The 113,357-nt window shown below is 67.8% G+C and carries 109 protein-coding genes, 3 rRNA genes and 1 pseudogene (2 of these 113 only partly in view); 32 read left to right on the plus strand and 81 right to left on the minus strand.

Going from position 1 to position 113,357, the window contains the following annotated elements:
• Nucleotides 1–31 carry the end of a DUF8020 domain-containing protein gene (locus tag ACYQ5L_RS24715; protein WP_459960646.1) on the plus strand. Its footprint begins 653 nt before the window's first position, so the window shows 31 of its 684 coding nt (coding positions 654–684); the start codon falls outside the window, past its left edge; its stop codon occupies nt 29–31.
• 217 nt (nt 32–248) lie between these two features.
• The gene (locus ACYQ5L_RS24720; RefSeq protein WP_459960648.1) at nt 249–794 is read left to right on the plus strand and encodes a carboxymuconolactone decarboxylase family protein; all 546 of its coding nucleotides are present in this window, start codon (nt 249–251) and stop codon (nt 792–794) included.
• Nucleotides 795–817: 23 nt separating this feature from the next.
• Here the strand turns inward: ACYQ5L_RS24720 and ACYQ5L_RS24725 are convergent, their stop codons facing one another.
• The 3 genes from ACYQ5L_RS24725 to ACYQ5L_RS24735 all read right to left on the minus strand — a co-directional run bounded on the left by ACYQ5L_RS24725 (nt 818) and on the right by ACYQ5L_RS24735 (nt 3,518).
• Complete coding sequence (locus ACYQ5L_RS24725) at nt 818–1,837, minus strand: helix-turn-helix domain-containing protein (RefSeq protein ID WP_459960650.1); 1,020 nt, start codon at nt 1,835–1,837, stop codon at nt 818–820.
• 96 nt (nt 1,838–1,933) lie between these two features.
• Entirely contained in the window at nt 1,934–2,554 is a 621-nt protein-coding gene (locus tag ACYQ5L_RS24730; protein ID WP_459960652.1) for a GNAT family N-acetyltransferase, read from the minus strand.
• Between the two features lie 10 nt (nt 2,555–2,564).
• Entirely contained in the window at nt 2,565–3,518 is a 954-nt protein-coding gene (locus tag ACYQ5L_RS24735; RefSeq protein ID WP_459960654.1) for an acyl-ACP desaturase, read from the minus strand.
• Nucleotides 3,519–3,985: 467 nt separating this feature from the next.
• Between ACYQ5L_RS24735 and ACYQ5L_RS24740 the strand changes: the two genes are divergently transcribed.
• Complete coding sequence (locus tag ACYQ5L_RS24740) at nt 3,986–5,362, plus strand: hypothetical protein (RefSeq protein ID WP_459960656.1); 1,377 nt, start codon at nt 3,986–3,988, stop codon at nt 5,360–5,362.
• Here the strand turns inward: ACYQ5L_RS24740 and ACYQ5L_RS24745 are convergent.
• A complete protein-coding gene (locus ACYQ5L_RS24745) occupies nt 5,347–6,093 on the minus strand; it encodes an alpha/beta fold hydrolase (RefSeq protein WP_459960659.1) in 747 nt (248 codons plus the stop codon). The two genes, ACYQ5L_RS24740 and ACYQ5L_RS24745, sit on opposite strands and share 16 nt — an antisense overlap.
• A gap of 182 nt (nt 6,094–6,275) precedes the next feature.
• Between ACYQ5L_RS24745 and ACYQ5L_RS24750 the strand changes: the two genes are divergently transcribed.
• Nucleotides 6,276–7,058, plus strand: coding sequence for a VOC family protein (locus tag ACYQ5L_RS24750; RefSeq protein WP_459960661.1), 783 nt, complete (start codon nt 6,276–6,278; stop codon nt 7,056–7,058).
• Between the two features lie 15 nt (nt 7,059–7,073).
• Here the strand turns inward: ACYQ5L_RS24750 and ACYQ5L_RS24755 are convergent, their stop codons facing one another.
• Nucleotides 7,074–7,970 carry a hypothetical protein gene (locus ACYQ5L_RS24755; RefSeq protein WP_459960663.1) on the minus strand — a complete coding sequence of 299 codons (897 nt, stop codon included), beginning with the start codon at nt 7,968–7,970 and terminating at the stop codon, nt 7,074–7,076.
• 94 nt (nt 7,971–8,064) lie between these two features.
• Between ACYQ5L_RS24755 and ACYQ5L_RS24760 the strand changes: the two genes are divergently transcribed.
• Nucleotides 8,065–9,066: a YeiH family protein gene (locus ACYQ5L_RS24760; RefSeq protein WP_459960665.1), complete on the plus strand. Its 1,002-nt coding sequence runs from the start codon at nt 8,065–8,067 to the stop codon at nt 9,064–9,066.
• 4 nt (nt 9,067–9,070) lie between these two features.
• On the opposite strand, the gene ACYQ5L_RS24765 is transcribed toward ACYQ5L_RS24760, so the two are convergent.
• The 6 genes from ACYQ5L_RS24765 to ACYQ5L_RS24790 all read right to left on the minus strand — a co-directional run bounded on the left by ACYQ5L_RS24765 (nt 9,071) and on the right by ACYQ5L_RS24790 (nt 14,740).
• Nucleotides 9,071–9,937 (minus strand): hypothetical protein, encoded by an 867-nt coding sequence (locus ACYQ5L_RS24765; RefSeq protein ID WP_459960667.1) that lies wholly within the window; start codon nt 9,935–9,937, stop codon nt 9,071–9,073.
• Nucleotides 9,938–9,997: 60 nt separating this feature from the next.
• Complete coding sequence (locus tag ACYQ5L_RS24770) at nt 9,998–11,119, minus strand: PrsW family glutamic-type intramembrane protease (RefSeq protein WP_459960669.1); 1,122 nt, start codon at nt 11,117–11,119, stop codon at nt 9,998–10,000.
• Nucleotides 11,116–11,685, minus strand: coding sequence for a hypothetical protein (locus ACYQ5L_RS24775; protein WP_459960671.1), 570 nt, complete (start codon nt 11,683–11,685; stop codon nt 11,116–11,118). Before ACYQ5L_RS24775 ends, ACYQ5L_RS24770 begins: the two co-directional genes overlap by 4 nt.
• Before the next feature lie 115 nt (nt 11,686–11,800).
• The gene (locus ACYQ5L_RS24780) at nt 11,801–12,649 is read right to left on the minus strand and encodes a lysophospholipid acyltransferase family protein (RefSeq protein WP_459960673.1); all 849 of its coding nucleotides are present in this window, start codon (nt 12,647–12,649) and stop codon (nt 11,801–11,803) included.
• A 373-nt stretch (nt 12,650–13,022) separates the two neighbouring features.
• Nucleotides 13,023–13,790, minus strand: a complete 768-nt coding sequence (locus ACYQ5L_RS24785) for an ABC transporter permease (RefSeq protein WP_459960675.1) — start codon at nt 13,788–13,790, stop codon at nt 13,023–13,025.
• Nucleotides 13,787–14,740 carry an ATP-binding cassette domain-containing protein gene (locus ACYQ5L_RS24790; protein ID WP_459960676.1) on the minus strand — a complete coding sequence of 318 codons (954 nt, stop codon included), beginning with the start codon at nt 14,738–14,740 and terminating at the stop codon, nt 13,787–13,789. Before ACYQ5L_RS24790 ends, ACYQ5L_RS24785 begins: the two co-directional genes overlap by 4 nt.
• A 108-nt stretch (nt 14,741–14,848) precedes the next feature.
• On the opposite strand from ACYQ5L_RS24790, the gene ACYQ5L_RS24795 reads away from it, so the two are divergent.
• Nucleotides 14,849–15,562, plus strand: coding sequence for a TetR/AcrR family transcriptional regulator (locus ACYQ5L_RS24795; RefSeq protein WP_459960678.1), 714 nt, complete (start codon nt 14,849–14,851; stop codon nt 15,560–15,562).
• Here the strand turns inward: ACYQ5L_RS24795 and ACYQ5L_RS24800 are convergent, their stop codons facing one another.
• The 8 genes from ACYQ5L_RS24800 to xerD all read right to left on the minus strand — a co-directional run bounded on the left by ACYQ5L_RS24800 (nt 15,563) and on the right by xerD (nt 24,671).
• Nucleotides 15,563–16,720: a serine/threonine-protein kinase gene (locus ACYQ5L_RS24800; RefSeq protein ID WP_459960680.1), complete on the minus strand. Its 1,158-nt coding sequence runs from the start codon at nt 16,718–16,720 to the stop codon at nt 15,563–15,565. It abuts the gene before it with no gap.
• A gap of 251 nt (nt 16,721–16,971) precedes the next feature.
• Nucleotides 16,972–18,387, minus strand: coding sequence for a ribosome biogenesis GTPase Der (gene der / locus ACYQ5L_RS24805; protein ID WP_459960682.1), 1,416 nt, complete (start codon nt 18,385–18,387; stop codon nt 16,972–16,974).
• Nucleotides 18,384–19,052, minus strand: coding sequence for a (d)CMP kinase (cmk, locus tag ACYQ5L_RS24810; RefSeq protein WP_459963527.1), 669 nt, complete (start codon nt 19,050–19,052; stop codon nt 18,384–18,386). The genes der and cmk overlap by 4 nt, the downstream gene beginning before the upstream one ends.
• 65 nt (nt 19,053–19,117) lie before the next feature.
• The gene (locus tag ACYQ5L_RS24815) at nt 19,118–19,981 is read right to left on the minus strand and encodes a pseudouridine synthase (protein ID WP_459960685.1); all 864 of its coding nucleotides are present in this window, start codon (nt 19,979–19,981) and stop codon (nt 19,118–19,120) included.
• 675 nt (nt 19,982–20,656) lie between these two features.
• Nucleotides 20,657–21,310 (minus strand): SMC-Scp complex subunit ScpB, encoded by a 654-nt coding sequence (gene scpB / locus ACYQ5L_RS24820; RefSeq protein WP_459963528.1) that lies wholly within the window; start codon nt 21,308–21,310, stop codon nt 20,657–20,659.
• A gap of 383 nt (nt 21,311–21,693) precedes the next feature.
• Nucleotides 21,694–22,593: a segregation and condensation protein A gene (locus ACYQ5L_RS24825; RefSeq protein WP_459963529.1), complete on the minus strand. Its 900-nt coding sequence runs from the start codon at nt 22,591–22,593 to the stop codon at nt 21,694–21,696.
• A gap of 53 nt (nt 22,594–22,646) precedes the next feature.
• Nucleotides 22,647–23,462 carry a ParA family protein gene (locus ACYQ5L_RS24830; protein WP_459963530.1) on the minus strand — a complete coding sequence of 272 codons (816 nt, stop codon included), beginning with the start codon at nt 23,460–23,462 and terminating at the stop codon, nt 22,647–22,649.
• Nucleotides 23,463–23,738: 276 nt separating this feature from the next.
• Entirely contained in the window at nt 23,739–24,671 is a 933-nt protein-coding gene (gene xerD / locus ACYQ5L_RS24835; protein WP_459960688.1) for a site-specific tyrosine recombinase XerD, read from the minus strand.
• Here xerD and ACYQ5L_RS24840 point away from each other — a divergent pair.
• A complete protein-coding gene (locus ACYQ5L_RS24840) occupies nt 24,670–24,834 on the plus strand; it encodes a hypothetical protein (RefSeq protein WP_459960690.1) in 165 nt (54 codons plus the stop codon). The genes xerD and ACYQ5L_RS24840 overlap by 2 nt on opposite strands.
• Nucleotides 24,835–24,839: 5 nt before the next feature.
• Here ACYQ5L_RS24840 and ACYQ5L_RS24845 read toward each other — a convergent pair whose 3' ends face one another.
• The 4 genes from ACYQ5L_RS24845 to steA form a co-directional block, all read right to left on the minus strand.
• Nucleotides 24,840–25,484 carry an NUDIX domain-containing protein gene (locus ACYQ5L_RS24845; RefSeq protein ID WP_459960692.1) on the minus strand — a complete coding sequence of 215 codons (645 nt, stop codon included), beginning with the start codon at nt 25,482–25,484 and terminating at the stop codon, nt 24,840–24,842.
• The gene (locus ACYQ5L_RS24850) at nt 25,481–27,208 is read right to left on the minus strand and encodes a CTP synthase (RefSeq protein WP_459960694.1); all 1,728 of its coding nucleotides are present in this window, start codon (nt 27,206–27,208) and stop codon (nt 25,481–25,483) included. Before ACYQ5L_RS24850 ends, ACYQ5L_RS24845 begins: the two co-directional genes overlap by 4 nt.
• 157 nt (nt 27,209–27,365) lie before the next feature.
• Nucleotides 27,366–28,289, minus strand: a complete 924-nt coding sequence (locus ACYQ5L_RS24855; RefSeq protein ID WP_459960696.1) for a copper transporter — start codon at nt 28,287–28,289, stop codon at nt 27,366–27,368.
• Nucleotides 28,290–28,296: 7 nt separating this feature from the next.
• Entirely contained in the window at nt 28,297–29,508 is a 1,212-nt protein-coding gene (steA, locus tag ACYQ5L_RS24860) for a putative cytokinetic ring protein SteA (RefSeq protein ID WP_459960698.1), read from the minus strand.
• Between the two features lie 169 nt (nt 29,509–29,677).
• Between steA and ACYQ5L_RS24865 the strand changes: the two genes are divergently transcribed.
• Nucleotides 29,678–30,100, plus strand: coding sequence for an SRPBCC family protein (locus tag ACYQ5L_RS24865; RefSeq protein WP_459960700.1), 423 nt, complete (start codon nt 29,678–29,680; stop codon nt 30,098–30,100).
• A gap of 15 nt (nt 30,101–30,115) precedes the next feature.
• On the opposite strand, the gene ACYQ5L_RS24870 is transcribed toward ACYQ5L_RS24865, so the two are convergent.
• A complete protein-coding gene (locus ACYQ5L_RS24870; RefSeq protein WP_459960702.1) occupies nt 30,116–30,532 on the minus strand; it encodes an ester cyclase in 417 nt (138 codons plus the stop codon).
• 43 nt (nt 30,533–30,575) lie between these two features.
• Here ACYQ5L_RS24870 and ACYQ5L_RS24875 point away from each other — a divergent pair, with 43 nt between their 5' ends.
• Nucleotides 30,576–31,232 (plus strand): TetR/AcrR family transcriptional regulator, encoded by a 657-nt coding sequence (locus tag ACYQ5L_RS24875; RefSeq protein WP_459960704.1) that lies wholly within the window; start codon nt 30,576–30,578, stop codon nt 31,230–31,232.
• On the opposite strand, the gene ACYQ5L_RS24880 is transcribed toward ACYQ5L_RS24875, so the two are convergent.
• The 5 genes from ACYQ5L_RS24880 to ACYQ5L_RS24900 all read right to left on the minus strand — a co-directional run bounded on the left by ACYQ5L_RS24880 (nt 31,217) and on the right by ACYQ5L_RS24900 (nt 35,993).
• Nucleotides 31,217–31,711 (minus strand): hypothetical protein, encoded by a 495-nt coding sequence (locus tag ACYQ5L_RS24880; RefSeq protein ID WP_459960706.1) that lies wholly within the window; start codon nt 31,709–31,711, stop codon nt 31,217–31,219. The two genes, ACYQ5L_RS24875 and ACYQ5L_RS24880, sit on opposite strands and share 16 nt — an antisense overlap.
• A 405-nt stretch (nt 31,712–32,116) precedes the next feature.
• Entirely contained in the window at nt 32,117–33,889 is a 1,773-nt protein-coding gene (gene recN / locus ACYQ5L_RS24885) for a DNA repair protein RecN (protein ID WP_459960708.1), read from the minus strand.
• Nucleotides 33,867–34,832 (minus strand): NAD kinase, encoded by a 966-nt coding sequence (locus ACYQ5L_RS24890; protein ID WP_459960710.1) that lies wholly within the window; start codon nt 34,830–34,832, stop codon nt 33,867–33,869. The genes recN and ACYQ5L_RS24890 overlap by 23 nt, the downstream gene beginning before the upstream one ends.
• Nucleotides 34,829–35,725 (minus strand): TlyA family RNA methyltransferase, encoded by an 897-nt coding sequence (locus ACYQ5L_RS24895; protein ID WP_459960712.1) that lies wholly within the window; start codon nt 35,723–35,725, stop codon nt 34,829–34,831. Before ACYQ5L_RS24895 ends, ACYQ5L_RS24890 begins: the two co-directional genes overlap by 4 nt.
• Before the next feature lies 1 nt (nt 35,726).
• Complete coding sequence (locus ACYQ5L_RS24900) at nt 35,727–35,993, minus strand: hypothetical protein (RefSeq protein ID WP_379205373.1); 267 nt, start codon at nt 35,991–35,993, stop codon at nt 35,727–35,729.
• Nucleotides 35,994–36,121: 128 nt separating this feature from the next.
• Between ACYQ5L_RS24900 and ACYQ5L_RS24905 the strand changes: the two genes are divergently transcribed.
• Nucleotides 36,122–36,880 carry a class I SAM-dependent methyltransferase gene (locus ACYQ5L_RS24905; RefSeq protein ID WP_459960714.1) on the plus strand — a complete coding sequence of 253 codons (759 nt, stop codon included), beginning with the start codon at nt 36,122–36,124 and terminating at the stop codon, nt 36,878–36,880.
• Nucleotides 36,881–36,954: 74 nt separating this feature from the next.
• Here the strand turns inward: ACYQ5L_RS24905 and ACYQ5L_RS24910 are convergent, their stop codons facing one another.
• On the minus strand, nt 36,955–37,866 hold the full coding sequence (locus ACYQ5L_RS24910) for an HAD-IIA family hydrolase (RefSeq protein WP_459960715.1): 912 nt from the start codon (nt 37,864–37,866) through the stop codon (nt 36,955–36,957).
• A 19-nt stretch (nt 37,867–37,885) separates the two neighbouring features.
• A complete protein-coding gene (locus ACYQ5L_RS24915; RefSeq protein ID WP_459960716.1) occupies nt 37,886–38,659 on the minus strand; it encodes a hypothetical protein in 774 nt (257 codons plus the stop codon).
• Here ACYQ5L_RS24915 and ACYQ5L_RS24920 point away from each other — a divergent pair.
• Complete coding sequence (locus tag ACYQ5L_RS24920; protein ID WP_459960717.1) at nt 38,603–39,799, plus strand: hypothetical protein; 1,197 nt, start codon at nt 38,603–38,605, stop codon at nt 39,797–39,799. The genes ACYQ5L_RS24915 and ACYQ5L_RS24920 overlap by 57 nt on opposite strands.
• Before the next feature lie 161 nt (nt 39,800–39,960).
• On the opposite strand, the gene rrf is transcribed toward ACYQ5L_RS24920, so the two are convergent.
• From rrf to ACYQ5L_RS24945, 5 genes are all read right to left on the minus strand, one after another.
• A 5S ribosomal RNA gene (gene rrf / locus ACYQ5L_RS24925) occupies nt 39,961–40,077 on the minus strand.
• A 160-nt stretch (nt 40,078–40,237) separates the two neighbouring features.
• Nucleotides 40,238–43,351, minus strand: a 23S ribosomal RNA gene (locus tag ACYQ5L_RS24930).
• A gap of 322 nt (nt 43,352–43,673) precedes the next feature.
• Nucleotides 43,674–45,190 (minus strand): 16S ribosomal RNA (locus ACYQ5L_RS24935).
• The 16S, 23S and 5S rRNA genes sit together here, the layout of an rRNA operon.
• A gap of 552 nt (nt 45,191–45,742) precedes the next feature.
• Entirely contained in the window at nt 45,743–47,023 is a 1,281-nt protein-coding gene (gene tyrS, locus ACYQ5L_RS24940) for a tyrosine--tRNA ligase (RefSeq protein WP_459960718.1), read from the minus strand.
• Between the two features lie 536 nt (nt 47,024–47,559).
• Nucleotides 47,560–48,231, minus strand: a complete 672-nt coding sequence (locus ACYQ5L_RS24945; protein WP_459960719.1) for a FadR/GntR family transcriptional regulator — start codon at nt 48,229–48,231, stop codon at nt 47,560–47,562.
• Nucleotides 48,232–48,444: 213 nt separating this feature from the next.
• On the opposite strand from ACYQ5L_RS24945, the gene ACYQ5L_RS24950 reads away from it, so the two are divergent.
• The gene (locus tag ACYQ5L_RS24950; protein WP_459963531.1) at nt 48,445–49,887 is read left to right on the plus strand and encodes a 2-isopropylmalate synthase; all 1,443 of its coding nucleotides are present in this window, start codon (nt 48,445–48,447) and stop codon (nt 49,885–49,887) included.
• Between the two features lie 189 nt (nt 49,888–50,076).
• On the opposite strand, the pseudogene ACYQ5L_RS24955 reads toward ACYQ5L_RS24950, so the two are convergent.
• The 4 genes and pseudogenes from ACYQ5L_RS24955 to ACYQ5L_RS24970 form a co-directional block, all read right to left on the minus strand.
• Nucleotides 50,077–50,562 (minus strand): annotated as a pseudogene (locus tag ACYQ5L_RS24955) (Clp protease N-terminal domain-containing protein); the annotation flags it as partial.
• Between the two features lie 54 nt (nt 50,563–50,616).
• Nucleotides 50,617–51,240, minus strand: a complete 624-nt coding sequence (locus ACYQ5L_RS24960; protein WP_459960720.1) for a DNA-3-methyladenine glycosylase — start codon at nt 51,238–51,240, stop codon at nt 50,617–50,619.
• Nucleotides 51,241–51,307: 67 nt separating this feature from the next.
• Nucleotides 51,308–52,210, minus strand: a complete 903-nt coding sequence (locus tag ACYQ5L_RS24965; protein ID WP_459960721.1) for an RNA polymerase sigma-70 factor — start codon at nt 52,208–52,210, stop codon at nt 51,308–51,310.
• An 85-nt stretch (nt 52,211–52,295) separates the two neighbouring features.
• Nucleotides 52,296–53,477, minus strand: coding sequence for an NAD(P)/FAD-dependent oxidoreductase (locus ACYQ5L_RS24970; RefSeq protein WP_459960722.1), 1,182 nt, complete (start codon nt 53,475–53,477; stop codon nt 52,296–52,298).
• A 178-nt stretch (nt 53,478–53,655) separates the two neighbouring features.
• Here ACYQ5L_RS24970 and ACYQ5L_RS24975 point away from each other — a divergent pair, with 178 nt between their 5' ends.
• A complete protein-coding gene (locus ACYQ5L_RS24975; RefSeq protein WP_459960723.1) occupies nt 53,656–54,375 on the plus strand; it encodes a DsbA family oxidoreductase in 720 nt (239 codons plus the stop codon).
• 4 nt (nt 54,376–54,379) lie between these two features.
• Here the strand turns inward: ACYQ5L_RS24975 and ACYQ5L_RS24980 are convergent, their stop codons facing one another.
• Nucleotides 54,380–55,084: a flavodoxin family protein gene (locus ACYQ5L_RS24980; protein ID WP_459960724.1), complete on the minus strand. Its 705-nt coding sequence runs from the start codon at nt 55,082–55,084 to the stop codon at nt 54,380–54,382.
• A 125-nt stretch (nt 55,085–55,209) separates the two neighbouring features.
• Here ACYQ5L_RS24980 and ACYQ5L_RS24985 point away from each other — a divergent pair, with 125 nt between their 5' ends.
• Entirely contained in the window at nt 55,210–55,890 is a 681-nt protein-coding gene (locus ACYQ5L_RS24985) for a response regulator transcription factor (RefSeq protein ID WP_459960725.1), read from the plus strand.
• Nucleotides 55,883–56,911: a sensor histidine kinase gene (locus tag ACYQ5L_RS24990; RefSeq protein ID WP_459960726.1), complete on the plus strand. Its 1,029-nt coding sequence runs from the start codon at nt 55,883–55,885 to the stop codon at nt 56,909–56,911. Before ACYQ5L_RS24985 ends, ACYQ5L_RS24990 begins: the two co-directional genes overlap by 8 nt.
• Nucleotides 56,912–56,924: 13 nt before the next feature.
• Here the strand turns inward: ACYQ5L_RS24990 and ACYQ5L_RS24995 are convergent, their stop codons facing one another.
• Nucleotides 56,925–58,127 (minus strand): low temperature requirement protein A, encoded by a 1,203-nt coding sequence (locus ACYQ5L_RS24995; RefSeq protein ID WP_459960727.1) that lies wholly within the window; start codon nt 58,125–58,127, stop codon nt 56,925–56,927.
• Between the two features lie 231 nt (nt 58,128–58,358).
• Here ACYQ5L_RS24995 and ACYQ5L_RS25000 point away from each other — a divergent pair, with 231 nt between their 5' ends.
• The 4 genes from ACYQ5L_RS25000 to ACYQ5L_RS25015 all read left to right on the plus strand — a co-directional run bounded on the left by ACYQ5L_RS25000 (nt 58,359) and on the right by ACYQ5L_RS25015 (nt 62,115).
• Entirely contained in the window at nt 58,359–59,867 is a 1,509-nt protein-coding gene (locus ACYQ5L_RS25000; RefSeq protein WP_459960728.1) for a multicopper oxidase family protein, read from the plus strand.
• Nucleotides 59,868–59,978: 111 nt separating this feature from the next.
• Nucleotides 59,979–60,722: an ABC transporter ATP-binding protein gene (locus ACYQ5L_RS25005; protein WP_459960729.1), complete on the plus strand. Its 744-nt coding sequence runs from the start codon at nt 59,979–59,981 to the stop codon at nt 60,720–60,722.
• Nucleotides 60,719–61,510 (plus strand): ABC transporter permease, encoded by a 792-nt coding sequence (locus ACYQ5L_RS25010; protein ID WP_459960730.1) that lies wholly within the window; start codon nt 60,719–60,721, stop codon nt 61,508–61,510. The genes ACYQ5L_RS25005 and ACYQ5L_RS25010 overlap by 4 nt, the downstream gene beginning before the upstream one ends.
• The gene (locus ACYQ5L_RS25015) at nt 61,507–62,115 is read left to right on the plus strand and encodes a TetR/AcrR family transcriptional regulator (protein WP_459960731.1); all 609 of its coding nucleotides are present in this window, start codon (nt 61,507–61,509) and stop codon (nt 62,113–62,115) included. Before ACYQ5L_RS25010 ends, ACYQ5L_RS25015 begins: the two co-directional genes overlap by 4 nt.
• A 119-nt stretch (nt 62,116–62,234) precedes the next feature.
• On the opposite strand, the gene ACYQ5L_RS25020 is transcribed toward ACYQ5L_RS25015, so the two are convergent.
• The 3 genes from ACYQ5L_RS25020 to ACYQ5L_RS25030 form a co-directional block, all read right to left on the minus strand.
• Nucleotides 62,235–62,456 (minus strand): Trm112 family protein, encoded by a 222-nt coding sequence (locus tag ACYQ5L_RS25020; protein ID WP_459960732.1) that lies wholly within the window; start codon nt 62,454–62,456, stop codon nt 62,235–62,237.
• A 10-nt stretch (nt 62,457–62,466) separates the two neighbouring features.
• On the minus strand, nt 62,467–63,039 hold the full coding sequence (locus tag ACYQ5L_RS25025) for a GtrA family protein (RefSeq protein ID WP_459960733.1): 573 nt from the start codon (nt 63,037–63,039) through the stop codon (nt 62,467–62,469).
• A 137-nt stretch (nt 63,040–63,176) separates the two neighbouring features.
• Nucleotides 63,177–65,552 carry a hypothetical protein gene (locus ACYQ5L_RS25030; RefSeq protein ID WP_459960734.1) on the minus strand — a complete coding sequence of 792 codons (2,376 nt, stop codon included), beginning with the start codon at nt 65,550–65,552 and terminating at the stop codon, nt 63,177–63,179.
• Nucleotides 65,553–65,860: 308 nt separating this feature from the next.
• Here ACYQ5L_RS25030 and ACYQ5L_RS25035 point away from each other — a divergent pair, with 308 nt between their 5' ends.
• The 3 genes from ACYQ5L_RS25035 to ACYQ5L_RS25045 all read left to right on the plus strand — a co-directional run bounded on the left by ACYQ5L_RS25035 (nt 65,861) and on the right by ACYQ5L_RS25045 (nt 68,811).
• A complete protein-coding gene (locus tag ACYQ5L_RS25035; protein WP_459963532.1) occupies nt 65,861–66,883 on the plus strand; it encodes a glycosyltransferase in 1,023 nt (340 codons plus the stop codon).
• Complete coding sequence (gene rffA / locus ACYQ5L_RS25040; RefSeq protein WP_459960735.1) at nt 66,873–68,012, plus strand: dTDP-4-amino-4,6-dideoxygalactose transaminase; 1,140 nt, start codon at nt 66,873–66,875, stop codon at nt 68,010–68,012. The genes ACYQ5L_RS25035 and rffA overlap by 11 nt, the downstream gene beginning before the upstream one ends.
• A gap of 160 nt (nt 68,013–68,172) precedes the next feature.
• Nucleotides 68,173–68,811: a DUF4097 family beta strand repeat-containing protein gene (locus tag ACYQ5L_RS25045; protein ID WP_459960736.1), complete on the plus strand. Its 639-nt coding sequence runs from the start codon at nt 68,173–68,175 to the stop codon at nt 68,809–68,811.
• A 14-nt stretch (nt 68,812–68,825) separates the two neighbouring features.
• On the opposite strand, the gene ACYQ5L_RS25050 is transcribed toward ACYQ5L_RS25045, so the two are convergent.
• Nucleotides 68,826–69,761 carry a MerR family transcriptional regulator gene (locus ACYQ5L_RS25050; protein WP_459960737.1) on the minus strand — a complete coding sequence of 312 codons (936 nt, stop codon included), beginning with the start codon at nt 69,759–69,761 and terminating at the stop codon, nt 68,826–68,828.
• Nucleotides 69,762–69,839: 78 nt separating this feature from the next.
• Between ACYQ5L_RS25050 and acpM the strand changes: the two genes are divergently transcribed.
• On the plus strand, nt 69,840–70,145 hold the full coding sequence (gene acpM, locus ACYQ5L_RS25055) for a meromycolate extension acyl carrier protein AcpM (protein ID WP_459960738.1): 306 nt from the start codon (nt 69,840–69,842) through the stop codon (nt 70,143–70,145).
• Between the two features lie 172 nt (nt 70,146–70,317).
• Here acpM and idi read toward each other — a convergent pair whose 3' ends face one another.
• From idi to ACYQ5L_RS25075, 4 genes are read right to left on the minus strand one after another with little or no spacing between them, the layout of a single operon-like run.
• Nucleotides 70,318–70,926, minus strand: a complete 609-nt coding sequence (gene idi, locus ACYQ5L_RS25060) for an isopentenyl-diphosphate Delta-isomerase (protein WP_459960739.1) — start codon at nt 70,924–70,926, stop codon at nt 70,318–70,320.
• Nucleotides 70,923–71,801 carry a geranyl diphosphate 2-C-methyltransferase gene (locus ACYQ5L_RS25065; protein ID WP_459960740.1) on the minus strand — a complete coding sequence of 293 codons (879 nt, stop codon included), beginning with the start codon at nt 71,799–71,801 and terminating at the stop codon, nt 70,923–70,925. Before ACYQ5L_RS25065 ends, idi begins: the two co-directional genes overlap by 4 nt.
• An 18-nt stretch (nt 71,802–71,819) precedes the next feature.
• The gene (locus tag ACYQ5L_RS25070; RefSeq protein WP_459960741.1) at nt 71,820–73,355 is read right to left on the minus strand and encodes a family 2 encapsulin nanocompartment cargo protein terpene cyclase; all 1,536 of its coding nucleotides are present in this window, start codon (nt 73,353–73,355) and stop codon (nt 71,820–71,822) included.
• 12 nt (nt 73,356–73,367) lie between these two features.
• Complete coding sequence (locus ACYQ5L_RS25075; RefSeq protein ID WP_459960742.1) at nt 73,368–74,777, minus strand: family 2B encapsulin nanocompartment shell protein; 1,410 nt, start codon at nt 74,775–74,777, stop codon at nt 73,368–73,370.
• Between the two features lie 497 nt (nt 74,778–75,274).
• Here ACYQ5L_RS25075 and ACYQ5L_RS25080 point away from each other — a divergent pair, with 497 nt between their 5' ends.
• Nucleotides 75,275–78,220 (plus strand): AMP-binding protein, encoded by a 2,946-nt coding sequence (locus tag ACYQ5L_RS25080; RefSeq protein WP_459960743.1) that lies wholly within the window; start codon nt 75,275–75,277, stop codon nt 78,218–78,220.
• Nucleotides 78,221–78,334: 114 nt separating this feature from the next.
• Nucleotides 78,335–78,583, plus strand: coding sequence for a hypothetical protein (locus ACYQ5L_RS25085; RefSeq protein WP_459960744.1), 249 nt, complete (start codon nt 78,335–78,337; stop codon nt 78,581–78,583).
• 84 nt (nt 78,584–78,667) lie between these two features.
• On the opposite strand, the gene ACYQ5L_RS25090 is transcribed toward ACYQ5L_RS25085, so the two are convergent.
• The 13 genes from ACYQ5L_RS25090 to ACYQ5L_RS25150 form a co-directional block, all read right to left on the minus strand.
• Entirely contained in the window at nt 78,668–78,970 is a 303-nt protein-coding gene (locus ACYQ5L_RS25090; RefSeq protein ID WP_459960745.1) for a hypothetical protein, read from the minus strand.
• Between the two features lie 534 nt (nt 78,971–79,504).
• The gene (locus ACYQ5L_RS25095) at nt 79,505–79,891 is read right to left on the minus strand and encodes a hypothetical protein (RefSeq protein WP_459960746.1); all 387 of its coding nucleotides are present in this window, start codon (nt 79,889–79,891) and stop codon (nt 79,505–79,507) included.
• Nucleotides 79,892–79,922: 31 nt separating this feature from the next.
• A complete protein-coding gene (locus ACYQ5L_RS25100; protein ID WP_459960747.1) occupies nt 79,923–80,462 on the minus strand; it encodes an ester cyclase in 540 nt (179 codons plus the stop codon).
• Between the two features lie 75 nt (nt 80,463–80,537).
• Nucleotides 80,538–80,999 (minus strand): nitroreductase family deazaflavin-dependent oxidoreductase, encoded by a 462-nt coding sequence (locus tag ACYQ5L_RS25105; protein ID WP_459963533.1) that lies wholly within the window; start codon nt 80,997–80,999, stop codon nt 80,538–80,540.
• Nucleotides 81,000–81,060: 61 nt separating this feature from the next.
• A complete protein-coding gene (locus ACYQ5L_RS25110; RefSeq protein WP_459960748.1) occupies nt 81,061–82,866 on the minus strand; it encodes an AMP-dependent synthetase/ligase in 1,806 nt (601 codons plus the stop codon).
• Nucleotides 82,859–83,314 (minus strand): MarR family winged helix-turn-helix transcriptional regulator, encoded by a 456-nt coding sequence (locus ACYQ5L_RS25115; protein WP_459960749.1) that lies wholly within the window; start codon nt 83,312–83,314, stop codon nt 82,859–82,861. The genes ACYQ5L_RS25110 and ACYQ5L_RS25115 overlap by 8 nt, the downstream gene beginning before the upstream one ends.
• 111 nt (nt 83,315–83,425) lie before the next feature.
• Nucleotides 83,426–84,661, minus strand: coding sequence for a globin domain-containing protein (locus ACYQ5L_RS25120; protein ID WP_459960750.1), 1,236 nt, complete (start codon nt 84,659–84,661; stop codon nt 83,426–83,428).
• 9 nt (nt 84,662–84,670) lie between these two features.
• Nucleotides 84,671–85,129 carry an RrF2 family transcriptional regulator gene (locus tag ACYQ5L_RS25125; protein WP_459960751.1) on the minus strand — a complete coding sequence of 153 codons (459 nt, stop codon included), beginning with the start codon at nt 85,127–85,129 and terminating at the stop codon, nt 84,671–84,673.
• A 76-nt stretch (nt 85,130–85,205) separates the two neighbouring features.
• On the minus strand, nt 85,206–86,783 hold the full coding sequence (locus ACYQ5L_RS25130; RefSeq protein ID WP_459960752.1) for an NCS1 family nucleobase:cation symporter-1: 1,578 nt from the start codon (nt 86,781–86,783) through the stop codon (nt 85,206–85,208).
• Between the two features lie 84 nt (nt 86,784–86,867).
• The gene (locus tag ACYQ5L_RS25135; RefSeq protein ID WP_459960753.1) at nt 86,868–87,590 is read right to left on the minus strand and encodes a GntR family transcriptional regulator; all 723 of its coding nucleotides are present in this window, start codon (nt 87,588–87,590) and stop codon (nt 86,868–86,870) included.
• A gap of 65 nt (nt 87,591–87,655) precedes the next feature.
• Complete coding sequence (locus tag ACYQ5L_RS25140; protein WP_459960754.1) at nt 87,656–88,231, minus strand: hypothetical protein; 576 nt, start codon at nt 88,229–88,231, stop codon at nt 87,656–87,658.
• 106 nt (nt 88,232–88,337) lie between these two features.
• A complete protein-coding gene (locus tag ACYQ5L_RS25145; protein WP_459960755.1) occupies nt 88,338–88,781 on the minus strand; it encodes a hypothetical protein in 444 nt (147 codons plus the stop codon).
• Nucleotides 88,778–89,269: a pyridoxamine 5'-phosphate oxidase family protein gene (locus tag ACYQ5L_RS25150; protein ID WP_459960756.1), complete on the minus strand. Its 492-nt coding sequence runs from the start codon at nt 89,267–89,269 to the stop codon at nt 88,778–88,780. Before ACYQ5L_RS25150 ends, ACYQ5L_RS25145 begins: the two co-directional genes overlap by 4 nt.
• Before the next feature lie 96 nt (nt 89,270–89,365).
• On the opposite strand from ACYQ5L_RS25150, the gene ilvA reads away from it, so the two are divergent.
• Both ilvA and ACYQ5L_RS25160 read left to right on the plus strand, forming a co-directional pair.
• Nucleotides 89,366–90,580, plus strand: coding sequence for a threonine ammonia-lyase (gene ilvA, locus ACYQ5L_RS25155; protein ID WP_459960757.1), 1,215 nt, complete (start codon nt 89,366–89,368; stop codon nt 90,578–90,580).
• Nucleotides 90,581–90,667: 87 nt separating this feature from the next.
• Complete coding sequence (locus ACYQ5L_RS25160; protein WP_459960758.1) at nt 90,668–92,698, plus strand: heavy metal translocating P-type ATPase; 2,031 nt, start codon at nt 90,668–90,670, stop codon at nt 92,696–92,698.
• 46 nt (nt 92,699–92,744) lie between these two features.
• Here the strand turns inward: ACYQ5L_RS25160 and ACYQ5L_RS25165 are convergent, their stop codons facing one another.
• Complete coding sequence (locus tag ACYQ5L_RS25165; RefSeq protein WP_459960759.1) at nt 92,745–93,068, minus strand: DMT family transporter; 324 nt, start codon at nt 93,066–93,068, stop codon at nt 92,745–92,747.
• 251 nt (nt 93,069–93,319) lie between these two features.
• On the opposite strand from ACYQ5L_RS25165, the gene ACYQ5L_RS25170 reads away from it, so the two are divergent.
• Nucleotides 93,320–93,496, plus strand: coding sequence for a hypothetical protein (locus ACYQ5L_RS25170; protein ID WP_459960760.1), 177 nt, complete (start codon nt 93,320–93,322; stop codon nt 93,494–93,496).
• A gap of 62 nt (nt 93,497–93,558) precedes the next feature.
• On the opposite strand, the gene argH is transcribed toward ACYQ5L_RS25170, so the two are convergent.
• The 6 genes from argH to ACYQ5L_RS25200 all read right to left on the minus strand — a co-directional run bounded on the left by argH (nt 93,559) and on the right by ACYQ5L_RS25200 (nt 100,392).
• Nucleotides 93,559–94,980 carry an argininosuccinate lyase gene (gene argH, locus ACYQ5L_RS25175; protein WP_379201874.1) on the minus strand — a complete coding sequence of 474 codons (1,422 nt, stop codon included), beginning with the start codon at nt 94,978–94,980 and terminating at the stop codon, nt 93,559–93,561.
• 214 nt (nt 94,981–95,194) lie between these two features.
• On the minus strand, nt 95,195–96,400 hold the full coding sequence (locus ACYQ5L_RS25180) for an argininosuccinate synthase (RefSeq protein ID WP_379201876.1): 1,206 nt from the start codon (nt 96,398–96,400) through the stop codon (nt 95,195–95,197).
• A 200-nt stretch (nt 96,401–96,600) separates the two neighbouring features.
• Nucleotides 96,601–97,992 (minus strand): phenylacetate--CoA ligase family protein, encoded by a 1,392-nt coding sequence (locus ACYQ5L_RS25185; RefSeq protein ID WP_459960761.1) that lies wholly within the window; start codon nt 97,990–97,992, stop codon nt 96,601–96,603.
• 56 nt (nt 97,993–98,048) lie between these two features.
• Nucleotides 98,049–98,321 (minus strand): hypothetical protein, encoded by a 273-nt coding sequence (locus ACYQ5L_RS25190; RefSeq protein WP_459960762.1) that lies wholly within the window; start codon nt 98,319–98,321, stop codon nt 98,049–98,051.
• A 57-nt stretch (nt 98,322–98,378) separates the two neighbouring features.
• On the minus strand, nt 98,379–99,590 hold the full coding sequence (locus ACYQ5L_RS25195) for an RNA-guided endonuclease InsQ/TnpB family protein (RefSeq protein ID WP_459960763.1): 1,212 nt from the start codon (nt 99,588–99,590) through the stop codon (nt 98,379–98,381).
• A 193-nt stretch (nt 99,591–99,783) separates the two neighbouring features.
• Nucleotides 99,784–100,392, minus strand: a complete 609-nt coding sequence (locus ACYQ5L_RS25200) for a hypothetical protein (RefSeq protein ID WP_459960764.1) — start codon at nt 100,390–100,392, stop codon at nt 99,784–99,786.
• Between the two features lie 164 nt (nt 100,393–100,556).
• On the opposite strand from ACYQ5L_RS25200, the gene ACYQ5L_RS25205 reads away from it, so the two are divergent.
• Nucleotides 100,557–100,766, plus strand: a complete 210-nt coding sequence (locus ACYQ5L_RS25205; protein ID WP_459960765.1) for a hypothetical protein — start codon at nt 100,557–100,559, stop codon at nt 100,764–100,766.
• Between the two features lie 38 nt (nt 100,767–100,804).
• Here ACYQ5L_RS25205 and ACYQ5L_RS25210 read toward each other — a convergent pair whose 3' ends face one another.
• The 7 genes from ACYQ5L_RS25210 to argC are packed head-to-tail and all read right to left on the minus strand — an operon-like array spanning nt 100,805 to nt 107,414.
• Nucleotides 100,805–101,569 (minus strand): carbon-nitrogen hydrolase family protein, encoded by a 765-nt coding sequence (locus ACYQ5L_RS25210; protein WP_459960766.1) that lies wholly within the window; start codon nt 101,567–101,569, stop codon nt 100,805–100,807.
• A gap of 18 nt (nt 101,570–101,587) precedes the next feature.
• A complete protein-coding gene (locus ACYQ5L_RS25215) occupies nt 101,588–102,106 on the minus strand; it encodes an arginine repressor (protein WP_459960767.1) in 519 nt (172 codons plus the stop codon).
• Nucleotides 102,103–103,059: an ornithine carbamoyltransferase gene (argF, locus tag ACYQ5L_RS25220; protein WP_459960768.1), complete on the minus strand. Its 957-nt coding sequence runs from the start codon at nt 103,057–103,059 to the stop codon at nt 102,103–102,105. Before argF ends, ACYQ5L_RS25215 begins: the two co-directional genes overlap by 4 nt.
• Nucleotides 103,056–104,255 carry an acetylornithine transaminase gene (locus ACYQ5L_RS25225; RefSeq protein WP_459960769.1) on the minus strand — a complete coding sequence of 400 codons (1,200 nt, stop codon included), beginning with the start codon at nt 104,253–104,255 and terminating at the stop codon, nt 103,056–103,058. The genes argF and ACYQ5L_RS25225 overlap by 4 nt, the downstream gene beginning before the upstream one ends.
• Nucleotides 104,252–105,151 carry an acetylglutamate kinase gene (argB, locus tag ACYQ5L_RS25230; RefSeq protein WP_459960770.1) on the minus strand — a complete coding sequence of 300 codons (900 nt, stop codon included), beginning with the start codon at nt 105,149–105,151 and terminating at the stop codon, nt 104,252–104,254. The genes ACYQ5L_RS25225 and argB overlap by 4 nt, the downstream gene beginning before the upstream one ends.
• Nucleotides 105,148–106,359 carry a bifunctional glutamate N-acetyltransferase/amino-acid acetyltransferase ArgJ gene (argJ, locus tag ACYQ5L_RS25235; protein WP_459960771.1) on the minus strand — a complete coding sequence of 404 codons (1,212 nt, stop codon included), beginning with the start codon at nt 106,357–106,359 and terminating at the stop codon, nt 105,148–105,150. Before argJ ends, argB begins: the two co-directional genes overlap by 4 nt.
• Nucleotides 106,356–107,414, minus strand: a complete 1,059-nt coding sequence (gene argC, locus ACYQ5L_RS25240) for an N-acetyl-gamma-glutamyl-phosphate reductase (RefSeq protein ID WP_459960772.1) — start codon at nt 107,412–107,414, stop codon at nt 106,356–106,358. The genes argJ and argC overlap by 4 nt, the downstream gene beginning before the upstream one ends.
• An 89-nt stretch (nt 107,415–107,503) precedes the next feature.
• Between argC and ACYQ5L_RS25245 the strand changes: the two genes are divergently transcribed.
• Nucleotides 107,504–109,192, plus strand: a complete 1,689-nt coding sequence (locus ACYQ5L_RS25245) for an LCP family protein (protein ID WP_459960773.1) — start codon at nt 107,504–107,506, stop codon at nt 109,190–109,192.
• 51 nt (nt 109,193–109,243) lie between these two features.
• Here the strand turns inward: ACYQ5L_RS25245 and ACYQ5L_RS25250 are convergent, their stop codons facing one another.
• Complete coding sequence (locus tag ACYQ5L_RS25250; protein ID WP_459960774.1) at nt 109,244–110,392, minus strand: alkaline phosphatase family protein; 1,149 nt, start codon at nt 110,390–110,392, stop codon at nt 109,244–109,246.
• Between the two features lie 48 nt (nt 110,393–110,440).
• On the minus strand, nt 110,441–111,280 hold the full coding sequence (locus ACYQ5L_RS25255) for a helix-turn-helix transcriptional regulator (RefSeq protein ID WP_459960775.1): 840 nt from the start codon (nt 111,278–111,280) through the stop codon (nt 110,441–110,443).
• Nucleotides 111,281–111,445: 165 nt separating this feature from the next.
• Here ACYQ5L_RS25255 and ACYQ5L_RS25260 point away from each other — a divergent pair, with 165 nt between their 5' ends.
• A complete protein-coding gene (locus ACYQ5L_RS25260) occupies nt 111,446–111,847 on the plus strand; it encodes a hypothetical protein (protein WP_459960776.1) in 402 nt (133 codons plus the stop codon).
• A gap of 50 nt (nt 111,848–111,897) precedes the next feature.
• Nucleotides 111,898–112,386 carry a nitroreductase/quinone reductase family protein gene (locus ACYQ5L_RS25265; protein ID WP_459960777.1) on the plus strand — a complete coding sequence of 163 codons (489 nt, stop codon included), beginning with the start codon at nt 111,898–111,900 and terminating at the stop codon, nt 112,384–112,386.
• Between the two features lie 18 nt (nt 112,387–112,404).
• On the opposite strand, the gene ACYQ5L_RS25270 is transcribed toward ACYQ5L_RS25265, so the two are convergent.
• Both ACYQ5L_RS25270 and ACYQ5L_RS25275 read right to left on the minus strand, forming a co-directional pair.
• Nucleotides 112,405–113,163, minus strand: coding sequence for a hypothetical protein (locus ACYQ5L_RS25270; RefSeq protein WP_459960778.1), 759 nt, complete (start codon nt 113,161–113,163; stop codon nt 112,405–112,407).
• A 90-nt stretch (nt 113,164–113,253) separates the two neighbouring features.
• On the minus strand, nt 113,254–113,357 hold the 3' portion of the coding sequence (locus tag ACYQ5L_RS25275; protein WP_459960779.1) for a GntP family permease. Its footprint extends 1,357 nt past the window's final position; the window shows 104 of its 1,461 coding nt (coding positions 1,358–1,461); its start codon lies beyond the right edge, outside the window; its stop codon occupies nt 113,254–113,256.

Consider the following 113,357-nt stretch of genomic DNA (forward strand, 5'->3'; position numbering starts at 1 on the left):
CAACCAGCCCTTCACCGCACCGGCGAAATAGGCTGGCAGCCCGGCGAGCTCGCCGGGGGACACCGACCCCGTCTGCACCGCAGGCGGGGTCTTTCTCGCATCGGCCTGTCGCGTTCGGTCCCCATTGTGGCGCATTCGGTCCCGCTGGAGCCGCCTGCGCCGACCGTAGGTTCGACGTCGTGGGCCGGGAGCATCCGATCGGTGGAACCGGCGCACCGAGAAACGTTTCACGAGAAGAGGATCCACTCATGTCCCGCCTGCCCCTGATTCAGCCCGACGCCGCCACCGGCAAGGCCGCCGACCTGCTCGCCGGCGTGCAGAAGGCCCTCGGCGTCACCCCCAACATGACCAAGGCCATGGTCAACAGCCCCGCCGTACTGGAGGCCTACCTGGGCTTCTCCGGCGCCCTGGGCGGTGGTGCGCTGCCGGCTCCGGTGCGGGAGCGGATCGCGCTGCTGGTCGCCGAGGAGAACGGTTGCGACTACTGCCTTTCCGCGCACTCCTACATCGGCACGAACATCGCCAAGCTCAGCGCCGAGGAGATCGCGGCCAGCCGCCACGGTGAGTCTTCCGACGCGAAGGCCGCCGCGGTGCTGGCGTTCGCGACGGCGGTGGTGCGCACCCGCGGCGGGGTCGAGGAGGCCGACATCAAGGCCGCCCGCGCCGCGGGCCTGACCGATGGTGAGATCACCGAGGTCATCGCCAATGTGGCGCTCAATGTGTTCACCAATTACCTGAACAAGGCCGTCGACACCGATATCGACTGGCCGGTCGTGCGCCACCACGAGCACTGATCAGCCGATCGGCGTCGCGCGGACTATCCGGCACACTCGTCCGCGATCCCTCCGCGGAAGCCGTCCGGGGTCTGCCCGGTCCACCGGCGGAAGGCGCGACGCAGGGAGCGCGCGTCGGTATAGCCGACGCGGGCGGCGACCGATTGGACCGGAAGTTCGGTGTCGCGCAACAGGTTCCGGGCTTGCCGCAAGCGGACCTGCTCGATCTCGGCGCGCCAGGTCGTGTCCAGCTCGCGCAGGCGACGCTGCAGGGTTCGCGGGCTGAGCGCCAGCCGGCGGGCGACGGCGTCGAGCCCGGGCTCGCCACACGCCAGCGCGTCGGATATCACGAGGTGCAGTTCCTCCCGCCAGTCCGGCGCCCGCCGGGAATCGGCGAGCAGCAGTTCGGCGTAGTGGCAGAGCACCTCACCCAGACCCGGATCGCCGCCGGTGGCCAGCGCGCCCGCGCCCAGGAAGGTGACCTCGGAATACGGCGCTCCGAAATCGATTCGGCCGGTGCCGAATTCCTCGATCATGACGCGATACCGGTGCGTGCAGCGGTGGGTGAACGCGACCCGCACGGGCACGACCTCCTGCCCCGTGGCCTCGCGGACCCGACGCAGGATGAGCGCGAGCACGAACTCCTCGACCGGTACGAACACCGGATCGGCTTCCTGGGCGACCCCGACCCGGACGGTGAGCAGCGCACCATCCTCGCGGACCTCCCACACCACCGCCGGATCGGTGACCGCCGAACGCAACTCCATGACGGTGCGCAGACTCTCGGCCAATGTCGCCCGGCTCGTGAACAGGTAGTCCCACACCCCCAGCCCGCCCCGCTCGGCGGTGGCGGCCGCGCACAGGCCCGCGCCCGGACCGCCGACGGAGCCGATCAGTTCCCACAACCGCCACGCCGATTCGATGGGTATGCGCAACCGCGGATCGCCGGTTCCGTCCACCTCGGCACCCACGGCGCAGGCGATCTGCCCTCGTGCCGCACCGACTCTCAGGGCTGTCTCCCGCAGCACGGCGGCGGTTCGGATGGGGATGGTGCCTTCGATCACGGGCGGAGCATAGCGGAGGTTTCAAACCGATCGGTTTGTATTGTCGGCCCTCACGGACACCCCGCCTGTCCCGCAGGCGGGGCTTTCCATCCCGGCTTACGGCTGGTGACGCAGCAGCCAGACGGTCGGGCCGCCGCCGGGCAGGGCGACGGTGGTGGTCACCTCGAAGCCGAGCCGCCCGTAGAACGGGAGGTTCTCCGGCTTGGAGGTTTCCAGGTGAGCCGGGAGCCCTTCGGCGCGGCAGCGGTCCAGGCCGGATTCCATGAGATGGCGGGCGTAGCCGCGGCCGCGGAACTCGCGGGCCGTGGCGATGGACAGCAGATGCCGGTGCGGTTCCTGGACGTGTGAGGACCAGATCAGGCGGGTGGCCGCGGCGGCGCGGCCGTAGTGGCGGCCGTAGGCGCGCCACAGGGTGGCGCGCTCGGACAGCGTCATGGCCGGTGACCTGCGGTGCGGCGCCAGCCACAGGGCGGCGCCGACCAGCCCGGCCGATTGGTCGACGGCCAGCTCGATGCCATTGCCGGACGCCAGGGCGTAGCGGGCCTGGAGTTCGAAGACGGTGTGCTGCTTGGCCAGTCGCGCGGAGGCGTTCGGATGCAGCCACATGGTCATCGGATCGTCCACGAAGGCGCGGGCCAGCAATCCGGAGACGGTGCGGAGTTCGGCCGTGGTGCCCTGGCGCACCGGTCTGCCGGTCGTGCGTCCTGCTTCTCTCACTCCGCCGATGCTACGTTCCCGCTCGGGCCCGCTCGCGAGCCAGGGCGCGGTCGCGCTGTTCCTCGAAGCGCGGGATGCGGATCCGCTCGAGGTCGTCGAGGAAGCCCGCCAGGCGCTCCCGGGCCTTTTCGCCGCGGGCGGTGAAGTCGGTGCGGCCGAAGATGTTCCATTGGCGGATGACCGGCATGAGCACCTCCTCCAGATGCTGGCGCAGGTCGTAGACGCCGTGCTTGGCCATGAGCACGCCATTGCGGCGAAAGTTCGGCATGCCGGTGCCGGGCATGCGGAAGTTCTCCACGATCGTGTCGATGGCCTCCATCGCCTGATCGGGCACCAGGTCCAGCGCCGCTCCGCACATGTTCCGGTAGAAGATCATGTGCAGGTTCTCGTCGGCGGCGATGCGCTGCAGCATGCGGTCGGCGATGGGGTCGTTGCAGACCTTGCCGGTATTGCGGTGGCTCACCCGGGTGGCCAGCTCCTGGAAGCTGACATAGGCGACCGAATGCAGGAAGCCGGCGTCCCGGGTTTCGCCGGGTGCGCCGAAACCCGCGGTCATATGCGCCATTCGGGCGTTCTCCAGCGCCACCGGGTCGACGCCGCGGGTGACGACGAGGTAGTCGCGCAGCACGATGCTGTGCCGGTTCTCCTCCGCGGTCCAGCGGCCCACCCAGGCGCCCCAGGCACCGTCGTGGGAGAAGTTCTCCGAGATCTCGCGGTGGTAGGAGGGCAGATTGTCCTCGGTCAGCAAATTGGTGATCAGCGCCGCCTTGGCGACCTCGCTCAGCTGGGATTGCGCTGGATCCCAGTCGGTTCCGCCCAGGGCGGCGAAGTTCCGCCCGTCGTCCCAGGGCACGTAATCGTGGGGGTGCCAGTCCTTGGCGATGGACAGGTGGCGGTCCACGCAACCGGCGGCCACCGGTTCCAGTTCGGTCAGGATCTCTCGCTGGGTCAGCTCGCGCGGCAAACCATGCTCCTCGCCCGATCTCGCGGTGCTGCACGATGAGCAGCAACCTGTTCGCTATCTAGATCATCAGGCGGGCCGCTGCACGGGTAGGGCCGAAAGTCCCCTCGGGCGAGTGCCCGCGAACAGCTCGTGCGAAACCGAATTCCCGCGAGAGCACAACGTCCTCGATTCGCATTCCGTGACATCATCTGCGCGATATGCGGCCTTATCCGGAATCGAAATGGGCCAACATGATTCGAATGCGGGCCAGGACACCCGCAACACAGCGAAATGTGCTCGAATAATAGGGCTCCTTCAGTCACCCCCGACACGCTCCCGGAGCGGGCCCCCGGAAGAGCTCGCACTCTTCGGGGGCTACCCGGGATCGCGCCCCGAATTACTGTTCGGTTTGTCCCCGATTGCCGGGTATGGCACAGTTCGAACCGCAGAACGGCGGTGCCGGGGCACCGGATGGGAGGGTGGCTCGGATGTCGTGGGAGCCGACGCAGTTCACTGGTCAAGGGCAGCTTCCTCAGGAGTTCCTGAACTACGACGGGGCGCCGCTGACCTTCGACCATCTGTGCTCGATGTCCGCGAGTCCGCCCGAGGCGGCTTTCCGTGTCGCGGTATTGATCCGGCTCTGCGAGATCGTGGCCTCGTTCGAGGAGTGTTCTCTCGTGCACGGCGATATCGCGCCGAAGAACGTGCTGTGGAGTCGAATTCAGCCCGACGCGTACATCGTTCCGAGCACGGCGCTGCTGCATCCCGCCGAGACCATCGCGCCGCGCGCGCCCGATGGCGCCGAGTGGTGCGACCCGCGCCGGCTCACCGGACAGGTCAATGCCCCCGACCGCTACAGCGACCGGTTCGCGCTCGCGGTGCTGCTGTATCGCGGCCTGTTCCTGGATTTCGGCGCACCCTCCATCCCGCACGGCAATTGGCGGGCCACGCTGACCACCGAAGTGCATCCGGACCTGCGGGCATTGTTCGAGCGCGCGTTCGCCGACCCCCTCGCCACCGATGCGCGCCCGTCGGCCGGGGAATGGCTGACGGCGCTGCGGACCGCGCATCCCCCGGTGCCGCAGCCCGCGTGGCCGCCGAACACCGGCGCGACTCCGGCTCCCGCGCCCCCGCGCGGCACCTCGGGCGCGCTCGTCGGCGGCATCGTGGCGGGCGTCGTCGCACTGGTCGCGCTGATCGCCGTCATCGTCGCGGTCGCAGCGCGCGACACCGGCGAGCAGAACACCGCCGCGGCCACCACGACCGTCGGCTACTCCCCGTACCCGACCAGCTCCACCTACGACACCGCGCCCACCACAACGGCTTTCGACTGGAACACCCTCGACTCCGCCGCCACCGACAAGACCCCGTTCACCGTGGACGCCCTGCTGCCGCGCAGCTTCCGCGATGCCAAGAATGTCGACTACACCCTGCGCACCAGCGGCGTGCACGAGTGCTATTCCTCCGACATGTCCTGGAACGTGCAGCAGACGCTGCGCGAATACGGTTGCACGCAAGCGGTTTCCGGGTCGTATATCGATCACACCGATCAGATTCTGCTGACCATCAAGGTTTTCGCATTCCAGAACGCCGCCGATGCCGTGCGGCTCTACGAGGGCATGCGCGGGCAGAATCAGGACTGGGGAATTCGCTGCCCGCTCGAAGGCGTCGGTTCCGAACCCTGCGATACCAATCCGGATTTCGCGGTGCAGGCCAGCTGGGGCGCTCAGCATTACCGCTATGTCTTCGAGGCCACCGCCCTCTACATCAATCTGACCCAGGACCGGAGCATCATGGAATGGCTCGATGCCGCGGCCAGCGAAGGGGTGAAACAGGCCGGGCCGGAGAACTATTGGCCCCGCTGAGGGCCGCCGATCCACTCGCCGATGCGGCGGCACACCCACTGGCCGTCGTCCACCGGCAGATCGTGACCGGCGGAGGGATGCAGCCGCATGGGCGCGCCGTAGCGCCCGGCGATGCGCTGCGACATCTGGAACGGCGCGAGCCGGTCGTGGGTGGCGGCCAGCACCAGCAGCGGAATCGGAATGCGCTGCGGCAGACGGAATCTCGCGGCGGCCACGACCTGGGCCAAGGCGTTCGCCGGGGCCACGGGGGTGTCGCTGTGATAGGCGGCCCACGCCTCGGCCAGCGCCACCCGGTCCACATCGGGATGATTGATGGTGAGCCGGCTGACGGCCGACTCGTGCGCCCGCGGCGTTCGGAACGACCGCCCGGCGAAGACCGACACCGGCTCCCAGCGCATGCGCCGCACGCTCGACACCTCGCGCGCACTGGTGTTCACGACCACGCAGCGCTCGAAATCACCGGGATAGCGCGCGCACCAGTCCATGGCGAGCATGCCGCCCAGCGAAATGCCCAGCACCGACCAGGTCCCGTCGCCCGGTTCGAATCGCGCGCGGAGGTCATCCGCGATCCCGGCGATCGTCCTCGGTGAGCGCCGCCGGAATTCGGTGCCGAAGCCGGGCGGATCGAGCAGCGCCACCGGCGCGCCGAGCTCGGTGGACAGCAGCTGCGGGAATGCGCCCCAATGCCTTTGATCGCGGGTCAGCCCCCGCAACAGCAGCCATCCGGTCATCGCGCCTCCCCACCGATCGCACCCGCCGCCCGGCGGTATCCCTACCTCCGGGCAGCCTAGCCGCGCGATCCCGCGCCACCCCGACATCCGGCCGAACTCTGCCCAAATTGCCCGATCCGTGATTAGCTGACAATAAGCCAGCACTCCGTCCGGCACCATCGAACCGCCCCAGGAGGATCGCCATGCCCACCCGTGATACCGCGTGGCCTCAGGGAACTCCGTGCTGGGTCGACTGCTCGGTCGACGACCCGGCCGCGGCCCGCGCCTACTATCACCGTTTGCTCGGCTGGGACGTGCAGGACAGTCCGCCCGAGGCGGGCGGCTACCTCATGGCGATGGTGAACGGCAGGCCCGCGGCGGGCATCGGCCCCAAGATGAGCGCCGCGCCCATGCCCTCGGTCTGGACCACCTATTTCGCCGCCGACGATGCCGATGCCGTCGCCGCGGCCGTCGGCGGCGCCGGCGGCATGGTGCTCATGCCGCCGTTCGATGTGCTGGACGTGGGCCGCATGTTCATCGCCGCCGACCCCACCGGCGCCATGTTCGGCGTCTGGCAGGCCAGGGCGCACCACGGCGCGGAGATCTACAACGAGAACGGGGCCTGGTGCTGGAACGATCTGCACACCTCGCAGTACGAGGTGGCGAAGGAGTTCTACGGCAAGGTCTTCGGCTGGACGTTCACCGAGGTCGGGCAGGGGCCGGACGCGCCGTACGCCACCTTCGCGAATCCGGGCGGCGACCCGGTCGGCGGCATCTCCGACACCACCAACCATCCGGGGCAGACCCCGCCGTTCTGGCTGACCTGGTTCCAGGTCGCCGATATCGACGATCTCATGGCCGAGGCGGTCAATGCCGGGTCGACGGAGCTCATGGGCCCCGAGGACGGGCCGTTCGGGCGCATGGGGATCCTGCGAGCGCCGCAGGGTGAGATCTTCGGCGTCATCACCTTGACCGGGCGCGGCTGAGGCGCGCACCGGACATCACCGGAAGGTCCGCGTTTCGGAGCGCAGCGGCAGCCGATGCAGATCGACTTCGGCTGCCGCGCCTTCGAACGGACCGGCCAGGCGCAGGGTATCGGGTGTCGACTGTGTGTAGCTCAGGGTCGAATCACCTACGCGCAGTCGCGATTCGGGCTCCTCGACGACGAGGTCGAACTCGAGCGGTTCACCATCGTCGCGGAGCAGGACCACCCGCTGGGAGCCCGGGCGGTCGTCGATCGCCAACCGCACCCAGCGCGGGCCACCGCCCTGGAACCGCTCCACCGCCCACACCCCGTCCAACTCCGAGAGCCTGTCGGTGTAGTCGCGATATTGATTGATTCCATTGGCCCCCATGCCAACCAGGACGACCAGCGCCGCCACCGCATGCGCGGCCACGCCCGCCCGGCGCAGGCGGAGGTCGGCCACCAGAGGGGTCCGCGGCAGCGCCGGTGAATCCAGATTGCGGATCATCACGTCGATCAACCGCGACCACCACGGCATGGACACCACCAGCGCCATGCCCAGCATCAGCAATGGCGTGAGCACCACCGGCACGTCATAGCAGATATTGAGGATGCTCACCTGGATCAGCGCGACCATGCTCACCAGCGCGCCCAGCAGCACGGTGCGGCGGGCAATGAGCAGCAACCCGCCCAGCACCTCCACCACACCGCTGATCACCGTGTAGGGCGTCGAGGTCGCCATGAATTTCCACAACATGCCCGACGGCGAGGACTCCCCCAGCGGAACCAGCATCTCCGATGGCAGCGTGAAGGTGATGAACTGCGTCGGAATCACTTTCACCATTCCGAACGCGATCATCAGCAGGGACAGCACGACCCGGATCGCGGTATACGCCCAGCCACGGATGCTCACCCACTGCCAACGAAGCGCCATCGATATTGGTTTCGCGGCTGCCATAAGCCGTGCTTATGAGGTGCTCGCATCTCGGTGGCTACCGGACGAGTCCGCTTCTCGCGATGGTGAATCGATGATCAGTGTGCGCGCGTGTGCGCCCGGGCTGCTCGTCGTGGCGGTCGTCGCCGCCGCCGCGACCGTGCTGGGCCGGGCGCTGCCCTTCATCGGGACACCGGTGATCGCCCTGCTCGCGGGTGCGGCGATCGCGGCGATATGGGCACGCGCGGTGTCGGATTCCGGTCCGCTGGGTCCCGGGCTCGGCGTCGCGCGGCAGCGGCTGCTCCAGGTGGCGGTGGTGCTGCTCGGCTTGGGGCTGCCGTTCGACGCGGTGCTGAATGTCGGCCGGCGGACCGCACTGGTATTGATCGGGACACTGGTCATCGGGGTGGGCGCGGCCTTCGCGGTGGGCCGAATGCTGGCCCTGGATCGCGAGTCCGCCACGCTGGTGGGCGTCGGGACGACCATCTGCGGCGCGTCGGCCATTGCCGCCGCCACCGCGGTGATCCACCCGCGGCGTGAGACCGCCGCCTACGCGCTCGGCACCATCTTCGTGTTCAATGTGCTTGCGGTCCTGGTATTTCCGCCGGCGGGACGGCTGCTCGGCCTGTCCGACGAGGCGTTCGGGCTGTGGGCGGGCACCGCCATCAACGACACCTCCTCGGTGCTGGCGGCCGGTGTCGTCTTCGGCCCCGCGGCAGCGCAATTCGCGCTGGTCGTGAAGCTGGCGCGCAGCCTGATGATCGTCCCCATGTGCCTCGGCCTGCATTGGGAACGCCGCAGGCACGCGCCTACCGGGGAAAAGCTGCAAGCCCGGCGGATCCTGCCGGTGTTCGTGCTGCTGTTCCTCGCGGCCTCGGTGATCGCCGGCACCGGGGTGATCCCGCCGGCCGCGAACGCACCGCTCGCGCACGTCAGCACCTGGCTCATCGCCGCGGCGCTCACCGCCATCGGCACCGCGCTCAGCTGGCAGCGGGTTCGCCAATCGGGCTCGCGGCCACTGCTTTTCGGCGGTATCCTGGGCGCCGCCCTGGCGATCGGCAGTCTCGCCCTGCAAACCGCCACCGGATGGCGGTGACCGGTCAGGCCGGAACGCTGGCCGGGGTGCGCGAGATGCGGCCGCCGAGCCGCTCGTTCACGGCGAAACCGTGACTGCGGCACCAATTGGCGAGAATCGGGACGGCGGAGTCGTCGTCGCGGAAGGTGGGGACCAGCTGGCCGACGATATACAGGTGGTGGGCGTCGGCGGCGCGGCAGAGGTGTTGCAGGGTGGCGGTGCCCAGACCGGCGCCGCGCAGTTCGGGATTGACGGTGATGTTGTCGAGTTTGATGGTGTCGGCATACACATCGAAGACGACCTCCACGAGCTGGTCGCTGCGGCGCAGGGTTTCGATATCCGAGGGGATGGGTCTGAGTACACCCGGCAAATGGTCGGCGAGTTTCTGGCGCGCGATATCGTCGGGCGCGGCGCGGGTGACGGCGATGACCTGATCGATGAGGTCGGCCACGGCGGCGCGATCGCCGACCGCCGCCAGCGGGCGCACCTGCGCGCTGGAGTCGGCGACCACGCGCAGTTGGCGCGTCCAGTGCGGGGAGGTCGCCGCATTGCGGGAGATCAGGTCGGTGAGGGTGTTCTCCAGGCAGATCGCCGCGCCCAGGCTGCGAATATAGCCGCCGGACAGCACACCCCAGCGATGGTCGTCCGCGCCGACGCCATGGCGTGCCAGATCGCGCAGCAGCGCGTCCCGGCGATGCATGGCATGGGCGATGGGACCGCCCGGCATACGGTGAAACCAGCGCTTCCACCCCGTGAGGTTGGCGCGGATACGGGTGTTCGCGATCTCGGCACTGGCGTCGAGATAGTTGCACAGTGCTTGCTGTCGCCGCTCCAGAAGCTCACGCGCGCGGTCGGTCCCCGTTCCCTCGGGAAGCGGTTTTCCCTCACTCATATTGGCAAACGCTATCGTTCCGGACCTGTGAGGCAAGCGACCGGCGCGCGTGTCATTGCGCTATCTGAGAATTTGCTCGCGCGGAGCATCGGGCAGCGCCGCCACCCGATCGATCAGATCGTTCTCGTAGCGCTGCGCCTGACGGCGGCCGAGGCGGGTGTGGCGCCGCAGCAGTGCGCGCGCCTTGCGGCGGCGGTGCTGGGTGAGCAGGCAGGACAGCTGCGCCTCGGTGCCGAGCGCGCGGGCGGCGGGCTCGGCGATGGTGGCGCGCAGCCAATTCCGTTCGGCGTGCAAGACCCAGCGGTAGGCCAGGGTGAAGATCGCCAGATCCACGAGGATCGGCAGGAACATCACCAGCCAGCCCGGCCCGGCGGGGCGCGGGGCATCGAAAATGAAATGCATGATGACCGCGCACAGGTAGAACAGGGCGAAAACCCCCAGCCGCCAAGGCCACGAGCGCTCCGTGCGGGTCAGCAGCACCACAATGCCCACACCCACCAGCGCCGACATGGCCCAGTGCGAGGTGAACGCCGTCACCAGGCGCAGCACCGCGACCATGAGCACATCGGCCACCGGATGCTGCGGTGCGTTCAGCGCGGTCTGCACGCTGTAGAGCCCGTCCTCGGCGATCTGCGCGCCCAGGCCCACCGAGCCGCCGATCAGGAAACCGTGTATGGGCCGGCTCAGCAGCGGGCGGAACAGCACGCACACCACCGCGATACCGATCGCCTTGATCAATTCCTCGTCGATGGGCGCGGCGATGGCGGCCGACCAGTTCGACGCAAAACGATCGCCGCCCAGATTCGTGACCACCCGGGTCACATGGTCGTTGGCCCATAGCGCCAGGCCGGTCCAGACCGTCGCACCCCAGATGAAACCCATGGCCATGGGAGCGCCCAAGCGGCGGCGGGCGCGGAAGGGATCGAGCCAGAACAGGATCGAACCGAAGACCAGCAGCGTCAGCAGCGTGATGGGCAGGGCCGCGAAGGCCGGTGCGCCCGCGAACCAGATCTGCCCGAACGATTGTGCCAGGAACAGGATCGGACCCGCGACCACCGCGGCGCAATACACCCAGAACAGCGCCGACCGAGGTTGGAACCAGCTCATGCCGTGTCCGCCGGGCATGAGCGGTGACCCCGCGTGGTAACGCTCCGCTGCCGCCTCCGGGCCTGACCAGCTCATTCGGTCACCGCCCGGCTGGATTCCAGCACCATGGCGATGAGCGCGCGCCCCGCCTCGCGGGTCGTGCCCGCCACCGTGACCGTCACCGCCACATCCCCGCTCGTGGCGACCGCGCACACGCCGCCGGCGGTATTGGGCAGCACGCAGGTCAGGCCCTCGAACTCCCCCGCCCGGAACACGCCGCCGTCGAAGTCCACCTGTTCCCCGGCGGCCCGCAAGGGCAGCAGCAATCGCGGTGCGGCGACCGCGAAGTCGGTGATGCCGTCCACCACCGACACCGACAGCCGCTGATCGTCCACCTCCGACCGCAGCACCGCGACCGTCTCGCTGCCGGTCGCGATCCGATCCATGGGCTCGGGGACCACGAAGGCGACCGCATTCGCGGGATCCTCACCACCGGAGAGCGATCCGACGCCCGAGGCGGTCAGCGTGATGACGGTCCCCGGCGCCACCGCGGTCTCGCGGGTCGGCACCGCGGCATCCAGGAGCGGCGGGACCGCGAAGACGGTGGCCAGCGCACCCACCGCCGCCACCGCGGGTCCCACCGAATGCAGCAGGCGCACCATGCTTTCCAGCCTCTCGGTCCGTGCCGCCACCGCGGCACAGCTGACGCGTGCCGAGAGTTAACCACAATCCGGAACCGGACCCGTGCATGCGCGCCGGACGAGGGCCGGAAATCGGTTACAGCAGATTAGCCAGCGCGGACAGCGGGCCGGGAAGGCCCTCCGCGTGCTTCTTCAGCCCGGTCACCACCGGGTGCGGCGTCTCCGCGCGCAGCCGATCCAGCTCGGTCTGCATGGTCGTCACGGTCTGCTCGTAGTACGAGTCGACCAGATCGGCGTCCTCGGGATCGCCCGGTTCGGTCGACCAGGTCAGCGCCGGCAGGAAGCTCACGCTCACGTGCGCGGGCAGCGGAATCTGCGGCAGGATCGGGGCCACGCCGAACGGCAGGCCGACGGTATAGGGAAACACCTTGGCGCGCACCAGCTTGTCCAGCTGCAACAGCTTGGCGGTGCGCTCGCCGCGGCTCAGAATGAAGATCGAATCGTGGCCGCCGTTGGCGACCGCCGGAATCACCGGCACCCCCAGCTTCAGCGCCAGCCGGATGAAGCCCTTGCGGCCGGCGAAATCGATCTTCCCCCGATCGGTCCACGGCCGGCACGCCTCCCAGTCGCCGCCCGGGTACACCATGACCGCGCCGCCGTCCTTGAGCCCCTGCGTGGCCGCGTCCTGCGAGGCCGGGATCACGCCGAACTGCTTGAGGCTGTCACCCAGTAGCGGTGCGCGCAAGAGGATCTCGTGCGCGACGCCGTGCGTGGGCTCGTCGGGGCGGCGCTCCATCATGGCCATGAAGGTGATCCACACCTCCGGCGCCCAATAGATCGACGAGTGATTGCCGATGATCAGCGCCGGCCCGGCGGCCGGCACATTCTCCACACCGGTCACGGTGGGTGTGAAGTAGTTGGTGTAAGCCCGGGCCAGGGGGAGCAGCGGGTGGTTCGGGTCCGGGATCACCTTGGTGTCGTTCATGAGTCGTTCCTGTCTATTGCCTTGCCGGTAGACGGGCACGCGCGCGACGCCACACGCCGGCGTCCTCCGAACAGACGCCTAGCCGAATTGAATTGCCCCCGGTCACATCCCCATTGATAGTTCCGCCGCGAAAAGCGCGGTCCGGTAAGGCTGAGCGCGTATCGCCACTTTGCGATCGATGCCCGTCACCGTCCTCCTGCCCTTCCGACGGTAGCAACCCAAGCACTTGCTTGGTAGGAAGTGTGCGGAACCCAACATCTTCCGCCGACCTCCCTGTGCTCCGGTTTTCGCCGATCTATGATGTGCCGCTTCATATTTCCCGGCATGCTGGACATACATGCCACAATGCGCATATCGGCGTAGAGGAATGCGATCAGGCGTTGCGCCGGCGGTACAGGGCGCCGGCGGCCAGGTAACCGGCGAAACCGATTGCGGCGCACCAAGCCAGGGCCAGCCAGGCACTGTCGCCGATGGGGGCGCCCATGAGGAGACCGCGGGCGGTTTCGGTGACCGGCGTGACCGGCTGGTGTTCGGCGAAGCCGTGCAGCCAGGCGGGCATCGTCTGCGGCGGCACGAAGGCGCTGCTGATGTAGGGGATGAACATGAACGCGATGCTGAACCCATTGGCGGCCTCCGGGTTCGAGGCGAGCATTCCCAGCGCGGCGGCCAGCCAGGACAGGGCGAGCACATAGGCGGTGACGATGCCGGCCACGCCGAGCCACTCGAGCGGATCGGCCGTCGGGCGGAAACCCATGGCGACGGCCACCAGGGTGACCAGACCGGTGGTGATCAGATTGCGCAGCACGCTCTCGGCCACATGACCGGCCAGCATGGACGTCCGGGAGACCGCCATGGCGCGGAAGCGATCGACAATGCCACTGTGCAGATCGGTGGCGACGCTCACGGCGGTGGCGCCGGAGCCGAAACCCGCGCAGAGCAGGATGATTCCGGGGACCACATAGTTGATGTACCTGTCGTTTCCGACCGACATCGCGCCGCCGAAGACGTAGACGAACATGAGCAGGATCATGATCGGGACGGCGATCGTCATGATCATGGTGTCCGGGCTGCGGAGCGTGTGCCGGAGATTGCGGCCCACCATGGTGACCGAATCCTGGCTCGCGGTGATCAGAGTCGTCATTGCACTACGCCTTTCGCGGGAGCGCCGGTCAGGGCGAAGAAGACATCGTCGAGATCCGGGGTGTGGATGGCCAATTGGTCGATGGTGATGGCGTGATCGTCGAAACGGTCCAGGATGCGGCGGATATCGTCGACGCTGCCGTCGGACGGGACCTGCAGCGTCAGTTGCTCGGCGTCGACCTCGGCGACCGGTACCGCGCGGGCCGCGGCGGCCAGGCCCTGCGCATCGGCGAAGCTCAAACGGATGTGGCCGCCCGGGGCCAGGCGCTTGAGCTCCTCGGCGGTGCCCTCGGCGACGATCTTGCCGTCATCGAGCACCGCGATGCGATCGGCCAGCTGGTCGGCCTCCTCGAGATATTGCGTGGTGAGGAAGATGGTCATGCCGCCGGCGACCAGGCCGCGGATCACCTCCCAGAGTTCGCGGCGGCTGCGCGGATCCAGGCCGGTGGTCGGCTCGTCCAGGAACAGGATCTGCGGTTCGCCCATCAGGCTCATGGCCAGATCCAGACGGCGCTGCATACCGCCGGAATAGGAGCCCACGCGCTTGCGGGCGGCCTCGGTCAAACCGAACTGCTCCAGCAATCGTGTTGCGCGGTACTCTGTTTCAGTAGCTCCGAGGTGGAGCAGCTTGCCCACCAGCCTCAGGTTCTCGATGCCGGTGAGCACCTCGTCCACCGCCGCGTACTGCCCGGTGACGCCGATGAGCTCGCGCACGCCCTCGGCATCGCGCACCGGGTCGCGGCCGCCCACGCGCACCTCTCCCCCATCCGGTGCGCTCAACGTGGCGAGAATGCGAACCATCGTCGTCTTGCCCGCGCCGTTCGGCCCGAGTAGCGAAAAGACCGTTCCGGCAGGAACATTCACGTCGATGCCGCGCAGGACGGCGTGCTTGCCGAAGGACTTCTCGAGCTCGGCGACCTCGATGGCGGGCTGCGGTCCGGATGTCGTCATGGGAACCCCCGTTCGGAAACTGTGTATGGAATACACTTTGTTTATAGGCTACACAGTTTCCGCGATGGCGCAAGATGGCAGGAGACAGAACGACGACAGGAGGTCGCAGTGGACGAGGTTGTCCTACCCAACTCGGTCCGGCTGCTGTGGGATCTGGGCGGCACGGGGACTCGCGGCCCGAAGCGCACGCTCAGCCTCGAGCAGATCCTGGACGCGGCGGTCACGGTCGCCGACGCCGAGGGGTACGCCGCCCTGTCCATGAGCCGCATCGCCAAGGAACTCGGCTTCACCACCATGTCGCTGTACCGCTATGTGGACAGCAAGGACACTTTGGCCGAATTGCTGCTGGACCATGTCTGCGGTCTGCCGCCCGAACTGCCCGCGGCCGATTGGCGCGCCGGTCTGGAAGCCTGGGCCTGGGCCGAGTTCCGCATGATCCGCGCCCGTGACTGGTGGCTCGACATCCCGCGATCGGGACCGCCCATGGGCCCGAACAATATGGCGTGGCTGGAAGCCGGCATGTCCGCCATGGCCGACGCGGGCATTCCGGAAACGCTCAGCCTTCAACTGATCATGAACCTGTCGATGTACGTCATCGGCCGGGCCGATTTCCTCCGCACCCTGAGCAACGCCGAGGATGTCGACTTCACCGCCATCCTCGCCCAGGTCATCGACCCCGAGCGCTTCCCCGCCCTCAACCGCGCCATCACCAACCGCGCCTTCGAGGACGACGACATCGATTGGGAGGACGCCGATTTCCGCTTCGGCCTGGACCGGCTACTGGACGGCTACGAACACTTCATCCACACCATGACGCAATGATCACCCGGTCGCCCAGATGAGCAGGGCCGCGAGCACGAGCAGCACGATGACGCCGAGCGACACCACCGCGATCCAGCGGTTTCCCCCGGCCGGCGGAATCGGCTCTCCAGAGCGCTGAGCGGGCGGTCGCATGGACGGGTGCTCCGCTGCTGGTCGCACGGAAGAGTGCTCCGCCGGCGGCCGCGCGGAGAACTGCTCCGCCGGCGGCCGTATGGAAGGTTGGACCGCGCCCGGCGGCGCCGGTGGCGGAGTGAAGACCGTGGTCGGATCATCGAGCACCGTGGTCGGATCATCCACCCGGGGCGAGGCCACCACCGTCGGTTCGGTGGGTGTCAGCGCACGCTGTGCCGCCGTGGCGAATTCGGTGCAGGTGGCGAAACGATCGGCTGGATTCTTCGCCATCGCCCGCCGCAGCACGCCATCCAGCGCCGGCGGCAGACCCGGCCGCCGAGTGGCCAGCGGCGGCGGCGGATCGTTCAACTGCCCGGCAATGATCGCCCCCGGATTGTCCGAGGCGAACGGCGTCGATCCGCACAACAGCCAGAACAGTGTGCACGCCAGCGAATACTGGTCGGCATGATGATCGAGCGGCTTCCCGCTGAGCTGCTCCGGCGAGGCATACGCCAGCGTCGCGGTGAACGTCCCCGCTTGCGTCACCTGCTTGGTGTCATCCCGCAACCGCCCGATCCCGAAGTCGGTCAACAGGATTCGCTCATCGTGCCCGAGCGCCGGCCGCGCCAGCAGAATATTGGCCGGCTTCACGTCCCGGTGCAGCACCCCCACCGTATGCGCGTAATCCAGCGCCTTCGCCGTCTCCGCGAGAATGAACATCGCCCGCTCCGCCGGCATGGTCCGCGACTCCAACGTGGACCCGTCCACCCCGTCCACGAACTGCATGGCGATCCACATCCGCCCGCCGTCCATCCCCCGGTCGTACACCGACACGATATTCGGATGATCCAGCCGCGCCACGAGATCGGCTTCCCGCTCGAACCGCGCCCGCGACTCCGCATCCGTCGCGAACTCCTCCCCCAGCAACTTCAACGCCACCAGCCGCGGCAACCGCGGATGCCGAGCCAGATAGACCTGCCCCATCCCACCCGCCCCCAGCCGCCGCTCGATGACGAACCCGGCGAAGACCTCACCCGCCTCCAGCATGCGGCCCCCTCTCGAACTGCGAGAACGATTTCAAAGGTACGCCGCCGCCTCCGCATTCAGCCCCGAAAACGACCGCGCCCCCTCCGGGATTCCGGAGGGGGCGCGATGGCGTACTACCCTACCTTTTGTATCGCTACGCCTTGCGATCCCGTTTCGCGCCCGGGGCCGATCACGACATCGCGCAAGCACGGGAAATTCAGCCGCGCCCCTTCCGGACTCGGAAGGGGCGCGGCGGTGGAGGTGCGGCCGGACTACTTCTTGCGATCCCGTTTCTCGCGGACGCGCACGTTGATGCGGACCGGGGAGCCGTCGAAGTTGAACTCCTCGCGCAGCTTGCGTTCCAGGAAGCGGCGGTAGCCGGCCTCGAGGAAGCCGGTGGTGAAGAGGACGAACGTCGGGGGGCGGGTGGAGGCCTGGGTGGCGAAGAGGACGCGGGGGAGGCGGCCGCCGCGCATGGGGGGCGGGGTGGCCGCCACGACCTCTTTGAGCCAGTTGTTCAGGCGGCCGGTGGAGATGCGCTTGTCCCAGGATTCCAGGGCGGTTTCCATGGCGGGGACGAGCTTCTGGACGGCGCGGCCGGTGTGGGCGGAGATATTGACGCGCTGGGCCCAGCGGACCTGGACCATTTCCAGGTCGATTTCGCGTTCGAGGCGCTCGCGGCGGTCCTCGTCGACGAGATCCCATTTGTTATAGGCGATCACCAGGGCGCGGCCGGTTTCGGCGACCATGGAGATGACCCGCAGGTCCTGCTCGGTGATGGGCTGGGAGGCGTCGATGAGCATGACGGCGACCTCGGCGGCCTCGATGGCCGACTTGGTGCGCAACGAGGCGTAGAACTCGGTGCCGCTGGCATTGGCGACCTTGCGCCGCAGACCGGCGGTATCGACGAAACGCCATGGCTTGCCGCCCAATTCGACCAGCGAGTCGACCGGGTCGACGGTGGTGCCGGCGACATCGTGGACGACCGAGCGCTCCTGGCCCGAAAGCTTGTTGAGCAGACTGGATTTGCCGACGTTCGGCTTGCCGACCAGGGCCACGCGGCGCGGGCCGCCCACCAGACCGCCACCCTCACGCGGGGTTTCGGGCAGCACTGCCAGGGCGGCGTCGAGCAGATCGCCGGTGCCGCGGCCGTGCGCGGCCGAGATCATGTACGGCTCGCCCAGGCCCATCGACCACAGCGCCGCGGCATCGGATTCGATCTTCTCGTTGTCGACCTTGTTGGCGACCAGGATGACCGGAGTCTTGGAGCGGCGCAGCACCTTCGCCACCGCCTCATCGGTGGCGGTGGCGCCGACGGTGGCGTCCACGATCACCAGGATGGCGTCGGCGGTCTGCATGGCGACCTCGGCCTGGCGGGCCACCGACTGCTGCAGGCCCTTGGCGTCGGGCTCCCAGCCGCCGGTGTCCTGCACCAGGAACTTGCGCCCGGCCCAGGTGGCCTCGTAGGAGATGCGGTCGCGGGTGACGCCCGGAATATCCTCGACCACCGCTTCGCGGCGGCCCAGGATGCGGTTCACCAGAGTCGATTTGCCGACATTGGGCCGGCCGACAATGGCGAGGGTGGGCATGGGGACGTGCTCGGCGTCCTGCTCGCCCTCGAATTCGGCGAGCTCCCAATCGGTTTCGTCGGTCCAGATACCGTCACCGGCGAAGGTGTCCTGCGTCACTGCGCTCCTCCTGCCGAAATCTGCTGCCGCACCACGCGATACAGCTCGTCGATGACCTCGTCCTTGTTCAGGTCGCTGGTGTCGACCAGCACCGCGTCTTCGGCGGGACGCAGCGGGGACACCGCACGGGTCGAATCGAGATTGTCGCGGCGCTGCACATCGGCCAGCACCGCCTCGTAATCGTCGCCGCGCCCCTCGGCGATGTTCTGGGCATTGCGACGGAATGCCCGGGCCTCGGCGGAGGCGGTGAGATAGATCTTCACATCGGCCTCGGGCAGCACCACGGTGCCGATATCGCGGCCCTCCACCACGATCCGGCCCGCGGCCACGGTGATCTCGCGCTGCAGGGCGACCAGCTGCTCGCGCACCTCGGGCACCGCGGACACCGCCGACACGGCCTTGGTGACGGCATTGCCGCGGATCTCGCTCGACACGTCCTCACCGTCGAGCAGGATGAGCTCGCGATGCGGATCGGTGCCGATGGTCAGCGGCAGCTCCTTGACCGCCACCGCGATGGCGGCGGCATCGTCGAGGTCCACGCCGCTGCGCAGCACGCGCAGCGTCGCCACCCGGTACATGGCGCCGGTATCGAGATAGCTGGCCTCGAGCCGCGTCGCCAGCAAGCGCGACACGCTCGACTTGCCGGTGCCGGACGGGCCGTCCATGGCGACGACCAGCGGCGCCGTCCCGGACAGCGCACCGGTCGCGTCGATCAGACTTCCCACACCGTTCACAACGACACCGCCTCGTAGAGCTTCCCGATTTCGTCCCGGCCCAGGGCGCGCAGCGTGCCCGGGCGCTGATCGCCCAGGGCCACCGGGCCCAGATGTGTGCGCACCAGCGCGGTGACGGGGAACCCGACCGCGGCCAGCAGGCGGCGCACGATGTGCTTGCGGCCCTCGTGCAGGACCACCTTCACCAGCGTTTTGCCCTCGCCGACCTCGAGCACCTGGAAGCGGTCGACGCCGGCCGGGCCGTCTTCCAGCTGCACGCCGTCCTTGAGGCGCTTGCCCACAGTGCGGTCCTTGATCTCGCCGTTCACGGTGGCGAGATAGGTCTTGGGCACCTCGAAGGAGGGGTGCATGAGCCGGTGCGCCAGATCGCCGTCATTGGTGAGCAGCAGCAGGCCCTCGGTGTCGGCATCCAGGCGGCCGACGTGGAACAGGCGCTGACCGGCGGCAACCCGCTCGGCCACGATATCGCCCACGCACGGGCGGCCCATCTCGTCGGACATGGTGGACTGCCAGCCCTTGGGCTTGTTCAGCGCCAGGTAGACCTGCTCGTCGCGGACCACGATGCGCACGCCGTCGACGCGCACCACCGCGTTCTGCGGATCGATGCGCAGGCCCTGCTCGCGCACGATCTCACCGTCGACCTCGATGCGGCCCTGGGCGATCATGTCCTCGGCCACACGGCGCGAACCGACGCCGGCCTTGGCCAGCACCTTCTGCAAGCGCTCGCCCTCGCCCCACGGGAGCTTCTTCGGCCCCTCGCTCGGCGTCTCCACATTCTGGCGACGCGCCGGCTTGGCATTGGAGATCAGCACCGACGCGGGCGCGATGCTCGCGGGCTTCGGCGTGGTCTTCTTCTTCACCGGCGCGGTGCGCGGAGCCAGCGGCCGATCGCCGCCGATCCGGCCGCGCGCGGCATTGCGATCCGCCCCGAAACCGGTGCGGCCGGAACCGAAACCGGTGCGGCCCTGGCCATCTCGGCCATCGCCGCCGCGACCCTGACCGCGCGGCGGGACATTGCCCGCGCGCGCCGACGGGGCGGTGCCGCGACCGCGCGAGCCTTCGCCCCAGGACCGCGAGTCGCCGTGCGAACCACCGCCCCGGGAATCACCGCGGGAGGAAGATCCGCCGCGGGAGTCGTACGAACCGCCACGCGAGGACGCGCCGCGCGAGTCATAGGAGTTGCCCCGCGAGGAGCCGCCGCGCGAGTCGTACGAGCCGCCGCGCGACGACGATCCGCCACGGGCGTCAAACGAACCGCCACGCGACGACGATCCGCCACGAGTATCGTACGAGCCGCGCGAGGAGCCACCGCGGGCGTCATACGAACCGCCGCGCGAGGATGCGCCGCCGCGAGAGTCGTACGAACCGCCACGCGCGGAGGAGCCGCCGCGTGCGCTGTCGTATGAGGCGCCGCGTGACTGCGGGGACCCGGAGGCCCTGCCGCGTACGGCGCGGGAACCGCTCTGCGGTTCGAATCCACGTTTCCTACGTTCCGGTGTGCCATCTCGGCGAGCGGGTGTATTCACGTTGTCCAATCAATCTTCGGTGCCGAGGTCGATATCCGCCTCGGCAGGCTTTTTGAGCCTGGTGTAGCGAGGGTCCGTTTCCAGGCTCTCGTTGATCTCGTCGATCAGGTCGACGCCCGGGAGCAAGGGCGCCAACGGCGGCAGATCCGCCAGGGACGCGAGTCCGATCCGTTCCAGGAACAGTTCGGTGGTGACGTACAGAGTGCCGTTGGTCTCCGGGTCCGCTCCAGCCTCCGCGATCAGCCCCCGCGCGAGCAGGGTCCGGATCACGCCGTCCACATTCACACCGCGCACCGCACTCACTCGGGCTCGGGTAACCGGTTGACGGTACGCGATGACCGCCAGAGTTTCCAAAGCGGCCCGGGTCAGCTTCGACCGTGCGCCATCCAAAAGCATACGTTCCACATAGGGTGCGAACTCGGTCCGCGTGTAGTAACGCCACCCGTCCCCGACAAATCTGAGATCCATGCCACTACGCCGCGCGGTCAGTTCTTCCGACATCTCCCGCAGCGCCACCTCGACCCGCATCGGATGATCGTTGAGCGCCGACGCCAGCAACTCGACCGGCGCGGGCGCGTCCACCACGAGCAGCATCGCCTCGAGCGCACCCCGGAACTCGACCTCGTCGAGCGCCTCCTCCCGATCCGCCTCGTCCTCCGGCAGATCGGAGGTGTCGTCGGCATCCCGCGCTGCCGAGTCCTCCCGCGAGTCGCCCGCGGCTCCCGAGTCGCCCGCGGCGACGGTGGGTGCCGTCTCGGTCGCGGGCGGCTCCGCGTCCCGTGCACGGAGGCGGGCTCCCTCGGCCCTGCCCGCCGCCAGGAACGCCGCGGCAGATGGCCCCAGACCAGCCCCCTCCGTCCGCGGCTGCCCCGAATCCGAGTCCTGTCCGTCCGCTGAATCCGGGGGCACCGCGGCACCGGAGTGCTGGATGTCGGAGCTCACGCCGCCGCCATGATCGGGAGCTTCCGCGGACGAGTCGGGCAGGGCCGGGTCCTGGGCGCTCTCGACCGATTCCGGCAGGTCTTCGCTCAGGTTCTGCACCTCGGTCACCCGTAGTCCTCCTCGATGGTCACCGGCTGGGCCGGTCGGTCCTGCGGCTCGCCGATCCAGCTGATCGACAGCGGGCCCAGCGGGTCCGGCTGTTCGAATTCGATCGTCTTGCCCCGGTAGAGCTCGAGCAGTGCCAGGAAGCGCGCGACGATCTGGATCGGCGTCTCGCAGTCGGCGCAGAGTTCGTGAAAGCTCGTCCAACCGCCCACGCCGGCCCGCTTGAGCATCTCGAGCACCAGGGCGGCCTGCTCCGCCACCGAAATGGCGTGCTGGTGGATGTGATCCAGGCCCACCTTGGGCGCGGGGCGCGGCCGGAAGGCGGCAGCGGCGACCTCCGCGAATCCCGCGGCGTCAACACCCAGCGTAACCTCCGGCAACAGCTCCAAGAAGCGCTCTTCCAGGGACACCGCGCGCGGATACCGTTGCAGCGCCGCGGCCTCGAGCTCGCCGAGCAATTCCGCCACCTGCTTGAAAGCGCGGTACTGCAATAGTCGGGCGAAGAGCAGGTCGCGGGCCTCCAGGAGTTCGAGGTCCTCCTCGTCGGCGACCTCGCCGGAGGGCAGCAATCGCGCGGCCTTCAGATCCAGCAGCGTGGCGGCGATGACCAGGAATTCGGTGGTCTGGTCGAGGATCTTGTCGGCGCGCAGCCCCTGTTCCTCGGACATGCTGGCGGTCAAAGCCTTGGTGTAGGCGATGAATTCGTCGGTGACCTTGTGCAGGGCGACCTCGGTGACATCGAGGCGGCGCTGGGAGATCAGCTGCAGCAGCAGGTCGAACGGGCCCTGGAAGTTGCTCAGGCTCAGATGGAATCCGGACTTCTTGTCCGAATTGTCCGACTCGGCAACGATATCGGCCACAACGGGCGAACCCGGGGACTCGTTCAGGTCCCCGGGCATGTCGGAATCCGCGTCCGCCGTCTCGGGCTCGGGCGCGGTGTCGAGAGCATCGTTCAACGGCCCGACCGGTGGATGACTTCCCGCGCCATGGCCCGATAGGCTTCCGCGCCACCGGATTTCGGCGCCCAGGTGGTAATGGGCTCACCCGCGACGCTGGCGTCCGGGAAACGCACGGTGCGCGAGATGACGGTGTCGTAGACGAGGTCGCCGAACACCTCGACCACGCGCGTCATGACCTGACGCGAATGCAGCAGACGGGCATCGAACATGGTGACCACGATGCCGTACAGGGTCAGCGCCGGATTCAACCGGTCCCGCACCTTCTCCACGGTGTCATTGAGCAGGGCTAGCCCGCGTAGTGAGAAGTACTCGCATTCCATGGGGATGATGACCCCGTCCGCGCACGCCAGCGCGTTCACGGTGAGCAGGCCCAGCGAGGGCTGGCAGTCGATGAGGATGTAGTCGTAGCGATTGCGCAGCGGCGCCAGCGCCCGGCCCAGCGTCTGCTCACGCCCGACCTCATTGACCAGCTGGATCTCCGCCGCCGACAGATCGATATTGCTGGGCAGCAGATCCATGCCCTCGACCTTGGTGTTCAGCAGCACATCGTCCACGGTCACCCGGCTCGGCCCGACCAAGAGGTTGTGCACGGTCTGATCCAGGTCGTGGTGCGCCACCCCGAGCCCCGCCGACAGCGCCCCCTGCGGATCCAGATCCACCAGCAGCACCTTGCGCCCGTACTCGGCCAGCGCCGCACCGAGATTGATGGTCGAGGTGGTCTTGCCCACCCCGCCCTTCTGATTGCACATGGCGACGATCAGCGCGTCGCCCGTGTGATCGGGCTGGGGAGGCTCCGGAATCTCCCGCATCGGGCGCCCGGTGGGACCGAGTTCCGCGCCGTCGGACACCACATCGGGTGCCTCCCACAATGTTTGCGCGGCGGTTTCGATCCGCTGGCCCGCACCACCGGCTGTCGTCACGTCCGCTGCTCCTTCGACGTTCCTGCCCTTGTCCGCTCCGGGCACCGGGTGGTGCCTGGAACGGCGCGCCCGGCCGCGTGTGCGGTCGGTACCTAATAGACGCTACCGTCTGTTCGCGCAAGACCCTCGCTCGGACACGCGCCCTAAAGGTGCACTTCAGACTGGTCAGCGGGCACGCGGATGCGCGGTTGCCCACACCTCGTGCAGCGTCCCGACGGTCACCAGAGTGTAGATCTGGGTGGTCGTCACCGAGGCGTGACCGAGCAACTCCTGGACAACTCGCACATCTGCGCCACCATCCAGCAGATGTGTGGCGAACGAATGCCGCAGCGTGTGCGGGGACACCTGAGCGGCGATTCCGGCGCGCTCAGCAGCGGATTGCAGGACCTGCCAAGCCGTTTGGCGGGATAGCCGGCCGCCGCGATGGTTGAGGAACAGGGCGCTGTTGCCTTTGCCGCGCAACGAAAGCGCGGGGCGGCCGCGGACCAGGTAGGCGTCCAGAGCGGACAGGGCGGGGCGGCCGACGGGGACCATGCGTTGTTTGCCGCCCTTGCCGTGCAGGATGACCGCGCGTCCTTCGGTGTCGATATCGTCCACGTCCAGGCCGACGAGTTCGGAGATGCGGGCGCCGGTGGAGTACAGGAGTTCCAGTAGGGCGCGGTCGCGTATGCCGCGGGGGCCGTCGGCCGCGTCTCCCCCGGCGGCTTCCAGCAAGCGTGAAATCTGGTCGTAGGGCAGGGCTTTGGGGAGGCGGCGGGCGGGGGTGGGTGGTTTCACCGGGTGCGCGACATCGGCGAGGGTGATGCCCTCGGCGGTGGAGAAGCGGTGCAGGCCGCGGACGGCGACGAGGGCGCGGGCGGCCGAACTGGCCGCCAGGGCGGGATGATCCGCGTCGCCGGCGCGCAGGGACACCATGAAATCGGCGATATCGGTTTCGGAAACCTTTGCCAGGGTTTCTATCCCCCGCGTATCCAGGAAATCCCGGTACCGGTTCAGATCGCGCCGATAGGCCGACAGGGTGTTCCGCGCCGCGCCGCGCTCGACCGTCAGATGGTCGAGATAGGCATCGACCTGACGATCCAGCGCGGCGATAGGCATGCGCGACATCATGGCAGCAGGCACCGACAAAGTCGGCGCCGAAACCGTGTTCGATACCGCTTGGTACCGAATCGTTCCCACACCCGCGGGCATCGACTCGTCATCCCGACATGGTTTTGGCCGGGATCCACAGTGGATTCCGGCCAAAGAGCACGCGGAATGACGGAGCTAGCGCTCGGCCTGCTCTGCCGCTTTGCGATCGAGGAACGCCGTGGGCATCCCGGGCCACGGCGCAGCGGCCGGGCGCAGCGTCGCCCCGGTGGCGCGGGCGGTCATCAGCGCGGTCACGCCCGCCACGGCCGTGGCATTGGTGATCTCGCCGCCGAGGGCCTTGCGCACCGCCTCCGCGAGGGGCATGCGGACCAGCTGGATGTCGGCCTCTTCCAGTTCCGGGTCGGGCCGGTCGGTTTCGTAGAGGTCCGATGCCAGATAGATCCGCAGCGCCTCATCGGTGAAGCCGGGCGACAGCGCGATATCCACCAGCACCGCCCACTCGCGCGCGGCGAGACCGGTCTCCTCGGCCAGCTCGCGCTTGGCCGCCTCCAGGGGATCCTCGCCCTGCTTGTCCAGCAATCCGGCGGGCAGCTCCAGCAGCCGCCGCCCGACCGGATGCCGGTACTGGTTGATCAGCACCAGATTGTCGTGCTCGTCCACCGCCGCGACCGCGACCGCGGCGTGGTGTTCGATCACCTCGCGTTCGGCGATCCGCCCACCGGGCATGACCACCTGATCCAGCCGCAACGCCAGGATGGCGCCCGAATACGCGATGCGGCTGGAAACGGTGTCGAACTCATGGGTGCCCGGAGATGTCACTTGGACACTTTCTCACCCTCGTCGGCTTTCGCCTCGGCCGGGATCTCCACCGGAAGCCGTTCGGCGGCCTTGTATTTCAGGGCGGCCGAGATCAGCGCGGCGAACAGCGGATGCGGGCGGGTCGGACGCGACTTGAGCTCCGGATGCGCCTGGGTGGCGACGAAGAACGGATGCTTGTCCTGCGGCAGCTCCACGAACTCGACCAGGTGGCCGTCCGGGGAGGTGCCGGAGAACTTCAGCCCGCTCTTGGCGATCTTGTCGCGGTAGGCGTTGTTCACCTCGTAGCGGTGCCGGTGCCGTTCGGACACCTCGGTCGCGCCGTAGGCCTGCGCCACCACGGAATCCTTCTCGAGGACCGCCGGATACGCGCCCAGGCGCATGGTGCCGCCCAGGTCGGCCTCACCGGCCACGGCCTGCTCCTGATCGGCCATGGTGGAGATGACCGGGTACTTCACATCCGGCTCGAACTCCGCGGAGTTGGCGTCCTTCATGCCCACCGAGCGCGCGGCCTCGATCACCATGCACTGCAGGCCCAGGCACAGGCCCAGGGTCGGAATGCCATGGGTGCGGGTGTACTTGATCGCCCCGACCTTGCCCTCGATGCCGCGAATGCCGAAGCCGCCCGGGATGAGCACGGCGTCCACATCGTGCAGGTGCTGACGCGCCCCGGCCTCGGTCTCGCACTCGTCGGACTGCACCCAGCGAATGTTGACCTTGGCCTTGGAGGCGAAACCGCCGGCGCGCAGCGCCTCGGTGACCGACAGGTAGGCATCGGGCAGATCCACGTACTTGCCGACCAGTGCGACGGTCACCTGCTCGCGCGGGTTGTGCACCCGATCCAGCAGGTCGCCCCACACCGTCCAGTCCACATCGCGGAACGGCAGGCCGAGCCGGCGCACCACGTACGCGTCCAGGCCCTCGCGGTGCAGCACCTTCGGAATGTCGTAGATCGACGGCGCGTCGGGGGTGGAGATGCAGGCATCCACATCCACGTCGCACATGAGCGCGATCTTGTTCTTGAGCGGCTGCGGCACGTCCCGGTCGCAGCGCAGGATGAGCGCATCGGGCTGGATGCCGATATTGCGCAGCGCGGCGACGGAGTGCTGGGTCGGCTTGGTCTTCAGCTCGCCCGAGGGGCCGAGGAACGGCACCAGCGTGACGTGCAGGAAGAAGCAGTTGTCCCGGCCCACCTCGTGGCGGATCTGCCGCGCCGCCTCGAGGAACGGCTGCGATTCGATATCGCCGACGGTGCCGCCGATCTCGGTGATGACCACATCCGGCACCTGGCCGTGCAGGTCCGGGCCCGCCATGGCGAGGATCCGTTCCTTGATGGCATCGGTGATGTGCGGGATCACCTGCACGGTGTCGCCGAGGTATTCGCCCCGGCGCTCCTTGGCGATCACCGACGAATAGATCTGGCCGGTGGTGACATTCGCGATCCCCGATAGATCGCGATCCAAAAAACGCTCGTAGTGACCGACGTCAAGGTCCGTTTCCGCGCCGTCCTCGGTCACGAACACCTCACCGTGCTGGAAGGGGTTCATGGTGCCGGGATCGACGTTCAGGTACGGATCCAACTTCTGCATCGTGACGCGCAAACCGCGCGAAGTGAGCAGCTGACCGAGGCTGGAGGCGGTCAGACCCTTGCCGAGTGAAGAGGCGACACCACCGCTGACGAAGATGTGTTTCGTGGCCGCGCGCGCCGGAATCCGTGATTGACCCACGGGACTTCACGGTAACACGGATCGGGGATGCCGATCGAATGCCACGCTCGCGAGGACCATGCGGGCTCGAGCTCCAGCCGTATTGGATGCGGGCTCCCAACAGTGCGAACACGGCCGATACCCAGCTAGCGGCGTCCTGCCGGCTGCGATCCAGCTATCAGCGTGGCATGGCCGCGACTGTGAGCGAGGTCGCCCGCGCGCCGGTCCCGTATCGCCCGGTCCCGCCGTTCAGCTGCTCGGTGAGGCCGAGCACGGTGGTGATGCGGCCGATCTCGTGATCCACATTGTCGACGGTGGTCACCGGGGCCAGCCCGGCCTCGGAGCGGGCCACCGCGATGGGCGCCGGGCCCTCGGCGGCCCCGTAACGACCGGCCAGCACCACACCGGCGCTGTGCGAGCGCAGACCGCCGGCGAAGCGGGCGATGATGGTGCCGCGATTGTTCTCGTCGGCGCGCGCCCCGTCGCCGGTGACCACCACGGCGAGATTGGCGGGCTGCACCTCGCCGGAGGTGAGGAAGCCGCCGCCGCGCAGGGTCTCCAGGGCCAGTTTGCGCTCCTGCTCGGTGCCGCGCGCCTGGCCGTTGGCCGGATCGGTGAGCAGCAGCTGGCCGAGCAGATCACCAGCCAGGCTGCCCTGGTCGGGTGCGTCGATCTTCAGCTGGGCGCCGGCCGGCACGACATTGGTGAGGGCGGTGCGCAGGCGGTCGCCCTCGGAGGAGTCGGTGAACGCGCCGGTGAGCGCCACCCGGCCGGTGACCGCGGCCCCGGCGGTGCTCAGCGCGGCCGCGACCGCATCGGCATCGGCGGTGTCCGCGTCGGGCGTGGTGACGAGCAGGACGCTGCGATTGGCGAGGCTGCCCGCGAGCAGCTTGCCCGCCGCTCCGGCCAGGAACGCGTCGGCCGCCTTCACCTGTTCGGCGAGACGGGCATTGTCGTCCTCGAGAACCTCGATGCGCTGCTGTTTGTCCCCGGCGCCGGGAATCAGCCCATCGGCATGGGTCCGTGAGCCCAGCACCACGCCGACCGCGAGGGCCAGGAAGATGGCGGCGATCGAAACGGCATGGTGGCGAAAGGAAATCATGCGTCCCCTATTTTTTCTGGTTCAGCTGGTCCTGGACCCATAGGTATCCGCGATCCCAGGTGTGCACGGTCCAGTCGACCACCTCGCTGCCCAGGTGCGTGGCCAGCATGGCGACGATCAGCGCCACCAGCGCGGCCAGCACCACCAGCGCCACCGCCCAGCCGGAGCCGCGGTGCCGGTACAGCGCCGCGACGGCCTTCGCGTCCATGAGCTTGGTGCCGATCTTCAATCGGGTCAGGAAGGTGGCCGGATTGGAGTCGCGGCGGCCGCGGTCGAAGAAGTCGTCGAGCGAGGCGGCCGCGCCGGCGGTGACGATGAGCGCCGCGCCGTGGTGATCGGCCAGCAGCAGCGCCAGATCCGCGGGGGCGCCCGAGGACGGGAAGGTGGTCGCCCCGATGCCCAGATCCTGGATGCGCTCCAGGCCCTTGGCGTGGCCGTCGGTGTCGGCGGGCAGGATGACCTCCGCACCGCACTTGAGCGTGGTGGCGGTGATCTCCTCCGGATCGCCGACAATGAGATCGGGCCGATATCCGTTGCGGGTCAAGGTATCCGCGCCGCGGCCGACGCCGATGAGAATGGGCGCGTACTCCTTGATGAACGGCTTGATCCGCTTGAGCTCCTCGGCGTGCTCGGGACCGTCGCCGACGACCACGACATGCCGCTTGCGCATGTCCAATTCGACATCCGGCACGCCGATTCCGTCGATGAGCAAGGAGGATTCGGTGCGGATGAACTCGATGGTGTTGCCCGCGAACGCTTCCAGGTGATCGGCCAGGCCGTTGCGGGCCTCGATCATGCGCTCGGCAATGCCGGCCTCGGTGAGCTCGATACCCTCGACGAGCGCCTCGGGCTCCTTCTTGGTCACCTTGTCGGCGTAGACCACGCCATTGTCGACGCGCACCTTGGCGCCGTCCTTGATCTTGGTGAAGACATCCGAGCTGACCGCGTCGAGCAGCTGAATGCCATTGGCCACCAGAACCTCCGGACCCAGGTTCGGATAGCGGCCGGAGATCGACGGCGAGGCGTTGACGACCACCGCCACACCGGCCTGCACCAGGCGGTCCGCGGTGAGCCGGTCCAGGTCCATCTCGTCCAGCACCACGATGTCGCCGGGACCGACCCGCTGCAGCAGACGCCTGGTATTGCGGTCGATCCGGGCCATCCCGGTGATCCCGGGCAGCGTTTCGGTATTCCGCGACAGCAGGGCCAGCATCCTCATAACGATCGATGATGATCCGAAAGTCTCAACCAATGGTGGAGGCGCGCCGGTCCCGCCGACCATTCGTCACAGTGATGGCAGTCTCTATCCGTTCCCGCCGCACGCTCTATGTGTTCCCGGCAGGCACGGATAAGCTCCGGGCAACGGTACGAGAGGAGACACCACCGTTATGGCCGCCACCAGCACCGTCGAGACCGTCATCGCCGCTCCCCGGGAGCAGGTCTACAAGCTCTTCAGCGAACGCGACAGCATCAATGCCACACTGCCGATCCAGGTTTCGCTCAAGAAGCCCGGCGCGGACATCCCCTCCGGCGTGGGCGCGCAATACGTGCTCGGCCTGGCCGGGGTGGGCATTACCGAGGAGACCATCGAACTGGTCCCCGGCGAGCGCATGGTCTACCAGGTCATCGCCGGCGCCCCGGTGAAGCGCCATGTCGGCACCATCGCCTTCTCCGACGCCCCCGGCGGCACCCGCGTCGTCTACACCATGGAGTCCGAGCCCAGCCTCCCCGTCCCGGGCAAGGTCCTCGAGGTCGGCCTGAAGGGCCTGATCAACGTGCTCATCGGCGGCGTCCGCCGAGCCGCCAAGTAATCAGGCCCCGCGCGATCATGCGGCAGGCGCCAACTGCTGCATGATCGCGGCCATATCCAGCCAGACCTGTTCCTTGCTCATCCGCCCGTCGCGCAGCTCGCAGACGTGCAGGACGCGGAAGTTCACCGGCCGATTCCCGCCCGGGATACCCAGGAACATGCCGGTTGCCCGCCCGTACCAATGGGATTCGTCGATGAAGAAATTCTCGCCGTAGTACCGGCTCAGCACCTCGAACTTGTCCTCGGTCAGGCCGTCGAAGAGCTCGACATAGCGTTCCCTGATGGCAGCGCGGTCGGTGAGCACCCCCCGGGGGTCACCGACCACTTCGTGCACCACCCCATCGGCAAGGGTGTCCATGATGCCGTCCACATCCTTGCGGCCCTCCGCGGCAGCGTGCCGCTCGAAAAGGGCATCGATCTCGTCGCGGGTCATAGCGACCACCTCCTGGTTTACGAGATAGTGCTATCTTCATGAGATGGGCGTCTCACGTCAAGAGAAATTTCTTACGAGCGGCAGACAGAACCAGAAACAGCGCACCCGCGACGCGCTGCTCGACGCCGCCGTGCGCCTCGCCCGCGAGGGCAACTCCACCCCCTCCATTGCCGAGGTCGCCGAAGCGGCCCGCGTCTCCCCCGCCACCGCCTACCGCTACTTCCCCAATCCGGCCTCTCTCTGGGCCGACGTGGCCAGCCGGATACAAACCGTCGCCACCGGTTTCCCGAACCTGCTCGACCGACTACCGGAGGACGCCGAGGGGCGCATCGACATGATCGTGCGCACGACCGCGGAAATGCAGCTCGCCGACGAAGCCGTCTGGCGCACCATGCTGCGCGCCGCCCTGGACCGCTGGTTCGAACAGGCGAATACCCCCGAGGCCGAACGGGTCCCGATCCGCGGCAGCACGCGGCTTGACATGGCCCAGGAAGCCGTGGCGCCCCTCGCCGACCGCCTGACCCCCGCCCAGCTGGACCACCTGGCCAATGCCCTCACCCTGGTCTACGGCATGGAAGCGGTCGTCACCACCCGCGACACCTGCGGCCTGGAACCCGAAGCGGCCATCGACACCATGGTCTGGGCCGCCAAAGCCCTGCTCCGCGCCGCCCTCGCCGAGGCGGATCAGCCGGAGGCGTGAGCATTTCGCCACCGGAATGCCCGCACCACCATGACCGTGGCCAGAACCGCATAGGCGGTAATCACGGCGATCCGAATCCCATTGGTGTCCATATAGCGCGTGTACGCCGCATGCAAGCCGCCATCGGCCAGCCACACCGACCCGGCGTCGCGCACCTCCTCGGCCCACGCACCCCACCACCAGATCCGGGTCACGAACACCGAAAGCTGTAGCGCCAGCGTGGTGATGATCAACCACAGCGGCACCCCACGCGGCCGCAGCAACAACAGCAGAACCGAACCGGCTACCCCCACAACCCCGGCCGGAATCACGGTCAGATCCGACAGCCGCTCATACCCCGCATCGAACTCCGCCATCCGCCCCGGCTCGACGTATCGCAGCGCGCGATGGTGCATGTGCGTCATCCAAGCCAGCCCGGCCCCGAACACGCCGGCCACCGCCGTCAGCACCAGCACGGGAAAACCCCAGCGCTCCTTCATGATTCCCTCCACGGTGATCCGGCCCCCACACCTCCACCGTGTCATCACCGCCCGCCCCCGACATCCGGCCCAAGCACGAATCCCCAAATACCTCTGCAGAAGTACGGCAACCCGCCCACGACCAGCACCTGAGACAGGCAAACCCCAGAAGCCCACGTGCACCAGCACATTCCCACCGCGCGAATCACATTGCGGTCAGAGTTGCCCCAGTCATCCCCGCGCGGTCTGCCCCCTAATCCCGGTGCGGCAGGCCCCGGTCATCACGGCGCAGTTGCCCTCGTCATCCCGGCGTGCTGTTGGCCGGGATCCCCCACCGTGCGGCAGATTCCGGCCAGAAGCACGCCGGGATGACAGGGCGGGCTTCCGTCCTGGGACCCCGGGTGCGGCGTGTTCGCCCGGGCGGGGTCAGCTGGCGGCGGAGACCTTTTCGGCGTGGGCGGTGGTGAGGAGTTCCCAGGCGTGGGCGCGGCCGGTTTCGGTGTCGCCGAGGCCGGCGAGCATGCGGGCGAGTTCGACTACGCGTTCGTCCTGAGTGAGGGCGCGAACGCCGGATTTGACGGCCTTGCCGTCGTCGAGTTTGTCGACGACCAGGTGGGTGTCGGCGAAGGCCGCTACCTGGGGGAGGTGGGTGACGACAATGACCTGGTGAGTGCGGGCGAGGCGGGCCAGGCGGCGGCCGATCTCGACCGCGGCGCGGCCGCCGACGCCGGCGTCGACCTCGTCGAAGACCATGGTGGTGCCGTGTTCGGAGCTGGCCAGGACGACCTCGAGGGCGAGCATGATGCGGGAGAGTTCGCCGCCGGAGGCGCTCTTGCTCAAGGGCAGGGGTTGCGCGCCGGAGTGGGCGGCGAGGCGGAATTCGACCTCGTCGACGCCGGTGGAGCCGGCGTGCAGGTCCTGGCCGTCGATCGTCAGGGGTGCGGAGTCCTGGACACCGGCGGGGACGGGACGGACGACGACCTCGAGGCGGGCGCGGCCCATGGCCAGGCCGCCCAGTTCGGTGCTGACGGCGGAGGCGAGCTTGCCGGCGGCCTTGGTGCGGGCGGCGGTCAGCTTGCGGGCGGTTTCGCGGACCTTCTCGGCGGCCGTCTCGACCTCGGCGGCGAGGGCGGCGAGGGCCTCCTCGGAGACGTCGAGACCGGCCAGGCGGGTCCGGGCGTCCTCGGCCCAGGCGATCACGCCATCGACGTCGGGGGCGTATTTCCTTGTGAGGGTTTTCAGTTCGGCCTGGCGGGTGAGCATGTTGTCGAGCGCACCCGGATCCGAGGGCAGATCCGACAGGTAGGAGCTGAGTTCGGTGGTCAGGTCGACGACCACCGAGATGGCCTCGTCCAAGCGCGGGGCCAGGCCGGTGAGCTTCGGGTCGTCGGAGGCCTCGATGCGGGCGCGGGCGGTGCCGAGCAGATCGAGCGCGCCCGCGCCGTCGCCCGGATTGTCGGCGGGTCCGGCCAGCGCGTCGTGAGCGGTGGAGGCCGCCTCGCGCAGCGAATCCAGGTCCGACAGGCGCCGCACCTCGTCGATGAGGTGCTTGTCCTCACCGGGTTCCGGTGCGATGGCGTCGATTTCGGCCAGCGACTGGGTCAGATGATCGGCTTCCAGGGCCAGTTCGCGGCTGCGGGCGGTGCGCTCCAGCAACTGGTTGCGGGCATCGAGCCAGGTGCGGCGGGCCTTCTGGTACTTGGTCAGCAGCGGGGTCACGGCGTCGGCGGCGAACTGGTCCAGCGCGTGCAGCTGCTGATCCGGCCGCTGCAACCGCAACTGGTCGTTCTGGCCGTGCACCGTCAGCAGCGGCGTGGTGAAATCGCCGAGCACCGAAGCGGGAACGCTGCGCCCGCCCAGATGGGCGCGGGAGCGGCCGTCGCTGCCGACGGTGCGGACGGCGATGATGCTGCCGTCGTCATCGGCCTCGGCCCCGGAGGATTCCATGACCTCCGCCACCTCGCCGCGGGCCCCATCGTGGACATCCTCCACGGTGAAACGGCCCTCGACGACCGCGCGCGAGGCCCCGAGGCGCACCCGCCCGGCATCGGCTCTGGCGCCGCTGAGCAGGTGCAGGCTCGTCACCACCATTGTCTTGCCCGCACCGGTCTCACCGGTCAATACGGTCAAACCCTCGTGGAATTGCGCGGTGGCGGTGGAAATTACGCCCAGCCCGTCAATCCTGATCTCTGTCAGCACTCGTGCTCTCCGTTCGCCGTCGGCCTCGCCAGCCTGTCACGGGCAACTGGAATTTGCGCACCATCCGGTCGGCGAAGGGTGCGGAATCGAGTCGCACCCAGCGCACCGGCTCGGTCCCGCGGACCGTCTCGACCCGGCCGCCCCGCGGCAGTGCGAGGGTGCGTCGGCCGTCGAGGAAAACTATCGCATCATGGCCGGTGGCAACGGTTTCCACGGCGATCAGCGAATCCGGGCTGGTCACCAGGGGCCGCGCGAACAGCGCGTGGGCGTTGCTCGGAATCACCAGCAGCGCTTCGAGTTCCGGCCACACCACCGGGCCGCCGGCCGAGAAGGCATATGCCGTCGAACCGGTCGGCGTGGCGATCAACACACCGTCGCAGCCGAACGAGGACACCGGGCGGCCGTCGACTTCCAGCACCACTTCGAGAACGCCCATGCGCGCGGCATTCTCGATACTGGCCTCGTTCAGCGCCCAGCCGCGTTCCACCACCTCGTCGTCCACGCGCACGCTGACATCGATGGTCATGCGCTGCTCGATGGTGTAATCGCGCCGCACCACCTGGGATAGCGCCTCATCCAGATGCTCGGCCTCGGCCTCGGTCAGAAATCCGATGCTGCCCAAGTTGATTCCCAGCACCGGCACCGACGCATTGCGCGCCAGTTCCGCCGCCCGCAGGAAGGTGCCGTCACCGCCCAGCGAGAGCACCATCTCGCACCCGGCGGCGGCATCCGGATTGTGTTCCATGATCCGCACCGGATACCCGTCGGGCGCGCCCGCATCGTCGATATCCAAACGCGTGCTGTACGCCTCGTCCTCGAGCACCCGCAGGCTGATGCCCGCCTGATCGAAGATCTTCGCCACGCGATGCGCCGTTTCGGTGATCTCGGACCGACCCGGATGCGCGACCAGCAGGATTTCCCTCGCGGTCCCCTGCGCGTTCACTGCGGACCCTCCTCCACCGCCCTGGCAATCAGCGCGGAGACCCGCGCCTGTTCCTCCGCATCGTAGGCGAATCCGGGGACATCTCCCCGCTCGCTATCGCCTTCGATACGGCTCGCGGCGGTTTCGTCCTGCGCTGTATCCATTTCCTTACGCAACCACAGGAAATACTCCACATTCCCGGACGGACCGGGCAGCGGGCTGGCCACCACGCCGCGCGTGCGCAGGCCCAGCTTGGCGGCCGCCGCGGCGACATCGCCGACGACCTCGGCGCGCAAGGCCGGATCCCGCACCACGCCACCGCTTCCGACGCGTTCCTTGCCGACCTCGAACTGCGGTTTCACCATGGGCAGCAGATCCGCGCCCGGCGCGCAGCACTGCGCCAGCGCGGGCAGCACCAGGCCGAGGGAGATGAAGGACAGGTCGGCGACCACCAATTCGACGGTGCCGCCGATGAGTTCGGATGTCAGCGCCCGCACATTGGTGCGATCGTGCACCCGGACGCGATCGTCGTTCTGCAGGCGCCAGATGAGCTGCCCGTAACCGACATCCGCGGCCACGACCTCCTTGGCGCCCTTGGACAGCAGCACATCGGTGAAGCCGCCGGTGGACGCGCCCGCATCCAGGCAGCGTTTCCCATCGACCGACACCCCCTGCGGCGCGAAGGCTTCCAGGGCTCCCAGCAGCTTGTGCGCCCCGCGCGATGCCCACTGCACCTCGTCGGGCTCGTCCCGCACCAGCAGCGGCGTGCCAGCTTCCACACCGGTCGCCGGCTTGGTGGCGACCGTTCCATTGATCAGGACGCGACCCGCCGAGATCAGTTCGACCGCGTGCTCCCGCGATCGCGCCAATCCGCGGCGAACCAGTTCCGCGTCCACCCGTGCGCGCCTGGCCACCTCAGATCTTGTCCACCGTGGCCAGGGCCTGCACCAGCACGTCATGGGCCTGCTCCAGAATCCGGGCGCGGCGCACGATATCCGCGCCCGCCTCCGCCGAATCCCGGCCGCCCGCCGATAGTTCGGCCAGCAGCGCATCCACCTCCGCACGCACCCGCTCCGGGTCGGCGAACTCCTGATTCGCGCCCGCCAGATGCTGCCCGGGCAGGGGCACCCCGGGACGGGGTCCCTCAGCGGGAATCTGCGGGCGTGGCATAGGCGTACTCATGGTGGCGACAACGCTACCCGAACTCCCATTCGAACACACGTATGCCGGCTCGTCCTCCACCCGTATTGTTCGCGGGCTCCCAATAGTCTCTTTTGAGGAAGCCTCCACAAAGGATGAGAATTGTTCCGATGAACCGGAGCTTCGATGACCTCGTGGACGAGGCTGCCACGGTATCCGTGGACGGCTGGGACTTCTCCTGGCTGGACGGCCGCGCGAGCGAAGAACGGCCGTCCTGGGGCTATCAGCGGCAGCAGGCGCAGCGCCTCGCGACCGCGCGCGCAGCCCTCGACATCCAGACCGGAGGTGGCGAAGTTCTCGCCGAAGCGGGCCGGTTCCCGCCCACCATGGTCGCCACGGAATCCTGGCCGCCGAATCTGGCCAAGGCCACCCGGCTGCTGCACCCGCGCGGCGCGGTCGTGGTCGCCGATCCGGACGAACCGCCCCTGCCATTCGCCGATGCGGCCTTCGATCTGGTCACCAGCCGCCATCCCGCCACCATCTGGTGGACCGAGATCGCGCGCGTACTCCAGCCCGGCGGAACCTATTTCGCCCAGCACGTGGGGCCTGCCAGCGTCTTCGAACTCGTCGAGTACTTCCTCGGCCCGCAACCCGAGGCACGGACCAAACGCGATCCGGAACAGGAGGCGGCCGAGGCGCGCGCCGCCGGGCTCGAGATCGTGCAGACCCGTGGCGAACGCCTGCGCATGGAATTCCGTGACATCGGCGCGGTGGTCTACTTCCTGCGCAAGGTCATCTGGATGGTGCCGGGGTTCACCGTCGAGCAGTACCGCGACCGGCTGCGCGATCTGCACGAGCAGATCACCACGAATGGGCCGTTCGTCGCCTACTCGGCCCGGACGCTGTTCGAGGCGCGTAAGCGCCCCTGAAACCAGAACACCCCTGAAACACGACGACCCCCGGCCGAGTGGCCGGGGGTCGTCGTCATTGTCATTGTGTCGGATTACTCCTGCGCCGACGGCGGCGCGGCTACCGCGATCGCACGGCCCGGATGCCGCGCCAGCAGCTCGGTGATCGCGGCGACGATATCGCCGTCGGCCACCGACAAGGGGGCGGTATCAGGAATCGGGTGATTCAGCGCATCCAGTGATTCCGCGATGTAGGTGGGCAACCGGTCCGCGGGCCGGGTGCGCAGATCCGCGAGGGTGCTCACGCCGGTGAGGACCATCAGCGATTCCAGCCCGACCGTGTGCGCGCCGTCGATATCGGTATCGAGTCGATCGCCGACCACGAGGGCGTCGCGGGTGCCCGCCCGCTCCATGGCGTCTTCCAGCAGTGGCGCATAGGGTTTGCCCGCCACGATGGGATCGCGGTCCGAGGCGGTGCGCAGGGCCGCGACCATGGAGCCGTTGCCGGGCGCCAGACCGCGCTCGTTGGGGAGAGTGGCGTCGGTATTGGCCGCCACCCAGAGCGCCCCCGCCCGCAGGGCATAGGAGGCCTCGGCCAGGTCGGCCCAGGCGGTCTGCGGGTTGTGACCCTGGACCACGGCCGCCGGGGCGCTGCCGTTGAACCGGCGGATCGGTTGCAGGCCAACGGCATCCACCTCGGCCATCAGGTCGTCGGTGCCCACCACGAGCACCGTCGCCCCGGGATCGAGGCGGGAGGCCAGCAGGTGGGCCGCCGCCTGCGCGCTGGTGACGACCTCGTCCTCGGTCGCGGCGTAGCCGAGCTCACGCAGATGCCCGGCCACCGCGGCGGCCGAGCGGCTGGCGTTGTTGGTGACGTACATCAGCCGCTGCTTATGGCCGAGCGATTCCGAAAGCGCCTGTGGCGCACCCGGAATCACCTCGTGACCACGGAACAGGGTGCCATCCAGGTCCAGCAGGAGTGCACCGAATCGATCCCTCAGGCGCATGACGCCGCCCCTCTCACAACTACTCGGCCGCGCCCTTCGCAGCGGTTCCCTCGGCTTCATCCTCGTCTGCGGCGACAGCTTCGAGTTCCTCGGCCGACTCCTCGGCCTCATCGGCCTCGTCGGAGTCGTCGTCCGAATCCTCGTCGTCCGAGTCCACATCCCACTCGGCCCGGTCGGCGCCGCCCTCGGCCAGTTCGGCGGCGCGATCCTCGGCGTCGGTCTCGCCGTCGAGGTCCGCGGACGCGGAGTTCATGAACCAGGTGAGCGCTTCCTCGCCGCGATCGGCGGCCAGCAGCGCCTCGGCGTAGGCGTAGAACAGCCGGGCCGCGGCCGAACCCGTGCGCGACGGATCCAGTTCCGAGGTCTGCAGGGTCACCACGGCCTGGTCGTACTGCCCCAGATCCATGCGCGCGCCCGCGACCACGATGCGCAGCTCGGTGGCCTCATCGCCCTGCAGGGCGCGCGCCTCATCGCTGCGGCCGAGTTCGATGGCACGCTCCGGGCGGCCCAGACCGCGCTCGCAGTCGGCCATGACGGCCAGCAGGCCCGAACCGCCGGACATGCGGCGCGCGGTGCGCAGCTCCGAGAGCGCCTCGGCCCACTCACCGGCGTGATACGCGGCCACACCGGCGGTTTCGCGAACCACCGCGATACGGCCGGCCCGCTGCCGGGCGGCCCGCGCGTGCGCCAGCGCCAGCTCCGGATCCTCGTCCAGCAGCTGCGCCACCATCACCAGATGCCGGGCGACCGCCTCGGCATTGCCCTTGTCCAGGCTCAGCAGGTCGCGGCGCACGGCCGGCTCGAGATCGGAGGCCTGCACGTCGTCCGGCAGCGCGGGCTCATCGGGGCGCGCCGCACGACGCTCGCCGCCGCGGCCGCCGCCGACCCGCGCGCCCTCGCCGCCACGCCGCCGATCACCGTCGAACGAACGCTCGGAGCGATCCGGACGGTCGCCACGGTCCGGACGCTCGGACCGGTCACGGTCGTACCCGCGGTCGGAACCCGACCGCTCACGGTCGAACCGCGCCGGACGATCCCGATCGGGCCGCTCGGAACGATCCCGCTCCGGACGATCGGACCGATCGAAGCGCTGCGGGCGATCCCGATCGAAGCCTTCGCGGCGATCGCGGTTGTACCCGCCGCCCGCATTGTCCCGGCGGTCGCCGCCGAATCCGCTGCGGCCGTAGCTCTTCCGGTCGTCCCGGTCGCCACGCTCGGCACGGTCCCGGCCGAAGTCGCGGCCGCCGTTGTCGCGGGAGTATCCGCGGCCACCGTCACGGCTGTCGCCACCGCGATCGAATCCGCCACGGCCCTCACCGCCCCGATTGAACCCGCCCCGGCTGTCACCGCGGCCTTCACCGCCACGGTTGAACCCACCGCGGCCGCCTTCCCGATTCTCACCACCGCGATAACCGCCACGGCCGCCCTCGCGGTCGCCGCCACGGTAGCCACCGCGATCGTTGTCGCGGCCCTCGCCGGACCGGCGGAAGCCACCTCGATCGTTGTCGCGACCCTCGCCGGACCTGCGGAAGCCACCTCGATCGTTGTCGCGGCCTTCACCGGAGCGGTTGAACCCGCCGCGACCACCGTCGCGGCTGTCATTGCCGCGGTTGAATCCACCGCGGCGGTCGGAGCTGTCGTTGTCGCGGCGGAAACCGGCACGGCCGCCCTCGCGACCTTCATTGTCACGGTTGAAGGAGCCGCGCCCGCCGTAACCGGGGCGTCCGCCCTCACGGTTACCGCCCTCGCGGTGGAAGCCACCGCGGCCGGCATTGTCACGGCCGCCTTCGCGGTAGCCGCCGCGGTCCCCACCGCGGCGTTCCCCCGAATTGTCTCGTGCCGGTCCCCCGAAACCTCCCTGCCCCGCTCCGCCGCTGCGGCGGAAAGGCTTCCGGCCTTCGTTCTGGTCCGACACGATGATCCCTCTCTGTAAGTATTCTGCGGTACCCAGCTCGCGGCGCTGGTGCGCGTGAGGGCCGGCGGGGCCATCCCCGCCACCCTGAATTCAATCACGCACCTTCGAGCGTCCTCGCGGCGCGGGGTGCTTAAACGCCGAATGGGGACCCAGTGATGGGTCCCCATTCGCGAATGATGTTCCGGCGGTGTCCTACTCTCCCACACCCTGTCGAGTGCAGTACCATCGGCGCAGGTGGCCTTAGCTTCCGGGTTCGGAATGGGACCGGGCGTTTCCCCACCGCTATAGCCGCCGTAACTCTATGAAACTATCCACCGCATGTGGAGAGGAGATCGAAGGGGCTGCACCCCTTCAACCCCATTTCGGGGGTTCGGGGGCGAAGCCCCCGAGAATCTCTTCTCAACACACAGCATGTGTGTTGTTTCAGATACCGCACAGTGGACGCGTAGCTTCTTTGTTGGTAAGTCCTCGGCCTATTAGTACCGGTCACCTGCACCCGTTACCGGGCTTCCAGTTCCGGCCTATCAACCCAATGGTCTGTTGGGGGCCTTACCCCCTCGAGGGGGTGAGAAACCTCATCTTGGAACAGGCTTCCCGCTTAGATGCTTTCAGCGGTTATCCCTTCCGAACGTGGCCAACCAGCCGTGCCCCTGGCGGGACAACTGGCACACCAGAGGTTCGTCCGTCCCGGTCCTCTCGTACTAGGGACAGCCTTCCTCAAGTTTCTGACGCGCGCGGCGGATAGAGACCGAACTGTCTCACGACGTTCTAAACCCAGCTCGCGTGCCGCTTTAATGGGCGAACAGCCCAACCCTTGGGACCTACTCCAGCCCCAGGATGCGACGAGCCGACATCGAGGTGCCAAACCATCCCGTCGATATGGACTCTTGGGGAAGATCAGCCTGTTATCCCCGGGGTACCTTTTATCCGTTGAGCGACACCGCTTCCACTTGCCGGTGCCGGATCACTAGTCCCGACTTTCGTCCCTGCTCGACCTGTCGGTCTCACAGTCAAGCTCCCTTGTGCACTTGCACTCGACACCTGATTGCCAACCAGGCTGAGGGAACCTTTGGGCGCCTCCGTTACATTTTGGGAGGCAACCGCCCCAGTTAAACTACCCACCAGGCACTGTCCCTGAACCCGATCAGGGTCCGAGGTTAGAGGTCCAATACGATCAGAGTGGTATTTCAACGACGACTCCCACCACACTGGCGTGTGGCTTTCACAGTCTCCCACCTATCCTACACAAACCGTACCGAACACCAATACCAAGCTATAGTGAAGGTCCCGGGGTCTTTTCGTCCTGCCGCGCGTAACGAGCATCTTTACTCGTAATGCAATTTCGCCGAGTCTGTGGTTGAGACAGCAGAGAAGTCGTTACGCCATTCGTGCAGGTCGGAACTTACCCGACAAGGAATTTCGCTACCTTAGGATGGTTATAGTTACCACCGCCGTTTACCGGGGCTTAAATTCTCAGCTTCGCGCCGAAGCGCTAACCGGTCCTCTTAACCTTCCGGCACCGGGCAGGCGTCAGTCCGTATACATCGTCTTACGACTTCGCACGGACCTGTGTTTTTAGTAAACAGTCGCTTCTCTCTGGTCTCTGCGACCCAACCCAGCTCCAGGAGCAAGTCCTATCACCAGATCGGGTCCCCCTTCTCCCGAAGTTACGGGGGCATTTTGCCGAGTTCCTTAACCACAGTTATCTCGATCGCCTTAGTATTCTCTACCTGACCACCTGTGTCGGTTTGGGGTACGGGCCGTGTACCAACTCACTAGAGGCTTTTCTCGGCAGCATAGGATCACTGAATTCGCCTCAATCGGCTACGCATCACGTCTCAGCCTGTATGAGTGACGGATTTGCCTATCACTCGGCCTACACGCTTACACCAGGTATTCCATCACCTGGCCCAGCTACCTTCCTGCGTCACCCCATCGCTTGACTACTACGGTCTGGGTCCTGTGCAGCCCCCTCCAGCTTCCCGAAGGAAGTCTTTTGGGTTTTGGACAGTTAGCAAAACCGGCTCGCCATTGGGCGCGGGTACACGGGTACGGGAATATCAACCCGTTGTCCATCGGCTACGCCTGTCGGCCTCGTCTTAGGTCCCGACTCACCCTGGGCGGATTAACCTGGCCCAGGAACCCTTGGTCATTCGGCGGACGAGTTTCTCACTCGTCTTTCGCTACTCATGCCTGCATTCTCACTCGCGCAGCCTCCACAGCTGGTTCACACCGCTGCTTCCCTGGCTACACGACGCTCCCCTACCCACCCAGTCGACTGGCCCGAAGGCGATCTGTATGACTGAGTGCCGCGGCTTCGGCGGTGTACTTGAGCCCCGCTACATTGTCGGCGCAGGATCACTTGACCAGTGAGCTATTACGCACTCTTTCAAGGGTGGCTGCTTCTAAGCCAACCTCCTGGTTGTCTTCGCGACCCCACATCCTTTTCCACTTAGTACACGCTTAGGGGCCTTAGCCGGCGATCTGGGCTGTTTCCCTCTCGACTACGAAGCTTATCCCCCGCAGTCTCACTGCCACGCTCTCACACACCGGCATTCGGAGTTTGGCTGACTTCGGTAAGCTTGTGGGCCCCCTAGGCCATCCAGTAGCTCTACCTCCGGCGTGAAACACGTGACGCTGCACCTAAATGCATTTCGGGGAGAACCAGCTATCACGGAGTTTGATTGGCCTTTCACCCCTACCCACAGCTCATCCCCTCAGTTTTCAACCTAAGTGGGTTCGGGCCTCCACGACGTCTTACCGTCGCTTCACCCTGGCCATGGGTAGATCACTCCGCTTCGGGTCCATAGTGTGCGACTACAGGGCGCCCTATTCGGACTCGCTTTCGCTACGGCTCCCCCACACGGGTTAACCTCGCCACACACCGATGACTCGCAGGCTCATTCTTCAAAAGGCACGCCATCACCCCACGTCGAAACGAAGGCTCTGACGGATTGTAAGCGCACGGTTTCAGGTACTATTTCACTCCCCTCCCGGGGTACTTTTCACCTTTCCCTCACGGTACTAGTCCGCTATCGGTCACCAGGTAGTATTCAGGCTTATCGGGTGGTCCCGACAGATTCACAGCAGATTTCACGGGCCCGCTGCTACTCGGGAGTCATCCACACAAGCCGTTGCGTTTTCGTCTACGGGATTCTCACCCTCTACGACAGGCCGTCCCAGGCCACTTCGACTAACACAACGGTTTCTGACTTGTGCCTAGTTCGGCAGAACTAGGAAGAATGATCCCACAACCCCGCATGGACAACACCTGCCGGCTATCACATCCACACGGTTTAGCCTCTTCCGCTTTCGCTCGCCACTACTCACGGAATCACTGTTGTTTTCTCTTCCTGTGGGTACTGAGATGTTTCACTTCCCCACGTTCCCTCCACACGCCCTATATATTCAGGCGCGGGTAACACGACATCACTCGTGCTGGGTTTCCCCATTCGGACATCCTCGGATCTCAGCTCGGTTGACAGCTCCCCGAGGCTTATCGCAGCCTCCTACGTCCTTCATCGGCTCCTGGTGCCAAGGCATCCACCGTACGCTCTTACACACTTACTAACAAAGATGCTCGCGTCCACTGTGCAGTTCTCAAACAACACACAAGACCAACCCTTGACTCAGCACCAGCCGGAACCAATGTCCCGCGGTATGACTGAAAGCCAGTCTCGTCGTTTTTTGCCTGGAAAGAACGTCTGTTCTTTCAGGACCCAACAGTGTGTCGATATATCAACCGCGAAGAAAGACTTGGCTTCCTCCATGTGCGGGAGAGGTTGTCAGCGTTCCACCCATGAGCGTCCGCAGTCCTACGTGTGAGGACTAAACGGTCTCTGGCACACCAGCTCTCACCTGTGTGAGGCGGTAGTGCAGAAGTGCTCCTTAGAAAGGAGGTGATCCAGCCGCACCTTCCGGTACGGCTACCTTGTTACGACTTCGTCCCAATCGCCGATCCCACCTTCGACGGCTCCCTCCCAGAGGGTTAGGCCACCGGCTTCGGGTGTTACCGACTTTCATGACGTGACGGGCGGTGTGTACAAGGCCCGGGAACGTATTCACCGCAGCGTTGCTGATCTGCGATTACTAGCGACTCCAACTTCACGGGGTCGAGTTGCAGACCCCGATCCGAACTGAGACCGGCTTTAAGGGATTCGCTCCACCTCACGGTATCGCAGCCCTCTGTACCGGCCATTGTAGCATGTGTGAAGCCCTGGACATAAGGGGCATGATGACTTGACGTCGTCCCCACCTTCCTCCGAGTTGACCCCGGCAGTCTCTCACGAGTCCCCGCCATGACGCGCTGGCAACATAAGATAAGGGTTGCGCTCGTTGCGGGACTTAACCCAACATCTCACGACACGAGCTGACGACAGCCATGCACCACCTGTACACCGACCACAAGGGGGGCCGTATCTCTACGGCTTTCCGGTGTATGTCAAACCCAGGTAAGGTTCTTCGCGTTGCATCGAATTAATCCACATGCTCCGCCGCTTGTGCGGGCCCCCGTCAATTCCTTTGAGTTTTAGCCTTGCGGCCGTACTCCCCAGGCGGGGCGCTTAATGCGTTAGCTACGGCACGGATCCCGTGGAAGGAAACCCACACCTAGCGCCCACCGTTTACGGCGTGGACTACCAGGGTATCTAATCCTGTTCGCTACCCACGCTTTCGCTTCTCAGCGTCAGTTACTGCCCAGAGACCCGCCTTCGCCACCGGTGTTCCTCCTGATATCTGCGCATTTCACCGCTACACCAGGAATTCCAGTCTCCCCTGCAGTACTCTAGTCCGCCCGTATCGACCGCAAGCTCGCAGTTGAGCTGCAAGTTTTCACGATCGACGCGACGAACCGCCTACAAGCTCTTTACGCCCAGTAATTCCGGACAACGCTCGCACCCTACGTATTACCGCGGCTGCTGGCACGTAGTTGGCCGGTGCTTCTTCTACAGGTACCGTCACTTGCGCTTCGTCCCTGTCGAAAGAGGTTTACAACCCGAAGGCCGTCATCCCTCACGCGGCGTCGCTGCATCAGGCTTTCGCCCATTGTGCAATATTCCCCACTGCTGCCTCCCGTAGGAGTCTGGGCCGTGTCTCAGTCCCAGTGTGGCCGGTCGCCCTCTCAGGCCGGCTACCCGTCGTCGCCTTGGTAGGCCGTTACCCCACCAACAAGCTGATAGGCCGCGGGCCCATCTCGCACCGATAAATCTTTCCACCACACACCATGCAGTGCGTGGTCATATCCGGTATTAGACCCAGTTTCCCAGGCTTATCCCAGAGTACGAGGCAGATCACCCACGTGTTACTCACCCGTTCGCCGCTCGTGTACCCCGAAGGGCCTTACCGCTCGACTTGCATGTGTTAAGCACGCCGCCAGCGTTCGTCCTGAGCCAGGATCAAACTCTCCGTTGAAGACTCTCAATCGATCCCGAAGGACCAATCAGAAAAATCACGTGAGTCCGAAAACCCAGCAAGATAACGCCAGCCGGAAATTAGCTGACTAAATGTCCGACCCTCACACGGGGGGCAAGAGCCGGAACCAAATTAAATATTTGGCACTGACATTCATCGACACACTATTGAGTTCTCAAAGAACAGGCGCACACACCAACCCATCGATCTAAGCGATTTCGTAGTGAGGCAACTTTTCCAGCCTAACCGCTGTTCTCCGCAGAGTCAACTCCGGGGTCCCAGGCGGTCTGCCTGTCTGCCAGGCGCTCCTCGTCCAACCTCGTTGTCCTGGACCGCGTTTCCAGCTTCTGAGCTGGGCTTTCGCGTTCCCGTCGGTGTCCGTGTCGCTCTGACCTGGAATAAGTTACGTGCTGGAAAACTGAACGTCAAATCCCCTGGTCGGCAAGCTGTTTGCGCAGGTCACGGGAGCGGGGATCGGGTCGATCGCCGGGCTGGGCCACCGGATTGTGACCCAGCTCATGACAATTCGATCCAGCCCTCTCGACGGAGCCCTTACCCCGCTCGCCGGACGCCCGCGAAGTTCTTCTTGCCCCGGCGCAGGACCAGCCAGCGTCCGTGCAGGTAGTCGGAGTCCGACGGCGTCCACTCGAGATCGGAGACGCGCTCGTTGTTCACGGACGCGCCACCCTCATTGACCGCACGGCGGGCCGCGCCCCGGCTCTCGCACAGTCCCGTGGCGACGAGCAGGTCCACGATGGTCGCGCCATTGACGGCCTCGGCGACCTTGCCGTCGACCGCCGCCTCGGTGAGCGCGGCGGCCAGGGTCGGCTCGTTCAGCTCGCCGAGTTCACCGCGGCCGAACAGGGCCTGGCTGGCCAGCTGCACCGAGCGGGTGTTCTCCTCGCCGTGCACCAGCGTCGTCATCTCGGCCGCCAGGCGGCGCTGCGCCTCACGGGCGTGCGGGCGCTCGATCGTCGCCTGCTCGAGTTCGTCCAGTTCCTCCTTGGAGAGGAAGGTGAACCAGCGCAGGTAGCGCACGACGTCGGCGTCGGCCGTATTCACGAAGTACTGGTACCAGGCGTAGGGGCTGGTCATCTCCGGATCCAGCCACAGGCTGCCGCCGCCGGTGGACTTGCCGAACTTCTTGCCGTCGGCGGAGGTCACCAGCGGGACCGTCAGGGCGTGCACGTGCTCGCCGTCGACGCGGCGGTTCAGTTCCACGCCGGCGATGATGTTGCCCCACTGATCGGAGCCGCCGACCTGCAGGCGGCAACCGTAGTTGCGGCGCAGCTGCACGTAGTCGTTGGCCTGCAGCAGCATGTAGGAGAACTCGGTGTAGGAGATGCCGTCGCCCTCCAGGCGCCGCTTCACCGTGTCCCGCGCCAGCATGACGTTCACCGAGAAGTGCTTGCCGATATCGCGCAGGAAGTCGACCGTGCTCAGCGAGCCGGTCCAGTCCATATTGTTGGCGATGACGGCGCCGGTGGGGGAATCGTCGAGATCGACGAAGCGCTCCAGCTGGGAGCGGATGCGCCCGGCCCACTCGGCCACGGTGTCGGTGGAGTTCATGGTGCGCTCGCCGACGTCGCGCGGGTCGCCGATGAGGCCGGTGGCGCCGCCCGCGAGCACGATGGGGCGGTGGCCGGCGCGCTGGAAGCGCTTGAGCGCCAGCAGGGGGACGAGGTGTCCGGCGTGCAGGGAGGCCGCGGTCGGATCGAAACCGGCATAGAGGGTGATCGGGCCCTTGGCCAGGTCCGCCCGCAGGGCGTCCAGGTCGGTGGACTGCGCGATCAACCCGCGCCAGGTCAGTTCATCGATGATGTCGCCGCTCACTGTCCCTATCTTTCCGCACGTATATGGAGGACCTTCGAACAGGTCTGGGTCGGACAACTCTCGTAACTCTCAGGGGCAAGCCCCTGAAACCCCGATGACGCTGTCAGGGGCAAGCCCCCGAACCCGATGACACTGTCAGGGGCAAGCCCCCGAACCCGATGACACTGCCACGGGCAAGCCCCCGAACCCGATGACACTGTCAGGGGCAAGCCCCCGAACCCGATGACACTGCCACGGGCAAGCCCCCGAACCCGATGACACTGCCACGGGCAAGCCCCCGAACCCGATGACCCGAAGCACAGGCCCGTGAGACCGATGACCCGAAGCGCTCAGGAGTGCGCCCACTCGGTTTGGCTGGACCGCCGCCGGCCCTGGTGGGTGAGCGCACGCCGAAGGTCCGCCGCCGAGTGTGGCTCGGCGGCGGACCGGTCGTCCAGCGGATTTCACCGGTTGAATGGAGTGGTGAGGATGCCGAAGGAGACTCGAGCGTTCCCGGACGACCCCGCGGAAGACGGCCCATCCGGGCCGGCGGGAGCTTATTTCTCGAAGGCGGCCTTGAGGGCGGTCAGGTGGATGCGGCTGGCGGTGGCGGCGGCTTCGGGGGTGCGGGCGCGGATGGCGTCGACGAGGACTTCGTGGGCGTGGTGGTCGGCGGCCGGATCGGGCATGGGGCGGATGCGGAGCATGTCGACCATGGCGGTGCGCAGGCGCGGGACGAAGGCGTCGAACATCTGGGTGAGGATGTCGTTGTGGGCGGCGGCGATGACCGTGCGATGGAAGGCGGTGTCGGCGTCGACGAGGGATTCGAGGGTGTCCCCCGCTTCCGCGCGGGCGGTGAGGGCGCGCCACAGGGCACGCAGGTCGGCGGGGGTGCGGCGGGTGGCGGCCAAGGCGGCGGCTTCGGCCTCGATGGCGATGCGGGCCTCGATGACGGTGACGATGTCGGCGCGGCGCAGCACCGTGTCCCAGTCCTCGGTGATGTCCAGGGCGGTGACGAAAACGCCTGCGCCCTGGCGGCTTTCGAGCACGCCCTTGCCGGAGAGCTCGCGAATGGCCTCGCGCAGGGTGGAGCGGCCGACGCCGAGCTGGGCGGCGAGGGTGGTCTCGCCGGGGAGCTTGTGGCCCAGCGCCCATTCGCCCGCGCGTATGCGGGTCAGCAATACGTCGGCGGCCTGGGCGGCGAGGGGGTGCCTCTGCACCTGCGACACGGGTCTTCGACCTCTCTACTTGTCTGAGGAGTGAATGACATCTAGTCTATGCCACATGCTTTCGGGTGCCCTTCTTCTTAGCCGCCGCGGCGGGGTCTGATCGACCGGCACCCTGCCCGCGGGCTGCTGTCTTGCGCCGGTCATCTCTCTCCGACGCGAAAGACAGCACTCGTGACCACTTCCTCCCACTGGAATCGCCAGCAGCCCTCCCTCATGCCGTCGCATCGGTATCGCAATGTGTATCAGCGGGTTTCGGTACCGCTGACCGTACGGAACTGGCCGTCGAACCGGATCACCGCGGCCCCGCTCTGGGTGCCGGTTGATCTGCGGGACGGCAATCAAGCGCTGGCCGAGCCGATGGACCCGCAGCGCAAGCGGCGGTTCTTCGAAATGCTGGTGGCCATGGGCTACAAGGAGATCGAGGTGGGGTATCCGAGCGCCTCGCAGACCGACTTCGATTTCGTGCGGCTCATCGCGACCGAAGGGCTGGCGCCGACGGATGTCACCATCGTGGTGTTCACCCCCGCGCGACGGGATCTCATCGAGCGGACGGTCGAATCCATCCGGGGCATCCCCAATGATGTTGTGATCCATATGTATACGGCGACCGCACCGGTGTGGCGCGATGTCGTGCTCGGCGCCTCGCGCGAGGCACTGACCGGGATGATCACCGCTGGCGGGCGCGACATTCTGGAGCTGGCCGGGGATCTGGCCAATGCGCGCTTCCAGTTCTCCCCCGAGGTGTTCATGCTGACCGAGCCGGATTTCGTGCTCGATATCTGCGATCGCATGACCACGCTGTGGGACGCGACGCCGCAGCGGCCGGTCACGCTGAACCTGCCCGCCACGGTCGAGGTGGCGACGCCGAATGTGTACGCGGACCAGATCGAGTACATGCACCGGAATCTGGCGCGCCGCGACAGCGTGATCCTGTCGGTGCATCCGCACAATGATCGCGGCACCGGCGTCGCGTGCGCGGAGCTGGCGGTGCTCGCCGGGGCGCAGCGGGTGGAGGGCTGCGTGTTCGGGAACGGGGAGCGCACCGGCAATGTGGATCTGGCGACGCTGGCGTTGAATCTGCATGCGCAGGGCGTGGATCCGATGATCGACTTCTCCGATATCGACGCGGTGCGCGAGACGGTCGAGTTCTGCACCCGCATGCCCGTGCACGATCGGCATCCGTATGCGGGTGATCTGGTCTACACCGCGTTCTCCGGCACACATCAGGATGCGATCAAGAAGGGATTCGCCGAGCATGCCGCGCGCGCACGGCGTGTGGGCGCGGCGGCGCGGGACATTCCCTGGGAGGTGCCGTATCTGCCGATCGATCCGGCCGATGTGGGGCGTTCGTACGAGGCGGTGATCAGGGTGAATTCGCAGTCCGGCAAGGGCGGGATCGCGTACTTGCTGCAGTCGGACTTCGGACTGGAGCTGCCGCGCGACTGGCAGATCGACTTCGCCCGGCATGTGCAACGGCATACCGACCGTACCGGCGCGGAGGTGTCGGCGGTGGAGCTGTGGGAGTTGTTCACTACGGTGTATGCCTCCGAGAGCAGTCGAATCGCCTTGCAGGAGCTGGGAATTCCGGAGGAGGTGGTGGTCGCGGTGATGGAAGCGGCCGACCGGACGCGTGCGGTGGCAGCGATCGGCAGGTGAGCGTGGGCGGCGTCGCACGAGCCGGTCATGCGACGCCGTCGCGGTCATATCGGGCGGGACGGACGTATCGGGCGGGGCGAGCTGTCAGGCGGGCTTGTCATCCTCGCCCGCGGCGCGCTGTTCACCGAGCAGGCGCTCGAGTTCGCCGACCCGGTCCTCCAGCGCCTGTACCCGCTGCAACAGCGTGACCACGGCGGCCGCGACCGGCACCTGGTGCGTGTGCTCGGGCTGCTCGCTCTCGGGCACGATCCCGATCAAGGTCATGACCTGTGGGCGCAGCCGCTTGGGATCCGCGCCGAGCTTGACCAGCACCTGCGCCGCCACGCCCTCGCCCTCCCGGCTCGCGGCCAGCAGGATGTGCTCCGGGCCGATGTAGTTGTGGCTCAATGCAATGGCCTCGCGCAACGACAGTTCCAAGACCTTCTTGGCGCGCGGGGTGAACGGAATATGACCGTCCATCGATTTGTCGCCCAACCCGATGATGTCCTCGACCTGGCTGCGCACGGCGTCGAGATCGATGCCGAGTTCGGTGAGCGCCCGGGTGGCCACGGTGTCGCCGTGCAACAGCCCGAGCAGCAGGTGCTCGGTCCCGATGTAGTTGTGGTTGAGTCTGCGGGCTTCTTCCTGCGCCAGGACGATGACCCGGCGGGCGGAATCGGTGAACCGTTCGAACATGGAACCCCCTACGGGCGCACGGCATTCACCTCCACCGTAGACCCCTGACGCCGGTCAGGCGGGCAGATCCAACCGCGGTGCGCGGGGACTGCGGCGATAGGCGGAGACGGCGGCGGAATCCGGGAGCCACAGCCGCCAGGGGCGGTCCGCGGCCAGGCTCACCCCGACGCGCGGGCCGACCGAAATCGCGGCCGGGTCGGTGATTTCGGGACCGAGCTCGAGGCGGATGGGCGAGGCCGCGTCGAAAAGGTGTATGCCGTAGTCGTCCAGCGTGATTCCGAGGGCGCTGCCGACATTGCCCGGCCCCTTGCCGAGATCGGCCTCGGTTCGCGCGGCGGGGCGGCGGGCGCGAGCCTCGTCATGGCCCGCGATGATCTCGCCGGCGCGAACGAGCACCGCGCTGGCGATGCCGTCGGGCCCGCTGGTGACGTTCACGCAGGTGTGCATGCCGTAGCTGAGGTAGACGTACAGCACGCCGGGCGGTCCGAACATGACGGCATTGCGCGCGGTGCGGCCGCGACCGGAGTGCGCGGCCGGGTCGTGCCAAGGGCCGGACGGGTCGCCGCCATAGGCCTCGACCTCGACTATCCGCATGCCGACCGGGCCCGACCACAGGGTCGCGCCGAGCAGTCGGCGGGCGGCGGCCAGGGGTTCGACGGCAAGCAGTTCGGGACTCACGACATCCCATTGTTCCGGACCGCGGCGAGTGCCCTCGGGAGAGCCGGCGGTCGGACCGCCGTGGCGGTTACGCGCCGGCCCGTCGCACGCCGCTGAGCTTGTCCGGATTGACCTGGAATCGGATGTTCTCGATATGGCCGTCACGAATGTCGTAGGTGAGCGCGCCGACGAGGTAGTCGCCGATGACGCCGACAATGCCGAGTTCGCCATTGATGACGGCCGGCTCCAGGCGAATGCCGGCGGAGACCGGCTTGGCCATGACGCCGAGCATCCAGCGGGCGACATGGTCGGGGCCGTGCAGCGGCCGGCGGGCGGCGGTGACCTTGCCGCCGCCGTCGTTCCACAGCGTGACCTCCGGCGCCAGAATCTCCATCAGGGCATTGAGGTCACCGCCGTGACAGGCGGCCATGAACTTCTCGGTGATCTCCTGGCGGGAGGTGTCGTCGGCGTCGAAGCGCGGGCGGCGGGACTGGACGTGACTGCGGGCGCGGTGCGAGATCTGGCGGATGGTCGCCTCGGGCCGGTCCAGGAAGCCGCCGATCTCGGCGTGCGAGTACCCGAAGACCTCCCGCAGCACGAACACGGCTCGCTCGACGGGAGTCAGGGTTTCGAGAACGACCAGCATGGCCGTGGAGACGGTGTCGGCCATTTCGGTCTCCTCGGCGGCGTTCGGGGCGGTGATGAGCGGTTCGGGAAGCCAAGGGCCGACATAGGTTTCGCGGGTGGCCCGGGCGGAGGTGAGGCGGTTGAGGGCGAGGTTGGTGACGGTGCGGACCAGGTAGGACTTCGGGTGCCGCACCGAATCCCGGTCGACGGCATGCCATTTGAGCCAGGCGTCCTGCAGGATGTCCTCGGCGTCGGCAACGCTGCCCAGCATCTGATAGGCGGTGCCGAAGAGCAGGCGACGGTGTTCGACGAAGGGATCGATCTCCGCGTCTCGGGTGTCGGTATCGCGAGTCTGGTCCTGCATGGGATTCATACCTACCGGTATTTCGGGGGTGGCACCACCGAACGGCCGGATATCCCCGGGGGATATTCCGGCCGCCGGCTGCGGCTCACGCGGTGGCGCGGGTCGCGCGGCCGCCATTGGTCAGCTTGACCGGGAGCTTCACGTGCTTGCTCATCTTGTACGCCAGCGGCGGGGTGCTGCTGACCGATTCCTTGTAGGCGACGGCGGCCTTGCCCTTCAGGTACCACCGGGTCGGGCTGTCATCGGCCTTGGTGAACTGGATGACCGCGTCCTTGCGGCCCAGGCTCACCGGCTGGTGGAAGTAGCCGATACGGAAGGGCTTGACCTTCTTGTCCTTCAGCAGCCGCGTGATGACGCCGGCGGCATAGGCGGCCGAGGCCACACCGGTCTGGCAGGTGCCGTGCACCTGCCCCCAGGCCTGGCGGATCAGCGCCGCGTCGCCGATGGCGTGGATCTCCGGGTGCGACACCGAGCGCAGGGTGGGGTCGGTGATAATGAGACCCTTTGCGTCGGTGGCGATTCCGGCCTGCGCGGCCAGCGGCGACACCTGCACGCCGGTGGTCCACAGGGTCAGGTCCGAGGCCACCAGTTCGCCGGTGTCCAGGCGCACCGCATCGGGCAGCACCTTGGTGACCTGCGCGCCGATCCTGCGCACCACGCCGAGGCGGTCGAAGACGCGGTTCATGTAGGCGCGGGCCTTGTCGCCCATCATCGAACCCGGTTCGGCCGAGCTGATCAGCGTGACGGTCAGTCCGGGGTGCGCTTCGGCGACCTCGGCCGCGGCCTCGATGCCGGTGAGCCCGCCGCCGCAGACGGTGACGGCGCCGCCACGGGCGGCGATCTCGCTCAGCCGCCGCGAGAACTCGTGCGCCAGACGGGGATCGTTGAGCGTCCAGGCGTGGTCGGCCGCGCCGGGCACGAGGCCGGTGTCGGTGGCGCTGCCGAGGGCGTAGATCAAGCGGTCGTAGCGCAGCACCGCGCCGTCGGCCAGGGTGACCGTCCGGGCGGCGGTATCGATGGCGGTGGCGGCGGTCTGCCGGAAGTCCACGCCCGAGCCCTCCAGCAGGGCGGGGATATCGAAGTGGGCCAGTTCCTGCCCGGCCGCGACCTGGTGCATGCGCAGCCGCTCGGTGAAGCGGGGCGACGGGTTCACCAGGGTGATGCGGACGTTCATCTTCCGGGTGTCGCGGGCCAGGTAGGTGGTGGCCAGCATGCCGGTGTAGCCGGCGCCGAGGACGACGATCTCGTGGGTGTCGGTGGTGTTCATCGCGTGCTCCAAGGGGCTTGTCCCGTTGTGGTCGACCATGGGACAGGACAGGTACCGCGAACGTGACAACTCCTCTTTGTGACCTGGGTCACGCCGGAATCTTCGACGGTCATTCGCGGTTGGCATTACCGGCGGCCGGCGCCCCGGCCTGCGAAAACTTCCGATTGATCGAGGTGTCATGGCTGTCGAGGTCGAGATCTGGACCGATATCAACTGCCCGTTCTGCTATCTGGGCAAGCGTCGTTTCGAGGAGGCCCTGGACGCCTTCCCGCATCGCGATCAGGTGCGGGTCGTGCACAAGTCCTTCGAGCTGGACCCGACCCTGCCCAAGGATCTCAGCGCGCCGGTGACCCCGCATATCGCGGAGAAGTACGGCATCAGCGAGGCGCAGGCCGCGGCCAATGAGCGCGGACTCGGCGCGCAGGCCGAGGCGATGGGGCTGACCTATCAGACCTCCGGCCGCGACTTCGGCAACAGCTTCGATATGCACCGGCTGCTGCATTTCGCGCTGGAGCAGGGCAAGCAGGAGGCCATGCTGGATGCCCTGTACGCGGCGAACTTCGCCGAGGAGCAGGCGCTGTTCGGCGACGCCGAGCGACTGGTTCGGGTCGCGGTGGATGCCGGATTCGAGGAGACGGCCGTGCGCGCGGTGCTCGACGATCCGAATGCCTACGCCGATGCGGTGCGCGCCGATGAGGCCGAGGCCGCGCGGCTCGGCGCCCGCGGCGTGCCGTTCTTCGTGCTCGACCGCAAATACGGTGTCTCCGGCGCGCAACCGGCCGAGGTGTTCGCCCAGGTGCTCGAGAAGGCGTGGAGCGATCACGCCCCGGAGCTCGAGATCGTCGCCGATGCCGATGCGTGCGGCCCGGACGGTTGCGCTCTGCCGGAACGGAATTGACCGGTCAGCGGTACTCCGGATTCTCGAAGTCGAAGCGGCAGCCCGCATCCCATTCACTGCGCTGATTGCCGTGCACCGGGAAACCGCCGGCGTCCTCGAGCAGCCGGGCCAGGTGCATGAGGTTCCAGGTCATGAATGTGGTGTTGCGGTTGGTGAAATCGTTGTCGGGGCCGCCGGATCCGGGATCCAGGTACGACGGTCCCGGTCCGGCCTCGCCGATCCAGCCCGCATCGGCTTGCGGCGGGATGCTGTAGCCGATGTGCTGGAGGCTGTAGAGGATGTTCATGGCGCAGTGCTTGATGCCGTCCTCGTTGCCGGTGATGAGGCAGCCGCCGACGCGGCCGTAATAGGCGTACTGACCGGCGTCGTTGAGCACGCTGGAGTTGGCGTACAGGCGCTCGATGACCTGTTTCATGACAGAGCTGTTGTCGCCCAGCCAGATCGGGCCCGCCAGGACCAGGATGTGCGCGTCCATGACCTGCCGTTGCAGCGCGGGCCATTCGTCGGTGGCCCAGCCGTGCTCGGTCATATCCGGCCAGACGCCGGTGGCGATGTCGTGATCGACGGCCCGGATCTGGGAGACCCGGACGCCGTTCTTTTCCATGATGCGGGCGCTGAGATCGATCAGGCCCTGGGTGTTGCTGCGGTCCGGGGACCGTTTGAGGGTGCAGTTGATGAACAGGGCGCGCAGGTCGGAGAAGTCTGTCATGACATCCCATCCTCTACCCCCGCGGCGGTGCGCGGACCGGAACGAGCGGTGACGAAAGTATGACGAGAGCTGGGACGATACCCGGTTCGGCGGGTTTCGGGCGGAAGCGCACCTAGGGTTGTCACATGCGCATTCTGGTGGCCGACGACGATCCGGTGGTCCGCGAGGTGGTGCGGCGCTATCTGGAGCGTGACGGGCTCGAGGTGGTGGAGACGGCCGATGGCCGGGCCGCGGCGGCTGCGCTGGAGCGCGATGACATCGATCTGGCCGTGCTGGATGTGATGATGCCGCCGCCCGACGGCATCGAGCTGATCCGGGCGGTGCGGTCCGGGCCGCGGCCGGAGACGCCCATCATCCTGCTCACCGCGCTCGGCGAGGAGGAGGATCGGGTGGTCGGATTGCAGGCGGGGGCCGACGATTACGTGACCAAGCCGTTCAGCCCGCGGGAACTGGCACTGCGGGTGGCCTCGGTGCTGCGGCGGGCGCATCCGGTGGTCACCACCGAGGACGTAGTGACCGGCGGCACTGTGGAACTGCGGCGGGCGGCGCGGACGGTGACGGTGGCGGGCAAGCCGGTGGAGCTGACGGCGCGGGAATTCGATCTGCTGGCGTTCCTGCTGGCCAATCAGCGGCGGGTGTACAGCCGCGAGGAACTGCTGGCGCAGGTGTGGGGGTGGAGCTTCGGCGATCTGTCGACGGTGACCGTGCACATCAAACGGTTGCGCGCCAAACTCGGGGCGGCGCATCGCATCGATACCGTGTGGGGTCGCGGATATGCCTGGGGCCGGGGCGATTCCGATGAGTGATATCCAAAGCCTGGTCGGCTATGCCCTGGCGGGTTCGCTGCCGGTGGTCGTGGTCGGCGCGCTGCTGCTGCGGCTCACCCGCAATCGCGCCATGACCACGAGTATGGCTGTGCTGGTGCTGATTCCGACGCTGGCCACACTGAGCGGCGTGATCGCGGTCAGCGGGCTCATGTTCACCGGCGAGTTCGCCAAGATCGCGGTGGTGCTGGCGGTGGTCACCGCGGTCACGGTGCCCGCCGCGGTGCTGCTGGGCCGGGCGCAGGCGCGAAAAACGGTGTGGGAGCGGGAGATGCTGGAAAAGGAGCGGGCCGCCGAACGCTCCCGGCGCGAGCTCGTCACCTGGGTCAGCCATGATCTGCGGACGCCCCTCGCCGGTATTCGCGCCATGGGCGAGGCCCTCGCCGACGGGGTGGTCGACAAGCCGGAGGACATCGAGCGCTACGCCGCACAGATCGTGCGCGAGACCAATCGGCTCTCGGACATGGTGGACGACCTGTTCGAGATGTCGAAGATCAATTCCGGCGCACTGCGACTCCAGCTCGAGCCGATCGATCTGCGCGAGATCGTGGACGAGGTGCTCGGCGCCTATCAGCCCGCCGCCCAGCGCGCGACCATCAGCCTGACCGCGCGCCAGCCCGGGAGCCGAATCATGGTGGCGGGCAGCGATCAAGCGCTCACCCGGGTGCTCACCAATCTGGTGGCCAATGCCCTGGCGCACACCCCGCCCGGCGGTCGCATCGACATCTCCACCGGCACCGACGACGGCCAGGCCTGGGTGCGCGTGGACGACACCGGTCCGGGAATCGCCGCCGACGATCTGCCGCGCATCTTCGAGGTCGCCTACCGCGGCACCTCGGCCCGCTCCCCCGCCGCCGCCGGACTCGGCAGCAGCAGCGGTATGGGCCTGGCCATTGCCGCCGGTCTCATGGCGGCGCACGACGGCAGTATCACCGCCGAAAACCTCATTCAGGGCAGCCGGTTCATGATTCGCCTGCCCCTGGCCCCGCAGCCGCGCAAGTGACGATCGCCGGTCGCTATCCGGCCGGGCGGCGGATCATGTGCGCGGCGTAGCGCGAGCGGCTCGTGTATCTGCCGCCCTCGCCGGCGCGGATCGTGATGATGTCGTCGGCGATGACGAAGCCGTAGGCGACGACGATCAGGATCGCGAGCTGCCCCCACGCCACCCAGACCACGCCGATGGGCGCGGTGGCCAGCACCGCCAGCGCGGCGATCAACTTCAGCCGGGCCCGGGCCAGGCGCAGGGACAGGCGGAAGCCGAACTGGCCCAGGAAGTAGAGGGCCACGCCGCCGGAGAGGGCCAGTGCCGCTGCGGTGGAAGCCGATTCGTTGCCATGCGCGATGGTCATGCTGATGCCCGCGGCGGTCATGACGATGCCGACCAGCAGCACGTAGAGCGAATAGCCGTAGGCCAGCACGCCGGGCCGGACCCGGGCCGGACCGGGCAGCGCTTCCAGGGCGTGTTCGCCGTGTTCGTCGTCCAGGCCGAAATACGCCCACCACAGCACGTAGACGAGGGTGAGGCCGAGGGCGACCATGGCGGTCAGGCCGACGGTGATGTCCTGCCCCGACAGGCCCGCGCCCAGGGCGACCACCGATTCGCCCAGCGCGACAATGACGACCAGGCCGTGGCGCTCGCAGTAGTGGGCTACGCGCAGGACGAAGCCGCCGGTGTCGACCAGGTACGGCGAGCTGATCTGCACGGCGAGCGCGAGGCCCCACAGGATGTAGCGGGGCCAGCCGTGAATCAGGCCGCCCGCCAGGACCAATCCCGCCGCCAGGGCGTTCATCGGGCCGATGGCCCGGATGGCGCGGACCGACGATTCGCCGCCGGATACCGCGAACAGGACCGTGTGGACGGTGTTGACCAGGACGTATCCGAGCCCGAAGGCCAGCCCGGAACCGGAGAACGCGCCCGGAATCGCCAGCGCGAGGACGAAGAAGCCGAACATGCCGATGAGCAGCAGGGTGCGGCGGCTGGAATTGTCGGGGGCGACCTCATTGGTCAGCCACACGTAGCCGCTGTACATCCACCAGATGATGCCGAAGATCAGCGCCACCTGACCCAGGGCGACCCAGCCGGGATGGTGAGTGAAGGAGTGGGTCAGCTGCGTCATGGTGAAGACGAAGACGAGGTCGAAAAACAGTTCCAGGGTGGAGGCGCGGAGCTGGCCGCCCTCGGCCCGGTCCTCGGCTTCGCTGGGGGTCTCGCTGGTCACGGAGGTGAGCGTAGAGGTGAATCGGGCAAATCACGGGACCAGGTGGCCGGTTTCCGGTGAAATTCGCGATCGGCGCAATCGGCGCGAGGTCAGCGGCCGATCCGGCCCGCCACCGACTCGGCGTCGGCCCGGGCAGGGTGTGGCTCAGGGAGATCTCGGGGTCCGGACGGGGTAGCGGATCGGGGCGCTCCTGGATGTGGTGGAGACCGGCTGTTCCTTAGCGTTTGCGCCATGGTGGCAGTACGGCGAATAGCGCTGGGTATCAGCGCGTTTCTGGTGGCGGCGGGAGTCTTGATCGGCGGTGGCGCGGTATGGGCGTACACCTCCGCCGACGTGTCCACGGCCGGGGCGGTGGATTTCGCGAACGAGCTGAGCATTCCGCCGCTGGCGGATTCGGTGGTCGAGGCCGACGGCACCCGGGTGTTCCGGCTCGACATGCGTTCGGGGCAGCGGGAGTTCCGGCCCGGGCAGAGGACCGAGACGTGGGGGTTCAACGGCGACTACCTCGGGCCGACCCTGCGGGCGCGGCGCGGGGAGAAGGTGCGGGTGCAGGTGAGCAATGGGCTCGACGAGGCCTCGACGGTGCACTGGCACGGCATGCATCTGCCCGCGGCCATGGACGGCGGGCCGCATCAGATGGTGGAGCCGGGCGCGACCTGGACTCCCGAGTGGACGGTGAACCAGCCCGCGGCGAGCCTCTGGTATCACCCGCATCCGCACGGGGAGACCGAAACTCATGTGCAGCGCGGGCTGGCCGGGATGTTCCTGCTCGACGACGAGGCGGCCGGCGCGCTACCGCTGCCGCGCACCTACGGGGTCGACGATCTGCCGGTCATCGTGCAGGACGTGCGCTTTCGCGGTTCCGAATTCGATACCGCGAAAACGATGTTCCGCGATGTCGGGTTCCTCGGCGAGCAGATCCTGGTCAACGGCACGCTCGCGCCGTATCGGACCGTCGGCGACGAACTGGTCCGGCTGCGGCTGCTGAATGCCGCTCCCGCACGGATTTTCAACTTCGGCTTCTCCGACGACCGGTCCTTCGCGCTCATCGGCACCGACGGCGGACTGCTGCAACGGCCGGTCGGGCTGGATCGGCTGCAACTGTCGCCCGGTGAGCGCGCCGAGATCGTGGTCCGGATGCGCCCGAACGAGCGAGTGGTGTTGCGCAGCAATCCGATCGAGGCCGGGCTGGGCTTCTGGAATCAACGGTTCAGCGGTGGTGACGATCGCTTCGATGTGCTCGAGCTGCGGGCCGCCGATACCTTGCGGCCGTCCCCGGCGCTGCCGTCCGAACTGGTGACCCTCGAGCTGCCCGAGGCCGCGGACTCGGTGCTCGAGCGACCCTTCGATCTGCAATTCGCGCAGATCAACGGCCGGGAAATGGATATGAGCCGGATCGACGCCACCATCACCCGGGGCAGCACCGAGACCTGGGTGGTGCGCAACAACGACGGGATGCCGCACAACTTCCATGTGCACGATGTGCAGTTCGCCATCGCCGAGGTGGACGGCGGCGCGCCGCCGCCGGAGCTGCGCGGGCCGAAGGACACCGTATTCGTGGCGCCCGGCGCCACCGTGCGGCTGGTGGTGCGCTTCGACGGGCCCGCGGATCCGGATACGCCGTACATGTTCCACTGCCATCTGCTCTGGCACGAGGACCAGGGCATGATGGGCCAGTTCGTGGTCGTGGAACCCGGCGGCGAGGCGGGTGAACCGCCCGCGCATCACTCCGGTCACTGAGCCGCTCCCCTCCTTCGACCCGCCGCGTGTACGTGCGACACGCGGCGGGTCTTGCGTTGTGCGCCCATCGAGCGCAGAATTCAACACGTAGTGAATTCAACACTTGATGAATTGAGGGTGACCGTGACCGCGCCCAACTCCGCGCCCGCCATCGCGATCGAGCACCTGCAGGTGCGCCGTGGCGGGCGGCAGGTGCTGCACAACATTTCGCTGACCGTGCCGCGCGGCAGCATCACCGGCCTGCTCGGGCCGTCCGGCTGCGGGAAGACCACGCTCATGCGGTGCATGGTCGGCACCCAGCTTGTCGAATCGGGCTCGGTGCGGGTGCTCGGCGAGGACGCCGGATCGCCCGGGCTGCGGCGGCGGGTCGGTTATGTGACCCAGGCGCCCAGCATCTACGACGATCTCACCGTCACCGACAATGTCGCGTACTTCGGTGCGCTGTACGGCTGTTCGTACGAGGATGTCGAAACCGCCATCGCCGCGGTGGGATTGAGCAGTCACGCGGGCAACCGCAGCAATCAGCTCTCCGGCGGGCAGCGCACCCGCGCCTCCCTGGCCTGTGCGCTGGTGGCCGATCCGGAACTGCTCGTCCTGGACGAGCCGACCGTGGGCCTGGATCCGGTGCTGCGCGCCGATCTGTGGGAGCAGTTCCACGAGCTGGCGCGCGGGGGCCGCACCCTGATCGTGTCCAGCCATGTGATGGACGAGGCCGAGCACTGCGACAAACTGCTGCTCATGCGCGAGGGACGGCTGCTGGCCCAGCTCAGTCCCGATGAATTACGTTCCGACACCGGCGAATCCAGCCTGGAGAACGCCTTCCTCGCGCTCATCCGAATGGGAGAACAACTGTGACCGCCGATCTGCTGACCCGTCCCGCCGGGCCGAAGCCGTTGCGCTGCTACGTCGCCACCACCGTGCGCATTCTCGAGCAATTGCGCGCCGACCATCGCACCGTGGCCATGATTCTCGTGGTGCCCGCGGTGCTGATGACGCTGCTGTACTTCATCTATCAGAACTATCCGACCATGCCCGGATCGACGCCGCTGTTCGACCGGGTCGGCATCACCATGCTGGGCATTCTGCCGTTCGTGGTCATGTTCCTCATCACCGCCATTGCCATGCAGCGCGAACGGGTTTCGGGCACGCTCGAACGGCTCATGACCACTCCCCTGTCGAAGTTCGATCTGCTCGCCGGATACGGCACCGCCTTCTCCCTCGCCGCGGCGGCACAGGCGACCATCGCCTGCCTGGTGGCGTTCTGGCTGCTGGATCTGGCCTCGGCGGGCAGTCCGCTGCTGGTGGTGCTGATCGCGGTGGTCGACGCCATTCTCGGGGTGGCGCTGGGTCTGCTGGCGAGTGCCTTCGCGCGCACCGAGTTCCAGGCCGTGCAGTTCATGCCGGTGATCGTGGTGCCGCAGCTGTTCCTGTGCGGGCTGCTGGTGCCGCGCGGCCAGCTGCCGGGCTGGCTGGAGGTGATCTCCAATGTGCTGCCGCTGTCCTATGCGGTGGACGCCTTGCAGCAGGTGGCCACGCACACCGGCGCGACCGGGCAGATGTGGCGGGATCTGGCGATCGTGGCCGGATTCGCCGTCGTCGCACTGGCTCTCGGCGCGGCCACGCTGCGGCGGCGGACCGCGTGACGGGCGAGAACGGCACCCGCAGCGGGCGACGGCCCGGACAGTCCGGCACCCGGGAGGCGATTCTCGACGCCGCCCGGGCGCGGTTCGCGGAGGTCGGCTTCGACAAGGCGTCGATCCGGTCGATCGCCGGTGCGGCGGGCGTGGATCCGGCGCTGGTGCACCACTATTTCGGGACCAAGCAGGAATTGCTCATCGCCGCACTGCATCTGCCGCTGGATCCGGACATCATCCGGGCGCGGATCGCCCAGGTACCCGATGAGGTGCTCGGCGAAGGCATCGTCCGGGCCGTGGTGGGCGTATGGGATACGCCGGTCGGCACGCAGGCGGTGGCTGCCATTCGCACCCTGCTCGGCGGCGGGGATGCCGCGCTGGCGCGGCACTTCCTGCTCGAGGTGGCCTTGAAAGACGTTCGCATGCGGGTGGATTCACCACCCGGCACGGGCGCCACCCGGGTCATGCTGGCGGCCTCGCAGATGGTCGGCCTGCTGGTGACGCGCAAGATCCTGATGATCGAGCCGATCGCCTCCATGCCGGTGGACGAGCTCGCCGCCATGGTCGGGCCGAACTTGCAGCGCTACTTCACGGGCGACTTGCCATTCAGCTGAGCCGCTGGAAACCCCGCCCCGGGTCTGAACGACCCGGGGCGGAGTGGAGCTGGGGTGGTTGGAACCCGGCCGGGGCGGGCGATGTCCGGGAGGAACTCGGCCCGCCGTGCTGGAGGGGTTCAGCCTTGCGCGGTGAAACTCGCGTGTTCGAGGTCGGTGACCTTGCGGGCCTCGTCGGCCAGCAGCACCGGGATGCCGTTGTCGATCGGGTAGGCGATGCGCAGGCGCTGGTTGTAGAGCAGGCTGTCGCCGTTCTCGTCGCGCACCAGCAGCAGCGGGCCCTTGTCCTGCGGGCACGCGAGCAGGCTCAGCAGGGTGGCGTCCAGGATTTCCTCCGACATGACCCTCAACCTACCGGGCCGCGCCGGCAGGCCGGGAATCGTGTGCGTCATGGGGGCCGTCGTGGGGATCACGGCGGAACGAGATGTGCCGGTGCCCGAAGAAGGTCACCGCCGCGACCAGGCCCATGACCGCCACGGCGGCCGGCTCCTCGGGAGCGTGGAACACCGAGACCACGAATTGCAGCAGCACCATATTGAGCACCATGCCGACCGAGTTCACGCCGACGAACGCCACGAAATCGCGCAGCACCTTCCCGCGCACGCGGAACACCAGTGTCCGGTGCAGCACGAAGGCGATGACCACGCTGATGCTGTAGGCCAGCACCACCGACAGGGCCGCGGCGATGTCCTTGGACACGGCCCCGTCCAGGATCTTCAGCCACATGATGGTGAGGACCATGCCCATCAGCGTGTTGAAGCCGCCGACGAGCGCGTAGGCGACCTCCTGCCGCCGCACCAACCGCAACAGCGGACCCGGGGGAAGGTCGGCCGGCTCGGACTCGCCCCGCCGCGCGGAGTTGGCGTCCGTCTCGACGGCGGCGATCGGCTCGACGGCCGCACCTGGCTCGTCAGCGACAGCCACCTCGGGCGTCACAGCCTGGCCGTTTGCCCGCCACGTGTCGGCGCCTGCGGTCCGGACTCCATGGGGCGCAAGAGCATTCACACGGTCCGTGGCGGTCGTTCCCGCCTCGCCGGTAGTCGGCCGGGGCGCGGGGGCGTTCACGGGGCCGTACCCACCAATTCGCGATCCGGCGAACCGTTCTCGTCCGTGGCGACGGGCGCGTCGTCCTTGCGGCGTCGGGAGCGGATCCACAGCCATTGCAGCACGCCCAGTCCGGCCAGACCGGCCGCGGCGGAGGCGAGGCCGATCTTCCAGCCCGGCGGCCGCCAGGAGACCTCGAGCTCGGCATTGCTGGTGCCCGCCGGGATATCCACGGCGACGAAGGAATTCGCGACCGTGGTGAACGGAATGGTCTTGCCGTTCAAGGTGACCCGGTAGCCGGGCCAGCCCAGGCGCGCCAGAGTCAGGCGGCCGCCGGATTCGGAGCTGACGCGCACCCGGCTGGTCTCGTCGGTCTCCCCCAGCGAGGTGGCGGTGACATCGCGGGCGTCGCCGATGCGGCCGTTCACGGTGGAGATGAGGCCGTTGTCGCGCTCGAGCACCCAGATGTACTTCTCGTGGCCGGGCACGTCGACGAAATGCCAGCCCGCCGGGGCGGGTTGGTTGCCGGCATCGGGGAACATGGCCTTCTGCAATACGACTCGGTCGATGAGCATCAGGTCGACCAGGGTGCGGCCGGTGCTGGGCTCGGGGGCGAACATGCGGCGGTAGGCATCCGGGCAGACGCTGCCGTCCCAGCGCATGCACAGCATTTCGCCGAAGTAGAAGTGCCCGTTGGGCGTATAGCCGTTGACGTAGTTCAGCTCGAGATCCTTGGCGTAGTTGCCCCACACCAGCGAGCCGTACGCACCCCGCAGGCTCTTCTCGGACGGCTGCACCAGGCCGCGATCGCTGAGCTGCAAGGTGGTGCCGGTGTCGAACTTGGGGAACGCCGCCCGCGCCTCCTGCCGGTTGGCGGGCAGGTCCCAGGACATGATGTTCGGATTCGCCGCGAGCACCTGGAAATACGCGATGGGGACCATGGCGCCGATGGTCAGCAGCACCGCCGCCGCCGTGCCCTTGGTGCGGCCCAGATACACCACACCGGCCACCAGCGCGGCCACCACGACCGCGGACAGCACATGCCACACCACATCGTGCGGATCGGCGGAGAAGGTGCGCACCCACAGCAGCAGGATGAGGACACCGGCGGCGATAGCGCGGTTACGCCAGTCACGTACCGTGCCGAAGCGGCCCAGCAGCACGCACACCAGCACCAGCAGGCCCAGCGCCAGCATGGGCAGCACGCGGGCGGGCCAGCGCAGCGGGCCGATGGTGCCGGGACCGGCGGTCCACATGAGCATCATGATGGCGAACAGCGCGATGGAGACGAGCTGCTTCCACTGCTCGCGCGCGGCCTTCCAATCGATGAAGGCCAGCGCCGGGATCAGGAACCAGGCGATGTAGACCATGGGCAGCGGCTGCACATAGCCCCACCAGGAACTGAACGCGGGCAGCGTGCTGGGCAGGCTGGCATTCAGCGATTCCGACCACGGGACGGTGAGGAACTGGTCGTTATTGATCTGGGCGGTGCCGCGCCAGCTCACCTTGGCCGAGAGCATGCTGGGCAGGAAGGTGAGCAGACCCGCCAGGCCCGCGCACAGAGCCACGACAGTCAACCGAGCGAGCGGGGCCAGCGCGGCCAAGCGACGCAGCGCTGCGGTCCAGGACGCCCACGACAGCCCGCGCAGCCAGCCGACCAGGAGGAATCCTCGAAGCGCGGTGATCCAGGTGGTCGCGGGCACACGGAGGGTCTGCCAGTTGAGTACGAGTTCACCGACCACGACGGCGAGCAGCATGAGCGCGGCTTCGACCGCCGGGAACACGTATTGCACCGAGATTGTCAGGTACAGGAACACGAAAACCGGGATCGGCCCGCTGTGCCCGCGGGCGTAGCGCACCGAGGAGGCCCAGGCGTGGATCATCCACGCGGTGCCGGTCATGGCGGTGGCCCAGCTGGCCGAATCGAAGAACAGGAAGAAGCCGCTGAAGGGGAAGGCCACGCCCGCGGCGGCGGCCCATTCGGGGCGGCTGCCGTAGGCCAGGCAGACGCGGTAGACGCCGAGGGCGGCGATGATCGCGAAGACGAGCTTCACGATGGTGGCGTACACGGCGAGATTGGGCACCGAGGGCGCGATCAGATCGATCAGCAGTTGCGGCGGGTTGAAAAGGCCCGCTTCCTCATTGGTGTAATTGCCCGACATCCACTGTTCCGGCGCCAGCAGCGGGAAATGCCCGTCGCGGAAGGCGCGCCCGAACATGACCCACAGTCCGGTGTACTGGGATTCGGTGTCATCAGTGAAGAAGTGGCGGGGATTGGCCAGCAATACCGCGAGATAGCCGAGCGCCACACCGATCGCGGTGAGGACGCCCCAGCGGATTTTCTCCCGCCTCGCCGAGCGCTCCCTGGGCTCGGAATCGGTGGACTCGGCCACCTTCGAAACTGCACTTTCCACCACGAGTTCCAGACCCTACAGGGACGAGCGCGGCGATGGCATGGGCCCGCCTGTTACACGCGGGGCGGAAGGCGCGAGGATGATGTCGTGATGACCTGCTGCGCCGATTGCCGCGACCTGCACCGTGTTAGAGTTTCCCGCGGCTCGGGCTCTGTTGTTCAGCGAGGAGTTCCGGCACGCACCGTCATCGAAAGTCGATTGAGCTGATGCCGATTCCGTCCGAAAGCACGTACCGGTCCGATACGACCGAGTCGCGCGAATACCGCGGCCCCGCCGGGCAGACGCGGGTGCATGCCGTTTCCGTGGTCGTTCCGGTGTATCGCGGGGAGGAGACGATCGGTCCCCTCGTCGCTGAATTGGACAAATTGGGCGGGCCGATGACCTCTCCCGGAGGCGCGGCCTACCGGGTGGACGAGATCATCCTGGTGCACGACCACGGGCCCGATCGCTCCGATGTGGTGCTGCAGGAGCTGGCCGAGACCTATCCGCAGGTGCGGGTGGTGTGGATGAGCCGCAACTTCGGGCAGGACGCCGCCACCATCGCCGGCATGGCGGCCGCGCGCGGCGACTGGACCGTCACCATGGACGAGGACGGTCAGCACGATCCGGCCTTCATCGGGGACTTCCTGGACGCGGCGCTGAATCAGCGGGCCGATCTGGTGTACTCCAAGCCCACCAATACCCGGCCGCACGGCTTCCTGCGCAATATCACCTCGCGGGGCGCGAAGATCGTGCTCGCGACGCTGTTCGCGTTCCCGGATTCCACCCGGTTCGAGAGCTACCGGCTGATTCGCGGCGATATCGCGCGGCAGCTGGCCGAGGTGGCCTCCAATGGCGTGTATCTGGACGTGGCGCTGACCTGGGTGGTCGGCGAGGTGGCGCAGGTGCCGGTGCAGTTGCGCGCCGAGGGGCGCGAGGAGTCCGGGTACAACTACCGGCGGCTGTTCTCGCTGTTCTGGAAGATGGTGCTGTGCAGCGGAACTCGCGGCCTGCGGCTGGTGAGCCTGCTCGGGGTGTCGATCGCCCTGGGCGGCGCGGTCATGGCCGGCTGGGTGGTGTGGCACGCGCTCACCGACAGCGGCGGCGATCCCGAGGGCTGGGCGTCACTGATGATGGTGCTGTTGCTCTGCTCGGGCGCGATCTTGTTCTCCCTCGGCCTGATCGCCGAGTATCTCGGAGTGGCCCTGCACGTGCTCGTCGGCAAACCGCTGTACCTGACGGTGGATTCGCCGACGCCGCGCCCGGACCGGCCCCGGCAGTATCAGCACAGCGACGCAGCGAGCAGGGGGACCGACCCGAGTGAGCACTGACCGCATCATCTTCAGCCGCCCGTTCCGCGCCTCCAAGGAACTGGCGAACGTCGGGGCGGTCCTGTCCTCGGACCACAGCCACGGCGACGGCCCGTTCACCTCCGCGGCCACGGCCAAACTGCGCGGCATCACCGGTGCGCCGTACGCGCTGCTCACCACCTCGTGCACGCACGCGCTCGAAATGGCCGGGCTGCTGCTGGAACTCGGGCCCGATGACGAGGTGATCGTGCCCAGCTTCGCGTTCACCTCCACCGCGACCGCCATGGCGCTGCGCGGGGCGACGGTGGTGTTCGCCGATATCGACCTGGAGACCGGCAATATCGATCCGGAGTCGGTGGCGGCGGCGATCACGCCCAAGACCAAGGCCGTGGTGATCATCCACTACGGCGGCGTCGGCGCGGATATGGAACGGCTGCAGCAGCTCGCGGACGCGCACGGCATCGCGCTCATCGAGGACAATGCGCACGGCCTGGGCGGCAAGTGGCGCGGCCGGCTGCTGGGCACCATCGGCACGGTCGGCGCGCTCAGCTTCCACGACACCAAGAACGTGCACTGCGGTGAGGGCGGCGCGCTGCTGCTCACCGACGAAATCCTCATGGCGCGTGCGGAAATCGTGCGCGAGAAGGGCACCGATCGGGCGCGGTTCCTGCGCGGCGCGGTGGACAAGTACTCCTGGCAGGACATCGGCTCCAGCTATCTGCCCAGTGAGCTCAATGCCGCCGTGCTCGACGCGCAGCTCGAGGAGTTCGACACCATCCAGGCCAACCGGCACCGGGTGTGGAACACCTACGCCGCCGGCCTGCCGGAATGGGCCGCCCGCAACGACGTCCGGCTCATGAAGGTCCCCGCCGACCGCGACCACACCGCGCACCTGTATTACCTGCGCGTCCCCACCGAATCCCGCCGCGACGACCTCATCGCCCACCTTGCGGCTCGAGGCATCTCGGCGCCGTTCCACTACATCCCGCTGGACTCCAGCCCCGCCGGCCTCAAGCTCGGCCGCACCCCCACCCCCTGTGTGCGCAGCGCCGAATTCTCCGGAACCGTTGTGCGCCTGCCTCTTTGGCCCGGGCTCACCGAGGAGCAGCTCGCCCGCGTCATCGACGGGGTCACCAGCTTCACCGTCTGATCGGATCGGGTCGTCGCCCGGCCCGATCGCACGCATTTTCACCCCCTTGACGTCGACGCACGTCCCCCTCCTTGCATATACGTATACTTCTACTTATAGTGAGTACTACGTATACATCTACTTATAGCCACACTGTGGCTGTGACCCGAGGAGCGCAGACATGCCCACCTTCCAGACCCCGGACCCGATCACCCTCACCGTCGAGGTACTCAGCGGCAACGTCACGGTGATCGCCTCCGACCGCACCGACACGGTCGTCGAGGTCCGCCCGGCCAACCCCGCCAAGAAGGACAGCGTCCGCGCCGCCGAGCAGACCCAGGTCAACTTCACCGGCGGCCACCTGGCCGTGACGACGCCGAAAGGCTGGCGCACCTACAGCCCCTTCAGCGGCAACCCCTCGGTCGACGTCACCATCGAGGTCCCCACCGCCTCCCGCCTGAACGCCACCACCGCCCTCGGCCGCCTCCTCGGCAGGGGTGAACTAGGCGAGTGCACCCTCGAGGTCTCCTCCGGCGACATCATCGTCGAACAGGCCCTCGATTCGGTCACCGCCACCACCGCCCAGGGCGACATCCGCATCGGCGAAGCCACCCGAGGCACCCTCCGCCTCGAAACCTCCATGGGCGAGCTGGAAATCGGCATCCACCCCGGCAGCGCCGCCCGCCTCCAGACCAACACCCTCCACGGCAACGTCCAGAACGTCACCCACCCCGTCCCCCAGGACACCAAGAACACCGTCGAGGTCTACGCCCGAAACTCCTACGGCAACATCATCATCCGCCCCGCCACCGCCGCCTGACCCCCTCCCCCACGCTACCGCCGCGTCGGCGGCTCGGCGGAGGTGGCCAAGGCGTTGTAGACCCAGTTGTGGGCCTGACCCACGGTGATTCGCGGGCTGAGGAATTTTGCTGTCAGGGTCCAGTAGCGGTGAATGCGGGGGTTGGCGTCGGTTGCATCGGCCAGGAGGTGCTTGCGGTAGTGCGGGGTGTCGCGGTAGCCCCGGGCGGTTGCGTGAGCGGTAACGAAGCGGTCGAGTTCGGGGCCGCTGCGGGGGTGGGTGCCTTCGGATACGTGGGGAACGACGTCGGTCATTACGTCGCCTACCTCGGCGTAGAGTTTTCGGCAGTCGTGGATCAGCTCTGGCTGGGATCGCCAGAGTTGCTGTCGCACGGCGGTGTTCAGTTCGGGGTCGGCGGCGAGGGTGGCCAGTTCGGCGTAGGCGACGACGTCGTCGACGGAGGGGTCGGCGGGGGGCTCGGGGACGTTCCAGCCGACGTAGATGTCGATGTCGCCGCGTGGGATGGGGGTGAGGATGCGGTGCCAGAAGTGCACGAGGGAATCATGTGCGGCGCCCCCGTCCTGGGCGGCGGCCAGCATGGCGAGGCGGGTGGGGCGCTGCGCCGGAGTGGCCGCCTCGATCGCATGGAGGGATGCTCGACGCCAGGACAGGGATCTGAATTCGAGGTCGAGTCGGGCGCTTTCGGCGGTGATGGCCTCGGCGATCGACTGGTTTCCGTGCAGCACATCAGTTATCGGGCCAAGCCCGAGACCGAGGGCACGTAAACGCCGGATCAGGAGTAGTCGTTCGGTGGCGGCGGCGGGATCGAACATGCGATGACCGCCCGCGCTGCGCTGGGATTCCAGAATGCCTTCGTCGCAGTAGAACCGGATTGTCCGCACCGCAAGTCCGGTGCTGCGCGCCAATTCTCCGATGCTCACGAGCGCATCGGCTTGTGTGTCGTCTGTCACAACCTCTTGAACCTCCACCCCGGTGGAGCACTTAGCGTACCGGCGTACTGCGGATGTGATTACAGAGGAGAGTGATTCGTGGCTACCACGCGGGAAGAGATCATCGCCGGCATTGCGGAGATCGTCGAGGAGGTGACGGGTATCGAGGCCGCCGAGGTGACGGCCGAGAAGTCTTTCGTCGACGACCTGCAGATCGACTCGCTGTCGCTGGTGGAGATCGCCGTCCAGCTGGAGGACAAGTACAGCGTGAAGGTCCCCGACGAGGACCTGGCGAGTTTGAGAACCGTCGGCGACGCGGTCGCCTACGTCCAGCGGATGGAGTCCCAGGAGCCGGAGCTCGCCGCGGAGATGGAGGCGAAATTCAAGGAATCCCACTCGAATTGATATGTGAGGCCCCCGATCCGCCAGTAATCGGGGGTCTTGCGCGCGAAGACATGTGAAACGACATCGACCGGGAACTGGTGGCGGCAAAGCCCGAGAAGGGTCCGCCACCAGTTCCCGGTCGATGATGTTTCAGATTGAGATGCGTGCCTGGACGGCTCGCGAGTGCTGATGGTCAGGCGGGTGTTGAGCCGTTTGTCTTGCGGGAGACAAGATTCGCCCGGTGGGTGGCGATGGTGGCGAGGACTCCGCTCAGCCAGGGGGTGTAGCGCTCCGGCGCGGTGTCGATCTCGGCGGGGAGCGTTTCCGGGTGGACCCACGAAACGGCTTCGACCTCATCGGGATTCGGGTGGGGGGTGGCGCCGTTGAGGTGGCCGATGAGGACGTGGTCGAATTCGAATTCGACGCGGCCGGTGCGGGGGTCCGAGGCCTGGTAGGTGAAGGTGCCGATTTCGGTGAGATCGGCGGACAGGCCCAGTTCCTCGTGCAGGCGGGTCGAGGCGGCTTCCACCACGGATTGGCCGGGGGCGGGGTGGCCGCAGCAGGTGTTGGTCCACAGGAGCGGGAAGCGGGTTTTCACGCCGGCTCGCTGTTGCAGCAGGACTCGGCCGGCGTTGTCGAAGAGCAGGACCGAGAAGGCTCGGTGCAGGCGTCCCGGCGCGGTGTGGGCCGCCGCCACCGACAGGGATCCGGCCGCGTGGCCCTGCTCGTCGACGAGTTCGACGAGCAGGGTTTCACGGTCGATCGCCGGGGTGGCGTCGGATGCGGTGGGGGTGCCGGTCACCTACCCACCTTATCGGCGGTGATCATGAGGTATTGGAAGCTGCCCTCCTTGTACGAGGTCAGGAAGGGTTTTTCCACGCCGGTGGCCAGTTCGGAGTGGGTGCGCAGCTCCCAGTAGGGGATGGTGTCGGGGGTGAGGTCGCGCACGGCGATCGGCACCAGGTTGTTGGCGGCGAGGGCCTTGAAGTACTCGCTGCGGGGATGGATGTTGCAGCCGTAGTGGGCGTCGATCCAGCTCACCGAGGCCGACCGGGCGCCGAACACGTCGTTCGAGCAGCCGGTGATGCAGACGTAGCGGCCGCCCGGTTCGAGCAGGCGGGAGAACTCGGCGAACAGCTCGAAAAGGTCCACGTACATGGTGGTCTCATTGGTCCAGATGCCGCGCTTGGAACCCGACTCGAAACCGGTGTCGAGCATGTTCTTGAAGTGGAACCGCACCTTCTCCGAGACGCCGCGCTCACGGGCCTGGTCATTCGCGAACCCGACCTGGTATTCGGAGATGGTGACGCCGTCCACCCGGCAGCCGAACCGCTGATTGGCCATGAAGCTGGTCCCGCCGCGCCCGGACCCGCCGTCCATCAGCTGGTCGCCGGGCCGCACATCACCGAGCTGATCGAGCAGCGCGTCGGCCTGCGCGGTCTCCAACCGGTGCAGTTCCTTGACCAGCCGATCCTGCCGGGTGTCCTCCGGGCCTTCCAGCACGGACAGATCGGGTTCGCCGATGCCGTAGTGATGGTGGTAGAGGCCGTCCACCTCACCGAGCTTGGTGTTGACGCGATCATCGTTGGGATTGTTGTTCCAGTACGCGGCCACCGATTTCTGATATTCGGTGCGCAGCACACCATCGGTCTCGGTCTGTGGCTCGAGTACGGTCATGGCGGTAGATCCTCTCGATTAGTCGTTGTATCGGCGGCTGTCGGCATGCCAGGCGCGGTTGCCGCCCATCCATGCCCACAGCCCGCCCAGGAAGCGGCGCAGTTCCGGGGATCCGGTGGCGGCCAGGGCGCCGGCTTCGGCTTCGAATCGGTGCACCAGTTCGTCGTGCACCGCGGCGGTGCGCTGCACCGCTTCCCGCCGCGAGCACTGCTCCTCCGCCGCCAGTACCGTCGGCAGATTGAATTCCCGGCCGTGGGAAAGGTCCTCGCGCGCCATGGAATACAGGTCGTTCACCATCTGGCTGGCCAGCGCCGCGGTGGTCACCACCCGCCGCACGCGCGGATCGGCGTACTCCGGTGCCGGTAGTTCGTAACCGCCCACGGCGTCGAGCGGGGCCATGCACGGCAGGAAACTGTGCGGCTGGCGATTGAGCAGGTACTCCCACACCGGCGGCATGCGCCCCGCGGCCCGCCAGCCGGCCTCCGCGCCGAGCGCGATGAACCAGCCCGCGATCTCGGTCCGCAATCGTGCCACCTGGGCGGGCGAGGCGAACTGCGCCAGATGCTCGAAGGAGGTCCGGAACGCCCGCAGAATCGGATCGCTCTGCATGGCCTTCTCCACCTGCACCTGATAGCGCGCCGGCAGATGTACGGGATCCATTGCCGCGGCGGCCAATTCGAGCCGTGGCCCGAGCTCGGCCTCCGGAGTGGACTTGGATCCGTCCGGCGCGATGTCGCTGGCGTCCTCCTCGCAGTAGTAGTCGTCCACCGACCACTCCGTCACCGCGCATTTGGCGGCCGCGAGCAGGCGATCCGCGTCGTCGCAGTCCGGATGCGCCAGCATGATCAGACGCCCGAAGTCGGCCTTGCGAAGATCATCGAGGCGTCCTTCGTACAGTCCGATCTCCTTGGCCCAGGCGATGATTCCTTCGTTCACCGCCTCCGCCAGCAGCGGGTCGTCCCGCACCGGCGGCGGACAGTACAGCGCCGGTATGGCCCGGCCCTCCGGTTGCGTGCGCCGAGTGGAGGATGTGCCGACTCCCTTGGGGCCCTGCGTAATCCGCCGCTCCGGATCTTCCGATTCGGGACCGGCCGGGGCCGGGAGAATCCGTCGCAACAGCGCCGACCCGGTACCGATCCCGCTGGGGGAAAGCGGAATTCGAGCCTTATCCGGAACCGAGGCTGCACCGGGAACCGGACTATGAGCCGTATCGGGACCATCGGGCGCAGCAACCCCCTGCCCGGCGCCGTCGCCGGGCGCGACGGGACGGGCGGCGAGAGCGGCAGCCGCACTGATGATCTCGGTGGCTGGCAGGTTGATCCGCAGGCTCGCCGCACCGAGCCCGCTGGGCCCGATGAGCCGCTTGGGTGCGTGCACCTCAGCGGCATCGGATTCGCCTATTCGTGGATCATCCAGCGGGGCGCCGGGTTCCACACTCTCCGGGACGGTGAGGACGGACGGCGCCGCGGGATCGAAATTCTTCAGCAGCTCCGCGACGGCCGCCGCCACCTCGTGGGTGGCGGGCGGCGCGGCGGCACGAGAGAGCACCGACATGGCGTGCTCCGATCAGTCGGACTGCCGGGCGACCAGCACATTGTCGAGAATGCCGAGCGCGTCGGGGACCAGGACGGCGGCCGAGTAGTAGCAGCTGACCAGGTAGGAGATGATCGACTGATCGTCGATGCCCTTGAACCGAACGTTCAGGCTGGGCTCGTACTCGTCCGGGATGCCGATCTGGTGCAGGCCGATGACGCCCTGATCCTTCTCGCCGGTGCGCATGGCCAGGATGGAGGTGGTCTGGGTGTCACTCACCGGGATCTTGCCGCACGGGAAGATGGGGACGCCGCGCCAGGCGGGCACACGATGGCCGTCGATCTCGACCGGGTCCGGGTAGAGCCCGCGCTTGTTGCATTCCCGGCCGAAGGCGGCGATGGCCTTGGGGTGAGCCAGGAACAGCTTGGTGCTGCGCCGCATGGACAGCAGCTCGTCCATATCGTCCGGGGTGGGCGCGCCGGATTCGGAGTAGATGCGCTGTTTGAGATCGCAGTTGTGCAGCAATCCGAAGTCGGGATTGTTCACCAGGTCGTATTCGCGCCGCTCGTACATGGCCTCGATGGTCAGCCGCAGCTGCTGTTCGATCTGGTCCATCGGATCGTTGAACAGATCGGCGACGCGGGTGTGCACCCGCAGCACGGACTGCGCCAGGCCGAGTTCGTATTCGCGGGGCCGCTCGTCGTAGTCGACGAAGGTGCCGTCGAGCATGGGCTCACCGGAATGGCCGGAGGAGACCACGATTTCGGCCTCGCCGTATTTGTTCTGCGGCCGGGACGGCGCGGCGGCGACGGCATCCAGATGTCGTTGCAGCGCGGGTACGTTCTCGGCGACTTCATCGAGGGTTTGCCGGGTCAGCACCAGCATGGTCACCGGGGTGACGGCCTTGACGGTGACCGGCCAGAAACCGGACGACTCGGTCAGCATCTCGTCGCCGAGGTAATCGCCGCCCGCCAGCATGCCGAGTTTGGTGGTCTCGCCGTATTCGCCGGTGCCGATCTTGGAGAGTTTGCCGTGCACGATCAGCATGACCTGATCCATGGGGTTGCCGAATTCGGCGACCACGGTGCCCGGCGCCAGATCGCGCTGTTCGAAACGCTGCGCGAGGGCCGACAGGGCCCCTTCATCGTCGAAGCCGCGCAATTCGGGCAATTCTTGCAATTCGAGCGGAATGACCCGGGCATTCGGGCCATCGATGACGAATTCCACCTCGCCATTGCCGACGGTGTGGGTGAGCCGGCGGTTGACTCGGTAGATACCACCTTTCACCTGCACCCACGGCAGACTGCGGGTCAGCCAGCGGGAGCTGATGCCCTGCATCTGGGGTTCGGATTTGGTGGTGTGCGCCAGCTGGTGAGCGGCAGCGGTGCTGAGTGATTTGCGTTGGCCGTTAGTGGTTGTCTGGGTGGGCATTTCGATGGTCATGCTGCGGTCCTCACCTCGAAGGGGCCACCGCACAAGGAAAGCGGTGAAGCCACGTCGATACAGCAGGCCGGAATTGGCCTGCGAAAACTAGTGATTTGAGTGAAAGAACAAGCGCGACAGTGCGTTCCAGCGATACCGATGGTAGGTCGCAACGTTGTGAATCGCAGCGAAACCGCATAAACAGAATGACTGGCACATAGCCATTGCGACACCGGAGGGCTTCGCCGCACTGGCAGCATCGCCCGCGTGTCCCTGAACTGTTCGGTATGACACGCATGGCGACCAGGTTCCCGTCGGCCGCTGGAAAGCGTTCGCAGGTTCACACCAATTTCCGACCGGTCGGATTCAAGGCGGCAGCCCGTACGGTCGGTCCCGGGGTAGCCCGCATGGTGCTGGTCACAAGCGCCCCGCAGTAGGCTGACCCTATGGGAAGCTCGTCAGGCCGCGTTGGGGCGGATAGCGCAGGTCACGAGCAGGGTAGGTCTGGGAGCAAAGCCGTGAAATTCAATACGAAGTCCGTTGTGGGGCCGATGCAGCGCCTGGTGGCGACTGCGCAGAACGGGCTCGAGGTGATCCGGTTCGGGGGACTGGTTCACGACATCGAATCCTCGCCGTACGAAATCGTCGAGCGTAAGCGCATGTACCGATTGCGCCACTACTTCCCGGACGACACCAGCGTCGACCGTCCGGTCGTGGTGCTGGTGCCGCCGATCATGGTCACCGCCGAGATCTGGGACGTGAACGGCCGGGACGGAGCGGTCGGCATTCTGCAGCAAGCCGGAATCGACTGCTGGGTGGTCGATTTCGGTTCCCCCGCCGTCGAGGAAGGCGGCTGGGATCGCGATCTCGCCGACCACGTCCTGGCGGTCAGCAGCGCCATCGACACCGTCAACGAGCTGACCGGTCGCGGCGTGCACCTGATGGGCTATTCGCAGGGGGGCCTGTTCGCCTATCAGACCGCCGCCTACCGCTTCGGCAAGGGCGTGGAGTCCATCGTCACATTCGGCAGCCCGGTGGACGCCGTGGCGGGCATGCCGTTCGGGCTGCCGCACGGGCTGGCCTCCGATATGGCCGACTTCCTCAGCGATCATGTGCTGAACCGGCTGCCGATCACCGATTCCATGGTGCGGCTGGGTTTCCAGGCCCTGGATCCGGTCAAGACCGCCAAGGCGCGCCTGGACTTCCTGCGTCAGCTGCACGACCGTGAGGCGCTGCTGCCGCGGGAACGCCAGCGGCGCTTCCTGGAAGCCGAAGGCTGGCTGGGCTACCCGGGTCCCGCGCTCACCGATCTGCTGCAGCAGTTCGTCAAGCACAATCGAATGATGCTGGGCGGCTTCGTCATCCGCGACCAGGTCATCTCGCTGGCGGAGATCCGCTGCCCGATCCTGGCTTTCGTCGGCGAGGTCGACGATATCGGCCAGCCGGCCGCCGTGCGCGGCATCCGCCGCGCCGCGCCGCATGCCGAGGTGTACGAAGCCAGTTTGGTGGCAGGGCATTTCGGCCTCGTCTCCGGTTCCACCGCGACCCGGCAGACCTGGCCGCTGGTGCGCGAATGGGTGAACTGGCTCAGCGGCCGCGGCGACCTGCCAGAGGAGATCGAGCCCATGAACGATCACGTGGCCCGCAAGCGGCCCGGCTCCGCGTTCACCCGCGCGGTGCACGCCATCGGCAGCCTCGCCGAGGCCGGGGCCGGGCTGGGCAAGGCCGTGGAGGGCGTGGCCGGGCAGACCCTGCGCGGCACCGTCGAGCTGACCGGCGAGGCGGCCCGCGCGCTGCCGCGACTGACCCGGCTCGGCATGATCCAGCCGCACACCCGCATCTCGCTGGGCCGCCTGCTGGCCGAGCAGGCCCGGCGGAGCCCGAATCAGGATCTGTTCCTGTTCGAGGATCGCGTGCACACCCAGGCGGCGGTCAATCAGCGCATCGACAATGTGGTGCGCGGGCTCATCTCCGTCGGCGTGCGCCCGGCCACCCGGGTGGGCGTCGTCATGGAGACGCGGCCCAGTGCGCTGGCGGCCATCGCGGCCCTGTCGCGCCTGGGCGCGGTGGCGGTGCTGCTCGCGCCCGGCAGCGAACTGCCCAAGGCGGTCGAGCTGACCGGCGCCAAGCTGCTCATCGCCGACCCGGAGAATCTCCGGGCCGCGGCCGCGACCGGCACCCGGGTGCTGGTGCTCGGCGGCGGGGAGTCCCGTGCACTGGACATTCCGGCGGGCTGCGATGTCACCGATCTCGAGCAGATCGATCCCGCGCAGGTGACGCTGCCCGCCTGGTACCGCCCCAATCCTGGCCTGGCGCGCGAGCTCGCCTTCATCCTGGTGACCGGCACCGGGCATCGCTTCGACGTCAAGCACGTCACCAACCACCGCTGGGCGCTGTCCGCCTTCGGCACCGCCTCGGCCGCCGATCTGGGCCGCCGCGACACCGTGTACTGCCTTGCGCCGCTGCATCATTCGTCCGGACTGCTGGTGAGCCTGGGCGGCGCGGTGGCGGGCGGCAGCCGGATCGCGCTGGCCCGCTCCATGGATCCCGAGCAGTTCGCCGCGGAGGTGCACCGCTACGGCGTCACCGTGGTCACCTACACCTGGACCATGTTGCGCGACATCCTCGATGCCGACACCTTCCCCAATGGCCTCCCGCACCCGATCCGCCTGTTCATCGGCTCCGGTATGCCCGCGGGGCTGTGGCGGCGTACCGAGGAGCGGTTCGAGCCCGCGCGCGTGCTCGAGTTCTACGCCTCCATCGAGGGAGATGTGGTGCTGGCCAATGTGCTCGGCGCCAAGATCGGCAGCAAGGGCCGCCCGGTGCCCGGCACCGCCCGCGTCGAACTCATCGCCTACGACCCGACCACCGACGAAATCCTGGTCGAGGACTCGGGTTTCGCGCGCCGCTGCGCGGACAACGAAGTGGGACTGCTGATCGGCACCACCACCGATACCGTCGACCTGTCCGCGGGCGGGCTGCGCGGCGTCTTCGCACCCGGCGACGCCTGGATGCCGACGGAGAACCTCTTCCGCCGCGACAGCGACGGCGACTACTGGCTCATGGACCGCCGCGACACCGTCATCCACACCCCGCGCGGACCGGTGTTCACCCAGCCCATTGTCGACATCCTCAACGACATCACGGCCGTGGACATGGAAGTCGCGTACGGACTGCAAGCCGGCGACCGCTGCCTCGTGGTCGCCGCCGTGAGCATCCGCGACGGTTTCCGCCTGGATTCCAAGGACGTCACCGAGGCCGTGCGCGCCCTGGCTCCCGACCAGCGCCCCGACCTCGTCTACGTCGTGGACGACATCCCGCGCAGCTCCACCTTCCGGCCCTCCACCCGCGCCGTCCAGGCCGCGGGCGGTCCGGCGCCGGGCGACCGAACCTGGTGGTACAACCGCGAATTGGAGTCCTACGAGGTGCTGACCCCCGACCTGGTGCAGCGCTTGTCCCTCTGAACAGACGATTCCCGGCCGCTGAAACCCGTTCACGAAACGGTCACGATCGGCACGGTGGAATAGCTCCCGAGCGGGTCGCCGAGACGGCAACCCACCCGAATGAGAGGACTACCGATGTCGATCGTGAAGAAGGCCCTGGGCGCTTCCGCCATCGCCCTGGGCGCCGTGGCCCTGGTCGCCGCCCCCGCCAACGCCGAGGAACTGAAGGTGGACGGCAACTACGCCACCGTCGAGGCCTGCGCCGCCGACGGCAACGGCGGCAGCTTCGAAGCCGGCGGCGTCCAGCTGCGCGGCGAGGACGGCTGGCAGTGGCGCTGCGACCAGGGCGCCGACGGCCTGTGGTACATGACCATCTTCCGCTGATCGAACGTCGCACCGAGCCGGTGCGAAAGGCCCCCACGCTGAAGCGTCGGGGGCCTTTCTCTTTCCTGCCGGAAGCGTTCGATCTCAAACCCGCCGGACGACTGCCCTGCGACCCTCGTCGAGGCAGCGCACATCGGCCCGGTCCAGCAACGCCACCAGGTCGAGCTCCCCGAAATGCTCTCGGCTGGGCACTATCGCAACCACGGCCCGCTCCCGATCCACAAGATTGAGCAACCGCACGAGTCCAGCCTCACTCATCTCCTCCGCATAGCCGATCATCGTCAGCACATGCCCCAATACCCTTGCCTCACGATGTATCTCGGCTTCATGCCGCTCACGCTCCGCCCCCGAAAGCCCGGTCACCAGAAACCCGATCGCCCGACTCATCACGCCCGATCACCTCCATGCTCGCTGTAGACGGGCCGCCTGATCGCGATCCGCCCCCGCTCGGTCGCCCTCCACCCCGCCGGCCCCTGTCGCATCCCGATCGCCAGCCCCGTCCGCGAAAGCCTCATCAGCGCTTTACGAATGGCCCCTCCGCTAGTCCCGTCCGCCGACTCAACTCCCGCACGATGACCGACCGCATCGTCCCGAGCCCCGACAATGCGCCCAGTACCTTTGCTTCGTGTTCGGTGAGAGCCATAACCGGCACGGTATGAGCCGCGAGCGCGTGCTCTCTACAAAACGGCCCTACCGGCGAAGGCGGTTCCCCTCGGCTCTGCGCCAAGGCATGGGACAGCCTGCGACGGCAAGCCCTCTACAACGACCAAGCCCGCGCTCGCATAGAGGCCGCACTGGCCACCCTGCCGATCTGAAACATCGCCGACCGGGAACTGGTGGCGGGCCCTTCTCGCGTTTTGCCGCCACCAGTTCCCGGTCGATGACATTTCACATCCTGCGGCGGTGTGTCGAGTCTTGGGATCAGGTTCGCGAGGTGATGCGGCGGCGGATTCGTTCGATGCGGCGGGCGGCCTTCTCCGGATCGGCCATGTTCCGTTCGGATCTGCGTTCGAGTTTGTGGATGACCATGTCGCTCAAGGGGGTGTCACGCCACTTGCGCCAGCGTTTGGTTTGCCACATCGACTTCTTCGCTTGCAGGTCGGTGGCGGCTTGTTCGCCGGCTTCCGTTGATAGGGAGCCGGTTGCCTTGGACAGGACCCGGTGTTCGCGGTGACGGTCGGCACGGTTGGGGATTCGCTTGTTGCGGCGGATGTTCTTGCGGGAGCTTTTGTCGTTTTCGCCGTAGTCGTTCCGGCGGTCCTTGGTGTAGCTGAGGGCCTTCTTCTCCTGGGGGCTTCGGCGCACCATGGTCGATCAGCTCCTTTCGGGGCCGCGCTGGCTAGTGAGTTCCCTTGTCCCGCTGGGCTTTGCGCTTGGCTCGGGCCATTCGCAGGAGGTAGGTCGGGGTTGGGGGGATCCAGCCCAGTTGGGCGGCTTGGCCCAGGTCGTCGCGGTTGGCCCAGTGTTCGATTACCTTGCCGTCGGCGATGCGGAGCCAGTGGGATTGGGTGACGGCGAAGGTTTTGCCGGTTGGGGGGAAGACCTGGTCGACTTGGCCGTTTTCGCTGTAGACCACGAAGGGGCCGACGTGGCGGCCGTGCATGGTGGTGTGCAGGGCTACCAGGTCGCCGTCTACGACTGCCGCTTCGATGGTGTGGTGCAGGTCGGCGTAGGCGGCGCGGAGCCAGAGGGCGGTGGCGTGGTAGGCGGCGGGGCCGCGGCCTCGGGCGGCGGGGGGTTCGGTTCTGCCCTCGCGGTTGGTTGCGTCGGGGTGGATTATCGCGTCGAAGTCGGCGCGGTCACCAGCGGCCATGAGGTGGACCGAGCGGATCGCCAGGGCGCGGGCGGTATCGGCCGCGGTTGGGGAAGGGGTGTCCATGGGGACCTCGCAATCGGGGGCGGGTGAGCTTGTCCCCTGGGTGTATCGACCGCGGCGGACTTTGCGTTCAATCCTTCAGCGGGGATCGAGGATGACAACGGGTATGGTGCGGTGTTCGGCGTTGCGCTGGTAGGAGTCGAAGGCGGGGAAGGCCGCGACGAAGCTAGGCCACAGGCGGTTTCGCTCTTCGTCGGTGGCAATGCGGGCGTGGACCGGGCGGACCTCGGCGCCAATCTGGACGGTGGTGTCGGGGTTGGCTCGCAGGTTGTGGAACCACGCCGGGTTGTCGGGCTGGCCGGCTTTCGATGCCACGACGGCCAGCAGGCCATCGTCCTGGTGGTAGATGACCGGGGAGGTTCTGGGGGTTCCGGTGCGGGCGCCGACGTGGTCGAGCAGCAGGATGCGGGCGGCCGGCCAGCCGAGGATCCGGCCGCCGATCCTGCCGTTCGACCAGCGGTACAGCGCCACATGCACTTTCGTCGACCGGCGGCCGAGGTAGAGGCCGCGCCGGTTCATACGCGCCGAGTTCGAAAGCACCAAATCGCCAAGAATCCCCACGGAATTCATTACACACGACGGCTGCGCGTCGTGCAGGCGGTCAGTGCTGGTACATGCTCTCGATCTCGGTGGCGAAGCGTTCGGCGATGACGTGGCGCTTGACCTTGAGGGTGGCGGTGAGTTCACCGGATTCCTCGGTGAGGTCACGGGCGAGGATGGCGAACTTCTTGATGGATTCGGCATGGGAGACAGTGCTGTTGGCATCGTCGATCGCCTGCTGGACCGCCGCCTGCAGGGCCGGGTCGGTGCGCAGGTCGGCGATGGTCGCGGTCGCCGGTTTGGCATTGGCCGACTTCCAGGCCGTGAAGGCCTCCGGGTCGATGGTGATCAGCGCGGTGATGAAGGAACGGCCGTCGCCGACCACCACGGCCTGGGAGATCAGGGTGTGGGAGCGGATGCGGTCTTCCATCGGGCCGGGCGAGACGTTCTTGCCGCCGGCGGTGACGAGGAGGTCCTTCTTGCGGCCGGTGATGGACAGGAAGCCGTCCTCGTCGATGGCGCCGAGGTCGCCGGTGCGCAGCCAGCCGTCGTGCAGGGCGGCGGCGGTGGCATCGTCGTTGTGCCAGTAGCCGGCGAAGACGACGCCGCCGGAGAGTTCGATCTCGCCGTCTTCGGCGATGCGAACCGCATTGCCGCCCAACGGCTGTCCCACGGTGCCGATCTTGATCGAGCCGGGCACGTTGACGCAGTGGGCCGCGGTGGATTCGGTCAGGCCGTAGCCCTCGTAGATCGGGACGCCGACACCGCGGAAGAAGTGCCCGAGGCGCGGGGCCAGCGCGCCGCCGCCGGAGATGGCGAATTCGCAGTTGCCGCCCAGGGCCGCGCGCAGCGGCGCGTACACCAGGCGGTCGCACAGCGCGTGCTGGGCACGCAGCAGCAGGCTCGGCCGGCTCGCGAATCCGCCTGTGTGGTCCAGGTTCTCGCTCCACCGGATGGCGGTGCGCTCGGCGAATCGGAAGACCGCGTCCTTGATCCTGCCGCCCTCGTGCGCCTTCTTGGCCGCGCCGTCGCGCACCTTCTCGAACACCCGCGGCACGCCGAGAATCGTGTGCGGGCGGAAGCGGGCGAACTGTCCGGTGATCGTCTTGAAGTCCGCCCAGTGCGCTTGGGTCATCCCGCCTTCGAGAGCGGCCAGCGACACGGCGCGGGCCAGCACGTGCGCGAGCGGCAGGAAGGTGAGCATGCGCCGGCCGGGGCGGGCGACATCGCCGATGCTGGCCTTCAGGATGCCGCGCACCTCCGAGAGGAGGTTGCGGTGGGTGAGCATGCAGCCCTTGGGCCGTCCGGTGGTGCCGGAGGTGTAGACCAGCGAGGCGAGCCCGTCGGCGCGCAGTCCGTCCAGCCGCTCCCGCACCTGCTCGTCGGGGATGTTCTCACCGTCCGCGATCAGGACGGCTTCGGCCCCGTCGTCGATGACCAGCATCCGGCGCAGCGTTTCCGGCGCGCCGTCGATCAGTTCCTTGTGCCGGGCCGTCTCCACCACCGCGAGCGCCGCCCCGGAGTCCTCGAGAATCCATCGCACCTGCTCGGCGGAGGACGAGTCGTAGACCGGGACGGTGACCGCGCCCGCCGCCCAGATCGCGAAGTCGAGCAGCGTCCATTCGAACCGGGTCGCCGACAGCAGCACCACCCGGTCCCCGCGCTGAATCCCATTGGCGATCAACCCCTTGGCGACCGCGGACACCAGGTCCGCGAACTCCGCGGCGGTGACGTCGACCCAGCGGTCCCCGGCGGGCCGGGAGAACAGTACCCGCTGCGGCGTCTGCTCGGCCTGGCCGTAGACCGAGCGGACGATGGTCTCGTCCTCGGCGATGGTGAAGGTGGGTGCCGCGGTGAACTCACGCATGCTCGTCTCCCATGGTCGATTCGGGGTGATGAAAGCGCCGGAGCGCGCGGGCGAAATCGGCGATCTCGCGCGGTGTCCAGTCGGCCAGGCGCTCGCCGAGCCGGGCGAGATCGTGCCCGTTGGCCGCCGCGAGCACAGCACGGCCCGCGGCGGACAGGGTCAGTGGATATCCGGCGTGCAGGCTGCCCTCCCCAGCCTCCACCCACCCGGCGTCCATACAGGCCCGCACCTGCCGCGACACCGTCGACCGGTGCACGCCGAAGGACTCGGCGATCTCGGTGGCCCGGCAGCCCGGATTCCGGCCGATATAGGACAGCGCCGCTTGCTGCGCGAAGGACGGCAGTCCCTCGGCGGCGGGGCGGCCCGCGATGATTTCGCGGACGATCTGCGTCAGCCCGTCGTGTACCGCGACGAGCTCGGGAGACCACCGCCCTGGTGGGTGTTGCATGGCGCAACTATAACCCCGCGGGTAACCGGGCTCACGCAGGGAGGCGGCGGCGGATGGCGAAAGCCCCTCGACGCAATCCGTCGAGGGGCTTCGCCCGGCCGCGGCAGTCGGTCAGGACTGCCCCTCGTCGAGCAGCCAGTCGTTGGGCGCGAAGAGTTCGAAATGCACTCGGTCGCCGGGGATTCCGGCCGCCATCAACTGGGCGCGGACCGATTGCAGGAAGCCCGCGCCGCCGCACAGGTAGTAGTCCGCGCCGGCGGGCAGATCGACCTCCGCCAGGTCCAGATAGCCGTGATCCTCGTCACGGTACCAGGTGCGGAAGGTGGAGTCGGGCAGGGCGGAGACCAGCTCGATGACCCGCTCCCGCAGCGGATGGTCGACGGCGGACCGGTCGGCGTGCAACAGGACCGTCCGGCGCGGGGAGTTCCCGGCCGCGAGGTACTCCAGGATGCTCGCCATGGGCGTAATGCCGATGCCGCCGGAGATCAGGACCAGCGGCGTGGTGGCGGTGGTGTCGACGGTGAGATCGCCGAAGGGCAGCGTGATCTGGAGCCGGTCACCGGTGTCGATGGTCTCGTGCAGCCAGGTCGAGACCTCGCCTTCCGGAGCGTCCGCCTCGGCGGTCACCCGGCGCACGGCGAAGGCCAGCCGGCCCGCGCCCGCGCGGTTCACGAGGCTGTACTGACGCAGCTGGCGAGCGCCGTCGGGAAGATCGGCGCCGACCGAAATGTACTGCCCGGGAGCGAAACCCGGCAGCGGATTGCCCGGGTCCATGGATTCGACGACGAATACGGCGACACCGGAGGGATCGTCGATGCGCTCGACCACCATCGTGTCGCGGAAGACATCGCCCGGCTCGACCCCGGCCTGCGCGTAGAGGCCGGCCTCGAAGTCGATGAGCGTGGTGGCCATCAGCCAGTACACGCGATCCCAGGCGGCCGCGATCTCCGGAGTCACGGTGTCGGCGCCCAGCACCTCGACAATGGCGGCGAACAGGTGCTCGTGCACGATGCGGTACTCCGCGGCGGTGACGCCGAGCGAGGCGTGCTTGTGGCCGATGCGCGACAGCAGTTCGCGCGGATGCGGCAGCGCCGGATCGATCAGGTGCGCGGCGAAGACCGCGATGGAGGCCGCGAGCGCGCGCTGCTGGGCGCCCTGGGCCTGATTGCCGCGATTGAAGCGATTGCGCAGCAGGTCCGGATGGGCGGTGAACATCTTCTGATAGAACAGCGGGGTGATCCGGTCGATGTGCGCGGCGACGATCGGCAGGGTCGCGCTGATCACCGCGGCATGCTCGGGCTCCAGCTCCGGAATCGTGTCGAGGGCGGTGTCCGGTGCGAGCGACATTGCTAACTCCTAATCGTTGACCAAGGTGGCCGCCGGGAAGGCCGGCAGATGCAGCAACTCGATGGTCCGCGGGGTCACCAGATCGGCCAGGACGTAGCGATCCAGTTCGGAGTAGAACGCCTCCTGCGCGGTGGCGAGAATTCCCCGCAAACGACAGGCACCCGCCAATGGGCACGGATTGTCGCCGACGCATTCGATGACTTCGGAATCGCCTTCGAGGTCGCGCACGATCCTGCCGATGGTGGCGGCGCGGCCGGCGTCGGTGAGGAAGATGCCGCCGGTGCGCCCGCGCTGCGAGGCCACGTATCCGAGATCGGCGAGTTTGGAGACCGCCTTCGCCACATAGTTCTCGGAGGCATTCACCTGTCGTGCAATGAGTTTGACGGTGACGCGCTCCTCGGCGCCACCGCTGACGGCCAGCCGCATGAGCGCACGGAGTCCGAGATCGGTGAACCGTGAGAGCTGCATGACTCCCACGGTACTTTTTCCGACTGAGAAAAGCTGATTTTGGGCCTGTGGGTTCAAATACGCTTTTCCATGCGGATTATGTTGCCTCGGTCACAGTCTCGGAATTTGCCGACAAACTGGCACGCAAATCTCCAGCTAAACCGTAGTAGACGACCAGTGCGAGCCCGCAGCCGATGAACCAGCTGTATTGCGCGGCGGTGTGCATCCCGGGCAGATCCTTGGCCAGCACCGGGAACACCGCGAAGACCGCGCCCACCACCGTCGCGACGACCGCGACCGGGTTGATTCCCTTGCGGTACCAATAGCTTCCGCACTCGGACATGGTGAACAGCTCATCGACCACGATCACGCGCTTGCGCACCAGGTAGTAGTCGGCGATGAGCACCCCGAACAGCGGTCCGATGAACGCCCCGAGCACTTCGAGGGTGTAGTGGATGACCTCCGGATTGTTGTACAGATTCCACGGCGTGATGAGCACCGAGCCGACCGCCGCGATCATGCCGCCCATCCGCCAGCTGATGCGCTGCGGGCTGACATGGGAGAAGTCGAAGGCCGGGGAGATGAAGTTGGCGACGATATTGATGCCGATGGTGGCGATGGTGAAGGTCAGCGCGCCCAGCACGATGGCGAAGGTGGAGTCGATGCGCGCCACCGTCTCGACCGGATCGGTGATGAGCTCGCCGTACACCGGCACGGTGAGCGAGGCCGTGATCACCACCAGCAGCGAGAAGGCCAGGAAGTTGACCGGCAGCCCGAGCAGATTGCCGCGCCGCACCGCCGTCATGGACTTGCTGTAGCGGGAGAAGTCGCCGAAGTTCAGCATGGGCCCGCAGAAGTAGGAGACCACCAGCGCGATCGCCCCCAGCATGACCGGCACCGATTCCCAGCCGCTCAGCGTGACCGCGCCCAGTTCGAAGTCGATGGCGCCCCAGCCGGCCTTCCAGATCAGGTAGCCGCACAGCGCGAACATGACGACATACACCGCGGGACCGCAGAAGTCGATGAACTTGCGAATCGATTCCATCCCGCGCCAGAACACCGCGGCCTGCACCACCCAGAGCAGCAGGTAGGCGCACCAGCCCAGCAGCGACAGGCCGAGGAAGCCGTAGTCCTCGGTGACCGCGTACGGCGCGAGGCCCGGAAACAGCTTGACCGCCACCACGATCAGCGCCGCCGAGGCGAGATAGGTCTGAATCCCGTACCAGGCCACCGCGATCAGGCCGCGAATGATGGCCGGGATATTCGCGCCGAGCACGCCGAACGCGCTGCGGCACATGACCGGATACGGCACACCGGCCCGCTGACTCGGCGCGGCGACGAGATTGCACAGGAAATACACCAGGGTGATGCCGATGAGCAGCGCCGCGAGCACCTGCCAGCCGGCCAGCCCGAGTGCGAACAGGCTGCCCGCGGTGACATAGCCGCCGACGCTGTGCACATCCGACATCCAGAAGGCGAAGATATTGTATGTGCCCCAACGCTGTTCACGCAGCGGGGCCAGATCCTCGTTGGTGAGGCGCGGGTCGTGGGCCGGGCCGGGCGGGGCCGCGGCCGTCGCGGCGGGCGTGCCGCCGTCGGTCGTGACGGGCGTAACGGCATCAGTCGTGGCGGGCATAACGGCATCAGTCGTGGCGGGCGTGACAATATCGGTCATAGCGCATCCGATCCGAGGTCCTTGGGTGGATCGGATCACGGTAGGAAAATGCCGTTGCCCCGGCATTGCACCGCTATTGCCCGGTCATTGCGCGATCGATATATCCGGTTCGGCGAGCAGGCCGTTCGCCTCGGGCAAGGTCCCGATGACCTGCTCCAGCCGCACATGATGCCGCCGCGCGATGGCCAGCAGCCGGTCCACGTCGCGGTCCAGGAAGGCGTCCAGCATGAGCATGTGATCGCCGTGCAGGCGTTCCCGATCGGCCTGGGACACGTGCACCATGGATTGCACGGGTTCGGTGACGTTCCAGGCGGATTCGAGCATGTGCACCAGCCGCAGCAGCCGCGACGGCCTGGTCAGGGCGAGGTGGAAGGTCCGCGAATGCCGGTGGTAGGCCACCGGGTCGGCCTCCCGGACGGCGCGCTCGAGCAGATCATTGGCCGCGATGAGCGCGGCCCGGTCCGCGGCGGTGGCATTGCGGGCGGCCGTGGCGAGGGCGGCCTCCTCCAATGTCTGGCGCACGATGTACATTTCGCGCAGCTCGGCGGCGGTCAACTGGGCGACGGCGTATCCGGCCCGCTGCTCATGGGTGACCAGACCCTCCCCCACCAGGATCTTGAGCGCGTCGCGCACCGGAATGTGGCTGACGCCGAACAGTTCCGCGATTTCGCGCAGCGGTATCACGGTCCCCGGCGGCGCGGCGCCCTCGAGGATGACCCGCCGCAGTTCACCCAGGATGATCTGCGGCCGGCCCGGTTGGTCGACCACCAGGGTGGCCAGCAAAGCGGAGCGTCTGCGTGCAGGCATAGCGCCACGGTAGGTGCCGCGTGTTCGGTTTCTCGGTCGGCCGTGTCACAACCAGGAAACACCTTTCACATCATGGTCGCCCGCAACCGGCCGACACCGGTGGTGATGCCGGGCCCGAAACAGCCCATGACCATATCGGGCGTCATCATCTCGTATTCGGCCACCACCTTGACCCAGGTGCCCTCCCCGAGGCCCGCGACAATCTGCAGCGGACCAACGGTGGGCTGCGACATGCCCACCGGCCACGGCCCCCACAATCGGCTGGATTCCCCGTTCGACCAGGTGATATCGACGGTGAGCGGGCCATCGGCCGGGTGCATGCAGTCCGAGGCGGCGACGTGCACCCCGGTGAAGGTGCCGCCGGTGATCCCCGGCCACCCGATGCAGTCCCACAGCCTGCCCACCGAGGCGAAGGTCAGCACCTGCGGGTTCATGCCGATGGCCCCGTCGACGGCGGTCCAGCGGAAGTCCCCGCCCCCGCACCAGCTCGACGGCGGCTCCTCGGGCGTCTCCGACGATCCGCTGTCGGGCCGCTGCGGTTCGGCTGCGGCCACCGGCAGCCCGGGCGCCGCCCCGCATCCGATGCAGACCCCCAGCGCTACCAGCGCTTTCACAGCCTTGACGCGCACTGCCTCCAGCACAACTCGCCTCCGCGGTGGTCGAGGTGAAGCACAGCAACAGGTCGATTCGCCTGATTTGTCCCGACCCTAAACCGCGCCTCCCGCACCTCCGCCGCGCCACGCCGTGTCACCCCCGCCGGGAGACGGCGGCCCGAGCTTGTTTGATGGTGTCCCACGGAATGGCCGGGCGGGGCAGCTTGCGGCGGCGCAGATAGGCCGTGGCGGTGCGGTGGCTGGTGCGGATCAGCCGGATGAGCTGCGCGGGCGAGCCCTTGTTGTCGTCGACCGTGGCGGGGGTGAAAACGACTGTGCCGTCACCCGTTTCGATGGTTCCGCGGGCGAGCACCGAGCGCATGTTCCAGCCCTGGTCGTCGTGATAGTGCGCGAGCAGCGCGGCGGGGCCGTCCACGGCGTCGAACCAGTCCGGCCGGTCGATCACCAGGGCGTCGCCCTCGAGCCGGGGCCGGCAGCGCAGGCCGACCGGATATCCGGCCGGATCGTCGGCGCTGAGCACGACACCGTCGCTGAAGCGCCCGAGCGCCGCGAGGAGCTCTTCGGACAGCGTGGTCACAGGATCACCTCCCGGGGTTCGGCGGTCATATCGCGGCCGGGCCACCAGCGCACCCGGATCGGGGTGATGTGGATCTTCAGGCGCATGTAGTACCACCAGAACAGGCGTTTGGTGATCGGGTCCGAGCCGATGCCCTTGGGCTGGGCGGTCCAGACCTTCGCCCACTGCCGCTCCAATTCATCGTCCCAGGTGATGATTTCGGAGACTTTCGCATCCCCCTGCACCAGGACGGCGGGCGGGTCGGCCAGGCCGCTGGCGGTGGCATTGGAATACAGCAGCGACACCTTGGGATTGCGCCGGGCATGAAAGGCCTTGTACGGCACGCCGATTCCGGTGCTCACCAGAATATCGCCGCGCTCGGGCAGCCACAGCGGCGCCACCGGAACGGTTACCGGGGTGCGGTCGCGGGCGTGGGTGGACAGTTCCGCGGTGAAGAACCGGTCCAGGACGGCGGTCACCTCCGCGGGCAATGCGGTTGGTTTGGTCACGCTTCACCATCGCGCCGTCCGCGGCCCGGCGCAACCGACCGGGCGGCACGCCCACCGCGCGCGACAGGCGGGTTACCACCTGGCAGCATGGCCCGCATGGATCTGATCGCGCGGATCGAGGCAGCAGCGACCCTGCTGGCACCGGTCATTCGACGTACCCCTGTCGTAGCGTCCCGAGTACTCGCCGAACGCACCGGCCACGAGGTGTGGCTCAAGTGCGAGAATTTGCAGCGAACCGGCTCGTTCAAGCCCCGTGGCGCCTACAACCGCATTGCCAATCTGCCCGAGGCCGAGCGCCGCCGCGGCGTGGTGGCGGCCAGCGCGGGCAATCATGCGCAGGGGGTGGCGTGGGCGGCGACCTCGCTGAGCATCGAGTCCACGGTGTTCATGCCGGTCGGCGCGGCGCTGCCGAAACTGGTGGCCACCAAGGCCTATGGCGCGACCGTGCATCAGGTCGGCGACACCATCGATGAATCGCTCACCGAGGCACGGGATTTCGCCGCGCACACCGGCGCCACGCTGGTGCACCCGTTCGATCATCCGGATATCGTGGCCGGGCAGGCGACGGTGGCGCTGGAAATCCTCGAGCAGCTTCCCGAGGTCGGGACGGTGATCGTGCCGACCGGCGGCGGCGGACTGCTCGCCGGGGTGGCCGCCGCCTTCCGGATCCTGGCCCCGCAGGTGCGGGTCATCGGCGTGCAGGCCGCCGATGCGGCCGCCTGGCCCGCCTCCCTGGCCGCCGGGAAGCCGGTCCGCCTCGAGCAGATGGCCACCATGGCCGACGGCATCGCGGTCGGGCTGCCCGGCGAGGTGCCCTTCGACCACATTGTGGAGACCGCGCCGGCCATCGTCACCGTGGACGAGGACGCCCTCTCCCGCGCCCTGCTGCTCTGCATGGAGCGCGCCAAGCTGATTGTCGAACCCGCGGGCGCGGCGGGCGTGGCCGCGCTCATGTCCTGTCTCCCCGAGGAATTGGAGTTGCGGGGACCGGTCTGCGCCATCCTGTCCGGCGGCAATATCGACCCGCTGCTGCTGACCCGGGTCATCGGCCACGGCCTCAGCGCGGCCGGGCGCTATCTGGCGGCCCGGGTCACCATCTCCGATCGCCCCGGCAGCCTGAGCCGCCTGCTCGCCGAACTCGGCCGCACCGGGGCCAGCGTGCTCGATGTGGTGCACTCCCGCACCGGGGCGTGGCTGGCCATCGACGAGGTGGAGGTGCTGCTCACCCTCGAGACCCGGGGCCCGGCCCATCGCGACGAGGTCCTGACCGCGCTGGCCGACGCCGGCTACGTGGTCCGCGTCGAGGACTGATTCCCGAGCGGCCCCCCGCACCGGCGGGGAGTCGCACGGGATCAAATACATGCAGACATACGCATGTGTTGATGTTATCGTCGAATCATGACGACCGCAGTGAACGACCCGCGAACCCACGGTGGTGCGGAATCGGGCCACGGCTCCTTCGGCGCGCGCCTGGAAATGCTCTTCGCCCTCGGCTCCGGCCTCACCTACGCCGGCGGCATGGCCACGCGGTACCTCTTCGACACCCCGTCCTGGGTGTCCACCGCACTCTTCGCCGCCACCTATCTGCTGGGCGGCTTCTTCACCGTCCGCACCGCCGTCGCGACCGTGCGCCGCGGCCGCTTCGAGGTGGACTTCCTCATGCTGGTCGCCGCCGCCGGCGCCGCCGCGGTCGGCAAATGGGCCGAGGGCTCGGTGCTGCTGTTCCTTTTCAGCCTCGGCCACGCGCTCGAGGAATACGCCATGAGCCGCGCGCAACGGTCCATCGCGGCGCTGGCCGAGCTCGCGCCGCGGACCGCGCTGGTGCGGCGCGGCCCGGATCGGGTGGACGAGGTCGACATCGACGATCTCGAGATCGGCGATACCGTTGTGGTGCTGCCGAACTCGCGCCTGAGCGCGGACGGGATCGTGCTGACCGGGGTCAGCGCCGTCGACGAATCCTCGGTCACCGGTGAGAGCATGCCGGTGGAGAAGCAGCCCGCACCCGATCCCCGCGCGGCGCTCGCCGCGAAAACACCGCTGCCGGAGGCGCATCGGGTGTTCGCGGGCACCCTCAACGGCTCCGGAGTCCTCGAAGTCCTGGTCACCAGCCGCGCGGCCGACAGCACCCTGGCGCGCGTGATCGCCATGGTGCGGGACGCCGACACCCAGAAGTCACCCACCCAGCGGTTCATCGACCGCTTCCAGCTGATCTATGTGCCCGCCGTGCTGCTCGGCGTGCTCGGCGTCATCGCCTTCGGCGTCCTGGCGCTGTCGGAACCGTTCGCGGACAGCTTCTATCGCGCCATGGTGGTGCTGGTGGCCGCCAGCCCGTGCGCCCTGGCCATCGCCACGCCCAGCGCCGTCCTGGCAGGCGTCGCCCGCGCGGCACAGGCGGGCGTGCTCGCCAAAGGCGGCGGGCCACTGGAGTCGCTCGGCCGGATCCGGTCCATCGCCTTCGACAAGACGGGCACCCTCACCTGGGGGCGGCCCCGCGTCACCGATATCGAGCCCGCCCGGCCCGGCCTGCGCGACGAGTTGATCACCACCCTGGTCGCCGTCGAGTCGTTCAGCGATCACCCCCTCGCGGCGGCCATTACGCGAGACCTCTCCCCCGCAGCCCCGGTCGGTGTGGAAAGCACGGCGACGCAGGTCAATTCGGTCACAGGGCGCGGGGTCACGGCGCTCGTCGCGGGCCGGCCCGCCGAGATCGGCAACCTCACCATGTTCGCCGAGCTCGACCCCGACGGCCCGCCGCCCGGCATCACCGCCCTCGTGGACCGGCTGCACGCCGCCGGGCGCACCACCATGATCGTGCGGCGGGCGGGTGTGTATCTCGGCGTCGTCGGCGTCATGGACGCCCCGCGCGCGGAGGCCAAGCCGGTCATCGAATCGCTTCGCGGCCTTGGCATCACCGATATGGTCGTCATCTCCGGCGACAATCAGCGCGTCGCCGATGCCGTGGCCGACGGGCTGGGCCTGGACGGGGCCCATGGCGGGCTGCTCCCCGAGGACAAGGTCGCCATGATCGGCCGCCTGCGCGCCCGCGGCGGCACGGCCATGGTCGGCGACGGCGTCAACGACGCACCCGCGATGGTCAACTCCTCGGTCGGAATCGCCATGGGCGCGAGCGGATCCGTCGTCGCCCTGGAGACCGCCGATGTCGCGCTGATGACCGACGATATCGGCCGCCTGCCGTTCGCGGTGGCCTTGAGCCGCCGCACCGCGGCCATTATTCGTCAGAACCTGATCGTGGCGCTGCTCATCGTCACGGCGCTGGTCCCCGCCACCCTGCTGGGCCTGCCCATCGGGCCCGCGGTGTTCGTCCACGAGGGCTCCACCCTGCTCGTGGTCGCGAATGCCCTGCGCCTGCTGCGGTTCCGCCGCGGCGCCGAGCACGACGGCATCGACCACGAACCCCGCCCTGCCTGAGCGATCCCCGCGGATCGCCCTGGGCGCTGCGATTCCGGCCGGACGCTCAGTGCGCTCCGCCCAATTCGAGGGCGAGCACGCCCGCGATCACCAGCCCGATGCCGCCGACCTGCACCAGCGTCAGATGCTCGTCGAGGAACAGCGTGCCGATGATCGCCACCGCCACCACCCCGACCGCCGACCAGATGCCGTAGGCGACGCCCACGGGCATACCGCGTTTCAGCGCCTGCGACAGGAAGTAGAACGCCGCCCCGTACCCGATCACCACGATGATCGAGGGCACGAGCTTGCTGAAACCCTCCGAGATCTTCAGCGAGACGGTCGCCGTGACTTCACACGCGATGGCCAATCCGAGTAGCAGCAAGGTCATTGCCGGAGAATAACCGGCCTTCCGGTACGGTCCGCCGACCGGTGCGATCACCGCCGGAAAAAAAATGGGATGCACGCCCGGCCGAGTTGTGCATACAGTGGTCGGCATGTGGATGCAGCTGTTCATCTAAGCCTCTTCGTCGTTCGCACACGACTTTTCGGCCTCCAGCGCCGATTCTCCGCCGCTCTACGGCCTTCCGATCTCGACCGGCCACCCCGGTGAGTCGGTCCACGCATCCCTGAGGAGGACCCATGCCCGATCAGCATCCGAATCCCGATTCCCAGCCCAATGACGCCGCCGACCGCCCGCTGTCGCGCCGCGAACGCCGCGGCAATGTCGCCAAGCAGCAGGCCTTCAACGGCAAGGTGCACGGCCCGGGCCGTACCGCCGTCCCGACGGCGAAACACCAGAACTACCGCCGAGGCTGACGAAAACGCCCGTGGTGGCCCCGAATCCGGGGGCACCACGGGCGTTCTACCTTCGGTGAGTATCAGCCGAGCCAGGTGCGCTGTTCCGCGGCAGCGGCGCGGACTTCCTCGAGCTGCTTGGCGACCTGCACGCCGGCGGTGCCGCCACGCGCGTTGCGGGAGGCAATCGAGCCCTGCACGGTCAGCACCTCACGCACGGCGGGAGTGAGCGCCGGATCGACGGCGGCGAACTCCGCATCGGTGAGTTCGTCCAGGCCGACGCCGCGGGCCTCCGCGGCGCGCACGCAGCCGCCGGCCGCCTCGTGCGCCACCCGGAACGGAACGCCCTGGCGCACCAGCCATTCGGCGATATCGGTGGCGAGGGTGAAGCCGGCCGGCGCCAGCTCGGCCATGCGGTCGGTGTGGAAGGTCAGGGTGGAGACCAGTCCCGCGATGGCGGGCAGCAGCAGTTCCAGCTGCGCGACCGAATCGAAGACCGGTTCCTTGTCTTCCTGCAGGTCCCGGTTGTAGGCCAGCGGCTGCGCCTTGAGCGTGGCGAGCAAACCGGTGAGGTTGCCGATGAGGCGGCCGGCCTTACCGCGGGTCAGCTCCGAGACGTCCGGATTCTTCTTCTGCGGCATGATCGAGGAGCCGGTGGACCAGGCGTCGGCCAGGGTGATGTAACCGAATTCCGGTGTGCTCCAGATGATCACCTCCTCCGCCATGCGGGAGAGGTCGACCGCGACCATGGCCAGTACGAAGGCGGCCTCGGCGGCGAAGTCGCGAGACGAGGTGGCGTCGATGGAATTCGCGGCCGCCGCGTCGAAATTCAGTTCGGCGGCAATGGCTTCCGGATCCAGGCCCAGCGAGGATCCGGCCAGCGCGCCGGAGCCGTAGGGCGAGATCGCGGCGCGCTTGTCGAAATCGCGCAGCCGGTCGATATCGCGCAGCAGCGGGTGCGCGTGCGCGAGCAGGTGATGGGCCAGCAGCACCGGCTGGGCGGCCTGCAGGTGGGTCTTGCCGGGCATGACCGCGTCCGGGTGCGCGGCCGCCTGGGCGACCAGTGCGTCGACCACATCGAGCACACCGGCGGCCACGCGGCGCACGCCATCGCGCAGCCACATGCGGAACAGCGTGGCCACCTGGTCGTTTCGCGACCGGCCCGCGCGCAGGCGGCCGCCGAGCTCGGTGCCGACGCGCTCGATCAGGCCGCGCTCGAGCGCCCCGTGCACGTCCTCATCGGAGTCGGCCGGACCGAAGGCGCCCGAGGCGACATCGGCGGCCAGCCGATCGAGCCCGGCCAGCATGCCCTCGAGATCGCTCTCCGACAGCAGCCCGGCCTTGTGCAGTACGCGCGCATGGGCTTTGGACGCCCGGATGTCATAGGGCGCGAGCACCCAGTCGAAGTGCGTGGACTTGCTCAGCGCCGCCATGGCCGCCGCCGGACCGGAGGCGAATCGCCCACCCCACAGCGCGCCCTCATTGGTGCCGTGCTGCTCGGTCATTCGATGCTCTCCTGTTCCTCGAATCTCGCGGTGTCCGGGTGCGCCCAGCGCGGACGGCCGCACCGTGCGCCACCCGCTATTGCACCAGTTGGCTCGCGCCGTGTGCCCGGCCGGGTTGCCCACCCCTCGAACGGGGCAGCCCGGCCATCGCGGTGCAAGCCGAGCGGCCCGCCGGAAGACGCCTGAATTCCGGCGGGCCGCTGACTAGTTCGTGCTACTTCTTGCTGTTCAGATCGCGACGCGCGGCGACCTTGGACGACAGGCCGTGGATCTGCACGAAGCCCTTGGCCAGCGACTGGTCGAAGGTGTCGCCCTCGTCGTAGGTGGCGAGGTTGAAGTCGTAGAGCGATTCGTCGGAGCGGCGGCCGTTGACGACCACATTGCCGCCGTGCAGCACCATGCGGACATCACCGGAGACGTGCTGCTGGGTCTCGGCCACGAAGGCATCGAGGGCCCGCTTCAGCGGCGAGAACCACAGGCCGTCGTACACCAGTTCGCCCCAGCGCTGCTCGACCTGCCGCTTGTAGCGGCCCAGTTCGCGTTCGATGGTGACGGCTTCCATCTCCTGGTGGGCGGCGATGAGGGCGATGGCGCCGGGCGCCTCGTAGATCTCACGGCTCTTGATGCCGACCAGCCGGTCCTCGACCATGTCGAGACGGCCCACGCCCTGGCGACCGGCCCGCTTGTTCATCTCGGTAATGGCCTCGAGCATGGTCACCGGGCGGCCGTCGATGGCCACCGGCACACCCTTGTCGAAGGTGACGATGAGCTCGTCGGGGGCCTCGAAGTTGACGGTCGGATCGACGGTGTAGTCGTAGACGTCCTTGGTCGGGGCGTTCCACAGATCCTCGAGGAAGCCGGTCTCGACGGCGCGGCCCCACAGGTTCTGGTCGATGGAGAACGGCGACTTCTTGGAGACATTGATGGGCAGGTTGTTCTGCCCGGCGAACTCGATGGCCTTCTCGCGGGTCCAGGCGTAGTCGCGGACCGGCGCGATGACCTTCAGATCGGGCGCGAGGGCGCCGATGCCGACCTCGAAGCGGACCTGGTCGTTGCCCTTGCCGGTGCAGCCGTGCGAGACGGTGTCGGCGCCGTGGTATTCGGCGGCCTCGACCAGGTGCTTGACGATCAGCGGCCGGGAGATGGCCGACACCAGCGGGTAGCGGCCCATGTACAGCGCGTTCGACTGAATGGTCGGCAGGCAGTACTCGTTGGCGAATTCGTCGCGGGCGTCCACGACGATGGACTCGACCGCGCCGCAATCGAGCGCGCGCTGGCGGACGTCGTTCATGTCCTCGCCGCCCTGGCCCAGATCGATGGCGACCGCGACGACCTCCGCGCCGGTCTCCTTACCGATCCAGCTGATCGCAACAGAGGTGTCCAGCCCGCCGGAGTAGGCGAGTACGACGCGCTTGGTCATAGTCCGTGTGCTCCTCGATTAGTACGTACAGGTCTGCGTTACCCGCCTCGGCGGGACTCCGCGGCCGCTCCGGTGCGCCGCTCGCGTCCCGCACCCTCGTCCTGCAAATGATTATGCATGATGATGCAATCCCATTCATAACCGGGGGGTGCCCACGCCGGGCGCGCGCACTGTTCGCGCACGTCACACGGTGTATGCGGTCAGCGTGTATAGCGGTGTTTGACGCCGACCGGGAAGTAGGCGGGATCGCCGGCCGGGCGCAGGTCGATGTGCGGGAACTGGCGATCGGCGGGGACGTAGTTGGCGTATTCGCTGTTGAGCCGGAGCAGTTGGGTGCGGATGGATTCGGCGACGGCCTGGGCGCGCGCCTCGGTCGCGGATTCGCCCGGCGCGAGTTCGACGGTGATCTCCAGACGGTGGTCGAGATCGCTGCCCTCGACGACGGTGAGCACGAACTTGCCGGTCACCCAGGCACTGACCGGATGCTGCTCCAGGCCGATGGCCACGTTCTCCGGATAGACGTTCGCGCCGAAGATGGAGACGGTGTGGAAGGTGCGGCCGAAGACGTAGACGAAGGGCAGGTGCGGGCGGGAATCGCTGGGCAGGGTGTGCCCGCGCTCGTGGCAGAACTCCAGCATGCGATCGTGCGGGATGAGCCCGCCGTGGTCGGCGATGTGGTAACGGATGAGCGGCACGCCGCCGTCGGAGGTGAACAGCAGTGTGCCGTCCACGGTTTCGAAGAAGCGGTCGGCCGGATCGTATTGCAGCAGGGTGGGCAGCCGGGGCTCGCCGAACAGGTCGCGGGCGGCCGCCGGATCATCGGCGAGCAGGCGGCGGATGCGAATGCTCAGCGGCGTCTCGTTGGCGAGCACGCCCCCGTCGGCCGTGCCGTAGAGCGAGGCCACATCGCGCAGCGGATCCAGCCCCGCGCGGGCGGCCAGCAGCGTGCGCCACTGTTCGCTGAACACCTCGCCCGCCGCCACCAGTTTCACCGCGTAGCGACCCCATTCGACGCCCTCGCGTATCCCGGTGTCGATCACGTCCTTGAGGAACGGCGGATACCCCAGCAGCACCACCTGATCGAAGTGGCGGCCGAGTTCGGGTACGACCCGCAGGATTTCGGCCTTGTTGTTGCCGGGGGCGATGACGGTCATCGGCAGTTCCTCGGCCAGCCGGCGCAGGCACGAAACCGTGTACAAGCCGCCGACCCAGGTGCCGAGCGGAAAACAGACCACCGCCAGGGTGCGCCGCAGCCGGGCGCCGAAAGCATCCACCAAGACCTGTTCGAAGCGGCGGGTGGAGGCGCTCTCATCGGCCGCCGTGCGCGGCCAGAAGGTCGGCGTACCAGTCGATCCCGAGGACACCGCGATCATGTCGCAGTGCGGCAGCTCGCCCCCGCGGCAGCGTTCTGGCAGCGAGTACTGCTGGTGATAGTTGGCCTTGGTGGTCAGCGGCAGCCGCCGGAACGCGGCGATATCATCGACCGCTTCCGGATCGATGCCCTTGTCGGCCAGGAACAGGCGATAGGCGGGCACGGTCTCGGCGGTCCGCCGGAACAATTCCAGAACAGACTTGTGGGTATCCGATTCCATCGCGACCTCGGCCTTCCCGCCCCGAAAACACTGCCTGCCCCGGACAATACTCCCCGCTAGGCCAGGGCCGGAACGACCTCGGTCGCAATGCGTTCGAAGACGGCGGGGTCGTTGTCGAAAACGGTGCCGGGTTCGGGCCAGTGCACCACCAGTTCGGTAATGCCCAGGTCCTCGTAGCGCCCGGCGATATCGGCGAAGGCATCGACGGAGGCCAGCGGGTTCTCCGGGGTGAAACCGGAGACATAGACGCGCTCGATGGTGTCGAGATCCCGGTCGATCGCGTCGCACGCCTCGGTGAGCGCGTCCAGCTGGCCGTCGATCAGCGGCATGACGGCTGCCGCATCATCGCCGCTCCGCCGAACGGGCAGGTCACCGTTCTCCTGAACTTATGCGACCTTGTTCAAGGTGCCGTCAGGTTCCTGCTTCACAGAGGCTGCTTGCCCGTCAGCGGTGCTGCCGCTGGCGGGTAGGGGCGGAGAACTCTCCACAGGCTGACACCGAGGAACTCCCGGCGAGTTCAACTGATCCAGATTCATCGCCGCGTTGACGTCGCGGTGATGAGTGGCACCGCAGGACTCGCAAATCCACTCCCGGACAGACAATGTCATGCGCTGCTTGGTTTTCGCGCGACATGCACTGCAGATCTTGGAGCTGGCGAACCAGCGATCAGCAACCACCAACTGCCGCCCGGTCAAGCCGGTCTTATACTCGAGCTGACGACGGAACTCGTAGAATCCCGCCTCTAGCACGGATTTCGCGAGATGACGATTACGCACCATCCCACGCACGTTCAAATCCTCGATAGCGATCGAGTCATAGGTCTCCACCAGCCAGGTCGTGAGCTTGTGCAGCCAATCACCGCGCGTGTCAGCAATTTTCGCGTGAGTATTCACGATCCGACGATGCGCCTTGGCCCTGTTCTTCGAACCCTTTCGCTTGCGGCTCAACGCTCGGTTAGCGCGCTTCAACTTGCGCTCTGCCTTGCGCAGCGCCCGTGGCGTCTCAAATTGCACACCGTCCTGTGTTGCAAATTCCCGGACCCCGACATCGACACCGACTGTTCGCCCGGTCGGAGGCAGCGTCTCGGGTGCGATAGTGTCGATCGTCAGTGCGGCGAACCACTGCCCGGCGCGACGAGAAATTGTCACGGCCTGGATGATGCCGTCGAAGCGCGGCAGCTCCGACATCGTTATCCAGCCGAGGTTAGGGACGCGAAGCCGGTTCTCGCTGACTTCGAAATTCCCGGATGACAGCTTGAACGCGTCATGGACCCCCTTCTTCTTGAACTTCGGGTACTTTGCGCGGCCACTGAAGAAGTTGCCGAACGCGCGCCCGAGGTTGATCAGCGCTTCCTGAGGCGCACACTTGGTGGACTCCAGCATCCACGGAAACTGTTCGCGCTTCAGCGCATTCAACACGCGGCGGGCCTCCAACTGATTGGGAGCACTCTCCCGTTCGCCGATCTTGAACTGCTCATACTCGGCTTGCCACCAATCCAGACCCCAGTTCCAGGCGAAGCGCGCGCACCCGGCCGCACGGGCCAGACCACTGGCCTGCTTGTTGTTCGGCTCAAGCCGAACCTTATGGCTACGCAGCATGTCGCAGAGTCTCCCTCCGAAGGCAGCGTCGACTCACTGTCGGCCTTCATCTAAGGACCTGGTGCGGTCACGAAGGTGAACTGTAGCCGCCTCTTTCGCAGATATGTTCGATCCAGCGCACGCCGGCCCGAACTCTCCCAGTAGGCCCAATTCATCGGCGCGCCGTCACCCGCCAACACCAGCAGCTTCGAGATCATCCGGGCGGGGTCCGCAGATCGATTCCCGCGTCCCGCAATCCGGGCGCGGCGGGCTCGGTCACCTCGGCCGCCTCGATCACCCGCTGAAACCAGCTCGGCCCGGCCGCCACCAGCACCGTGGGCTCCGCCAGCACGGTCACCGCCGGATCCCGCAGCGCCGCCACGGCGTTCGCGATATCCAGCTCGCGCAGATACACCCGGTCCGCCGGGTCTCCCACCACCACATCGTCCACGACGTTCCCGAGCAGCGCACCCACCGCGGGGTCGGCGACGCGGGCCACCACCCGGCACGCGCGACCGCGCGCGGCTTGCCGGACGAGGTCGACGTCCCCGGCCGCGACCGGCCCGATCTCGACAATGCTCGCCCCCTGCACCGGCAGCACCCGCACCGCGTCGCGCGCGACCGAGACCGGCACGGCGGCGCCGAATCGGCCCACCCAGTCCGGCGGCACCTCGGGATGATCGAACACACGCCGGATCGCGGCGCCGCCGCCAGGCAATCCGATGAGCACGGACAGGAATCGCAACGCCCCCGTCTGTGCCCGCCGCTCCCCTACGACAGCATTCGCGACCGGCCGCAACGGATGGTAGGTCCAATCAGGCACACCCCCATCGTCACACGTCCACCCGCGCCGACCACCCGTAATCTCCCGCACACGCCGCGCGGGATTTCCGGACAGATCACCCGGATCCCCCGGTTCCCGGCGCGTCCCCACCACCCCTGTGTCACCCTGATCATGTCCCCAGGTTCCAACCGAAGGGTCCCGTCATGCTTTCGACTCTCGCCCAACAGGTTTCATCCACGCTCGCCAGCGATGTCGGCACCATCGGCCGCGATATCCTGGCCATCGGCCAAGCCGCCGTCCAGTTGGCCCAGGACCTCATTTCGGTCACCACCCCCGACCATGTGCCCGGCGGCGCCGGCGCCGGTCCCAACCCGGGCGCCGGCGCCCCACCCGCGCAATATCCGTTGAACTGAGCGATCTCGAACAGAGCCAGTCCGCCCGGCGGCCGGGTCTAATCCGGCCGCGGGTATCCCAGCTGCGCGTCTCGTTCGCGCAGCACCTTCAGCTCGGCCCGGGACAGCGTGTGCAGCACCAATTCCGGCTCCCGCCCGGCCTCGATCAGCCGCCGCCCGTCCGGATGCCACACCCCGCTGCCCCCGCACGACTCCCACCCGGGCCCCGAGCCCGCGTGATTCGCCGCCACCGCGTACATCCGGTGATCCATGGCCCGCGCCCCGAGATGCAGGTCGATTCGCCGCACCTCGGCCATCGTGTACAGGCTCGACGCGAGATAGACGTGCGCGCCCGCGGCCGCCGCTTCCTGCGCGTGCCCCGGCACCCCCGCGTCGTAACAGATCGCGAGCGCCACCCGCCATCCGCCGAGCGCCACCAGCCCCACCTCGTCACCGGGCTCGAAGCACCGATTCTCCGCCCCGTGCAGATATCGCTTGCCGTACACCGTGATTCGCCCGCCGGGATGAAACACCAGCGAGGCGAGCAGCTTCTTCCCCTCGGCGGTCCGCACCGCCGCCCCCACCACGGTCGTGATCGGCGTCTCCCGCAACGGATCCAGCCGCGGATCCTCGAAGGTCACCCACAGCGAGGGATCATCGAGTTGCGTCAGCTCGTAGCCGACCAGTGAAAGCTCCGGAAACACAACGATTTCCGCCCCATCGGCGGCCGCCTTCGCGGCCCATTCCAGCGCTGCCCGGACATTCCGGCCGATATCGCCGAGGACCGAACTCGTCTGCGCCGCCGCAACCGTCAAAGTCTGCACGGCTACAACGTATTCCACTCAGGCGAGTTGTTCGATCTTCGCCGCCAGTTCGGCGCCGGTGAGCGGTTCGCGGGCGATGACGGCGATGGTGTCGTCCCCGGCGATGGTGCCGACGATTTCCGGCAGCGCGGCGCGATCGAGGGCGCTGGCCAGGAAGTGGGCGGCGCCCGGCGGGGTGCGCAGCACCGCGATATTGCCGCTCGAGTCGGTGGAGACCAACAGGTCCCCCAGCAGTTTCGAGAGGCGTTCGGTGCCGCCGGTGACGCCGCGGACGGGGCTGCCGTCCTCGGGCACCACGTAGACGCCCGCGCCGCCGTCGGCGGCGCGCAGCTTGACCGCGCCGAGTTCGTCGAGGTCACGCGACAGCGTGGCCTGGGTGGTCTCGATGCCCTCGGCGGACAGGAGCGCGGCCAGCTCGGACTGGCTGCGGACCTCGTGCTGGGACAGGATGGCCACGATGCGGGCCTGGCGGCCGGCGCGGGTGCGGGCAATGGCCGCACCCTTGCCGGTCGCCTGGCTACGTCGCTCGATGGTCATCGCGGGCCGCTTTCGAATTTCTCCAGCAGCCAGACGAGTAGCGCCTTCTGGGCGTGCAGGCGGTTCTCGGCCTCGTCCCAGACCGCGCTGTGCGGGCCGTCGATGACCTCGTCGGTGATCTCCTCGCCGCGGTGGGCCGGAAGGCAGTGCAGCACGGTCACATCCGGTGCGGCGCCGGCCAGCAGGGCGGTATTGATCTGGAAGCGGCGGAAGGGGGCGACGCGGTCGCGGCCGTCGTCCTCCTGGCCCATGGAGGTCCAGGTATCGGTGACCAGGGCGTCGGCGCCGTCCGCCGCGGCGATCGGGTCATTGGTGACGGTAATGGTCGCGCCGGTCTCGGCGGCGCGTTTCTGGGCCAGGTCCACGATCCACGGCAGCGGCTCGAAACCCTCGGGGGCGGCGATGGTCACGTTCAGGCCCGCGGTCACACCGCCCAGCAGCAGCGAGTGCGACATATTGTTGGCGCCGTCGCCGAGGAAGGCGAGCTTGCGGCCGGTGAGGTCGCCCTTGCGTTCCTTCAGCGTCTGCAGATCGGCCAGGACCTGGCAGGGGTGGAATTCGTTGGACAGCGCATTGACCACCGGAACCGTTGCGGCGCCCGCCATTTCGTCGAGCCGATCCTGGCCGAAGGTGCGCCAGACGATCATGTCGACATAGCGGGACAGCACGCGGCCGGTGTCGGCGAGGGTCTCCTCCCGGCCCAGCTGGGTGTCGCGGCCGTCCACCACGACGGCGTGGCCGCCGAGCTGGGCGATGCCCATCTCGAAGGAGAAGCGGGTGCGGGTGGAGTTCTTCTCGAACATGACCGCCACGCCGCGCGGGCCCGCGAGGGGCTTGCGGGCGAGCGGGTCCGCCTTGAGTTCCGCTGCCAGAGCGAGGACTTCGGCCTGCTCGGCGGGCGAGAGGTCGTCGTCGCGCAGGAAATGCCGGATCGTCGAATGATGCAGCGTCACTTGGTGTCCTTCTCCGCTGTGGCCTGCGCGGCATCCAGGATGCCGGGCAGGTCGGACAGGAAATTGTCGGCCTGGGTTTCGGTGAGCACCAGGGGCGGCGCCAGCCGGATCACAGTGGGCTTGGCGGGATTCAGGAGATATCCGGCCGCGCGGGCGGCCTCGTCGACCTGAGCCGAGAGGTCCCGGGTCAGCTGGATGCCGATGAGCAGGCCCGCGCCGCGCACGTGGTCGATGAGCGGGTGCCCGAGATCCTCGATACCGTCGACGAGAATCTTGCCGACCGACTCGACATGGGCGAGCAGGCCCTCCTCGTCGATGGTGCGCAGCACGGCCAGCGCCGCTGCGGCACAGACGGGATTGCCGCCGAAGGTGGTGCCGTGCAGACCGGGCTGCAGCAGCTCGGCCGCCGTGCCCTGGGCGAGCACCGCACCGATGGGCAGACCGCCGCCGAGCCCCTTGGCCAGGGTGATCACATCCGGCACGATGCCCGCCGCCTGATGCGCGAAGAACGCGCCGGTCCGGCCGATACCGGTCTGCACCTCGTCCAGGATCAGCAGTGCGCCATGCTCTTTGGTGATGGCGCGCGCCTTGGCCAGGTAATCGGCCGGCGGCACGACCACACCGCTCTCGCCCATGATCGGCTCCAGGAACACCGCCGCGGTGTCATCGTCCACGGCCGCCGCGAGCGCGTCCGCATCGCCGTAGGGCACGTGCACCACACCGGCCGGCATGGGTGCGAACGGTTCCCGCTTGGACGGCTGGCCGGTCAGAGCCAGTGCGCCCATGGTGCGTCCGTGGAACGCCTCCTCACAGGCGACGATCTTGTGCTTGCCGGTCAGCCGCGCCATCTTGAACGCGGCCTCATTGGCCTCGGTGCCGGAATTGCAGAAGAACGCCTTGCCGTGCCCGTCGCCGAAGTGCGCGAGCAATCGCTCGGCCAGTTCGATGACCGGTTCGCTGGCATACAGATTCGACACGTGCCCGAGCGTCCCCAGCTGCTGGGTGACCGCCTCCAGGATGGCCGGATGCGCATGGCCGAGGCTGTTGACCGCGATACCGCCCAGGAAGTCCAGGTAGCGCTTGCCGTCCGCGTCGTAGACGACCGCGCCCGCGCCGCGCACCAGCGCCACCTTCGGGGTGCCGTAGTTGTTCATCAGCGCGGCGGACCACCGCTGCTGGATGTCGGCTGTACTCATGAGGTCTCCTGAACGGGGGTCACCATCGTGCCGATGCCTTCCCCGGTGAACAGTTCCAGCAGCACCGAATGCGGCACCCGGCCGTCGATCACGTGCGCGGTCGGGACGCCGCCCGCCACCGCGCGCAGGCAGGCTTCCATCTTGGGCACCATGCCCGCATCGAGGCGGGGCAGCAACTTGGCGAGTTCATCGGTGTCGATGCGCGAGGTCAGCGAGGAGCGGTCGGGCCAATCGGTGTACAGGCCCTCGACATCGGTGAGGATGACCAGCTTCTCCGCGCCGATGGCCTCGGCCAGCGCGGCCGCGGCGGTATCGGCATTGATGTTGTGCACCACGCCGGCGGCATCGGGCGCGATGGTGGACACCACCGGAATCCGCCCGGCGGCGATGAGATCGTGCACCGCATCGGGATTCACCGAGGTGACGTCGCCGACCAGACCGATATCGGTGGCCTCGCCGTCCACGGTGACCGTGCGCCGGGTGGCGGTGAACAGGTGCGCGTCCTCACCGGAGATGCCGACCGCGTACGGGCCGTGGGCATTGATGAGCCCGACCAGCTCCCGGCCCACCTGGCCGAAGAGCACCATGCGCACAATGTCCATCACCTCGGGCGTGGTGACCCGGAAGCCGCCGCGGAATTCGCCTTGCAGGCCCAGCCTTTTCAGCATGGCGCTGATCTGCGGCCCGCCGCCGTGCACCACCACCGGATGCACGCCGACGGTGCGCAGGAACGCCATATCGGCGGCGAAGGCCCGCTTGAGTTCCTCGTCGATCATGGCGTTGCCGCCGTACTTCACGACGACGATCTTGTCGCGGAACTTCTGCAGCCAGGGCAGCGCGTCGGCGAGGACGTGCGCCTTGTCCAGGGCCGATAGCCCGTCGATCGGCGTGCTCATGAGCTGTAGGCCGAATTCTCTTCGACGTACCCGTGCGAGAGGTCCGTGGTGCGAATGGTGGCCTCGCCGTCACCCAGATCGAAATCCACGAGCACGTGAATGTCGGGGCCCGACAGATCCACCTGCCGCGCGCCGGGCGCGCCGGTGCCGTTGACGCACACCGGATTTCCATTGAACGACACCGAGATGCGGTCCGGGTCGAAGTAGATCGGAGCGATGCCGACCGCGGCCAGCACCCGGCCCCAATTCGGATCGGAGCCGAAGAACGCGGTCTTGACCAGGCTGTCGCGGGCGATGACACGCGCGCCGACGAGCGCGTCCTCCTCGCTGATCGCACCGGTCACGGTGATGTGCACCCGCTTGGTGACGCCTTCCGCATCGGCCATGAGCTGCTCGGCCAGATCGTCGCAGACCGCCATGACCGCGGCGTTCAGCTCGTCTTGGCTGGGTGCGACGCCGCTGGCGCCATTGGCCAGCAGCAGCACGGTGTCGTTGGTGGAGCAGGAGCCATCCACATCGAGGCGGTCGAAGGTCATGCGGGTGGCATTGCGCAGGGCCGCATCCAGCTGCTCCGGCGTGGCCACCACATCGGTGGTCAGCACCACGAGCATGGTCGCCAGCGACGGCGCGAGCATGCCCGCCCCCTTTGCCATGCCGCCCACATTCCACTTGTCTTTGTGATGGAACGCGGCTTCCTTCGGCACGGTGTCGGTGGTCATGATCGCCCGGGCTGCCTCCGCACCGCCGGACAGTCCGCCACCCATCTCGTGCACGATCTCGGTAACGGCCGGGATCAGCTTGTCCATGGGCAACCGGTCTCCGATGAGACCGGTTGAGCAGACCGCGATCTCACCCGCACCGGTCTCGGTCCCCCAGTTGCTCAACGCCTTCGCGAGCTCCTCAGCGGTCGCGTGCGTGTCCTGGAATCCACCCGGACCGGTGCAGGCATTCGCCCCACCGGAATTGAGGATTACCGCCCGCAGCCGCCCGCCCTTCAGCACTTGCTGTGACCATTGCACCGGCGCGGCCTTCACCCGGTTGCGGGTGAACACGCCCGCCGCCGCGTAGTCCGGCCCCTCGTTCAGAACCAGTGCCAGATCCGGCTTCCCGCTGGCCTTGATCCCGGCCGCAATGCCCGCGGCGCGGAAACCCAGCGGCGCGGTGACGCCCTGGGTCCGGACCAGCTTGCCGTCGTTGATTGAAGTCACGGAGCCACTCCTACGGTGGAAAGTCCTGCGGTCTCGTCGAATCCGACGGCCAGGTTCATGGATTGCACCGCGGCGCCCGCGGTGCCCTTGGTCAGGTTGTCGATGGCGCCGATCACCACCAGCAGGCCGGCCTCGGCGTCCACCGCCACCTGCAGGGTGACGGCATTGGATCCGAGCACCGCACCGGTCTGCGGCAGTACGCCTTCCGGCAGCAGGTGCACGAACGGCTCATCGGCATAGGCTTTTTCGTAGACCGCGCGGGCCTGGGCGGCGTCCACGCGAGCCGGGGCGGTGCAGGTGGCCAGAATGCCGCGCGGCAACGGGGCCAGCACCGGGGTGAAGGATACGGCGACGTCGGTTCCGCCCGCGGCCTTCAGGTTCTGGGTGATCTCCGGCGTGTGCCGGTGCGCGCCCGCGATGTTGTAGGCCCGCAGCGAGCCCATCACCTCGGAGCCGAGCAAACCCACATCGAGCTTGCGCCCGGCCCCCGAGGTGCCGCTCACGGCGACCACGTTCACGGTCGGCTCGATGATTCCGGCCGCGACCGCCGGGGCCAGCGCCAGGCTCGCCACGGTCGGATAGCAGCCCGGCACCGCGATCCGGGTGGCGCCGCGCAGCCGCTCGCGACCTCCCGGCAGTTCGGGCAGACCGTACGGCCAGCTGCCCGCGTGCGGGCTGCCGTAGTACTTCTCCCACGCCGCCGCATCGGTGAGCCGGAAATCCGCACCGCAGTCGATAATGACGGTCGATTCCGGCAATGCCTTGGCAATCGCGGCGGACTGCCCGTGCGGCAGTCCCAGGAAGACGACGTCGTGCCCGGAGAGGACCTCCGGCGTGGTGGCCTGCAGTACCCGGTCCGCCAGCGGCAGCAGATGCGGCTGCAGCTCCCCCAGCGTGCTTCCGGCATTCGACCCGGCGGTCAGCGCCCCGATCTCGAGGCGCCCGGCTCGGTACGCTGGATGTCCGAGTAGCAGTCGCAGGACTTCGCCGCCCGCGTACCCGCTCGCACCAGCCACCGCGACCCGCATCGTGGGTCCACCCGAGGTATCCGCCATGTGATGATTATGCACGACTGTGCAAGCTCATTCACCATCGGGTGGAGTTCGGGCGTCAAGTGCGGTTTTCCGGCACACTCGATAGAGCCATGCACGACGACGACACCGAACCCATCCCGGCCGTCCGCCGCCACCGCGGCAACCACCGAGCATCCGATGCGCCCGCCACCACCCCGGAGGGCCGCGGCACCCCCTCGGACACGGCCACCGCGGGGACCCGCCATGCCCGTCGTCGCGCCCGCGGCGGCAGGCACGCCGGCCCGGTCTCGCACCGGCGGCGATCGGAATCACATCGCCTGCGACGCATCGGACAGGCCATCTCCGCCGTGGCGGCGGTCACCATCATCGGCGTCTCCGGCGTGGCCTGGTACGGCGAGAACAGCCTCGAGGACGGCTTCATCCGATCCGCCGGCGGCATCGCCGAGGAAGACCGCAGCCTCGACGGCGATATCAATATCCTGCTCATCGGCCTGGACACCCGAAAAGACCTCAACGGCAACGACTTGCCGAAGGACATCCTCGACCAGCTGCACGCCGGCGACGGCTCCGAGGGCGGCTACAACGCCAATTCCCTCATCCTCGTGCACATTCCGAAGGATATGAAGAAGATCGTCGCCTTCTCCATCCCGCGCGACGACTACGTGCCGGTGACCGGCATCCCCGGCTACACCAACGTCAAGATAAAAGAGGCGTACGGCCTGGCCAAGTATTACGCCGAGCAGAAGCTCGAGGCGCAGGGCGTCACCGACAAGGTGCAGCTGGAACGCGAAGGGCGCGAAGCGGGCCGAGCTTCCATCGTGCGAACGGTGAAGGCGCTCACCGGCGTTCCCATCAACCGCTTCGCCGAGGTCTCGCTGGTCGGCTTCTACCATCTCGCCGAGGCCCTCGGCGGCGTGGACGTCTGCCTCAACAATGCCGTCGACGACAGCTACTACTCCGGCGCGGTCTTCCCCGCCGGCCGCCAGCATCTCGACGCCGCCAATGCCCTGGCCTTCGTCCGCCAGCGGCACGGCCTGCCCAATGGCGACCTCGACCGCACCCACCGCCAGCAGGCCTTCCTCACCTCGGTCGCCAATTCCCTCAAACAGGCCGGAACCTTCACCAATGTCGGCAAACTCCAGGACCTCATGGACGTGGCGCACCGCGACATCGTGCTCTCCGACGGCTGGAGCCTCACCGATTTCCTCATCACCCTCGGCCGCGCCGACTCCCCCCAGGTGGAGTTCCGCACCCTCCCGGTCCTGCGCTACGACATGATCAACGGCCAGGATGTGAACATCATCGATCCGGTCGCCATCCGCAAGGAGGTCCGCGCCGCCTTCGGCATCGAGGATCCGGCACCGCCGACAACCCCCGTCACCACGCCCGTCTCCACCCTCGACGTGGTCAATGCCAGCGGCACCTCCGGCCTGGCCGCCCAGATCTCGAAATCCCTGACCGCCAAGGGCTTCCCCGCCGGCACCGTCAGCACCGCCACCTACTCCGACGGCACCGCCACCGCCATCTACTACGGCGCGGGCGCCGACACCGACGCCGAGCAACTCTCCGACATGCTCGGCGGGATCACCGCCACGGCCTCGTCGGAAGTCACTCCCGGCCACGTGAAACTGGTCCTGGGCACCGATTTCGAACTTCCCGACGCCCTGGACCCCACCTCCGGTGCGACCACCGCGACGACGTCACCCCGCACTCCGGCCACCACCACGACCTCCGACGCCCCCGACGCCGGAAAGCCGGTCACCACGACCATCGGCGGCGGCATCCCCTGCGTGAACTGAACCGATTCGGCTGTCGCCTCGTCACCTGTCGCCTCGTCACCTGTCGCCTCGTCACCTGTCGCCGCGGTAGAGGAGAAGCGGGACATGCATTTCGGCGGAGGTCAGCGAGCCGTGCTGGCCCAGGAAGCCGGACTGGAGAGGTTCGATCGCCGAACGGGTGATGCCGCCGCGATTGCGCGCGACGGCGATGACATCGCCGATGCGGGCGGCATTCTCGGCGAAGACCGCCGGGCCGAACCAGCCGTCGCGAATCGCCTCGTCGCGGGTGAGCACGGCGAAGTTGTCGCCGAGCACCTCACGCCAGGTGGCGGCGACATCGGTGGCGGCGCCGTGCTCGGTGTAGACGTGGCGGGCGCGGGCCTCGCCGCCCAGATTCCGGACGCCGTCGTGCAGGGCGGCGGTGGTGTCGAAGTCGACGTGATCGTGCATGGCGACCATGCCGTGGTCGGCGGTGACGAGCAGGGCGGCGTCCTTCGGAAGACGCTCGGCGATGGCCCGCACGGTGCGGTCCACCATGCCCAATTCCAGTCGCCAGGCCGGGGATCCGGGGCCGCGGACGTGGCCGGTGGTGTCGAGGTCGGCGTGATAGGCGTAGACCAGGGAGCGCTCACCCTGGTTCAGAGCGGTGAGGGTGCCGTCGATGAGGTCGCCGAGGGAGACGTCGAAGCGGAACTCGCTGCCGCGGAACGAGGCTCGGGTCAGGCCGGAACCGGCCTGGAAGATCGGGCCGACATGGGTGACCGAGACGCCGTCGGCGGCGGCCCGCTCGAAGACGGTCGGATGCGGCTGGAACTGCTCGGGCGCAAGCTCTTTCAGCAGATCCACCGTGGGGCCGTCACCGAAGAGCCGCCATTTCAGCGGGCTCATCAGCCGGTCCTGCCCGGGCACCTGCAGCAGGTAGCCGACCAGGCCGTGCTCGCCGGGCGGCACCCCGACGCCGAGTGAGCTCAGGCTGGTGGCCGTGGTGGTCGGGAAGCCCGCGGTAATGGTGCGCGGGACGGCGCTGGACAGGAACGGCGCGTCCGCCGCGTACTCCGCGAGCTGCTCGGCCCCCAGCCCGTCGATGAGCAGCACGCAGACCCGCCTGGCGTCCAATTCCAGTCCGAGCCGGTCGATCTCACCCGGCACGCCGAGACCGGCCAGCAGGGACGGGAACACGTCGGCCAGCGAATTCAGGCCGTACTGCGGCAGTGTGAACACGAGCACCACCATTCCAAGACCCGGTGCCCGGAGCAAGGACGAAACGGCTCAGCGGCCGAATCGTTCCAGGCCGGTGACGCGCAGCAGATCCAGGGCGGAGGCTTCCCGGGTGCCGGGGGCAGCGGAGTAGACGATGACGGTCTGATCGGAATCGGGAACGAGCAAGGTGTCGCAGTCCAAGGTGAGGTGCCCGAACTCGGGATGGGCGATGGTCTTGGTGGACGAGCGCAGCTGATGGGAGCGCCCGCTGCGCCAGAGCTCATCGAATCGCGGACTGCGGGAACGCAATTCGCCGATCAGCTGGGTCAGGCCCGGATCATCGGAATAGCGGGCGCGCGCCGAGCGCAGGCAGCCCACGCAGTAGTCGGCGGTGGCGGCCTCCTCCTCGGGCGTCAGCCAGGCGCGACCGAGACCACCGCCCAGGAAACGCTGATAGATGAGGTCGCGCTCGCTCGGCGGCCATTCCGAGAAATCGCCGAACAGCGCGGCCGCCATCGGATTCCAGGCCAGCACATCGGATTTCGCGGACAGCACCACGACGGGCAGATCGGCCATGCGGTCCAGCAGGCGGTACACGCTCGGGCGGATGAGCAGGGGAATGCGACCTGCGGCCGGGGGCTCGGAACCCGCCAGGCGGAACATCAGGTTCCGATCGTCCTCGTCGAGTCGCAGCGCGCGGGCCAGCGCGCCCAGCACCTGATCGGAGGGTTTCGGGCCGCGGCCCTGTTCCAGCCGGACGATGTAGTCCACGCTGACCCCGGCCAGCATGGCGACCTCCTCGCGCCGCAGGCCCGGCACCTGATGCCGCGCGCCGGCCGGGAGCCCGACATCGCCGGGCGCGGGCGGTGCGCAGCACCGTGGCCAATTCGGTTCTGTCCACCTCCCCATGGTCGCGCACCGCGGGCGCGGCGGGGCGGTACCGCCGGCGCGTCACCCATGCCTTCCAGCCACTGCTGCCCGCGGCGGCGAGCACTCATCGCGGCGGCGCCGCTCGTCCTGATCGTTAGCCTGATGGCAGTGCTGTGGTCGTCCGAATCATCGAAGGAGAGCACCGTGGCAGAAGCGAATTCGAACGGTAGCGAGCGTGTCCTGTCGATCGGCCTGCATCCCAGCGCCGTCGATTTCACCCCCTATCCCGACCAGAACGAGGCGACGCTCACCGCGCGCATCAAGGCCGGCGAGGACGCCATGCGGGCCGCGGGCATCGACTTCGTGGCCTGCCTGGTGCCGCGCGATCCGGACGCGGCCGAGGCCAAGGTGCGCGAGTGCGCCGCCGACGGCCCGTTCCGGGTCGCCATGATCGGCGCGGGTGTGCGCATGGCGCCCGAGCTCACCGAGCTGTTCGAGCGGCTGATCAATACGGTCACCGAGGTGGCGCCCGGTATCCGGTTCGCCTTCAACACCTCTCCGGAGTCCACCATCGACGCCATGCGCCGCGGACTGCGCGCCAAGTGACTGGACACTGTGTACAGTGAGCCGCGATACGCGGCAGGCAGGAATGACCAATGGCTGACAAGACCGAATCGAAGCCCCTCACCCTGAGCGGGCGCTTCAATCACTTCTCGACCACGCGCCTGGGCGCCGTCACGCGGTTCTACGCGCGGCTGCACCGCCGGTTGTACGACCGGTTCGGCGGCACCCGATTCACGACGCTGCAAGGCAAGCCGGTGTTCCAGCTCATGGTCACCGGCCGTAAATCCGGGGAGCCGCGGCCGGTGATGCTCATGCTGGTGCGCGATGGCGACGATCTGCTGGTGTGCGGATCCAATGGCGGGAATCCGGGCACCCCGAACTGGTGGCGCAATCTGCTCGCGACCGAACGGCCGCGGGTGCGGGTCGGCCGGGAGTCCTGGCCGGTGACCGCGCGCGTGGTCACCGATCCGGCCGAGTACGAGAAGCATTGGCGCACACTGGTGGCCGGGTATCCGGACTTCGCCACCTACCGGGCGCTGAGCACCCGGAAGTTCCCCATCGCGGTGCTCACCCGGGCGTGATCGGGCACAGCCGCCTGCTCAGACCACCGACTGCCGGGTAATGCTCGACCACAGCGCATCGCCCTGGTCGGCGAAGCGCTGCGCCAGTTCGCCGCGCGCATCGGTGACGCCGGTGCCGGATCGTCCGCCCGAGACACAGAAGTGCGTCTCGGCGGTCGTCAGCAGTTTGACGTTGACCAGGCGGATCGGCCCCAGCGGCCCGTCCACCGTCGCGGGGACGCTCGCATCGGTCAGGCCCAGCAGCACGCACGCATCGCCCTGATCGTCGACGTACGTGCCACGCGCCTCGTCCGGAAAACCCAAGCCGGACAAGGTCATCGACAGCGTGCCGAAGTGTTCGAGGTTCTCGATGAAGCGCATCCCGTGCTTCGACACCGTCTGTGCCACCGACCACACCATCTGCCCGAGCCAGCTGTCCGAGATCATCTGCGCCGCAGGCCAATCCGCGGGCATTCCGGCGGCCGCGCCGTACACCTCGACGCCGACGCCGCTGACCGGCGCCGCATCGCCCCAGGTGTCGGGGAAGGACAGCCCGTACGAGGTGAGCAGCGCACCGTATTGCCGCCGCACCACCGCGAAGCTCGGGTGCTCCACGCTCGGCGGTTCCGGCTCCTGCACCCCCATGTGCTGCCATATCTCGGTGGGAATGAACCGCGACTGATAGCGCGGCGACGCCAGCGCCGGATCCAGTCGCCCCCACCCGTTCCAGATGCTGTCCAGCGCGCGCCACGTCTCGTCCGCGTAGCGCTCGGCCTCATCGGTTCCCGATTCACTCACGCCGCGACGCTAGCCGCAGCGCCGCGGTCGCCGCAATGCGAAAACGGGCATCCGCCGGACCGGTTCCGGCTCGGCGGATGCCCGTCGACCTCAGGACACGACGGCGAACAGCACCGCCGCGACGGCGAAGCTGACCACCGACAGCACCGTTTCCAGCACCGTCCAGGTTTGCAGGGTCTGCTTGACGGTGAGGT

The organism is Nocardia sp. IFM 10818, from assembly GCF_054655275.1.

Excerpts from the sequence above, each read along its gene's own strand:
- xerD (WP_459960688.1), bottom strand. The coding sequence starts at position 24,671 with ATGCCTATCGCCGCGCTGGATCGTCAGGTCGATGCCTATCTCGACCAT.
- ACYQ5L_RS24920 (WP_459960717.1), top strand. The coding sequence starts at position 38,603 with ATGCCGGGCGACCGCCTCGGCATTGCCCTTGTCCAGGCTCAGCAGGTC.
- ACYQ5L_RS25045 (WP_459960736.1), top strand. The coding sequence starts at position 68,173 with ATGCCCACCTTCCAGACCCCGGACCCGATCACCCTCACCGTCGAGGTA.
- ACYQ5L_RS25215 (WP_459960767.1), bottom strand. The coding sequence starts at position 102,106 with ATGACCATCGAGCGACGTAGCCAGGCGACCGGCAAGGGTGCGGCCATT.
- ACYQ5L_RS24950 (WP_459963531.1), top strand. The coding sequence starts at position 48,445 with ATGCCGTCGCATCGGTATCGCAATGTGTATCAGCGGGTTTCGGTACCG.
- ACYQ5L_RS25185 (WP_459960761.1), bottom strand. The coding sequence starts at position 97,992 with ATGGAATCGGATACCCACAAGTCTGTTCTGGAATTGTTCCGGCGGACC.
- ACYQ5L_RS25120 (WP_459960750.1), bottom strand. The coding sequence starts at position 84,661 with ATGTCGCTCGCACCGGACACCGCCCTCGACACGATTCCGGAGCTGGAG.
- ACYQ5L_RS25090 (WP_459960745.1), bottom strand. The coding sequence starts at position 78,970 with ATGAGTCGGGCGATCGGGTTTCTGGTGACCGGGCTTTCGGGGGCGGAG.
- ACYQ5L_RS24875 (WP_459960704.1), top strand. The coding sequence starts at position 30,576 with ATGGGCGTCTCACGTCAAGAGAAATTTCTTACGAGCGGCAGACAGAAC.
- ACYQ5L_RS24745 (WP_459960659.1), bottom strand. The coding sequence starts at position 6,093 with ATGACCGGATGGCTGCTGTTGCGGGGGCTGACCCGCGATCAAAGGCAT.
- ACYQ5L_RS25100 (WP_459960747.1), bottom strand. The coding sequence starts at position 80,462 with ATGGACACCCCTTCCCCAACCGCGGCCGATACCGCCCGCGCCCTGGCG.
- ACYQ5L_RS24975 (WP_459960723.1), top strand. The coding sequence starts at position 53,656 with ATGGCTGTCGAGGTCGAGATCTGGACCGATATCAACTGCCCGTTCTGC.
- ACYQ5L_RS24720 (WP_459960648.1), top strand. The coding sequence starts at position 249 with ATGTCCCGCCTGCCCCTGATTCAGCCCGACGCCGCCACCGGCAAGGCC.
- ACYQ5L_RS25245 (WP_459960773.1), top strand. The coding sequence starts at position 107,504 with ATGCACGACGACGACACCGAACCCATCCCGGCCGTCCGCCGCCACCGC.
- ACYQ5L_RS24865 (WP_459960700.1), top strand. The coding sequence starts at position 29,678 with ATGGCCGCCACCAGCACCGTCGAGACCGTCATCGCCGCTCCCCGGGAG.
- ACYQ5L_RS25075 (WP_459960742.1), bottom strand. The coding sequence starts at position 74,777 with ATGACCATCGAAATGCCCACCCAGACAACCACTAACGGCCAACGCAAA.
- ACYQ5L_RS25130 (WP_459960752.1), bottom strand. The coding sequence starts at position 86,783 with ATGACCGATATTGTCACGCCCGCCACGACTGATGCCGTTATGCCCGCC.
- ACYQ5L_RS25165 (WP_459960759.1), bottom strand. The coding sequence starts at position 93,068 with ATGACCTTGCTGCTACTCGGATTGGCCATCGCGTGTGAAGTCACGGCG.
- ACYQ5L_RS24910 (WP_459960715.1), bottom strand. The coding sequence starts at position 37,866 with ATGCGCCTGAGGGATCGATTCGGTGCACTCCTGCTGGACCTGGATGGC.
- ACYQ5L_RS25115 (WP_459960749.1), bottom strand. The coding sequence starts at position 83,314 with ATGCAACACCCACCAGGGCGGTGGTCTCCCGAGCTCGTCGCGGTACAC.
- ACYQ5L_RS25125 (WP_459960751.1), bottom strand. The coding sequence starts at position 85,129 with ATGCAGCTCTCACGGTTCACCGATCTCGGACTCCGTGCGCTCATGCGG.
- ACYQ5L_RS24980 (WP_459960724.1), bottom strand. The coding sequence starts at position 55,084 with ATGACAGACTTCTCCGACCTGCGCGCCCTGTTCATCAACTGCACCCTC.
- ACYQ5L_RS25255 (WP_459960775.1), bottom strand. The coding sequence starts at position 111,280 with ATGGGGAGGTGGACAGAACCGAATTGGCCACGGTGCTGCGCACCGCCC.
- ACYQ5L_RS24900 (WP_379205373.1), bottom strand. The coding sequence starts at position 35,993 with ATGAGTACGCCTATGCCACGCCCGCAGATTCCCGCTGAGGGACCCCGT.
- ACYQ5L_RS24855 (WP_459960696.1), bottom strand. The coding sequence starts at position 28,289 with ATGATTTCCTTTCGCCACCATGCCGTTTCGATCGCCGCCATCTTCCTG.
- cmk (WP_459963527.1), bottom strand. The coding sequence starts at position 19,052 with ATGGACGGCCCGTCCGGCACCGGCAAGTCGAGCGTGTCGCGCTTGCTG.
- ACYQ5L_RS24870 (WP_459960702.1), bottom strand. The coding sequence starts at position 30,532 with ATGACCCGCGACGAGATCGATGCCCTTTTCGAGCGGCACGCTGCCGCG.
- ACYQ5L_RS25180 (WP_379201876.1), bottom strand. The coding sequence starts at position 96,400 with ATGACCAAGCGCGTCGTACTCGCCTACTCCGGCGGGCTGGACACCTCT.
- ACYQ5L_RS25190 (WP_459960762.1), bottom strand. The coding sequence starts at position 98,321 with ATGCCGCTGATCGACGGCCAGCTGGACGCGCTCACCGAGGCGTGCGAC.
- ACYQ5L_RS24970 (WP_459960722.1), bottom strand. The coding sequence starts at position 53,477 with ATGAACACCACCGACACCCACGAGATCGTCGTCCTCGGCGCCGGCTAC.
- ACYQ5L_RS25170 (WP_459960760.1), top strand. The coding sequence starts at position 93,320 with ATGCCCGATCAGCATCCGAATCCCGATTCCCAGCCCAATGACGCCGCC.
- ACYQ5L_RS25000 (WP_459960728.1), top strand. The coding sequence starts at position 58,359 with ATGGTGGCAGTACGGCGAATAGCGCTGGGTATCAGCGCGTTTCTGGTG.
- ACYQ5L_RS24790 (WP_459960676.1), bottom strand. The coding sequence starts at position 14,740 with ATGACGACATCCGGACCGCAGCCCGCCATCGAGGTCGCCGAGCTCGAG.
- ACYQ5L_RS24755 (WP_459960663.1), bottom strand. The coding sequence starts at position 7,970 with ATGGCGCTTCGTTGGCAGTGGGTGAGCATCCGTGGCTGGGCGTATACC.
- ACYQ5L_RS24785 (WP_459960675.1), bottom strand. The coding sequence starts at position 13,790 with ATGACGACTCTGATCACCGCGAGCCAGGATTCGGTCACCATGGTGGGC.
- ACYQ5L_RS24825 (WP_459963529.1), bottom strand. The coding sequence starts at position 22,593 with ATGCCCGGGGACCTGAACGAGTCCCCGGGTTCGCCCGTTGTGGCCGAT.
- ACYQ5L_RS25205 (WP_459960765.1), top strand. The coding sequence starts at position 100,557 with ATGCTTTCGACTCTCGCCCAACAGGTTTCATCCACGCTCGCCAGCGAT.
- ACYQ5L_RS25160 (WP_459960758.1), top strand. The coding sequence starts at position 90,668 with ATGACGACCGCAGTGAACGACCCGCGAACCCACGGTGGTGCGGAATCG.
- ACYQ5L_RS25085 (WP_459960744.1), top strand. The coding sequence starts at position 78,335 with ATGTCGATCGTGAAGAAGGCCCTGGGCGCTTCCGCCATCGCCCTGGGC.
- argB (WP_459960770.1), bottom strand. The coding sequence starts at position 105,151 with ATGAGCACGCCGATCGACGGGCTATCGGCCCTGGACAAGGCGCACGTC.
- ACYQ5L_RS25225 (WP_459960769.1), bottom strand. The coding sequence starts at position 104,255 with ATGAGTACAGCCGACATCCAGCAGCGGTGGTCCGCCGCGCTGATGAAC.
- ACYQ5L_RS25110 (WP_459960748.1), bottom strand. The coding sequence starts at position 82,866 with ATGCGTGAGTTCACCGCGGCACCCACCTTCACCATCGCCGAGGACGAG.
- ACYQ5L_RS24770 (WP_459960669.1), bottom strand. The coding sequence starts at position 11,119 with ATGAGCTGGTCAGGCCCGGAGGCGGCAGCGGAGCGTTACCACGCGGGG.
- ACYQ5L_RS24750 (WP_459960661.1), top strand. The coding sequence starts at position 6,276 with ATGCCCACCCGTGATACCGCGTGGCCTCAGGGAACTCCGTGCTGGGTC.
- steA (WP_459960698.1), bottom strand. The coding sequence starts at position 29,508 with ATGAGGATGCTGGCCCTGCTGTCGCGGAATACCGAAACGCTGCCCGGG.
- ACYQ5L_RS24905 (WP_459960714.1), top strand. The coding sequence starts at position 36,122 with ATGAACCGGAGCTTCGATGACCTCGTGGACGAGGCTGCCACGGTATCC.
- ACYQ5L_RS24765 (WP_459960667.1), bottom strand. The coding sequence starts at position 9,937 with ATGAGTGAGGGAAAACCGCTTCCCGAGGGAACGGGGACCGACCGCGCG.
- ACYQ5L_RS24800 (WP_459960680.1), bottom strand. The coding sequence starts at position 16,720 with ATGCTGGAGGCGGGTGAGGTCTTCGCCGGGTTCGTCATCGAGCGGCGG.
- ACYQ5L_RS24740 (WP_459960656.1), top strand. The coding sequence starts at position 3,986 with ATGTCGTGGGAGCCGACGCAGTTCACTGGTCAAGGGCAGCTTCCTCAG.
- ACYQ5L_RS25070 (WP_459960741.1), bottom strand. The coding sequence starts at position 73,355 with ATGTCGGTGCTCTCTCGTGCCGCCGCGCCGCCCGCCACCCACGAGGTG.
- ACYQ5L_RS24780 (WP_459960673.1), bottom strand. The coding sequence starts at position 12,649 with ATGAACGACACCAAGGTGATCCCGGACCCGAACCACCCGCTGCTCCCC.
- ACYQ5L_RS24990 (WP_459960726.1), top strand. The coding sequence starts at position 55,883 with ATGAGTGATATCCAAAGCCTGGTCGGCTATGCCCTGGCGGGTTCGCTG.
- argH (WP_379201874.1), bottom strand. The coding sequence starts at position 94,980 with ATGACCGAGCAGCACGGCACCAATGAGGGCGCGCTGTGGGGTGGGCGA.
- ACYQ5L_RS24965 (WP_459960721.1), bottom strand. The coding sequence starts at position 52,210 with ATGCAGGACCAGACTCGCGATACCGACACCCGAGACGCGGAGATCGAT.
- ACYQ5L_RS25195 (WP_459960763.1), bottom strand. The coding sequence starts at position 99,590 with ATGCTGCGTAGCCATAAGGTTCGGCTTGAGCCGAACAACAAGCAGGCC.
- ACYQ5L_RS25135 (WP_459960753.1), bottom strand. The coding sequence starts at position 87,590 with ATGCCTGCACGCAGACGCTCCGCTTTGCTGGCCACCCTGGTGGTCGAC.
- argC (WP_459960772.1), bottom strand. The coding sequence starts at position 107,414 with ATGGCGGATACCTCGGGTGGACCCACGATGCGGGTCGCGGTGGCTGGT.
- ACYQ5L_RS25095 (WP_459960746.1), bottom strand. The coding sequence starts at position 79,891 with ATGGTGCGCCGAAGCCCCCAGGAGAAGAAGGCCCTCAGCTACACCAAG.
- ACYQ5L_RS24840 (WP_459960690.1), top strand. The coding sequence starts at position 24,670 with ATGCGCGACATCATGGCAGCAGGCACCGACAAAGTCGGCGCCGAAACC.
- ACYQ5L_RS24760 (WP_459960665.1), top strand. The coding sequence starts at position 8,065 with ATGATCAGTGTGCGCGCGTGTGCGCCCGGGCTGCTCGTCGTGGCGGTC.
- ACYQ5L_RS25265 (WP_459960777.1), top strand. The coding sequence starts at position 111,898 with ATGGCTGACAAGACCGAATCGAAGCCCCTCACCCTGAGCGGGCGCTTC.
- ACYQ5L_RS24880 (WP_459960706.1), bottom strand. The coding sequence starts at position 31,711 with ATGAAGGAGCGCTGGGGTTTTCCCGTGCTGGTGCTGACGGCGGTGGCC.
- ACYQ5L_RS24830 (WP_459963530.1), bottom strand. The coding sequence starts at position 23,462 with ATGCGGGAGATTCCGGAGCCTCCCCAGCCCGATCACACGGGCGACGCG.
- ACYQ5L_RS25065 (WP_459960740.1), bottom strand. The coding sequence starts at position 71,801 with ATGACCGTACTCGAGCCACAGACCGAGACCGATGGTGTGCTGCGCACC.
- ACYQ5L_RS25020 (WP_459960732.1), bottom strand. The coding sequence starts at position 62,456 with ATGTCGGAGGAAATCCTGGACGCCACCCTGCTGAGCCTGCTCGCGTGC.
- ilvA (WP_459960757.1), top strand. The coding sequence starts at position 89,366 with ATGGATCTGATCGCGCGGATCGAGGCAGCAGCGACCCTGCTGGCACCG.
- ACYQ5L_RS24775 (WP_459960671.1), bottom strand. The coding sequence starts at position 11,685 with ATGGTGCGCCTGCTGCATTCGGTGGGACCCGCGGTGGCGGCGGTGGGT.
- ACYQ5L_RS24985 (WP_459960725.1), top strand. The coding sequence starts at position 55,210 with ATGCGCATTCTGGTGGCCGACGACGATCCGGTGGTCCGCGAGGTGGTG.